Origin of the sequence: Sandarakinorhabdus glacialis (assembly GCF_014643455.1) — a bacterium.
GTDB lineage: Bacteria > Pseudomonadota > Alphaproteobacteria > Sphingomonadales > Sphingomonadaceae > Sandarakinorhabdus > Sandarakinorhabdus glacialis.
Window position 1 is genome coordinate 56898 of the sequence record NZ_BMJM01000003.1, and the last position, 112620, is coordinate 169517.

The 112620-nt window shown below is 65.6% G+C and carries 109 protein-coding genes, 1 tRNA gene and 1 other RNA gene (2 of these 111 running past the window's edge); 63 read left to right on the top strand and 48 right to left on the bottom strand.

Annotation, left to right across the window (positions count from 1 at the left end; translation table 11 throughout):
* Nucleotides 1-770, bottom strand: partial view of an FAD-dependent oxidoreductase gene (locus IEW98_RS05165; protein ID WP_243450561.1) — the 5' portion only. It extends 532 nt beyond the left edge of the window; the window shows 770 of its 1302 coding nt (coding positions 1-770); its start codon is at nt 768-770; its stop codon lies beyond the left edge, outside the window.
* Nucleotides 771-929: 159 nt separating this feature from the next.
* On the opposite strand from IEW98_RS05165, the gene lepA reads away from it, so the two are divergent.
* From lepA to IEW98_RS05185, 4 genes are all read left to right on the top strand, one after another.
* The gene (gene lepA / locus IEW98_RS05170) at nt 930-2738 is read left to right on the top strand and encodes a translation elongation factor 4 (RefSeq protein WP_188761874.1); all 1809 of its coding nucleotides are present in this window, start codon (nt 930-932) and stop codon (nt 2736-2738) included.
* Nucleotides 2739-2885: 147 nt separating this feature from the next.
* Nucleotides 2886-3026 (top strand): hypothetical protein, encoded by a 141-nt coding sequence (locus IEW98_RS05175; RefSeq protein WP_188761875.1) that lies wholly within the window; start codon nt 2886-2888, stop codon nt 3024-3026.
* A gap of 121 nt (nt 3027-3147) precedes the next feature.
* Nucleotides 3148-3837: a winged helix-turn-helix domain-containing protein gene (locus IEW98_RS05180; RefSeq protein ID WP_188761876.1), complete on the top strand. Its 690-nt coding sequence runs from the start codon at nt 3148-3150 to the stop codon at nt 3835-3837.
* Nucleotides 3838-3962: 125 nt separating this feature from the next.
* Complete coding sequence (locus IEW98_RS05185) at nt 3963-5234, top strand: sensor histidine kinase (protein WP_188761877.1); 1272 nt, start codon at nt 3963-3965, stop codon at nt 5232-5234.
* A gap of 9 nt (nt 5235-5243) precedes the next feature.
* On the opposite strand, the gene tyrS is transcribed toward IEW98_RS05185, so the two are convergent.
* Nucleotides 5244-6446: a tyrosine--tRNA ligase gene (gene tyrS, locus IEW98_RS05190; protein WP_188761878.1), complete on the bottom strand. Its 1203-nt coding sequence runs from the start codon at nt 6444-6446 to the stop codon at nt 5244-5246.
* A gap of 111 nt (nt 6447-6557) precedes the next feature.
* On the opposite strand from tyrS, the gene IEW98_RS05195 reads away from it, so the two are divergent.
* On the top strand, nt 6558-7655 hold the full coding sequence (locus IEW98_RS05195; RefSeq protein WP_188761879.1) for an anhydro-N-acetylmuramic acid kinase: 1098 nt from the start codon (nt 6558-6560) through the stop codon (nt 7653-7655).
* Nucleotides 7656-7811: 156 nt separating this feature from the next.
* Here the strand turns inward: IEW98_RS05195 and IEW98_RS05200 are convergent, their stop codons facing one another.
* On the bottom strand, nt 7812-8459 hold the full coding sequence (locus tag IEW98_RS05200) for an alpha/beta hydrolase (protein ID WP_188761880.1): 648 nt from the start codon (nt 8457-8459) through the stop codon (nt 7812-7814).
* 61 nt (nt 8460-8520) lie between these two features.
* Between IEW98_RS05200 and IEW98_RS05205 the strand changes: the two genes are divergently transcribed.
* The 9 genes from IEW98_RS05205 (at nt 8521) to IEW98_RS05245 (ending at nt 15939) form a co-directional block, all read left to right on the top strand.
* Nucleotides 8521-9615, top strand: coding sequence for a cysteine desulfurase family protein (locus IEW98_RS05205; RefSeq protein ID WP_188761881.1), 1095 nt, complete (start codon nt 8521-8523; stop codon nt 9613-9615).
* Nucleotides 9612-10742 (top strand): cysteine desulfurase family protein, encoded by a 1131-nt coding sequence (locus tag IEW98_RS05210; RefSeq protein ID WP_188761882.1) that lies wholly within the window; start codon nt 9612-9614, stop codon nt 10740-10742. The genes IEW98_RS05205 and IEW98_RS05210 overlap by 4 nt, the downstream gene beginning before the upstream one ends.
* Nucleotides 10739-11074: a 2Fe-2S iron-sulfur cluster-binding protein gene (locus IEW98_RS05215; protein WP_188761883.1), complete on the top strand. Its 336-nt coding sequence runs from the start codon at nt 10739-10741 to the stop codon at nt 11072-11074. Before IEW98_RS05210 ends, IEW98_RS05215 begins: the two co-directional genes overlap by 4 nt.
* Nucleotides 11075-11136: 62 nt before the next feature.
* A complete protein-coding gene (locus tag IEW98_RS05220; protein WP_188761884.1) occupies nt 11137-12141 on the top strand; it encodes a L,D-transpeptidase in 1005 nt (334 codons plus the stop codon).
* Between the two features lie 79 nt (nt 12142-12220).
* The gene (locus IEW98_RS05225; protein WP_188761885.1) at nt 12221-12769 is read left to right on the top strand and encodes a hypothetical protein; all 549 of its coding nucleotides are present in this window, start codon (nt 12221-12223) and stop codon (nt 12767-12769) included.
* Nucleotides 12766-13539 carry a hypothetical protein gene (locus IEW98_RS05230; RefSeq protein WP_188761886.1) on the top strand — a complete coding sequence of 258 codons (774 nt, stop codon included), beginning with the start codon at nt 12766-12768 and terminating at the stop codon, nt 13537-13539. Before IEW98_RS05225 ends, IEW98_RS05230 begins: the two co-directional genes overlap by 4 nt.
* 40 nt (nt 13540-13579) lie before the next feature.
* An RNA gene (gene ffs / locus IEW98_RS05235) (signal recognition particle sRNA small type) lies at nt 13580-13670 on the top strand.
* Nucleotides 13671-13865: 195 nt separating this feature from the next.
* Complete coding sequence (locus IEW98_RS05240) at nt 13866-15629, top strand: DNA polymerase III subunit gamma/tau (RefSeq protein WP_188761887.1); 1764 nt, start codon at nt 13866-13868, stop codon at nt 15627-15629.
* Complete coding sequence (locus IEW98_RS05245) at nt 15613-15939, top strand: YbaB/EbfC family nucleoid-associated protein (RefSeq protein WP_188761888.1); 327 nt, start codon at nt 15613-15615, stop codon at nt 15937-15939. The genes IEW98_RS05240 and IEW98_RS05245 overlap by 17 nt, the downstream gene beginning before the upstream one ends.
* A 56-nt stretch (nt 15940-15995) precedes the next feature.
* Here IEW98_RS05245 and mtgA read toward each other — a convergent pair whose 3' ends face one another.
* From mtgA to IEW98_RS05260, 3 genes are all read right to left on the bottom strand, one after another.
* Nucleotides 15996-16646, bottom strand: coding sequence for a monofunctional biosynthetic peptidoglycan transglycosylase (mtgA, locus tag IEW98_RS05250; protein WP_243450563.1), 651 nt, complete (start codon nt 16644-16646; stop codon nt 15996-15998).
* Nucleotides 16647-16779: 133 nt separating this feature from the next.
* Nucleotides 16780-17688: an RNA polymerase sigma factor RpoH gene (gene rpoH / locus IEW98_RS05255; RefSeq protein WP_188761889.1), complete on the bottom strand. Its 909-nt coding sequence runs from the start codon at nt 17686-17688 to the stop codon at nt 16780-16782.
* An 11-nt stretch (nt 17689-17699) separates the two neighbouring features.
* Nucleotides 17700-18659: an RluA family pseudouridine synthase gene (locus IEW98_RS05260; protein ID WP_188761890.1), complete on the bottom strand. Its 960-nt coding sequence runs from the start codon at nt 18657-18659 to the stop codon at nt 17700-17702.
* Between the two features lie 18 nt (nt 18660-18677).
* On the opposite strand from IEW98_RS05260, the gene IEW98_RS05265 reads away from it, so the two are divergent.
* The 9 genes from IEW98_RS05265 to IEW98_RS05305 all read left to right on the top strand — a co-directional run bounded on the left by IEW98_RS05265 (nt 18678) and on the right by IEW98_RS05305 (nt 26103).
* Nucleotides 18678-19106: a M67 family metallopeptidase gene (locus IEW98_RS05265; protein ID WP_188761891.1), complete on the top strand. Its 429-nt coding sequence runs from the start codon at nt 18678-18680 to the stop codon at nt 19104-19106.
* The gene (locus IEW98_RS05270; RefSeq protein WP_188761892.1) at nt 19106-19327 is read left to right on the top strand and encodes a cold-shock protein; all 222 of its coding nucleotides are present in this window, start codon (nt 19106-19108) and stop codon (nt 19325-19327) included. The genes IEW98_RS05265 and IEW98_RS05270 overlap by 1 nt, the downstream gene beginning before the upstream one ends.
* Nucleotides 19324-19866 carry a hypothetical protein gene (locus IEW98_RS16720; protein ID WP_188761893.1) on the top strand — a complete coding sequence of 181 codons (543 nt, stop codon included), beginning with the start codon at nt 19324-19326 and terminating at the stop codon, nt 19864-19866. The genes IEW98_RS05270 and IEW98_RS16720 overlap by 4 nt, the downstream gene beginning before the upstream one ends.
* Before the next feature lie 202 nt (nt 19867-20068).
* Nucleotides 20069-20836: a J domain-containing protein gene (locus tag IEW98_RS05280; protein ID WP_188761894.1), complete on the top strand. Its 768-nt coding sequence runs from the start codon at nt 20069-20071 to the stop codon at nt 20834-20836.
* Entirely contained in the window at nt 20833-21705 is an 873-nt protein-coding gene (locus tag IEW98_RS05285; protein ID WP_188761895.1) for a DMT family transporter, read from the top strand. The genes IEW98_RS05280 and IEW98_RS05285 overlap by 4 nt, the downstream gene beginning before the upstream one ends.
* Nucleotides 21702-22370 carry an N-acetylmuramoyl-L-alanine amidase gene (locus IEW98_RS05290; RefSeq protein ID WP_188761896.1) on the top strand — a complete coding sequence of 223 codons (669 nt, stop codon included), beginning with the start codon at nt 21702-21704 and terminating at the stop codon, nt 22368-22370. The genes IEW98_RS05285 and IEW98_RS05290 overlap by 4 nt, the downstream gene beginning before the upstream one ends.
* Nucleotides 22371-22489: 119 nt before the next feature.
* Nucleotides 22490-23263 (top strand): SDR family NAD(P)-dependent oxidoreductase, encoded by a 774-nt coding sequence (locus IEW98_RS05295; RefSeq protein WP_188761897.1) that lies wholly within the window; start codon nt 22490-22492, stop codon nt 23261-23263.
* Nucleotides 23263-24060, top strand: a complete 798-nt coding sequence (locus tag IEW98_RS05300; protein WP_188761898.1) for an enoyl-CoA hydratase/isomerase family protein — start codon at nt 23263-23265, stop codon at nt 24058-24060. The genes IEW98_RS05295 and IEW98_RS05300 overlap by 1 nt, the downstream gene beginning before the upstream one ends.
* A gap of 6 nt (nt 24061-24066) precedes the next feature.
* Nucleotides 24067-26103 carry an oxidoreductase gene (locus IEW98_RS05305; RefSeq protein ID WP_279380345.1) on the top strand — a complete coding sequence of 679 codons (2037 nt, stop codon included), beginning with the start codon at nt 24067-24069 and terminating at the stop codon, nt 26101-26103.
* A gap of 255 nt (nt 26104-26358) precedes the next feature.
* On the opposite strand, the gene IEW98_RS05310 is transcribed toward IEW98_RS05305, so the two are convergent.
* Nucleotides 26359-27906, bottom strand: coding sequence for an acyl-CoA carboxylase subunit beta (locus tag IEW98_RS05310; RefSeq protein WP_188761899.1), 1548 nt, complete (start codon nt 27904-27906; stop codon nt 26359-26361).
* Nucleotides 27907-28460: 554 nt separating this feature from the next.
* On the opposite strand from IEW98_RS05310, the gene IEW98_RS05315 reads away from it, so the two are divergent.
* The 7 genes from IEW98_RS05315 (at nt 28461) to IEW98_RS05345 (ending at nt 39028) form a co-directional block, all read left to right on the top strand.
* Nucleotides 28461-29165, top strand: a complete 705-nt coding sequence (locus IEW98_RS05315) for a helix-turn-helix transcriptional regulator (protein ID WP_188761900.1) — start codon at nt 28461-28463, stop codon at nt 29163-29165.
* A gap of 82 nt (nt 29166-29247) precedes the next feature.
* Nucleotides 29248-29634 carry a hypothetical protein gene (locus tag IEW98_RS05320; RefSeq protein ID WP_188761901.1) on the top strand — a complete coding sequence of 129 codons (387 nt, stop codon included), beginning with the start codon at nt 29248-29250 and terminating at the stop codon, nt 29632-29634.
* 81 nt (nt 29635-29715) lie between these two features.
* Nucleotides 29716-30132 carry a hypothetical protein gene (locus IEW98_RS05325; RefSeq protein WP_188761902.1) on the top strand — a complete coding sequence of 139 codons (417 nt, stop codon included), beginning with the start codon at nt 29716-29718 and terminating at the stop codon, nt 30130-30132.
* Nucleotides 30133-30305: 173 nt separating this feature from the next.
* Nucleotides 30306-33191: an excinuclease ABC subunit UvrA gene (uvrA, locus tag IEW98_RS05330; RefSeq protein WP_188761903.1), complete on the top strand. Its 2886-nt coding sequence runs from the start codon at nt 30306-30308 to the stop codon at nt 33189-33191.
* A gap of 3098 nt (nt 33192-36289) precedes the next feature.
* Nucleotides 36290-37432, top strand: coding sequence for a reverse transcriptase domain-containing protein (locus IEW98_RS05335; RefSeq protein WP_207792515.1), 1143 nt, complete (start codon nt 36290-36292; stop codon nt 37430-37432).
* A 362-nt stretch (nt 37433-37794) separates the two neighbouring features.
* A complete protein-coding gene (locus IEW98_RS05340) occupies nt 37795-38454 on the top strand; it encodes an SOS response-associated peptidase family protein (RefSeq protein ID WP_188761904.1) in 660 nt (219 codons plus the stop codon).
* A gap of 25 nt (nt 38455-38479) precedes the next feature.
* A complete protein-coding gene (locus tag IEW98_RS05345; protein ID WP_188761905.1) occupies nt 38480-39028 on the top strand; it encodes a hypothetical protein in 549 nt (182 codons plus the stop codon).
* A gap of 81 nt (nt 39029-39109) precedes the next feature.
* On the opposite strand, the gene nuoF is transcribed toward IEW98_RS05345, so the two are convergent.
* From nuoF to tkt, 18 genes are all read right to left on the bottom strand, one after another.
* Nucleotides 39110-40417: an NADH-quinone oxidoreductase subunit NuoF gene (gene nuoF, locus IEW98_RS05350; protein ID WP_188761906.1), complete on the bottom strand. Its 1308-nt coding sequence runs from the start codon at nt 40415-40417 to the stop codon at nt 39110-39112.
* Between the two features lie 28 nt (nt 40418-40445).
* Nucleotides 40446-40631 (bottom strand): hypothetical protein, encoded by a 186-nt coding sequence (locus tag IEW98_RS05355; protein WP_188761907.1) that lies wholly within the window; start codon nt 40629-40631, stop codon nt 40446-40448.
* Nucleotides 40628-41254 (bottom strand): NADH-quinone oxidoreductase subunit NuoE, encoded by a 627-nt coding sequence (nuoE, locus tag IEW98_RS05360; RefSeq protein ID WP_243450587.1) that lies wholly within the window; start codon nt 41252-41254, stop codon nt 40628-40630. Before nuoE ends, IEW98_RS05355 begins: the two co-directional genes overlap by 4 nt.
* Before the next feature lie 20 nt (nt 41255-41274).
* Nucleotides 41275-42426: an NADH-quinone oxidoreductase subunit D gene (locus IEW98_RS05365; protein WP_243450588.1), complete on the bottom strand. Its 1152-nt coding sequence runs from the start codon at nt 42424-42426 to the stop codon at nt 41275-41277.
* A 79-nt stretch (nt 42427-42505) separates the two neighbouring features.
* On the bottom strand, nt 42506-43165 hold the full coding sequence (locus tag IEW98_RS05370) for an NADH-quinone oxidoreductase subunit C (RefSeq protein WP_308785498.1): 660 nt from the start codon (nt 43163-43165) through the stop codon (nt 42506-42508).
* Nucleotides 43162-43731, bottom strand: a complete 570-nt coding sequence (locus IEW98_RS05375) for a NuoB/complex I 20 kDa subunit family protein (RefSeq protein ID WP_243450564.1) — start codon at nt 43729-43731, stop codon at nt 43162-43164. The genes IEW98_RS05370 and IEW98_RS05375 overlap by 4 nt, the downstream gene beginning before the upstream one ends.
* Nucleotides 43722-44099, bottom strand: coding sequence for an NADH-quinone oxidoreductase subunit A (ndhC, locus tag IEW98_RS05380; RefSeq protein ID WP_188761910.1), 378 nt, complete (start codon nt 44097-44099; stop codon nt 43722-43724). Before ndhC ends, IEW98_RS05375 begins: the two co-directional genes overlap by 10 nt.
* A gap of 84 nt (nt 44100-44183) precedes the next feature.
* Nucleotides 44184-45791, bottom strand: coding sequence for a M20/M25/M40 family metallo-hydrolase (locus IEW98_RS05385; RefSeq protein WP_188761911.1), 1608 nt, complete (start codon nt 45789-45791; stop codon nt 44184-44186).
* Between the two features lie 64 nt (nt 45792-45855).
* Nucleotides 45856-46653, bottom strand: coding sequence for an inositol monophosphatase family protein (locus tag IEW98_RS05390; protein WP_188761912.1), 798 nt, complete (start codon nt 46651-46653; stop codon nt 45856-45858).
* 122 nt (nt 46654-46775) lie between these two features.
* A complete protein-coding gene (efp, locus tag IEW98_RS05395) occupies nt 46776-47339 on the bottom strand; it encodes an elongation factor P (RefSeq protein ID WP_188761913.1) in 564 nt (187 codons plus the stop codon).
* Nucleotides 47340-47410: 71 nt separating this feature from the next.
* Nucleotides 47411-48244, bottom strand: a complete 834-nt coding sequence (locus IEW98_RS05400; RefSeq protein ID WP_188761914.1) for a DUF5694 domain-containing protein — start codon at nt 48242-48244, stop codon at nt 47411-47413.
* Nucleotides 48245-48294: 50 nt separating this feature from the next.
* Nucleotides 48295-48993 carry a thiamine phosphate synthase gene (gene thiE / locus IEW98_RS05405; RefSeq protein WP_188761915.1) on the bottom strand — a complete coding sequence of 233 codons (699 nt, stop codon included), beginning with the start codon at nt 48991-48993 and terminating at the stop codon, nt 48295-48297.
* A 57-nt stretch (nt 48994-49050) separates the two neighbouring features.
* On the bottom strand, nt 49051-49728 hold the full coding sequence (locus IEW98_RS05410; protein WP_188761916.1) for an O-methyltransferase: 678 nt from the start codon (nt 49726-49728) through the stop codon (nt 49051-49053).
* Nucleotides 49728-50636: a class I fructose-bisphosphate aldolase gene (locus IEW98_RS05415; protein ID WP_188762131.1), complete on the bottom strand. Its 909-nt coding sequence runs from the start codon at nt 50634-50636 to the stop codon at nt 49728-49730. Before IEW98_RS05415 ends, IEW98_RS05410 begins: the two co-directional genes overlap by 1 nt.
* A gap of 30 nt (nt 50637-50666) precedes the next feature.
* Nucleotides 50667-50999, bottom strand: a complete 333-nt coding sequence (locus tag IEW98_RS05420) for a hypothetical protein (RefSeq protein WP_188761917.1) — start codon at nt 50997-50999, stop codon at nt 50667-50669.
* Entirely contained in the window at nt 50996-52171 is a 1176-nt protein-coding gene (locus IEW98_RS05425; RefSeq protein ID WP_188761918.1) for a phosphoglycerate kinase, read from the bottom strand. The genes IEW98_RS05420 and IEW98_RS05425 overlap by 4 nt, the downstream gene beginning before the upstream one ends.
* Nucleotides 52172-52199: 28 nt before the next feature.
* Nucleotides 52200-53210 (bottom strand): type I glyceraldehyde-3-phosphate dehydrogenase, encoded by a 1011-nt coding sequence (gene gap, locus IEW98_RS05430; protein ID WP_188761919.1) that lies wholly within the window; start codon nt 53208-53210, stop codon nt 52200-52202.
* Between the two features lie 88 nt (nt 53211-53298).
* Nucleotides 53299-55269, bottom strand: coding sequence for a transketolase (tkt, locus tag IEW98_RS05435; RefSeq protein WP_188761920.1), 1971 nt, complete (start codon nt 55267-55269; stop codon nt 53299-53301).
* Between the two features lie 285 nt (nt 55270-55554).
* Here tkt and IEW98_RS16725 point away from each other — a divergent pair, with 285 nt between their 5' ends.
* The 5 genes from IEW98_RS16725 to IEW98_RS05455 all read left to right on the top strand — a co-directional run bounded on the left by IEW98_RS16725 (nt 55555) and on the right by IEW98_RS05455 (nt 57306).
* The gene (locus IEW98_RS16725) at nt 55555-55680 is read left to right on the top strand and encodes a hypothetical protein (RefSeq protein WP_279380346.1); all 126 of its coding nucleotides are present in this window, start codon (nt 55555-55557) and stop codon (nt 55678-55680) included.
* Nucleotides 55668-55985 (top strand): cell division protein ZapA, encoded by a 318-nt coding sequence (locus IEW98_RS05440; protein WP_188761921.1) that lies wholly within the window; start codon nt 55668-55670, stop codon nt 55983-55985. Before IEW98_RS16725 ends, IEW98_RS05440 begins: the two co-directional genes overlap by 13 nt.
* Before the next feature lie 239 nt (nt 55986-56224).
* Nucleotides 56225-56788, top strand: coding sequence for a 5-formyltetrahydrofolate cyclo-ligase (locus IEW98_RS05445; protein ID WP_188761922.1), 564 nt, complete (start codon nt 56225-56227; stop codon nt 56786-56788).
* Between the two features lie 9 nt (nt 56789-56797).
* Nucleotides 56798-57013 (top strand): DUF2842 domain-containing protein, encoded by a 216-nt coding sequence (locus IEW98_RS05450; RefSeq protein ID WP_188761923.1) that lies wholly within the window; start codon nt 56798-56800, stop codon nt 57011-57013.
* The gene (locus tag IEW98_RS05455; protein ID WP_243450566.1) at nt 57010-57306 is read left to right on the top strand and encodes a chorismate mutase; all 297 of its coding nucleotides are present in this window, start codon (nt 57010-57012) and stop codon (nt 57304-57306) included. Before IEW98_RS05450 ends, IEW98_RS05455 begins: the two co-directional genes overlap by 4 nt.
* Before the next feature lie 92 nt (nt 57307-57398).
* Here IEW98_RS05455 and IEW98_RS05460 read toward each other — a convergent pair.
* Nucleotides 57399-57475, bottom strand: a tRNA-Asp gene (locus IEW98_RS05460).
* Between the two features lie 180 nt (nt 57476-57655).
* Between IEW98_RS05460 and IEW98_RS05465 the strand changes: the two genes are divergently transcribed.
* The gene (locus IEW98_RS05465; protein WP_188761925.1) at nt 57656-58561 is read left to right on the top strand and encodes an acyl-CoA thioesterase; all 906 of its coding nucleotides are present in this window, start codon (nt 57656-57658) and stop codon (nt 58559-58561) included.
* Complete coding sequence (locus tag IEW98_RS05470; protein ID WP_188761926.1) at nt 58558-59856, top strand: NRAMP family divalent metal transporter; 1299 nt, start codon at nt 58558-58560, stop codon at nt 59854-59856. Before IEW98_RS05465 ends, IEW98_RS05470 begins: the two co-directional genes overlap by 4 nt.
* Nucleotides 59857-59918: 62 nt before the next feature.
* On the opposite strand, the gene IEW98_RS05475 is transcribed toward IEW98_RS05470, so the two are convergent.
* Together IEW98_RS05475 and IEW98_RS05480 are read right to left on the bottom strand one after the other, a co-directional pair.
* On the bottom strand, nt 59919-61277 hold the full coding sequence (locus tag IEW98_RS05475) for a dicarboxylate/amino acid:cation symporter (protein WP_188761927.1): 1359 nt from the start codon (nt 61275-61277) through the stop codon (nt 59919-59921).
* A gap of 56 nt (nt 61278-61333) precedes the next feature.
* Nucleotides 61334-62518: a BaiN/RdsA family NAD(P)/FAD-dependent oxidoreductase gene (locus IEW98_RS05480; RefSeq protein ID WP_188761928.1), complete on the bottom strand. Its 1185-nt coding sequence runs from the start codon at nt 62516-62518 to the stop codon at nt 61334-61336.
* Between the two features lie 173 nt (nt 62519-62691).
* Here IEW98_RS05480 and IEW98_RS05485 point away from each other — a divergent pair, with 173 nt between their 5' ends.
* From IEW98_RS05485 to queE, 5 genes are all read left to right on the top strand, one after another.
* Nucleotides 62692-63924: an aspartate aminotransferase family protein gene (locus tag IEW98_RS05485; protein WP_188761929.1), complete on the top strand. Its 1233-nt coding sequence runs from the start codon at nt 62692-62694 to the stop codon at nt 63922-63924.
* A gap of 81 nt (nt 63925-64005) precedes the next feature.
* The gene (gene argF / locus IEW98_RS05490; protein ID WP_188761930.1) at nt 64006-64932 is read left to right on the top strand and encodes an ornithine carbamoyltransferase; all 927 of its coding nucleotides are present in this window, start codon (nt 64006-64008) and stop codon (nt 64930-64932) included.
* Entirely contained in the window at nt 64914-65825 is a 912-nt protein-coding gene (locus tag IEW98_RS05495) for an Hsp33 family molecular chaperone HslO (RefSeq protein ID WP_308785499.1), read from the top strand. The genes argF and IEW98_RS05495 overlap by 19 nt, the downstream gene beginning before the upstream one ends.
* Nucleotides 65822-66529: a 7-cyano-7-deazaguanine synthase QueC gene (gene queC, locus IEW98_RS05500; RefSeq protein ID WP_188761931.1), complete on the top strand. Its 708-nt coding sequence runs from the start codon at nt 65822-65824 to the stop codon at nt 66527-66529. Before IEW98_RS05495 ends, queC begins: the two co-directional genes overlap by 4 nt.
* Nucleotides 66526-67158: a 7-carboxy-7-deazaguanine synthase gene (gene queE, locus IEW98_RS05505; protein ID WP_188761932.1), complete on the top strand. Its 633-nt coding sequence runs from the start codon at nt 66526-66528 to the stop codon at nt 67156-67158. Before queC ends, queE begins: the two co-directional genes overlap by 4 nt.
* Nucleotides 67159-67408: 250 nt before the next feature.
* On the opposite strand, the gene queF is transcribed toward queE, so the two are convergent.
* Nucleotides 67409-67870: a preQ(1) synthase gene (gene queF / locus IEW98_RS05510; protein WP_188761933.1), complete on the bottom strand. Its 462-nt coding sequence runs from the start codon at nt 67868-67870 to the stop codon at nt 67409-67411.
* 82 nt (nt 67871-67952) lie between these two features.
* Here queF and sseA point away from each other — a divergent pair, with 82 nt between their 5' ends.
* Nucleotides 67953-68792 carry a 3-mercaptopyruvate sulfurtransferase gene (gene sseA / locus IEW98_RS05515; protein ID WP_188761934.1) on the top strand — a complete coding sequence of 280 codons (840 nt, stop codon included), beginning with the start codon at nt 67953-67955 and terminating at the stop codon, nt 68790-68792.
* A 10-nt stretch (nt 68793-68802) separates the two neighbouring features.
* Nucleotides 68803-70014 (top strand): cystathionine beta-lyase, encoded by a 1212-nt coding sequence (gene metC, locus IEW98_RS05520; protein WP_371870756.1) that lies wholly within the window; start codon nt 68803-68805, stop codon nt 70012-70014.
* Here metC and prfB read toward each other — a convergent pair.
* The 4 genes from prfB to eno all read right to left on the bottom strand — a co-directional run bounded on the left by prfB (nt 70011) and on the right by eno (nt 76700).
* Nucleotides 70011-71139, bottom strand: a protein-coding gene (gene prfB / locus IEW98_RS05525) for a peptide chain release factor 2 (protein WP_188761936.1) whose coding sequence is annotated in 2 segments (ribosomal slippage) — nt 70011-71069 and nt 71071-71139 — 1128 coding nt in all. Because the reading frame shifts where the segments join, the coding sequence is not laid out codon by codon here. The genes metC and prfB overlap by 4 nt on opposite strands.
* A 63-nt stretch (nt 71140-71202) precedes the next feature.
* Nucleotides 71203-73617 carry a penicillin-binding protein 1A gene (locus tag IEW98_RS05530; protein WP_243450567.1) on the bottom strand — a complete coding sequence of 805 codons (2415 nt, stop codon included), beginning with the start codon at nt 73615-73617 and terminating at the stop codon, nt 71203-71205.
* Between the two features lie 55 nt (nt 73618-73672).
* Complete coding sequence (locus IEW98_RS05535; protein WP_243450568.1) at nt 73673-75043, bottom strand: N-acetylmuramoyl-L-alanine amidase; 1371 nt, start codon at nt 75041-75043, stop codon at nt 73673-73675.
* 382 nt (nt 75044-75425) lie between these two features.
* Complete coding sequence (gene eno, locus IEW98_RS05540; RefSeq protein ID WP_188761938.1) at nt 75426-76700, bottom strand: phosphopyruvate hydratase; 1275 nt, start codon at nt 76698-76700, stop codon at nt 75426-75428.
* Between the two features lie 293 nt (nt 76701-76993).
* Here eno and IEW98_RS05545 point away from each other — a divergent pair, with 293 nt between their 5' ends.
* The 7 genes from IEW98_RS05545 to IEW98_RS05575 all read left to right on the top strand — a co-directional run bounded on the left by IEW98_RS05545 (nt 76994) and on the right by IEW98_RS05575 (nt 81929).
* Nucleotides 76994-77488 carry a hypothetical protein gene (locus tag IEW98_RS05545; RefSeq protein WP_188761939.1) on the top strand — a complete coding sequence of 165 codons (495 nt, stop codon included), beginning with the start codon at nt 76994-76996 and terminating at the stop codon, nt 77486-77488.
* Complete coding sequence (locus IEW98_RS05550; protein ID WP_188761940.1) at nt 77485-77907, top strand: phage holin family protein; 423 nt, start codon at nt 77485-77487, stop codon at nt 77905-77907. The genes IEW98_RS05545 and IEW98_RS05550 overlap by 4 nt, the downstream gene beginning before the upstream one ends.
* Nucleotide 77908: 1 nt before the next feature.
* Nucleotides 77909-78631 (top strand): DUF3618 domain-containing protein, encoded by a 723-nt coding sequence (locus IEW98_RS05555; RefSeq protein ID WP_188761941.1) that lies wholly within the window; start codon nt 77909-77911, stop codon nt 78629-78631.
* Between the two features lie 119 nt (nt 78632-78750).
* Nucleotides 78751-79395 (top strand): MlaC/ttg2D family ABC transporter substrate-binding protein, encoded by a 645-nt coding sequence (locus tag IEW98_RS05560; protein ID WP_188761942.1) that lies wholly within the window; start codon nt 78751-78753, stop codon nt 79393-79395.
* A gap of 8 nt (nt 79396-79403) precedes the next feature.
* Nucleotides 79404-79958, top strand: a complete 555-nt coding sequence (locus IEW98_RS05565) for a gamma carbonic anhydrase family protein (protein WP_188761943.1) — start codon at nt 79404-79406, stop codon at nt 79956-79958.
* Between the two features lie 120 nt (nt 79959-80078).
* Nucleotides 80079-80297, top strand: coding sequence for a DUF4170 domain-containing protein (locus IEW98_RS05570; RefSeq protein WP_188761944.1), 219 nt, complete (start codon nt 80079-80081; stop codon nt 80295-80297).
* Nucleotides 80298-80360: 63 nt separating this feature from the next.
* On the top strand, nt 80361-81929 hold the full coding sequence (locus tag IEW98_RS05575; RefSeq protein WP_188761945.1) for an AMP-binding protein: 1569 nt from the start codon (nt 80361-80363) through the stop codon (nt 81927-81929).
* Between the two features lie 82 nt (nt 81930-82011).
* On the opposite strand, the gene rpmE is transcribed toward IEW98_RS05575, so the two are convergent.
* Entirely contained in the window at nt 82012-82248 is a 237-nt protein-coding gene (gene rpmE, locus IEW98_RS05580) for a 50S ribosomal protein L31 (protein WP_188761946.1), read from the bottom strand.
* A gap of 183 nt (nt 82249-82431) precedes the next feature.
* Here rpmE and IEW98_RS05585 point away from each other — a divergent pair, with 183 nt between their 5' ends.
* A complete protein-coding gene (locus IEW98_RS05585) occupies nt 82432-83307 on the top strand; it encodes a substrate-binding domain-containing protein (protein WP_188761947.1) in 876 nt (291 codons plus the stop codon).
* A gap of 89 nt (nt 83308-83396) precedes the next feature.
* On the top strand, nt 83397-84971 hold the full coding sequence (locus tag IEW98_RS05590) for a carboxyl transferase domain-containing protein (protein WP_188761948.1): 1575 nt from the start codon (nt 83397-83399) through the stop codon (nt 84969-84971).
* A gap of 15 nt (nt 84972-84986) precedes the next feature.
* Here IEW98_RS05590 and IEW98_RS05595 read toward each other — a convergent pair whose 3' ends face one another.
* From IEW98_RS05595 to IEW98_RS05615, 5 genes are all read right to left on the bottom strand, one after another.
* On the bottom strand, nt 84987-86531 hold the full coding sequence (locus tag IEW98_RS05595; RefSeq protein WP_188761949.1) for a Ppx/GppA family phosphatase: 1545 nt from the start codon (nt 86529-86531) through the stop codon (nt 84987-84989).
* A 182-nt stretch (nt 86532-86713) separates the two neighbouring features.
* Complete coding sequence (locus tag IEW98_RS05600) at nt 86714-88861, bottom strand: RNA degradosome polyphosphate kinase (protein WP_188761950.1); 2148 nt, start codon at nt 88859-88861, stop codon at nt 86714-86716.
* Between the two features lie 104 nt (nt 88862-88965).
* Nucleotides 88966-89571 (bottom strand): HdaA/DnaA family protein, encoded by a 606-nt coding sequence (locus tag IEW98_RS05605; RefSeq protein ID WP_188761951.1) that lies wholly within the window; start codon nt 89569-89571, stop codon nt 88966-88968.
* The gene (locus tag IEW98_RS05610) at nt 89568-90746 is read right to left on the bottom strand and encodes an AI-2E family transporter (protein WP_188761952.1); all 1179 of its coding nucleotides are present in this window, start codon (nt 90744-90746) and stop codon (nt 89568-89570) included. Before IEW98_RS05610 ends, IEW98_RS05605 begins: the two co-directional genes overlap by 4 nt.
* Nucleotides 90743-92110: a heavy-metal-associated domain-containing protein gene (locus tag IEW98_RS05615; protein WP_188761953.1), complete on the bottom strand. Its 1368-nt coding sequence runs from the start codon at nt 92108-92110 to the stop codon at nt 90743-90745. Before IEW98_RS05615 ends, IEW98_RS05610 begins: the two co-directional genes overlap by 4 nt.
* A gap of 71 nt (nt 92111-92181) precedes the next feature.
* On the opposite strand from IEW98_RS05615, the gene purM reads away from it, so the two are divergent.
* Entirely contained in the window at nt 92182-93270 is a 1089-nt protein-coding gene (gene purM / locus IEW98_RS05620; protein ID WP_188761954.1) for a phosphoribosylformylglycinamidine cyclo-ligase, read from the top strand.
* Between the two features lie 87 nt (nt 93271-93357).
* Entirely contained in the window at nt 93358-94302 is a 945-nt protein-coding gene (purN, locus tag IEW98_RS05625) for a phosphoribosylglycinamide formyltransferase (protein WP_279380347.1), read from the top strand.
* 94 nt (nt 94303-94396) lie between these two features.
* Here the strand turns inward: purN and ndk are convergent, their stop codons facing one another.
* The 3 genes from ndk to IEW98_RS05640 form a co-directional block, all read right to left on the bottom strand.
* The gene (gene ndk / locus IEW98_RS05630; RefSeq protein WP_188761955.1) at nt 94397-94819 is read right to left on the bottom strand and encodes a nucleoside-diphosphate kinase; all 423 of its coding nucleotides are present in this window, start codon (nt 94817-94819) and stop codon (nt 94397-94399) included.
* Between the two features lie 95 nt (nt 94820-94914).
* On the bottom strand, nt 94915-95370 hold the full coding sequence (locus IEW98_RS05635; RefSeq protein WP_188761956.1) for a DNA polymerase III subunit chi: 456 nt from the start codon (nt 95368-95370) through the stop codon (nt 94915-94917).
* 87 nt (nt 95371-95457) lie between these two features.
* Nucleotides 95458-96948, bottom strand: coding sequence for a leucyl aminopeptidase (locus IEW98_RS05640; RefSeq protein WP_188761957.1), 1491 nt, complete (start codon nt 96946-96948; stop codon nt 95458-95460).
* Nucleotides 96949-97142: 194 nt separating this feature from the next.
* On the opposite strand from IEW98_RS05640, the gene IEW98_RS05645 reads away from it, so the two are divergent.
* The 4 genes from IEW98_RS05645 to rsmA all read left to right on the top strand — a co-directional run bounded on the left by IEW98_RS05645 (nt 97143) and on the right by rsmA (nt 102763).
* Nucleotides 97143-99407, top strand: a complete 2265-nt coding sequence (locus IEW98_RS05645) for an LPS-assembly protein LptD (RefSeq protein WP_188761958.1) — start codon at nt 97143-97145, stop codon at nt 99405-99407.
* 145 nt (nt 99408-99552) lie between these two features.
* On the top strand, nt 99553-100920 hold the full coding sequence (locus IEW98_RS05650) for a SurA N-terminal domain-containing protein (protein ID WP_188761959.1): 1368 nt from the start codon (nt 99553-99555) through the stop codon (nt 100918-100920).
* Complete coding sequence (gene pdxA, locus IEW98_RS05655; RefSeq protein WP_188761960.1) at nt 100920-101924, top strand: 4-hydroxythreonine-4-phosphate dehydrogenase PdxA; 1005 nt, start codon at nt 100920-100922, stop codon at nt 101922-101924. The genes IEW98_RS05650 and pdxA overlap by 1 nt, the downstream gene beginning before the upstream one ends.
* Nucleotides 101921-102763: a 16S rRNA (adenine(1518)-N(6)/adenine(1519)-N(6))-dimethyltransferase RsmA gene (rsmA, locus tag IEW98_RS05660; RefSeq protein ID WP_243450569.1), complete on the top strand. Its 843-nt coding sequence runs from the start codon at nt 101921-101923 to the stop codon at nt 102761-102763. Before pdxA ends, rsmA begins: the two co-directional genes overlap by 4 nt.
* Nucleotides 102764-102830: 67 nt before the next feature.
* On the opposite strand, the gene IEW98_RS05665 is transcribed toward rsmA, so the two are convergent.
* The 5 genes from IEW98_RS05665 to IEW98_RS05685 form a co-directional block, all read right to left on the bottom strand.
* A complete protein-coding gene (locus tag IEW98_RS05665; RefSeq protein ID WP_188761961.1) occupies nt 102831-103316 on the bottom strand; it encodes a tetratricopeptide repeat protein in 486 nt (161 codons plus the stop codon).
* Nucleotides 103317-103343: 27 nt separating this feature from the next.
* On the bottom strand, nt 103344-104552 hold the full coding sequence (locus tag IEW98_RS05670) for an RsmB/NOP family class I SAM-dependent RNA methyltransferase (protein ID WP_188761962.1): 1209 nt from the start codon (nt 104550-104552) through the stop codon (nt 103344-103346).
* Between the two features lie 22 nt (nt 104553-104574).
* The gene (gene guaB / locus IEW98_RS05675) at nt 104575-106038 is read right to left on the bottom strand and encodes an IMP dehydrogenase (protein ID WP_188761963.1); all 1464 of its coding nucleotides are present in this window, start codon (nt 106036-106038) and stop codon (nt 104575-104577) included.
* A gap of 125 nt (nt 106039-106163) precedes the next feature.
* A complete protein-coding gene (locus tag IEW98_RS05680; protein WP_188761964.1) occupies nt 106164-107396 on the bottom strand; it encodes a tetratricopeptide repeat protein in 1233 nt (410 codons plus the stop codon).
* Nucleotides 107397-107632: 236 nt separating this feature from the next.
* Nucleotides 107633-107953 (bottom strand): hypothetical protein, encoded by a 321-nt coding sequence (locus tag IEW98_RS05685; RefSeq protein WP_188761965.1) that lies wholly within the window; start codon nt 107951-107953, stop codon nt 107633-107635.
* A 133-nt stretch (nt 107954-108086) separates the two neighbouring features.
* Between IEW98_RS05685 and IEW98_RS05690 the strand changes: the two genes are divergently transcribed.
* Both IEW98_RS05690 and IEW98_RS05695 read left to right on the top strand, forming a co-directional pair.
* Nucleotides 108087-108773 (top strand): lysoplasmalogenase family protein, encoded by a 687-nt coding sequence (locus tag IEW98_RS05690; RefSeq protein WP_188761966.1) that lies wholly within the window; start codon nt 108087-108089, stop codon nt 108771-108773.
* Nucleotides 108773-109369 (top strand): DedA family protein, encoded by a 597-nt coding sequence (locus IEW98_RS05695; RefSeq protein WP_188761967.1) that lies wholly within the window; start codon nt 108773-108775, stop codon nt 109367-109369. Before IEW98_RS05690 ends, IEW98_RS05695 begins: the two co-directional genes overlap by 1 nt.
* 102 nt (nt 109370-109471) lie before the next feature.
* On the opposite strand, the gene gyrA is transcribed toward IEW98_RS05695, so the two are convergent.
* A complete protein-coding gene (gyrA, locus tag IEW98_RS05700; RefSeq protein ID WP_188761968.1) occupies nt 109472-112225 on the bottom strand; it encodes a DNA gyrase subunit A in 2754 nt (917 codons plus the stop codon).
* Between the two features lie 201 nt (nt 112226-112426).
* Here gyrA and IEW98_RS05705 point away from each other — a divergent pair, with 201 nt between their 5' ends.
* Both IEW98_RS05705 and pdxH read left to right on the top strand, forming a co-directional pair.
* Nucleotides 112427-112564: a hypothetical protein gene (locus IEW98_RS05705; RefSeq protein ID WP_188761969.1), complete on the top strand. Its 138-nt coding sequence runs from the start codon at nt 112427-112429 to the stop codon at nt 112562-112564.
* Between the two features lie 42 nt (nt 112565-112606).
* Nucleotides 112607-112620: the beginning of a pyridoxamine 5'-phosphate oxidase gene (pdxH, locus tag IEW98_RS05710; protein ID WP_188761970.1), read on the top strand. Its footprint extends 562 nt past the window's final position; the window shows 14 of its 576 coding nt (coding positions 1-14); its start codon is at nt 112607-112609; the stop codon falls past the right edge of the window.

Genomic DNA, 112620 nt, shown 5'->3' on the forward strand with positions numbered 1-112620 from the left:
GGCTTGTCACCGCGCGGGACGGCGGCAAAGCTGCGGATATGGCCGACCATCTTGCGGTGGCCGGGATCGAGCGCCGCGTCCTCCTCGACCGGCGGCAGGTCGCCGGGGCGCACCAGCGGCTGGGCCCGCTCGAGATGGCCGAGCTCGCCCGCTTCCTTGACGGTAAAGCTCGCCTGGTGCGGACCCCTGCGCCCGACGATATGGATGTCGCGGACCGCCGATTGGCGCAATTCGTCCACGGCGTGCTGGGCGATGTCCGACGTCTCCAGCTCATCGCAAGTCTTGGCGAGGATGCGCGCGCAATCGATCGCGACATTGCCGTTGCCGATGATCGCGGCGCCGTGATGCGACAGCGGCACATCGAGATCGGCGAAATCGGGGTGGCCATTGTACCATCCGACGAACGCCGCGCTTCCGAGCACGCCGGGCAGATCGTCGCCGGGAATGCCGATCGGCTTGTCGTGCGGCGCGCCGACCGACAGCACGACGGCGTCGTAGATCGAGGTCAGCTCGGCGATGGAAATATCGCGGCCGATCTCGACATTGCCGACGAAGCGCACCCCCTGCCCCTGGTTGGTGGTTTCATAGCGCCGCGACACTGCCTTGATCGACTGGTGATCGGGCGCGACGCCGGCGCGGATCAGGCCGTACGGCGTCGGCAACCGGTCGATGATGTCGATGCGGGCATTGCCGCCCCAGTGCTTCAATGCGGCTTCGGCGGTGTAGTAACCGGCGGGGCCAGCGCCGATGATGGCAATGTTCAGGGTCAAGACGCTCTCCATTGGGCGCGATCGGCAGATTACAGCCGCACATATCGCGCAGGCTCGCCCGTGGAAAGCCGCGTCCTGCTTGGGCACGGTAAAGAATGGCTGGTTGCCAACACCCCAACAGGTTGCGTGTGGCGGGCGCGCTGCTACACACGCGGCAACATGACAGCCGACATATCCCTTATCCGCAATTTCTCGATCATCGCGCATATCGATCACGGAAAATCGACGCTCGCCGATCGCCTCATCCAGACCACCGGCGGCCTCACGGCGCGCGAGATGTCCGAGCAGGTGCTCGACAACATGGATATCGAGAAGGAGCGCGGCATCACCATCAAGGCGCAGACGGTGCGCCTCGATTATCCTGCCAAGGACGGCAAGCTATATGTCCTCAACCTGATGGACACCCCTGGCCACGTCGATTTCGCCTATGAGGTATCGCGCTCGCTGGCAGCCTGCGAAGGCGCGCTGCTGGTCGTCGATGCAGCGCAGGGCGTCGAGGCGCAGACGCTCGCCAACGTCTATCAGTCGATCGAGCACGACCATGTCATCGTGCCCGTCATCAACAAGGTCGATCTGCCCGCCGCCGAGCCCGAGCGCGTCAAGCAGCAGATCGAGGACGTCATCGGCATCAGCACCGATCACGCCGTGCTAACTTCGGCCAAGTCGGGCATCGGCATCGAGGATTTGCTCGAAGCCATCGTCACCCAGATTCCGCCGCCCAAGGGCGATGCGACCGCGCCGCTCAAGTGCATGCTCGTCGACAGCTGGTACGACCCGTATCTCGGCGTCGTCATCCTGGTGCGCGTCATCGACGGCGTCCTCAAGAAGGGCCAGCAGATCGCCATGATGGCCGCCGGCACGACCCACTTGGTCGATCGCGTCGGCTGTTTCCGCCCCAAGATCGAGCAGCTCGAAACGCTCGGGCCGGGCGAAATCGGCTTCATCACCGCACAGATCAAGGAAGTTGCGCAGACCAACGTCGGCGACACCATTACCGACGCCAAACGCCCGACCGCCGAGGCGCTGCCGGGCTTCAAGACCGTCCAGCCGGTGGTGTTCTGCGGGCTGTTCCCCGTCGATGCCGCCGATTTCGAGAAATTGCGCGACAGCCTCGGCCGCCTGCGCCTCAACGACGCGAGCTTTTCGTTCGAGACCGAAAGCAGCGCCGCGCTCGGCTTCGGCTTCCGCTGCGGGTTCCTCGGACTTCTGCATCTGGAAATCATCCAGGAGCGCCTGACCCGCGAATATGACCTCGACCTGATCACCACGGCGCCGTCGGTCGTCTACAAGATGCTGCTCCGCGATGGGCGTATTCTCGAGCTTCACAACCCGTCGGACATGCCCGACCCGAGCACCATCGAGCTGATCGAGGAGCCGTGGATCGAAGCCGTCATATTCACCCCCGACGAGTATCTCGGCAGCATCCTCAAGCTGTGCCAGGACCGCCGCGGCATCCAGAAGAACCTGACGTACGTCGGCGGCCGCGCCCAGGTGACCTACGAACTGCCGCTCAACGAGGTCGTCTTCGATTTCTACGACCGGCTGAAATCGATCTCACGCGGCTATGCGTCGTTCGATTACCACCAGATCGGCCACCGCGAGGGCGACCTCGTCAAGATGTCGATCATGGTCAACGCCGAGCCCGTCGACGCGCTCAGCATGATCGTCCACCGCGGCGCCGCCGAATCGCGTGGCCGCCACATGTGCGAACGCATGAAGGACCTTATCCCCCGCCATCTGTTCAAGATCCCCATCCAGGCGGCGATCGGCGGCAAAGTCATCGCGCGCGAAACCATCGCCGCGATGCGCAAGGACGTGACGGCGAAATGCTATGGCGGCGACGCCAGCCGCAAGCGCAAGCTCCTCGACAAGCAGAAAGAAGGCAAGAAGCGCATGCGCCAGTACGGCAATGTCGACATCCCGCAGGAAGCCTTTATCGCGGCGCTCCGCATGGGCGACGAGAGCTAGTTTTCGGCCTGCCGGGCGTCTTGCCAATTCTTCACGCGCCGGCCACGCAGCGGACATTCCACAAGGCTCAAAACGACGGCGTCGGAACGGACATTCGTTCCCGACAACGGAGTGCAAGTCCCCATGCTTACCCAGTCCCGTGTCAAGATGCTGCTTCCTGCCCTGGCCCTGCTGGCGATCGCCGGCACGACCGCCGCCACTGCCGCCACGCCGGCAAGGCCCGACAAGGCCACGTCGCACGTTGCCAAGCCGGCCAAGGTCACCAAGACGGTCAAGGCGACCAAATAACCAGCTCTGACCCAGCGGAATGGCCGCGGTGCACCAGCGCCGCGGCCATGACGCGTTTGTCATGCCACAATCGCCGTGCGGGCAGGTATTGCTGCCGCGGTATCTGAGGTAAAGTATCGATATGGCCAAGATCCTTTGTATCGAAGACGATCCCACCACTGCCGATTATATCGCCAAGGGGCTGGGTGAAGCCGGCTTCACCGTCGACATCGCCGCCGATGGACGCGACGGGCTGTTCCAGGCCAGCGACGGCAGCTACGACGCGATCGTGCTCGACCGGATGCTGCCCGGCATGGACGGGCTTGCGGTGCTATCGGCGCTCAGGGCCGCCGGCGTCGTCACCCCGGTCGTCATGCTGTCCGCCCTCGCCAGCCTCGACGAGCGCGTGCGCGGGCTGCGCGCCGGCTCCGACGATTACCTCGGCAAGCCCTTCGCCCTCGCCGAACTGCTGGCGCGCATCGAGGCGGTCCGCCGCCGCTCGCAGGCCGCCGCCGGCGGTGATGCGCCGGTCACGCGCCTCGCCCACGGCGATCTCGAGGTCGATCTCCTGTCCCGCCGCGTCACCCGCGCCGGCCGCCGTATCGAGATCCAGCCGCGTGAATTCCGCCTGCTCGAATTCCTGCTCCGCCACGCGGGCCAGGTCGTCACCCGCACCATGTTGCTCGAGGGCGTCTGGGATTACCACTTCGACCCCGGCACCAACGTCATCGACGTCCATGTCAGCCGGCTGCGCAAGAAACTCGACGATGGCGGCGCGGCATCGCTGCTCCACACCGTGCGCGGCGCCGGCTATCGGCTCGGCGAGGCCTGACGATCGCTATCGGGCCCGGCACCGATTTCTGGCGCTGGCCGCGGACGACGACGTCGCGCATCGCGGGGATCGTCTTTCTCGCCATCCTGCTGAGCAGCGGTATCATCCTGGGCTTCATCGCCAAGGTGACGCAGAACCAGCTCGACGCCGACGCCCGCAGCTTGCTGGTCGCCGAACGCGAGACGATCGTCGAGGTTTTCAATCGCGAAGGTGTTGCCGGCGCAGCGGCGCTGATCGAGGCCGAACTGCGCATTCCCGGCCCGCTGGCGACGCTGATCACCGGGCCATCGAGAGCACCCGGTGGCCAGGCCAGCAAGCCGATTGCCGGCGACCTGCCAGGCTGGCCGGCGGGCCTTGCCACCGACGACGGCTTTCACCGGCTCGAACTGCTCCGCGTCGGCCGCACCACTGCCGAACCCTTCCTTGTCACGACCAAGCAGCTGTCCGGCGGCTATCGCCTGCTCGTCGGTCGCAGCCTGGAGGAACAACAGCGTCTGACGGCAACCCTGACGACATCGCTGGTCGCCGCAATCGGCATCGCGCTGGCGCTGGCTTTGGCGATCAGCTTCCTGCTCACCCGCACCATCGGCAGCCGCGTCCAGGAGATCGCCGATGTCGCCGGCGCCGTCTCGGGCGGCGATCTCAGCCGCCGCGTCGACTTGCCGGCGCTTGGCCGCGGCGATGCCTTCTACAGCCTCGGCATCGCGCTTAACGCCATGCTGGCGCGCATCGAGGCGCTGCTCGACGAACTGCGCTCGATCACCGACGGACTGGCCCATGATCTGCGCTCGCCGCTGACCCGCATGAAGGCCCGCATCGACCGGCTGGCGATATCGGGCGGTGACGATGCCGCGATTGCTGCAATCGGCGTCGAGGCTGACGCGCTGCTCGCCATGCTCGACATCAGCCTCGAAATCAGCCGCCTCGAAGCCGGCATCGGCCGCGACGGCTTCCGCCGCATCGACCTCGCCGAACTCATCAACGACATGGCCGAAATGTACGGGCCCCTGGCCGAGGACAATGGCGTCGCGCTGACGGCGCGATCGGACGGCCCGGTCGAGATCATGGCCAACCGCCAGCTGCTCCTCCGGGCGCTCGCCAACCTGGTCGACAACGCACTGCGCCATGCGCCGGGCGGCGGCGAGATCATGCTCGAGGCCGCGGCGAGCAGCGACGGCGCGCGGCTCAGCGTCGCCGATCGCGGACCCGGCATCGCCGACGCCATGCGCCCCGAGGCGCTGCGCCGCTTCGGCCGGCTCGACGCCGCCCGCTCGAAAAGCGGCGCCGGGCTCGGACTGTCGCTTGCGGCGGCAATCGCGCGGCTGCACGGCGGCACGCTGACGCTCACCGGCAACAACCCGGGGTTGCGCGTCGAGATCGCTATTCCCGCGAATTAAACGACCCGGTCAGCCCGACACCAGCACCCCATGGCGCTTCTTCCCCGCCGAAATCCGGGCTCCCGGCCTCGCCATCGCAGCCTCATCGGCAATGGCTTCGCCGTCGATACGCGCGCCGCCGCCGGCCACCAGCCGCCGCGCCTCGCCCTTCGACGCCGCAAACCCCAGCCCGACCAGAGCATCGAGGATCGTCACCGGCCCCACCACCGCAAAGCTCGGCAAATCATCCCCTGCCCCGCCGGCAAAGGTCGCCGCCGCTGTCGCCGCCGCAGCGTCCGCCGCCTCGCGCCCTCGGCACAGCGCCGTCGCCTCGGTCGCCAGCACCGCCTTGGCATGGTTGATATCGGCGCTTGTCAAGGTTTCGATCTCGCCCAGCGGCAAGTCGGTGAACAGCCGCATGAACCGCGCCACATCGGCATCGTGGGTATTCCGCCAGAACTGCCAGTAATCGAACCCCGGCAGCGAATCCTCGTGCAACCACACCGCACCGGCAGCGGTCTTGCCCATCTTGGCGCCATCGGCGCGGGTGATCAGCGGTGTCGTCAGCCCGAACGCGTCACGCGCATCGGCGCGCCGGATCAGGTCGGTGCCGTTGACGATATTGCCCCATTGGTCCGACCCACCCATCTGCAGCACGCAGCCGAACCGGCGATTTAACTCGAGATAATCATAGGCCTGCATGATCATGTAGTTGAACTCGAGGAACGACAGCGACTGGTCGCGGTCCATCCGCAGCTTGACCGAATCGAAGCTGAGCATTCGGTTGACCGAGAAATGCCGACCGATATTGCGCAGGAACGGGATATATTCCAGCTTTGACAGCCAGGCGTCGTTATCGACCATGATGGCATCGCTCGGGCCGTCGCCAAAGGTCAGGAACCGCTCGAAAATCCGCCGGATACTCGCCTTGTTGGCCTCGATCCGCTCGTCGTCGAGCAAGGGCCGGTCATCGCTGCGAAACGACGGATCGCCGACCTTGGTGGTGCCGCCGCCCATCAACACGATCGGCTTGTGGCCGGTTTGCTGGAGATGCCGCAGCATCATGATCGACACGAGATTGCCGATATGCAGGCTCGGCGCGGTGCAGTCATACCCGACATACGCCGTCACGACACCGTCCGCCGCCGCCGCATCGAGCGCCGCCGGATCGGTGATCTGGTGGATAAAACCGCGCGCGTCGAGCGTGCTCAGGAAGGATGAAGCGTAGGTCATGCCGCACCCATACCCAGTCATCCCGTGTCATGCCAGCGCAGGCTGGCATCCCGAACGCGGACCGCACGCCCACAGCATGACAGCCACGATCCGCCGCGCTATCGTCCCCGAATGATCCTCACCACCGCCATCGGCCTCATGTCCGGAACCTCCATGGACGGCATCGACGCCGCCCTGATCGACACCGACGGCGAAGGTCAAATCATACCGCGCGGCTTCGTCTCGCTCCCCTACGACGCCGAATTCGTCCACCGTCTCAAGGCCGCCGCCGCCCACGCTTTGGAACAGCACCGCCCCGGCCCCGATGCTCTCATCGACGCCGTCGCCGCCGAACTGACCGGCCTCCACGCCATCGCCGTCCACCAATTGCTCGCCGAAACAGGCACCGATGCGTCCGACGTCGCCCTCATCGGCTTCCACGGCCACACCGTCGCCCATCGCCCCAACGGCGCCGCCGATCGCCGCTGGACGTGGCAGATCGGCGACGGCCCATTACTCGCCGCCGCGACGCGCATCGCCGTCGTCCACGATTTCCGCTCCGCCGATGTCGCCGCCGGCGGCCAGGGCGCCCCTCTCGCGCCGGGCTACCACCGCGCGCGCTCCGAGGGGCTCGGCCGCCCGCTCGGCGTGCTCAATCTCGGCGGCGTCGGCAACCTCACCTGGTTCAGCGAGGACCAGTGGGGCAGCTTCGACACCGGCCCCGCCAACGCCCTCATCGACGACTGGATCGCCTTCCACAGCGACCGCCGCTACGACGAAGGCGGCGCCATCGCCGCCACCGGCACGGTCTTCGAGGACGTGCTCACCAACATGCTCGACCTGCCCTGGTTCGACCTCGCCCCGCCAAAATCGCTCGACCGCGCCGATTTCACCGGCCAAGCGGCGCGCGGATTGTCCCTCGCCAACGGTGCCGCGACACTGACCGCCTTCACCGCCGAGACCATCCGCCTCGCCCTCGGTCACGTCCCCCCACTCGCCCGCCTGCTGGTGACCGGCGGCGGGCGGCACAATCCGACGTTGATGGCGATGATCGAGGCGCGAACCGGCGTAAAGACCGAACCCGTCGAGGCGATAGGCTGGAACGGCGACGCGCTGGAGGCCGAAGCCTTCGCATGGATGGCCGTCCGCAGCGCCGCCGGCAAAGCCATCAGTTGGCCGGAAACAACGGGCGTCCCCCAAGCAATGACCGGCGGCAGACTAGCTGCCTGACTTCCCTCTCCCCTTGAGGGAGAGGGCGACTCGCACAGCGAGCGGGGAGAGGGGTGTCTCTGTCGACAAAGGCACCACTCTCCCCGGGCCGGCTCCGCCGTCTCTCGCCCTCTCCCTCAGCCGTAGGCGACGCCTTCGCGTCAACGGGAGAGGGTTTCACCGCCCCCCGTTAGCCAGCCGTTTGTCCAGATACCCGTCAACAACCCCCATCAAATCCCCCATCTCATGCTCGAAGAAATGGTTCGCCCCGGGTATGGTCTGATGCTCGATAGTAATATGCCGCTGCGTCTTCAGTTTATCGACCAGTTTCTGCACAGAAACCCCCGACACAACCTCGTCATTCTCGCCATCGACGATGATCCCGCTCGACGGGCACGGCGCCAAAAACGTGAAGTCATACATGTTCGCCGGCGGCGCGATGCTGATGAAGCCCTTGATCTCCGGCCGGCGCATCAGCAACTGCATGCCGATCCACGCGCCGAACGAAAATCCGCCGACCCAGGTCGTGTGCGCCTCGGCGTTGAACTGCTGCATCCAGTCGAGCGCGCTGGCGGCGTCCGACAGTTCGCCGATGCCGTTGTCGAACGTCCCCTGGCTGCGCCCGACGCCGCGGAAATTGAACCTGAGCGTCGCAAAGCCGCGCTTCACGAAACTGTTGTACATCGCGATGACGATCGGGTGGTTCATCGTGCCCTGCGCCGGGTGCGGCTGCAGCAGGATCGCGACCGGCGCGCGAGCGCGAGCGGCGGGCTGATAACGGCCTTCGAGACGACCTTCAGGGCCGGTAAAGATCACTTCGGGCATGACGAATTCCGCGGATAAAGGGCGTGGTGGCAAGATTTGCCTCCTGCCCTATATGAGAGACATGGCCGAAATCGCAACGAAAACCCGAATCTATCTCGATCACGCCGCAACGACACCGGTGCTGCCGGCCGCAATCGCCGCGATGATCGAGGCCGCCGCGGTGATCGGAAACCCGTCGTCCGTTCACGCCGGCGGCCGCGCCGCGAACGCCCTTGTCGAAACCGCCCGCGACGCGATCGCCGCCTGGGCCGGCGTCGCCCCCGATGCCATCGTATTCACCAGTGGCGGCACCGAGGCGCTCGCGCTCGCCCTCCACGGCACCCGCCTGCCCCGCCTGCTGGTGTCCGCCACCGAGCACAGCGCCGTTCTCGCCGCCCGCTCCGACGCCGCGCATATCCCCGTCGACGGCGACGGCCTGATCGACCTCGCAGCCCTCGAATCCGCGCTGTCCCACGGCCCCGCCCTTGTCGCCGTCCAGCACGCCAACAACGAAACCGGCGTCGTCCAACCCAGCGCCATCATCGCCGAAATGGTCGCCGCATCGGGCGGGCTCCTCCTCGTCGACGCCGTCCAGTCCGCCGGCAAGCTCCCGCTCCCCGCTGCCGATTTCGTCGCCGTCTCGGCCCACAAGCTCGGCGGTCCCCCCGGCATCGGCGCGCTCATCGTCCGCAATCCGGCCACCCTCACCGCCGTCCAGAAGGGCGGCGGCCAGGAACGCGGGCTGCGCGGCGGCACCCCCAATTTGCCCGGCATCGCCGGTTTCGCCGCCGCGGTTGCCGCCGCCTCCGACTGGTCCGCCGTCGCCGCTCGCCGAGACACGCTCGAGGCAAGCCTCCACACGCTCCACCCCGGCGTCCGCAGCCACTGCGCCGCCGCGCCCCGCCTGCCCAACTTCGCCAGCATCGGCCTGCCCGGCGTCAAGGCCGGCACCCAGGTCATGGCACTCGATCTCGCCGGCATCATGGTCAGCGCCGGCGCTGCCTGTTCGTCGGGCAAGGTCGCGTCCAGCCATGTCCTCGCCGCCATGGGCCTCGGCGAGGCTGCGGGCGAAGCCATCCGCATCAGCCTCGCGCCATCGACGACCGACGACGATATCATTGCCTTCCTTGCCGCTTGGCACGACATGGCGAACCGGCTGTCACGGAAGGCAGCATGAGCCTGCCCATCTACCTCGATTACGGCGCCACCACCCCGCTCGATCCCGCCGTCGCCGCCGCAATGGAGCCATGGGGCACCGCCGGTTTCGGCAATCCGCACAGCGCGCACATGTGGGGCTACCAGGCCAAGGCCACCGTCGAACTCGCCCGTGACAGCGTCGCTTCGCTTATCGGCGCCGCGCCCGAAACCATCGCCTTCACCAGCGGCGCCACCGAAAGCACCAACTGGGCGCTCAAGGGCCTGCTCACCGCCCCCGGCCAGACCCGCCGCCGCATCGTCACCCTAGCCACCGAGCATAGCTGCGTCCTCGAAACCGCCGCCTATCTCGAATCGCTCGGCGCCATCGCCACGATCCTCCCCGTCCGCGCCGACGGCCGGCTCGATATCGGCGACCTCGAACGCGCGCTGGGCGAAGACGTCGCCGTCGTCTCGGCAATGCTCGTCAACAACGAGATCGGCGTCATCCAGCCGATCTCCGAAATCGCCCGCGCCGCCCATGCCGTCGGCGCCGTCATGCACTGCGACGCGGCGCAGGGTTTCGGCAAGGTCCCGATCGACGTAGACGCCATGGGCATCGACCTGCTCGGCCTCACGGCACACAAGATCTACGGCCCAAAGGGCGTCGGCGCGCTTTATCGGCGGCCGTTCACGATGCTCACCCCCCTTCTCCACGGCGGCGGCCAGGAGGACGGCCGTTCGGGCACCCTGCCAACCGCGCTCATCGCCGGCCTCGGTGCCGCAGCGCGCATCGCCGGCGAAAGAATGGCTGCCGACCATGCGCACGCGCTGATGGTGCGCAACCGCCTGCTTGCCGACCTCACCGTGCCGTACATCGTCAATGGCAACCTCGATGCGCGCTGGCCGGGCAATCTCAACCTCAGCTTCCCGGCAACGACGATCCCTCTGCTCGCCCACCTCCCCGGCCTCGCCATGTCGTCGGGCTCGGCGTGTTCGGCGGTCACCGGCCGCCCCAGCCATGTCCTCACCGCGCTCGGCCTGTCGGACGCGCGCGCCAAGGCTTCGCTGCGGATCGGATTCGGCCGCTTCACAACCGCCGCGGAAGTCGATACCGCAGCGCAGCAAATCAGCGCCGCGGTCGAGCGGCTAGCCAGCGAGGCCGCATGACGCAGATCCGGTTCCTGTCCTCCGACGCCGCCCGCGAGCTGATCGTCGAGGCGCCCGCCGGCATCCGGTTGCTCGAACTTGCCCAGGCCCATGGCCAGCCCCTCGAAGGCACCTGCGAAGGCGCCATGGCGTGCTCGACCTGCCATGTCCTCATCTCCGGCGCCGATGCGGCGCGCCTGCCGCCGCCGTCGGACGAGGAGGAGGACATGCTCGATTTCGCCGTCGGTGCCAGCCGCGCCTCGCGCCTTTCCTGCCAGATCGTCCTGACGGCCGATATCGGCCAGCTCGATGTCCGCATGCCGCCAGGCAGCGTCGACATGAGCCGCCGCTAAACCGCTTGCGAATGCAGCGGCGCGGGACTAGCGCGAAGGCTCGTTGCAGGACAAAAACGACTATGCGCCGCAGTTTGCTTTTGGCCTTCGCTTCTCTGGCACTTGCCGCGCCATTGCTGGCACCACCCCTGCTAGCGCAGGGCGCCAAAACCTCCTCGCCTTTCGGCACCAGCGTGCTGGCGCTGAAGCCCGGCCAATGGATCTGGGATGCCAGCGTCGCCCCGCAAGGCCCGATCATGGTGGTCATCAATTTGAAGACCCAGCGCGCCTATGTCTATCGCAACGGCATCCGCATCGGCGCCACCACCGTGTCGTCGGGCAAGCCAGGCAAAAAGACCCCGACCGGCATTTTCCAGATCCTGCAGAAGAACAAGGACCACAAGTCCAACCTCTATAACAGCGCGCCGATGCCTTATATGCAGCGGCTGACCTGGGACGGCATTGCCCTCCACGCCGGCAATCTGCCGGGTTATCCGGCCAGCCATGGCTGCATCCGCATGCCGAAGGAGTTTTCGAAACACCTGTTCGAAGTCAGCAACATGGGCATGACGGTCGTCGTCCATGACGAGGCCGCCGAGCCGCAAACGGTCGCCGATACGGCGATGCTGGCACCGGTTACGCTGCAAGGCACCCCCGATGCCGGTACCAGTTCGCTGTCATCCGACGAAGTCTCACGCTGGACTCCCGAGGCATCGCCGACCGGCCCGGTCACCATCGTGCTCAGCACCGGTTCCAAGCGCATCGTTGTCTATCGCAACGGCATCGAGATCGGCCGCAGCCGCATCGGTGTCGCCGCCGGCTTCGACATCGGCACCCGCGCCGCACAATTCGCCGGGCGGGATGCCGCCGGCAATGCCCAATGGATTTATCTGGCCTTGCCCGGCTACTCCGAGCGCAAGGGACAGAACGTCGAGCAGGACGCCATCAACCAGGTCAAGATCCCGCCGCAGTTCTACGCCCAGGTGCGCAGCGTCATCGGCGAGGGCACGACATTGCTGGCAACAGACGGCGGCATCACCGGCGGCACGTCGGGCAAGGAACTGACGGTCATGGCAAGCGACAAATAACCAAATTGTTTCGGGTCCGCTTGCCCGGCGCAATACAACTGCTATCTATCGGGAATGAATTGCCGGGGGGCCAATCGAAATGTCGCTATTACTGTCACTGCTGTTGGCGTCGGCTGTTCCGGTAACGCCTGCCAACTACGCGTCGCCGGCTATGGCCGAAAAACCCGATGACATTGCCGCCGATTCGATGCGCGATCTCAAGGACAGCCGATATTACAACAAGGCCGGCGCCACCCGCGCAGATTACGACCATGACTGGCAGGAATGCCGGCTCATCGCGCGCGGCTCGAAAACGCCCGGCGGGAGCAGCGTCGTCGTCTACAATCCCGCTATCATCTCGCCCGCAGCGGCGGCCGGTGGCGGCATCATCGGCGCCATGATCGGCCAGGCCATCGTCGAAGGCCAGGTGCGCCGCGCCAATCGTCGCTCGTGCCTGATGTTCAGGGGCTGGCGCCTGGTCGAAGTCAGTGACGCCGACGAAAGCCGCTTTGCATTGATGCCTGAAACGGAGCGCGAGGCCCTGTTCATCACCGCGCTCGGCGTCGCCGAACCGGTTGGCAAGTCCGTCACGACCTGGACCAATGTCTTCGCCGAAATGCCCGTGCTGGCAGCGAAGGAGGCCAAATGATGCGCGATATGCTCCGTGCCGCTGCCATTGCCGCGGCCTTGTCGGCGACTGTCCCGGCTGCCGCCCAGCTCAGCGTCAACAAGCGAGCCGATCTCGCGGCGCCCGTCGTCCTCGGTCCGAACCAGGGCGCAATCGTCGTCGGTTTCCGCCGGCCCGACGATTGGAGCGCCGGCAAATCGGGGACGATCGCCTTTGCGCGCTATGACGTCGAAAAACGCGACATGATCGCCCGCCCCGACAATGCGAAAAAGCTGGGCGACACCAATACCTACTGGGTTTCGGTCACCAGCGGCGATCGCAAGCTGGTGCTCGACCATGTCGTGATGCTGGTCTCGCCCGGCGATTATGTGTTGTACGGCGCCACTCCCGGCCCGGGCGGCATGGTCGCCAACAGCTTCTGCTTTTCGGCGCCGACGATCCGCGTCGCACCAGGCGAGATCGTCTATTTCGGCGATGTCACGCCCTACCTCGCGGCGCGCGTTGCCGGGGGCGGCCTGCACAACGGCATGGCCTATAGCGCCCACCCGGAAGACGCCCGCGCCGCCTTGGCAAACCAGCCCGCGCTTGCCGCAGCCTTCAAGTCCGGAGACGTCCGAAACGGCGCCAGCTACACCTGCTCGGGCCAGGCCATGATGGCGTATATCGTCCCCGGCAAGCCGTCGCTGCCCGATCTCGCACCCGATCAAAAGCTCGGCAACTCACCCACCACGCCGCCGCGTGAAGCTGGCCCGCGTCCAACGGTTCCGATCCTGATTCCCACCGGCAACTGAGCGGGCCTTGCTCCCGGGCGCACAATCCCCCATATGCCCCGCGGGAGTCGGGCGGGCAGCGCCTTCGCCAACCCGGTCAGGTCCGGAAGGAAGCAGCCGCAACGAATTCGCGCTGGGTCGTTCCCGGCTCCCACCGCGCAGCGCCGCGAGCGCACAGCGCAAGTGCGCTGAGCGCCGACAGGCGCAAGCGCGGCCGGCGAGGCAGCGCAGCCTTCCTGCGCTGAACTCGTCCGACGTCAGCATGGGCTTTGCCCATGCCCCTTGCTTCCTGACGCGATGTAACTAATCCCCTCGCCGCAGCCCCCCCAACCGGCTAGACCCCCTTCATGTCCGACGACGAAGACTCCGCCTTCCCCGGCCTCGACCTGCCCGACACCCCGCCCCCCGCGGCCGCCCCCGCCTATCGTGTCCTCGCCCGCAAATATCGCCCCGGCAGTTTCGAAACCCTGCTCGGCCAGGACGCCATGGTCCGCACGCTCGGCAACGCCATCGCCCGCGACCGGCTGGCGCAGGCCTGGCTGCTGACCGGCGTCCGCGGCGTCGGCAAGACCTCGACGGCGCGCATCATCGCCAAGGCGCTCAACTGCATCGGCGCCGATGGCAACGGCGGCGCGACGATCAGCCCATGCGGTGTGTGCGAGCCGTGCATCGCCATCGCCGCCGGCCGCCACATCGACGTCATCGAGATGGACGCCGCGTCGAACACCGGCATCGACAGCATCCGCGAGATCATCGAATCGGTGCGCTATGCGACCGTCTCGGCGCGCTTCAAGATCTACATCATCGATGAAGTCCATATGCTGTCGAAGGCCGCCTTCAACGGCCTTTTGAAAACGCTCGAGGAACCGCCGCCCCACGTCAAATTCATCTTCGCCACCACCGAAGTCGAAAAAGTCCCGGTCACGGTCCTCTCGCGCTGCCAGCGTTTCGACCTGCGCCGCGTCCCCGCAGAAACGCTCGTCGCGCACTTCGCCTCGATCGTCACCGCCGAGGGCGCCAGCGCCGAACCCGAGGCGCTCGCCCTCATCGCCCGCGCCGCCGAAGGCTCGGTCCGCGACGGCCTGTCGGTCCTCGACCAGGCCATCGCGCATTCGGGCGGCACCGTCACCGCCGCCGCCATCCGCGACATGCTCGGCCTCGCCGATCGCGGCGCCGTCCGCCGGTTGTTCGGCCATGTCCTCGCCGGCGATGCCCCCGCCGCGCTCGCCGCCATCGCCGAGCAATACGACCTCGGCCTCGACCCCGAGATGCTGCTGCGCGAGCTGCTGCAACTTGTCCACGCCCTCACCCGCACGCGCCTGGCGCCGGTCGAAGACCCCGCGCTCAGCGTCGAGGAACGCGCGCAGCTAGCGGACTGGGCGCAAAAACTGCCGTTCACCGCGCTCCACCGGCTCTGGCAATTGCTCCTCAAGGGCCTCGCCGAAGTCCAGTCCGCCCCCGTGCCGCTGCAAGCCGCCGAAATGGCGCTGCTCCGCATCATCCACGCCGCCGACCTGCCCGACCCCAGCGAACTCGTCCGCCGCATCACCGAAGGCGGCGAGATGCCAGCCGCACGCGCCGTGCTGCCTCCTGCTTCTCCCCTCCCTTCTTCAGCCGCAGGCGACGCCTTCGCGTCAACGGAGGGGTCGGGGGTGGGTGAGTCTGCGGCCCAGGCCCCCCCTCCGCCAACAAAAGCCCCGCCACCGCCGCCCGAAACCACCCCCCTCCCCGACCACTACCCCGCCCTCGTCGCCCTCTTCCGCGAAAAAACCGAACCCCGCCTCGCCCACATTCTCAGCGAGGAACTCCGCCTCGTCGAATGGGCCCCCCCGACGATCATCATCGCCCATGACCAGCGCCACTCGCGCGACCAGCTCGCCGTCATCGCCCGCCGTCTCGCCGACTGGATCGGCGATGCTTGGGAGCTACGCTTCGTCACCGAGGGCGGCGGCGCCACTGTCCGCGAAACCGAAGTCGCCGCCGACGCTGCGCGCCTTGCCGCGGCGCGCAGCGACCCCGTCGTTGCCGCGTTGATGCACAGTTTCCCCGATGCCGAACTCACCGGCGTCGAGCCACTTCCCGAAAGGATTCCCCATGCCCAGTCTCGATGAACTGATGAAGGCCGCGCAGAACGTCCAGGAACAGATGCAGGCGGCACAGGCCAAGCTCGACACGATCGAAGTCGAAGGTGCCAGCGGCGGCGGCCTCGTCAAGGTCCGGGCCAGCGCCCGCGGCCGCATCCTCGGCATCGTCATCGACCCATCGCTGCTGACGACAGACTCGAAGGAAATGCTCGAAGACCTTGTTGTTGCAGCCTTCAATGACGCGAAGTCCAAGGCCGACCAGGCCGGCAGCGCTGAAATGAACAAGCTGACCGCCGGCATGCCGCTGCCCCCTGGCTTCAAGCTGCCGAACCTATAACCCGCAGCCATTCGTCATGCTGAACCACGGTCAGCATGACGAAGATATGCTACCCCTCACCGCAAGCAGGCGTCGATCTTCTCTCTCTTGATATACCGCGCCCGCTTCTCGATGCTGCGCGCATAGCGCTTCACATACCGCCCGGGCCGCGCCGCATCGCGCTTGATCGGCTGCGGCAATATCGCCGCGATGCGCGATGCCTGCGCCGTCGTCAGATCCGCCGCGCTTACACCGAAATAATGCTGCGCCGCTGCCTCGACGCCGTAGACCCCGGTGCCCATCTCGGCGATGTTGAGATAGACCTCCATGATCCGCGGCTTGCCCCAGACCGCCTCGATCAGCACGGTGAACCACGCCTCCAATCCCTTGCGGACATACGACCGCCCCGGCCACAGGAAGGCGTTCTTCGCCGTCTGCTGCGAAATCGTCGAGCCACCGCGCAGCTTGGTCTTGCCGTCGGCCTTGGCCTTTTCATTGCGCGCCGCGGCCTGCTCCATCGCCTCGAAATCGAAACCCTTGTGCTCGCAAAACCGCCAATCCTCGGCGCCGATTACCGCGCGCGGCACCGCCGGCGCAATCGCCGACAGTGGCACCCAGTCGCGCTCGACATGGCGGCCCTCGATCGCATCGCGCGCCATCGGCCAGGTCAGTGGCACCGGCACAAACCGATACGCCACAACCCACATCACGCTGAGAAGGATTAACATGAGTACGGCCTTGCCCGCAAAGACAAGGACGCGAACGATCGGATTGCGGCGGCTGGCTGTTGGCACTTGGATTCCGGCAGTGGAACGGTCTTGTGTCAGCCTGCCGGGCCAGACGTCAACAGCCCCAAATCACTTATACCGGCTCGGGCAGCAAGCGCCGCTCGCCGGCCAGCGAATGCATCGCCTTCGACAGCTTCTCGAACGCCCGCACCTCGATCTGCCGCACCCGCTCGCGGCTGATGCCGTATTGCTGCGACAGCTCCTCGAGCGTCTCCGGCTCATCGACCAGGCGCCGCTGGGTCAGGATGTGCTTTTCACGATCGTTGAGCGCATCCATCGCCGACGTCAGCAGCCCGTGGCGCTGGTCGCGCTCCTGCTCGTCGGCGACCATCTCGTCCTGCAACGGGCCGGTATCCGCCAGCCAATCCTGCCACTCGCCTTCGCCTTCCTCGCGCAGCGGTGCATTGAGCGACGTATCGCCGCCCATCGACATGCGGCGGTTCATGCTGATCACTTCGTCCTGGGTCACACCCAAAGTCGTCGCGATCTTCTCGACATCGAGATGGCGCATGTCGCCGTCTTCCATGGCGTTGAGCTTGCCCTTCAGCCGCCGCAGGTTGAAGAACAGCTTCTTCTGCGCAGCCGTCGTGCCGATCTTTACCAGGCTCCACGAGCGCAGGATATATTCCTGGATCGAGGCGCGGATCCACCACATCGCATAGGTCGCCAATCGGAAACCCTTTTCGGCGTCGAATTTCTTGACGCCTTGGATCAGCCCGATATTGCCCTCGGAAATCAGCTCGGCGACCGGCAGGCCATAGCCGCGATAACCCATGGCGATCTTGGCGACGAGCCGCAGGTGCGACGTCACCAGCTTGGCGGCGGCCTCGGGATCCTGATGCTCCTCCCAACGCTTGGCGAGCATATATTCCTGCTCGGGCGCCAACAGCGGAAACTTGCGGATTTCGGACAAATAACGGTTCAACCCGGCTTCACCGCCGAGCGCGGGAATGCTGGTTTTGACTGCAGGCACATTGGCCATGATAAAACTCCCTAACCTTCGGCGCCTGAAAGACGACCGATTAACTCCATTATATCCGCTGGCAGCGCGGATTCGAAAGACAGTTTTTCTTGTGTGACCGGATGAACAAACCCCAGCGTCGCCGCATGGAGGGCCTGCCGCGCAAACCCAAGCTCGGTCATAACCGCCGAAAGGCTTCCCGGGGTCCGGCCATAAGCAGCATCTCCCAGTAAAGCATGGCCAAATGACGCCATATGAACCCGGATCTGATGCGTTCGCCCGGTCTCCAGCCGGCATTCCACCTGCGCCGATGCCCGCAGCGGCGCTATGGTGCGGTAATGCGTCACGGCCCGTTTTCCCTTGCCCTCGGGGACGATCGCCATCTTCTGCCGGTTGGCGCTCGACCGTGCCAGCGACGCCTCGATGCGCCCCGCCGGCGGCACTGGATGCCCCATCACCACCGCCGTATAGCGCCGTTCGACGGTATGCGCCGCGAACTGCCGCGACAGGAATTCATGCGCCGGATCGGTCTTGGCGACCACCAGCAGCCCCGACGTATCCTTGTCGATGCGGTGGACGATCCCCGGCCGCGCCACCCCGCCGATGCCGGACAAGCGCCCGGCGCAATGATGCAGCAGCGCGTTGACCATGGTGCCGTCGTAATTTCCCGCCGCCGGATGGACGACCAGTCCCGCCGGCTTGTCGACGACGAGCAAGGACTCGTCCTCATAGACGATGGTCAGCGGAATATCCTGCGCCAGCGTCTCCGAGGCTCGCGGCTCCGGAATGACCAATGTCAGCGCCTCGCCGCCCTTCACCTTGAGTGCCGGGTCCCACAGCACCCCGGCCGGCCCAGTCACCCGCCCGCCGCCAACCAGCGCCTTCAGTCGCTCGCGCGAATGCTGCGGCAGCTCGATCGCCAGCGCACGGTCCAGCCGCAGCCCGGCCGCGCTCGCGGGCAAAACAAGATCAATCGACTTTTCGGCCCCCATGTCCTAGCGGATGTGCTTATGATCGTTCGAATTGCAAGCGGGGTCTTAGAATCCCTTCGCGCCGCAGCTTCAGCGGTTCATCCCAACGAATGTTGCGGGCTCATCACTGGCAAGCCCGGCCTCATCGAGGCGATCGTTCCGGCGCGCAACGTCAGCCCGCATCCGGCGACCAGCTTCGAAATCGACCCCGGCATCTTGCTCAAGACCCACCGCGACGTCCGCGCCGTCCAGCGACAGGTCCTCGGCCATTATCACAGCCACCCCAACGGCAGCACCGAGCCGTCGCCGCGCGACGCCGCCCGCGCCACTCACAACGGCCAGTTGTCGATCATCATCGCCGCCGGCAACATCACCGGCTGGGAGGTCGTTGCCCAGCAGAACCAGGACGACCCCGAATCCGACGCCGTCCACGGGCGGTTCGTGCCCGTGAAGCTGCTCGGCGTCTGATGGCCAGCGGTGCGGTGAAATGGTTCGATGCCAGGAAAGGCTTCGGCTTCATCACGCCCGATCTCGGCCCGCGCGACGTCTTTGTCCATGTTTCCGCGATCACCGCGGCCGGGCTTGAAATCGTCATCCCCGGCGATCGTTTCGATTTCGAACTGGCCCAGAGCGGCGACGGACGCCTCATCGCGCTCGGCCTGAGACCGCGACAGGATCCTCCGGCATGACCGATACCCTCCTCGCCGGCTTCATCGTCAAATGGATGACGCATGATTTCGCCAGCCCGATCGCCACGGCAATGACCGCCAGCGAATTGCTGTCCGACACCCCCGATGCCGAAATCAACGGCCTCGTCCAGGAAAGCACCGTCCGCCTCGCCGGCCGCCTCCGGCTCGTCCGCGCCGCGCTGGCCCCCGGTGCGTCGCCGATCGGCGACGCCGCGCTCGAAAAACTCGTCCGCGGCGGCCTCGACGGCACCGCCATCACCTGGTCGCGCTCCGGCACCGACAGCGACGGCCTGCGTGCCAAGGTCATCGCCGGCAGCGCGCTGCTGCTCGCCGACCTGCGCCGCGGCCAGCCGCTGACCGTCACCGACACCCATGCCCAATGGGAAACCCCCGTCGCGCTGCCCGACGCGGTCGCCGCCGCCCTCGCCGGCAAACCCGCCACCGACAGCCGCTCCGCCGTCGCCGCGCTGCTCGCTGCCACCGCCGCCAATGCCGGCCTCGTCCTCACCGCGACCGCCGACGGCATCGCCTGGGGCTAGACGCGACAATTGTCCGTCCTGTCATCCCGGGCTCGACCCGGGACCCAGTTGCGTCTCTGCGGCATGATAGACCGTAACCCGAGGCGAAACCCGAACGACAGATCAATCAATCACCTCGCAAAGGATCGAAAACAGTGCCTGAGCGGCGTGACCCGCGCCTTGCAATCCCCTAAGACCCACGGGTGACGCGAACTTTCCCCTCATGAGCATCTGGGTCGTGATCGCCGGAGCCGCGACCGCGCTGCTTGTCGGCGGGCCGCTCGGCGCGCTTGCCGCTTCGGCGAACCTTGGCAGTCGCAGCGCCGATGACCCTGCCCGCGAGCGCAGCAGCCTTGCGCGCGTCCGCGACGGTGGCCTCGCCCGCCTGCGCGCCGGCACGCAGGAACGCCGCCGCGTCGCCTTCACCATCGCCGCCATTGCACTGGCCGCCAAGATGGCGCGCGCCGATGGCGATGCATCGGCCGCCGAGTTCGCCACCTTCCAGCGGCTGTTCCAGGTCGACGCTCCCGAAACCGACAACGCCCGGCGTTTCTACGATCTCGCCAAGAAATCCATGGCGGGTTTCGAATCCTATGCCGAACAGGTCGCGACCCTGCTCGGCGACGGGTCGCCGATGCTCGAGGACCTGCTCGACGCGCTCTGGCTGATCGCCGAAACAGATGGCTTCCACCCCGGCGAGATCGACTATCTCGATCAGGTCGCGGCGCGGCTCGGTTTCGACGCCGCCGCCACGGCACGCATCCGTGCCCGTCACACCGGCCCGGCACAGGACGACCCCTGGGCGATCCTCGGCGTGCGCCCCGGCGCCGATGCTGCCGCCTTGCGCACCGCCTATCACGCGCTTGTCCGCCAATATCACCCCGACCGACATCTTGCCGAAGGCGTGCCCGCCGAATTCATCCGCGTCACCGAAAGCCGCATGGCCGTCATAAATGCCGCCTATGCCCGCGTCACCGGAAAATCGGGATGAAACCCAAGCACCTCCTGCTCATCCTCGTCATCAATTTCGTCTGGGCCTTCAACGTGGTCGCGGTGAAGATGGCGGTGACCGAGGCACAGCCGCTGACCGCCGTGGCGCTGCGCTACTGTATCGTGCTGCTTGTCTGCCTGCCGTGGCTGCGCTGGCAACCCGGCCGCATGGGCACCATCCTCGTCACCGGCCTGATCGCCGGCGCACTGTTCATGGGCCTTGGCGGGCTCGGCTTTGCGCTCGCCGACAATGTTTCGGCGCTCGCCATCGCCGGGCAATTGGGCGTGCCGTTCAGCCTGCTGCTCGCGGTCTTCGTCTACCGCGAACGCATCCGCTGGCCGCGCATCACCGCTGTCGTCCTCTGCTTCCTCGGCGTGGCCGTCATGGGCTTCGACCCCGCCATCGCCCACGAAAGCATCGCCCTGTGGCTCACCGTCACCGCGTCCTTGTGCTGGGCGATCGGCAACCTCCTGTTCCGCAAGCTGGCGGGCATCAGCGTGCTGACCATCCACGCCTGGCTGGCGCTGATCAGCATCCCGATGCTCTTCGGCGCCAGCCTGATCTTCGAACCCGGCGCCTTCGCCCGCATCCCCGACCTGCGCCTCGATACCTGGGGCTGGATCACCTATTCGGCGCTCGGTGCGTCGCTGCTCGGCCATGGCGGCATGAGTTGGCTGTTCCAACGCTACCCCGTCTCGACCGTGTCGCCGCTGACCCTGCCGGCGCCGCTGCTGTCGGTCATCATGGCCGTCGTCGTGCTCGGCACCCCGATCACCGGGCAAATGGTCGCCGGCGGCATCCTGACCCTGATCGGCGTCGCCATCATCACCACACGGACGGCGCAGAAACGCGACCTCGAACCGTCATGACTCCAATCCATCGCCCCAGCCCCAATTTCGACGCCCGCCGCCACCCGGTCTCGATGATCGTGCTCCACTATACCGGCATGGAGTCCGCCGCCGCCGCGCTCGACGCGCTGACCAGCCCCTTGTCGAAAGTCTCCGCGCACTGGGTCGTCGCTGAAGACGGCCAGGTCGTCGCGCTCGTCGACGAAACAGCCCGCGCCTGGCACGCCGGCGTCGCATATTGGCGCGGCATCACCGACGTCAACAGCGCCAGCATCGGCATCGAGATCGTCAATCCCGGCCATGAATTCGGCTATCGCCCCTTCCCCGAGCCCCAGATGGCCGCAGTCCAGCGACTCGTCGCCGCCGCAGTAAAGCGCTTCGGCATCGACCGGTCGAATGTCGTCGGCCATTCGGACGTCGCCCCCGCCCGCAAGCAGGACCCTGGCGAACTCTTCGACTGGCCCCGCCTCGCCCGCGCCGACCTCGCCGCGCCGATCCCGACCGGTGGCTACGACCCTAACTGGACCGATCCCGGCACCCTCGCCGCCCTCGCCCGCTACGGCTACAACATCACCGACCCCCAAGCCGCCATTACCGCCTTCCAGCGCCGCTTCCGCCCGGACGTCGTGGACGGCATCATCGACCCAGAAACCCGCGAAATCCTCCGCTCCTTATCCTCCCCCTAGAGGGGGGAGGCGAGAGACGCCTCTTGGCGGCCCGGGTGGGGGTGTCTCCCGCCCAGAACCAAGCCCACTCCCAGATGCACCAGTAGCCAACCCCGCCCTTTCAAGGCGAGGGTCACCCCATGACCTACCCCCTCCCCAATTTCAGCACCGACCTTACCGGCCAGGTCGCCCTTGTCACCGGCGCCTCCGCCGGCCTCGGCTGGCGCTTCGCCAAGGTCCTCGCCGCCGCCGGCGCCCATGTCGCCGTAACCGCCCGCCGCACCGACAAACTCGACGCCCTCGTCGCCGAAATCACCGCAGCGGGTGGCAAGGCCCAGGCCTTCGCCCTCGACGTCACCGACGCCGACCAGCTCAAGACCATCGTCGGCACCGTCGAAGCCGCAATGGGCCCGGTCACCATCCTCATCAATAACGCCGGCATTCCCGACGCCCAGCGCGCCGTGAAAATGTCGCTCGATCTCATCGACCGCGTCCTCGACACCAACGTCCGCGCCCCCTTCATCCTGTCCTGCGAAGTCGCCCGCCGCCTCATCGAGGCCGAAACCCCCGGCCGCATCGTCAACATCGCTTCGATGGCCGCCTATGAATATGGCGGCAACGGCGCCGCACTCTACTCCACCAGCAAAGGCGCCGTCGTCCGCATGACCGAAGCGCTCTCTGTCGAATGGGCAAAGCAGCACATCAACGTCAACGCCATCGCACCCGGCGCTTTCAATTCCGAAATGATGGACGGCATGCTCGCCCGCGTCGGCGACATAAGCCAGCATTTCCGCCGCAAGCGCCTCGGCGACCCCGCCCAACTCGACAGCGCCTTGCTGTTCCTCGTCTCGCCATCGTCCGATTTCGTCACCGGCACCGTGCTCAAGGTCGACGACGGCCAGGGGTCACGCTGATGATTTACACCACCATCACCGTCGAAAAGCGCGGCGCCACGGACTGGCTCACCCTCAATCGCCCCGAGGCAATGAACGCCATCTCGCTGACCATGGTCCACGAGCTAAACGACTATTTCGGCGGCCTCTATAACGACAGCAGCACCCGCATCGTCGTCATGCGCGGCGCCGGCCGCGCGTTCAGCGCCGGCCTCGACATCAAGGACCAATCGCGCGACCCCGCCTCCGTCCCCTTCGGCGGCGGCTTCGGCTTCCAGGGCTATCTCGCCGACGTCTACATCAAGATGCGCCGCTGCCCGCAGCCGATCATCGCCCTCATCCACGGCCCCGCCTGCGGTGGCGGCTTCGCCTTCGCGCTCGCCTCCGACATCCGCATCGCCGGCGAAAGCGCCCGCATGAACGCCGCCTTCATCCGCCTCGGCCTGTCGTCGTGCGACATGGGCGTCAGCTATTTCCTGCCCCGCCTCGTCGGTGCCTCGGTCGCCGCCGAACTCATGCTAACCGGCCGCTTCATCCACGCCCCCCGCGCGCTCGCTGTCGGCCTGGTTTCCGAAGTCGTTCCCGACGACGCGCTCGAGGCCACCGCCCAAATCTATGTCGACGAGATGATCACCACCTCCCCCATCGGTTTGCGGATGACCAAGGAAGGCCTCGCCATGGCGATCGACGCGCCCGGCCTTGAAGCCGCCATGGCCATCGAAAACCGCAACCAGCTCATGTGCGCCGCAACCAGCGATTTCGCCGAAGGCATGCGCGCATTTCTCGAAAAGCGGCCAGCCGTCTATACCGGGCGTTAAGGACACATGATGATCGGTCAAACCCGCTACCCGCACGTATTCCAGCCGCTCGACCTGGGCTTCACCCGGCTGAAAAACCGCATCCTGATGGGCTCGATGCACACCGGCCTCGAGGAAGCCCCCAACGGCTTCGTCCGCCAGGCCGCCTATTACGCCGAGCGCGCGCGCGGCGGCGTCGGCATGATCATCACCGGCGGTATCTTCCCCAATCTCGAAGGCGGCGGCGGCAGCAAGCTCTCGACGCCCGCTGAAGCCGAGCAGCACCGCATCGTCACCACCGCCGTCCATGCCGCCGACCCCGACGTCAAGATCGTCATGCAGATCCTCCACGCCGGCCCGCTCGCCCATACCGCCGCCGCCGTCGCCCCCTCCCCCGTCCGCTCGCGCATCGGCGCCTATGTGCCCAACGAACTCGACGAGGACGGCATCGAAAAACAGCTGGAGGATTTCGCCAATTGCGCCGCGATGGCAAAACTTGCGGGCTACGACGGCGTCGAGATCATCGGCTCGGCCGGCTATCTCCTGTCGACCTTCCTCGTCGAAAAAACCAACCGCCGCACCGACGAGTGGGGCGGCCCCTTCGAAAACCGCATGCGCTTCCCCGTCGAAGTCGTCCGCCGCGTGCGAGCTGCAGTAGGCAATGATTTCATCCTCATCTTCCGCATCGCCGCGATGGACATGCTCGAAGGCGGCATGGCCTGGGACGAAGTCGTCACGCTCGCCAAGGCTGTCGAGGCCGCCGGCGCCACCATCATGAGCACACATTTCTGCTGGCACGAAGCCCAGGTGCCGACCATCGCCACCATGGTCCCGCGCGCCGCCTTCGCCCAGGTCACCGGCCGCCTGCGCAAACACCTGACGATCCCGCTGATCACCAGCAACCGCATCAACATGCCCGCCGTCGCCGAGGAAGTCCTCGCCCGCGGCGACGCCGATCTCGTCTCGATGGCGCGGCCCATGCTCGCCGACCCCGACCTCGTCATCAAGGCGCTCGAAGGCCGCGAGGACGAGATCAACACCTGCATCGCCTGCAACCAGGCCTGCCTCGACCACACTTTCACCGGCAAGCTGACCTCGTGTCTCGTCAACCCGCGCGCCTGCCGCGAAACCGAGCTGATCATCGTGCCTACCAAGACTCCGCGCCGCCTCGCCGTCGTCGGTGCCGGTCCCGCCGGCCTCGCCTATGCCGTCACCGCCGCCGAGCGCGGCCACAACGTCACCCTATACGACGGCCACACCGAAATCGGCGGCCAGTTCAACCTCGCCAAGCAGATTCCCGGCAAGGAAGAGTTCCACGAAACCCTGCGCTACTACGCCCGCATGATCGAAAAGCTCGGCATCACCCTCAAGCTCGGCACCCGCGTTGACGCCGCCACCCTGCAATCCGCAGGCTTCGATGAAGTCATCATCGCCACCGGCATCGATGCTCGCCACCCCGAAATCAGCGGCGTCGACCACCCCAAGGCAGTGAAATACATGGACGTCATCAACGCCCGCGTCGACGTCGGCCAAAAGGTCGCCATCATCGGCGCCGGCGGCATCGGCTTCGACGTCGCCGAACTCATCACCCATCAAGGCACGTCCGCCGCCACCGACATCGGCGTCTTCGCCAAGGAATGGGGCATCGATTTCGAGAACCACCCCCGCGGCGGCGTAACCGGCATCGTCCCGCAAGTCGCCACCTCGGGCCGCGAGGTCACCATCTTCCAGCGCAAGGCCGGCGCCCCCGGCAAGGGCCTCGGCAAGACCACCGGCTGGACCCACCGCCTGACCCTGCAACGCCGCGGCGTCCAGATGGTCGGCGGCGTTGAATATGTCCGCATCGACGACGATGGCCTCCACGTCATCCTGAACGGCGAACCGCGTCTCTACGACGTCGACACCGTCATCATCTGCGCCGGCCAGGTCCCGGCGCGCGGCCTCTACGACGAACTCGTCGCCCTCGGCGTCAAGGCCAGCCTCATCGGCGGCGCCTTCGAAGCCCTCGAACTCGACGCCAAGCGCGCCATCAACCAGGCCACGGAACTAGCCGCCGCCGCCTGAGGACTGACCAACCCCAAAAAAAATGCACTCGTCATGCTGAACTCGTTTCAGCATCCACCGCGCCGCAAAGCCAGGACCTCCCAGGCGCACCGGCTCGAATTGCCATGCCTTACCCGAAGACAGAGCCGCCGGCGGCCGGGGCCGCAGGCCCCGGACCCCATCCAAAAGATTCGTCATCAGCGCCATTCACCACTGGCAAGGCACAACAAATGGGGTTTGGGGCCTGCGGCCCCAACCGCCGGAGGCCTACCCCCGCTAAGGCCGCAACCCCCGCCCCCGTCGCCCAACCTTCAACGCCCGCTGCGCCAAATTGACGAACTCGCACAATTCCGCCCGCGTCTCGCGCGGATCGATGATCGCCTCGATCCCGTAATGCTCCGCCGTCCGGAACGGCGACCTAACCCGGTTGAGGCGTTCCTTGATTTCCGCGAGCCGCGCCGCCGGGTCCTCGCACCCTTCCAGCTCGGCGCGATACGCCGCCTCGAGACCGCCCGAAATCGGCAAAGACCCCCAATCGCCCGATGGCCACGCCAGCCGCCAGCGGAACCGGTCGGCCGGCGCATGGCCGCTGCCTGCCATGCCGTACGCCTTGCGCAATATCACCGCGCACCAGGGTACCGATGATTGATATATGGCTGCCAACGCCCTGGAACCCCAGCGAATTGTGCCTTCGTCCTCGGCCCGGCGCCCGATCAGGAAGCCCGGATTGTCGACAAGATGGACGACCGGCAGGTGGAAGGTATCGGCCAAATCCACCATCCGTTCGACCTTGCGCGCCGTCGCCGCCGTCCACAATCCGCCCAAGCTTTCCGAGTTCGAGGCGATCACCGCGACCGGCCAGCCGTCGATCCGCGCCAGCCCGGTGACGACGCCCAGCCCCCATTCGCGGCCGATCTCGAACCAGCTATCTTTGTCGACAATCGCCTCGACGATCGGCCGCACCGGGTACAGCTTGCGCCCATCGCGCGGCACCGCCGTCGCCAGCCAGTCCTCGCCCTTGCGCCTTTTGTCCTTTACCGGGCCACGCGCCGACAATTCGTCAACGTTGCTCGGCAGATACGACAGGAACCTCCGAAGCCGTGCGAACGCCTCGGCTTCGCTCGACACCCGATCGTCGACAGCGCCGTTGCGCGCATGAATATGCGCGCCGCCGAGTTCCTCCTTGGTCCGCACCTCGCCGGCGGCGGCGACCACCGGCGGCCCGGCAACGAACATCTGCGCGACGCCTTCCACCAGCAGCGAATAATGCGCCATCACCTGCCGCCCGGCGCCAAGTCCCGCGACCGGCCCCAGCCCGAGCGCCACCACGGGCACGCGCGACAGATTGTCGACCATGATCTCCCAGCCGGGGATCTCGGGGATATAGGTATAGCCCATGGTTTCGAGCGTCCGTACCGACCCGCCGCCGCCGGTGCCCTCGATCATGCGAATGAGCGGCATGCCATATTCGCTCGCCAGCCGCTCGGCATCGGTCAGCTTGCGGTGCAGGCTGGCATCGGCCGCGCCGCCGCGAACGGTGAAGTCGTCGGCGGTCAACACCACCGGCCGACCATCGATGCTGGCACGCCCGAACAGGAAATTCGCCGGCTGGAACGACAGCATGTCGCCATCCTCGGCATAGGCGGCGAAGCCCGCCAGTGCACCGATCTCGCGAAAACTGCCTTCGTCGGCGACCGCGGCAATGCGCTCGCGGGCGTTCATCCGGCCCATGGCGCGCTGCTTTTCCAGCTTTGCCTCGCCCCCCATCGCCAGTGCCGCTTGGCGGCGCCGCGCCAGCTCGTCGAGTTCAAGGGTCCAGGTCATCACACCAGCTTACGGCGCGCTGACTAGAAGGAAACCCCCCAGAGGAACCCCCCCAGAGGAAACATCATTGTCCACGCTGCAGCAAATTTGCGGACTGCCTCGGCGCAAGTGCCGCGCCGCACGCTTGTTGATGTGATCACCTCCCGTCCAGCCAAAATGTCATTAACTGTAGCTAGTGCACGGAAGAAACGTCGGCAAAACTGTCCACGACCGTCGTCCTTCTGGGAGCGAGAACCGTTAACAATGCAATATCTGTTCCCTCCCGGCATAACCAGCCACAACGCCGAATCAGGAAGCGATTCTCGTGACTTTGCACATCTGGACTGCCAGTTGTGACAGTTCGGTACGCCTTCGTGGCAGCGCAATCCGGGTGCGATGCAGCAAATCTCCGCATAAAACAGTTCGTTAACGATGATTACGCGGCGGTACGTTCCAAGGTTGCCACCAATGATCAGCCAAATGTGAAGGGAAACCTTGCTTCATCATGTCTTTTAAGCAAAAATGCGTAGTGAGTTTATGCTCGGATCGATCGAAAAACAAAGGCGGGTCAGCGGATGCGCATCGGGTTTGATGAAGAATTGGCGGATACCCTTGACATTCCGGCACCCGCAAGGCGGTGTGTTGTAGTGACAACACGGCCTCCCTTGCCGCAGCCCGACCTGTCTGCCCTGACCGATGGCCAGCGCGATTGTCTGCGCCTCGTTTACCAGCACATGACGTCCAAGGACATCGCCCGCATCCTCGGTGTCTCGCCCCACACCGTCGACATGCGCCTGCGCACTGCGATGAAGGTGCTTTCCGTTGGCAGCCGCATCGAAGCGGCGCGCCTGCTCGTGCAGGACGAAGCCGGCGGCGAAGTGATGCCCGACGCCTATCAACCTCTGATATATCAGGTACCGGATGTTGCCGATGTAACGAATTCCGTCAACTTGGGGTCACCGGCCTCAAGCGGGGATGACGACAGTGCCCATCACCATCCCATGTCCCGCTTCAGTCCGGATGTCGGTCTGCCCGCCAGCGGCCCTCCCCGTCTGGCGGGCACATCGATGCCCTTCGAAATGTCGCAACAAGCCAGCTGGGCGGGTGCCTCGGTACACGATCCTGACACCCGCTCACTGGCCGGGTCGCGGCCCTGGGGAAAAAAGAACGATCTATCCATCGGCGCACGCCTTGGTTGGATCCTGCTCATAGCGATCGGTTCGTCACTGGCGTTCGGCTCCCTCCTGGGTGCTCTCGCTGCCTTGAAGACCCTGCTCTAAGCTTCCGGATGATGGTCATCCGGAAGGATGACAATCAACGCACCGGCGGGTTACCCGCCGTGCGTTTCCGAAGGAACGCGCCATGATCGCAGTCAACAACGTCCAGGCTTTCACCAACACCGGCGGCCAGACCCGCATCATGGCGAACCAGATTTCCGACCAGCTCATCGCCGCCGAAGCCGCAATCGACGCAGCCGTCTCCGCCGTCGCCATGCTCACCGCGCAAATGCCGTTGGTGACACAACAGGCCAACCTCGGTACCCATATTGCCCAGGAAGCCCTGATGCACGCCATGGAAACCTGCCAGCAGCTGGTCAAGGCCCGTACCAACATCATTCGCACCCACAAGGCGCTGCGCACCGCGCAGATCGAGATCGGCCTCGGCGAAGTCGCGATCGGCGACATGCGCGGTTGCCCCGACAGCGCCGAACTGACCCCGCAGCGCCAGATCGCCGCCGTCGCCGCCTGACCCTGGCCAGACTGCCGGCGGCTTGCACCATTACGGGAGCAGCCGCCAGTCTGTGTTCAACAGTTCTGGAGGGAACCTTAAATGTTGTGGCAACTTCTCGGGTTTGCGGCGCTCGCCATCAGTTGCGGCGTCGCCATGAAATGGGGTGGCTTCGATGAACGCGTCGCCGCCTTCGGCCTGATCCTCGCCGTCATCGCATCGAACTTCGTCGGCGAAGGCAAATATCTGCACACCGAAAATGGCGTGCTCGTCGTCGACGTTCTGCTGTTCGGCGGCCTCCTGCTGCTCGCTCTCAAAAGCGACCGCTTCTGGCCGATGTGGGCCGCGGCGTTTCAGCTTGTCGGCACCATGATCCACTTCGCCAGCATGTCGCAGACCGGCAATGGCTGGGCCTATTTCGTGGCACTGATCTTCTGGACCTTCCCGGTCTTCATCGCTCTCGCAGTCGGGACCTGGCTCGAAGGTCGCTTCCGCCGCGACATGCCGCACTGGCAATAGTCGCGCCGGCGACGACACCGAAACGGCGGCGGGGACCATCCCCGCCGCCCTTTTCGCGTCATTCGCGCCTTTTTCCGCAGTGCGCGGCATCCTGAACAATTGCCCCGGGGCCGCTGCGACACTATCTCCAGAATAGCTTGCGATATGCGAACAAATCTGGAACAAACCTCCTCATGCTGACTCACATAAGCGTTCGCGGTGCGCGCGAGCACAACCTCAAGGGCGTCGATGTCGACCTGCCCAAGAACAGCCTGACGGTCATCACCGGCCTGTCCGGCAGCGGCAAATCCTCGCTCGCCTTCGACACCATCTACGCCGAGGGCCAGCGCCGCTACGTCGAATCGCTCTCCGCCTACGCGCGCCAGTTCCTCGAGCTGATGTCCAAGCCCGACGTCGACCACATCGAGGGCCTCTCCCCCGCCATCAGCATCGAGCAGAAGACCACCAGCAAGAACCCGCGCTCCACGGTCGCCACGGTCACCGAGATCTACGATTACATGCGGCTCCTATGGGCCCGCGTCGGCGTCCCCTACAGTCCCGCCACCGGTCTCCCCATCACCGCACAAACCGTCTCCCAGATGGTCGACCGCGTCATGGCGCTCCCCGAAGGCACCCGCTTGTTCCTGCTCGCCCCCATCGTCCGCGGCCGCAAGGGCGAATACCGCAAGGAGCTCGCCCAGCTGCAAAAGGACGGCTTCACCCGCGTCAAGATCGACGGCGACTTCCACGACATCGATGCCGCCCCCGCCCTCGACAAGAAATACAAGCACGACATCGACGTCGTCGTCGACCGGATCGTCGTCAAGGACGGCATCGAATCCCGCCTCGCCGAAAGCTTCGAGACCGCGCTCAAGCTCGCCGAAGGCCTCGCCATGGCCGAGTTCGCCGACGCCCCCGAAGGCCAGGTCCCCGAACGCATCACCTTCTCCGAAAAATTCGCCTGCCCCGTCTCCGGCTTCACCATCGCCGAGATCGAGCCCCGATTGTTCTCCTTCAACGCCCCCCAGGGCGCCTGCCCCGCCTGCGACGGCCTCGGCGAAAAGCTCCTCTTCGACGAAGACCTCATCGTCCCCAACCACGCCCTCACCATCGACAAGGGCGCCGTCATGCCCTGGGCCAAGTCCCAGCCCCCCAGCCCCTATTACCAGCAGGTCCTGGCTTCCGTCGGCCGCGCCTACGGCTTCACCGTCCGCTCCAAATGGACCGATCTCACCCCCGAAGCCCAGCACGCCGTCCTCCACGGCACCGCCGGCAAACCCATCCCCCTGCGCTTCGAGGATGGCCGCAAGTCCTACGAAGTCGTCAAGCCCTTCGAGGGCGTCATCGCCAACCTCGAAAAGCGCCTGCGCGCCACCGAATCCGCCTGGATGCGCGAGGAGCTCTCGCGCTACCAATCCTCCGCCCCGTGCGAAACCTGCCACGGCGACCGCCTCAAGCCCGAGGCCCTCGCCGTCAAGATCGCCGGCGAGACCATCGCCGACGCCGTCCGCCGCCCCGTCAGCCAGGCCTTCCCCTGGGCCAAGAACCTCGCCGACAAGCTCACCCCAAAGCAGCGCACCATCGGCGAGCGCATCCTCAAGGAAATCATCGAGCGCCTCGGCTTCCTCGACAACGTCGGCCTCGATTACCTCAACCTCGATCGCAAGTCCGGCACGCTTTCCGGCGGCGAATCCCAGCGCATCCGCCTCGCCAGCCAGATCGGCTCGGGCCTCTCCGGCGTCCTCTACGTCCTCGACGAGCCCAGCATCGGCCTTCATCAACGCGACAACGACCGCCTGCTCGTCACCCTCCGCCGCCTCCGCGATCTCGGCAACACCGTCCTCGTCGTCGAGCACGACGAAGACGCCATCCGCACCGCCGACTATATCGTCGACATGGGCCCCGGCGCCGGCGTGCATGGTGGGGAAGTCGTGGCGCGCGGCACCCTCGCCGACATCCTCGCCACCAAGGGCAGCGTCACCGGCGACTATCTCTCCGGCCGCCGCATGGTCCCCCTCCCCGCCGTTCGCCGCAAGGGCACCGGCAAGAAACTCACCGTCAAGAACGCCCGCGGCAACAACCTCCAGGGCGTCACCGCCAGCATCCCGCTCGGCACCTTCACCTGCATCACCGGCGTCTCCGGCAGCGGCAAGTCGACCTTCACCATCGACACGCTCTACGCCGCCGCCGCGCGCGAGCTCAACGGCGCCCGCATCGTCATGGCCGCGCACGACAGCATCGACGGCCTGCAGCACCTCGACAAGGTCATCGACATCGACCAGTCCCCGATCGGCCGCACCCCGCGCTCGAACCCGGCCACCTACACCGGCGCCTTCACCAACATCCGCGACTGGTTCGCCGGCCTCCCCGAATCCCAGGCCCGCGGCTACAAGCCCGGCCGCTTCAGCTTCAACGTCAAGGGCGGCCGCTGCGAGGCCTGCTCGGGCGACGGCCTCATCAAGATCGAGATGCACTTCCTGCCCGACGTCTACGTCACCTGCGACGTCTGCCACGGCGCCCGCTACAACCGCGAAACCCTCGAGGTAAAGTTCAAGGGCCGCAGCATCGCCGACGTCCTCGACATGACCGTCGAGGACGGCCTCGAATTCTTCAAGGCCGTCCCCCCCATCCGCGACAAGCTCGCCATGCTCCACGAAGTCGGCCTCGGCTACGTCAAGGTCGGCCAGCAAGCCACCACCCTCAGCGGCGGCGAAGCCCAGCGCGTCAAGCTCGCCAAGGAACTCGCCCGGAGAGCAACCGGCCAGACCCTCTACATCCTCGACGAACCCACCACCGGGCTCCATTTCGAAGACGTGAGAAAACTCCTAGAAGTCCTCCACGCGCTAGTCGACCAGGGCAACACAGTAGTAGTAATCGAGCACAACCTAGACGTGATAAAAACCGCCGACTGGGTCATCGACCTCGGCCCCGACGGTGGCGACAAGGGCGGCCAGATCGTGGCCGTCGGCACCCCCGAGGTCATCGCCGCCACCAAGGCCAGCCACACCGGCCATTACCTCGCCCCCCTGCTAACCTCCACAGCCGCCGAAGAAAAACCAAAACGTAAAGCCAAGGCGTAAACCCCTCTCCCCTTGAGGGAGAGGGCGACTCGCGCCCCCGCGCGGCGGGGAGAGGGGTCAGCATCCCGCAGCAGGCGCCCCGCAAAACCCGCCGCCCTTAGCGGCGAGAGGGCAAGGGCCCTCTTCTTCCCCCCTCCCTTCTTCAAGGGAGGGGTCGGGGGTGGGTTAGTGCCCCAATTTCCCCAAGCCCCCCTCTCCCGCCCACGGGAGGGGCGACACGCGCCCCACCGCGGCGGGTGAGGGTGCACCCCATCCCCCCCTAACCCCCTCCCCTTGAGGGAGAGGACGACACGCGCCCCAGCGCGGCGGGGAGAGGGGTCCTCATCCCGCAGCAAGCGCCTAACCCCTCTCCCACTCGGGGAGAGGGAGGGGCCCGCCGCGTCTTCGCGGTGGGAGGGTGAGGGCACTCTCTGCCCCCCTCCCTTCTTCAGCCGCAGGCAACGCCTTCGCGTCAACGGAGGGGCCAGGGGTGAGTACGTGCAATCCTCTCCCAACCCGCTCCTCCCCACGAGGGCGAAGCAACCATCAACCCACACAGCCAAGCCGCCACCCGCGCAGAAAGCCCAAGCCCCCAAACCTCACCCCCACTACCCGTCACCCCGGCGAAGGCCGGGGCCCATCTCCCGCCCCTCCAAAACGCCCAATCCACCAAAGCCCACCCTTGTCCTCCCCCTCAAGGGGGGAGGCGAGAGACGGCAAAGCCGGCCCGGGTGGGGGTGACGCAACAAGCCAACCCCTGCCCTCACCCCACGCGGGCGAGGCGTTCGTGCAGCGAGCGACGCAGATGCCAAGCCGCCCGGGAAGTCCTATCTCCCAAGGCCCGCCCCCTCCACCGTCACCCGGCAAAGCCCCACCCCCTCCACCCGTCACCCCGGCGGAGGCCGGGGCCCATCTCCCGCCCCTCCAGAACGCCCCAATCAAGCAAAGCCAGCCCGTCCTCCCCCTCAAGGGGGACGGCGAGAGACGGCAAAGCCGGCCCGGGTGGGGGTGACACAACAAGCCAACCCCTACCCTCGCCCCACACGAGCGAGGCGTTCGTACAGCGAGCGACGCAGGTGCCAGGCCGCCCGGGAAATCCTATCTCCCAAGGCCCGCCCCCTCCACCATCACCCGGCGAAGGCGCACCCCCTTCCACCCGTCACCCGGCAAAGCCCCACCCCCTCCACCCGTCACCCCGGCGCAGGCCGGGGCCCATCTCCCGCCCCTCCAAAACGCCCCAATCCACCAAAGCCCAGCCTTGTCCTCCCCCTCAAGGGAGCAGGCGAGAAACGGCAAAGCCGGCCCGGGTGGGGGTGACGCAACAAGCCAACCCCTGCCCTCGCCATGAGAGCGAGCCGTTCGTACAGCGAGCGACGCAGGCGCCAGGCCGCCCGGGAAATCCTATCTCCCAAGGCCCGCCCCCTCTACCGTCACCCGGCAAAGGCCCCCCCTTCCACCCGTCACCCGGCGTAGCCTCACCCCCTCCACCCGTCACCCCGGCGGAGGCCGGGGCCCATCTCCCGCCCCTCCAGAACGCCCCAATCAACCAAAGCCAGCCCGTCCTCCCCCTCAAGGGAGCAGGCGAGAAACGGCAAAGCCGCCCCGGGTGGGGGTGACGCAACAAGCCAACCCCTGCCCTCACCCCACGCGAGCGAGCCGTTCGTGCAGCGAGCGACACAGGTTCCAAGCCGCCCGGGAAGTCCTATCTCCCAAGGCCCGCCCCCTCCACCGTCACCCGGCGAAGGCCCACCCCCTTCCACCCGTCACCCGGCGTACCCCCGCACCCTCCACCCGTCACCCCGGCGCAGGCCGGGGCCCATCTCCCACCCCTCCAGAACGCCCCAATCAACCAAAGCCCACCCTTGCCCTCCCCCTCAAGGGGGGAGGCGAGAGACGGCAAAACCGGCCCGGGTGAGGGTGACGCAATGAGGAAACCCCTGTCCTTGCCCCACGCGAGCGAGGCGTTCCCACAGCGAGCGACGCTGGTGCCAAGCCGCCCGGGAAATCCTATCTCCCAAGGCCCGCCGCCTCCACCGTCATCCGGCGAAGGCCCACCCCCTTCCACCCGTCACCCGGCGTAGCCCCACCCCCTACTACCCGTCACCCCGGCGCAGGCCGGGGCCCATCTCCCACCCCTCCAGAACGCCCCAATCAACCAAACCCAGCCCGTCCTCCCCCTCAAGGGGGGAGGCGAGAGACGGCAAAACCGGCCCGGGTGAGGGTGACGCAACAAGCCAACCCCTGCCCGCTCGCCCCACACGAGCGAGGCGTTCGTACAGCGAACGACGCAGGTGCCAGGCCGCCCGGGAAACCCTATCTCCCAAGGCCCGCCCCCTCCATCGTCACCCGGCAAAGGCCCACCCCTCCACCCGTCACCCCGGCGCAGGCCGGGGCCCATCTCCCGCCCGTCCAGAACGCCTCAATCCACCAAAGCCCACCCTGGTCCTCCCCCTCAAGGGGGGAGGCGAGAGACGGCAAAGCCGGCCCGGGTGGGGGTGACGCAACAAGCCAAACCCTGCCCTCGCGCCATGCGAGCGAGGCGTTCGTGCAGCGAGCCACGCAGGTGCCAGGCCGCCCGGGAAATCCTATCTCCCAAGGCACACCCCCTCCACCGTCACCCGGCGAAGGCCCACTCCTTCCACCCGTCACCCGGAGTAGCGCCACCCCCTCCACCCGTCACCCCGGCGGAGGCCGGGGCCCATCTCCCGACTTCGCAGAAAACTGCCCTTTCCCACCGCAGAACGCGCGACACCGTCGCAAACCGGCAGCAAAGCCGCGTCCGTCTACCGACAGGACCACTACCGCGCTCGTTCTGAATTACAGCAAGTCACACAGCAGTCACTGTCGAGTAACGAACGACCAGTGAACAATGGCCATTGCAATCCGTCTGTTAATGTCTACTATCAAAGCGTTGACTTTGGCGTGAAGCGCGGCAGGCGGGATAACCGTCGGGCACGTGAGTCACTGCTACGGCGAGGCAAAGACTCAGGTCGATGCCAAGTTCGCGCGGCACGGGCCTATTGGTTCCGCTGCGAAGGTCAGCGCAGCGTCAGATGGGTCAGGCTAACCGACAGGACCCGCGAGACGTGCAATCAAAATTACTCAAATCTGTTCATTCTATGCATAATCTTGAAATGGCTTGGCGAGTCATAGAACGCAATGGTCGGCATTCAAATTCGGAAGCCGTGCGCAATGAGATCGCTAGATTTGCCGAGGACCCCTCCAAAAAATTTCGATCTATGCAGCGGGCGCTTTCGCGAAGCGACTTCGTCTTCGAGCAAGCTCGGGGAGTTCCCATTCCTAAGGTTGATGCGAGAGGAAAGCCAACCGGCAAATACCGCCCAATTGTTTTAGCTCCACTTGAGGCTCGAATAGTTCAGAGAGCCCTACTGAATGTACTTGTGGAAATTCCGGCACTTGTCCCATTCGTGAACACGCCTTATAGTTTTGGAGGGCTCCGGAAGTCCAAGGGAAATTCTACGCTAGCCTCTAGCGATGATCGGAAGTCCATATCCGCGGTACCAGCAGCTATCGAAGCTATTTTAAATGAGATTTCAAAAGGCGCGCGCTATGTTGCGGGTGCAGATATTACGGCCTCCTTCACAAAAATATCAAAGTCTTCAGTTAGGAAGATCATTTCCGAGGCTGTTAACGATCAGGAATTGATGAACTTTTTCGACAAGGCTATTACGGTCGAGCTGTCCAATATAATACGCCTCCGAGAACTTGCTGATATTTTTCCTCGTGAGGATATTGGTGTGGCACAAGGAAATTCCTTGTCGCCACTTCTCGGGAATATACTATTGTTTGAGTTTGACCGGATCTTGAATGAAGGTGACTGCTCCTGCATCCGCTATATTGACGATTTTATCATCCTAGCTCCTTCTGAGAAGGCAGCAAATGCACGTATGCGCAAAGCCATTCAGTTGCTGGACGCCCACGGTATGACTTTAGCTCCCGAAAAATCCTCAGAGACCGGTGTTTCGATTGAGAAAGGATTCGAGTTTCTTGGAATCTCGATTGTTCCGGGCTTGATCCGTCCTACCACTAAAAAGCAGGAGAAATTTCTGGCATCGATCGATGCCATTATACTGGACAGCGAACGTGCATTGATTGGCCTTAGAAACTCCTCTGAAATCGATCCAAAACTATCGTTGATTGCAACTTTGAAGCGACTTGATGGCACGATTGGGGGCTGGGGAAAACATTACTGGTTCTGTAATGATATCACCTCGTTTCGGGCCATTGATGACAAGCTTTGAAAGAAGGTAAGAAGCTATTTGGGGTTGTATTCAAGTGTACGAACGGAACTGAGTGTAGATCGACAGCATTTACCGCTCGGATTGACTAACATCGCACAGCTCATCCGTCAGCCGTTTGGATATCCTAAGCTGAAGAAGGGTGATGTCGCGCAGAGGCTTGAACTGGGCTAGCCCGCCTGAGTTTGCTCGTGCGGGTACGCGGCCGGCGGCAAAGCCGCCGAGTCCGCAAAGACCAAGCAAGCCCAGCAAGAACGCGGCAAAGCCGCGCCGTCGGACGGGCTCGACGCGCTTCGCTCGCGTCGCCCCGCCGGCCGTGCCTGCGGCGTCTTGCAAGATACAAACGTATCTGGCAGCGCCTTGGCATGTGCAACGAAGTCGCTCGCCGTATCGCCCTCGGCCTCATCCGCGAGGACTTCAGCGAGCTCAAGATCGTCCTTAAATTCTCCGAAGGGCTCCCCAACCTCGCCGCCAGCGACAGCATCCGCATCACCGACACCACCGCCATCATCCGCGCCGCCGCCGACAACGAAGCCGACATGGTCCAGCGCCGCTGGAGCTGGCCCTCCCCCTCGAAAAAACCCGTCTACAACTACCGCTCCGAGGGCCGTGAGTTCGCCAACTCGGCAAAGGGCGGCCGGTGCCTCATCCCTGTCGACGGCTTCTACGAATTCACCACCCCGGAAACCCCGCCCGGCGACCCGAAGCCCGGCCGCCCAAAACCCGCTCGCAAAGACAAATGGCTGTTCACCGCCCGCGCCGCCGGCGCCAAACAAGACGCCAAGCCCCTCCTCTGCATCGCCGGCCTCTGGCGCGCCGATCCGCAAGTCGGCGAGGCCTTCACCATGCTCACCTGTGATCCCGGCCCCGACATTGCCCCCTATCACTCCCGCCAGATCGTCCTGATGCCTCGTGAACGCTGGGCCGACTGGCTCGCCGGCACCGTCCCCGCCGCCAGCCTGATCGCCCCCACCCCCGCCGGCACCCTCCTGGTCACGCCAGCAACGCCCCCTCTCGACAAATAGTACCATATGGGTTATATACGCGCCCATGGACACAAACCCCGACTTCACTCCCGTCCCACTCAAGGCACGCCACGACGGCTGGACTCCCGCGCGTCAGCATGAATTCATCATGCGCCTCGCCGACAGCGGCTTGGTCGCCGCCGCCGCCCGGCATGTCGGCATGAGCCTGCAGTCCGCCTACCGCCTGGGCCGCCACCACGATGCCGGTGATTTCCGCCTCGCATGGGATGCGGCGCTCGACCAGGCCGCCATGCAATTCGAACAGATTGCCGTCGAACGCGTCATCCACGGCGATGTCGAAACTGTCGAGAAAGCCGGCGCCGTCGTCCGCAGCACCCGCAAGCCGTGCAGCGACCGCCTGCTCATCTACATGATGGAACGCACCCGCCGCCGCCGCACTAACGCCGTGCCGGCCTATGGCGACCCGCAGGCCCACGAAGCCGGCAAGCTCGCCGATTTCGCCCGCGTCGCCCGGAATTTTCCCGACCGCCCCGGCCTCGAAGGCCCGGAACTCGATATCTGGGACCTCCGCAACATGCAGGAACCGCCAAAGATCACCAGCGCGGCGGACTAACCTTTATCACCTTTGAACCCGGCCGCCGCACCGCCGCCTGAAACAACCCCGGGACAGTCCCGCAACCGCCCCCAAAAGCCCCTATTCGGCCGCAACCGCCATCGCCGGCACCGCAATAAAGCCCTTGCGGCGCGCGATCCGACCCTCGATCTCGGGCCGGAAGTGCCGGATCAACCCCTGGATCGGCCACGCCGCCGCATCGCCGAGCGCACAGATGGTATGCCCCTCGATCTCGGTCGTGACCTCCAGCAGCAGGTCGATTTCATGGGGTTCGGCGTCACCGGTGACCAACCGCTCCATGACCCGCCACATCCACCCAGTCCCCTCGCGGCAAGGCGTGCACTGGCCGCACGACTCATGCTTGTAGAAATAGCTAAGCCGCGCAATTGCCCGGACAATATCGGTCGACTTGTCCATGACGATGATCGCCGCCGTACCCAGCCCGGACTTCAGGTCCTTCAACCCGTCGAAATCCATCGGCGCATCGATAATCTCATGCGCCGGCACCAGCGGCACCGAAGAACCCCCTGGAATCACAGCCAAAAGGTTATCCCAGCCACCACGAATCCCGCCGCAATGCACGTCGATCAACTCGCGAAACGGGATTCCCATCGCCTCCTCGACCACGCAGGGCTTGTTCACATGCCCGCTGATCTGGAACAGCTTGGTCCCCTCGTTCTTCGGCCGCCCGATCGCCGCGAACCAAGCCGGTCCCCGCCGCAGGATCGTCGGCGCAACCGCAATGGATTCAACGTTGTTGACCGTCGTCGGATTGCCATACAGGCCCGCGCCGGCCGGAAACGGCGGCTTCAACCGCGGCTGGCCCTTCTTGCCCTCAAGGCTCTCGAGCATCGCGGTTTCCTCGCCGCAGATATACGCCCCTGCCCCGCGGTGGACGACGACATCGAAGTCATACCCCGACCCACACGCATTCTTGCCAATCAAACCAGCAGCATAGGCCTCGCGCACCGCCGCAAACAGTGTCTCGGCCTCGCGCACATACTCGCCGCGAATATAGATATACGCCGCCACCGCCCGCATCGCGAACCCGGCAACCAGCGCGCCTTCGATCAACTTGTGCGGATCGTGCCGGATGATCTCGCGATCCTTGCAGCTCCCCGGCTCGGACTCATCGGCATTGATCACCAGGTACGACGGCCGCTCGGGATTCGGCGTCTTCGGCATGAAGGACCATTTCATGCCGGTCGGGAAACCCGCCCCACCGCGCCCACGCAGCCCCGACGCCTTGATGGCATCGACGATCGCATCCGGCCCAACCGCGAGCAGCGCCTTGGTGTCCTCCCAATCGCCGCGCTTGCGCGCCGCCTCGAGGTTCCATGGCTGGAACCCATAAAGGTTGGTAAAAATACGATCCCGATCAGCGAGCACGGCGCGCGATCCCTTCCAAAACAGTCATTTATCCGGCACCAAGCTTGCGAGACCTAACCCGCAGCGCAATCCCGAGCGCCAGCAAAACCGTGCCCATAACCGAAAGCCCCCGCGACGGCGCAGCATAAAACGACAGGAAAACCGACACCAACAGCACGACGATCGCCGAGACCATGAATACCATGCCAACGCCCGCCGCGATCTTCGGCGTCACTGCGCGGTCTCGAGCAACGACGTCGGTCCACCGTCCGGGCAACTCGCCGTCCGGCCGATCTGCGACCCCGGCGTTGGCACGTCGCCAGCGGCAAACGCATCGAGAATGCCGGCCATGGTCTCGTACGTCAGGTCCTCGTAATTATCATCGTTGATCTGCACCATTGGCGCATTGGCGCACGCACCCAGACACTCGACTTCGGTCAGCGTGAACAGCCCGTCCGGCGTGTTGGCGCCCTTGACCAACCCCTTGTCCTTGCAGGCCCGCAGCAGATCGTCGGAGCCCCGCAACTGGCACGGCGTCGTCCCGCAAACTTGGACATGAAACCGCCCGATCGGCTTCAAATTGTACATCGTATAGAAGCTGGCCACCTCGTAAACCCGGATATACGGCATCGACAACGTCCGCGCGATGAACTCGAGCACCGGCACCGGCAACCAAGCGCTGCCGGTCGCAGCGCCTATCTGGCCCTGTGCCAGCCACAACAGCGGCATCACCGCCGAAGCCTGGCGGGCGGCCGGATACAGCGCGATAACGCGGTCTGCCTCGACGGCATTCTCGCCGGTCCAGGCAAAATCGGCGAATGGCTTGGCCTTGGGCGCCGCGGCCGCCGTGTCGGAAATGGTCGCGTAAGTTCCGCCGCTCACCGGTCGACCTCCCCGAAAACGATATCGAGCGACCCCAGGATCGCCGGCGCATCGGCCAGCATATGGCCCTTGCACAGGAAATCCATCGCCTGCAGGTGCGCCATGCCAGTCGCCCGCACATGGCATCGCCACGGCTTGTTGGTGCCATCGGCGACCATGAAGATACCGAACTCACCCTTGGGGCTCTCAGTCGCAACATAGGCCTCACCGGCCGGCACATGCAGGCCCTCGGTGTACAGCTTGAAGTGATGGATCAGCGCCTCCATCGAACGCTTCATCTCGCCGCGCGATGGCGGCGAAACCTTCCGATCAAGCGTCGCGTGCCGCCCCGCCGGCATTTCGGCAAGGCACTGCCGGATGATGCGCAGCGACTGCCGCATCTCGTCCATCCGCACCATGAAGCGCGCATAGCAATCGCCGTCGTCGGACATGATCACGTCGAAATCCATGCGATCATAGGCGTCGTAAGGCTGGCTCTTGCGCAAGTCCCAGGCAACGCCCGAGGCGCGGATGCAGGGACCGGTAAAGCCCCAGGCAATCGCGTCTTCCTTCGAAATCACGCCGATATCGACATTGCGCTGCTTGAAGATGCGGTTGTCGGCAACGAGCCCCTGGATCTCGTCGAGGACCCGCAGATAGCCGTCAGCCCAATCCTTGATGTCGCCAAGCAAGCCATCGGGCAGCTCCTGGTGAACGCCGCCGGGCCGGAAATAGGCCGCATGGAAACGCGCGCCCGATACCCGCTCATAGAACTCGAGCAGTTTCTCGCGCTCCTCGAACATCCACAGGATCGGCGTCATCGCGCCGACATCCATGGCGTGCGTCGTCACATTCAGGATGTGGTTCAAGATCCGCGTGATCTCGGCAAACATCGTGCGTATGTACTTGGCCCGCAGCGGCACCTCGATGCCCGCCAACTTCTCGATAGCGAGCACATAGCTATGCTCCATGCACATCGGGCTGACGTAATCCAGCCGGTCCATATACGGCAGCGCCTGCAGATACGTCTTGTATTCGATCAGCTTTTCGGTGCCGCGGTGAAGCAGCCCAATGTGCGGATCGCAGCGCTCGATGATCTCGCCGTCGAGCTCCATGACCAGCCGCAACACGCCGTGCGCCGCCGGGTGCTGCGGCCCGAAATTGATCATGTAGTTCTGGATGGCGTTGCCGTCCCGCGCCGGCAAAACGTCGATATTGTCTTCGGCGCGCCAAGCAACGCCTGCGAGTTCAACCACCGATCTTCTCCGCCTTCTCATCGCCCGGCAGCACGTAATCCGTACCCTCCCAGGGCGAGAGGAAATCAAAACTGCGGAAATCCTGCGCCAGCTTCACCGGCTCATAGACCACCCGCTTGTGCTCCTCGGAATAGCGCAGCTCGACATAGCCGGTCAGCGGGAAGTCCTTGCGGAACGGGTGCCCTTCGAAACCATAGTCGGTCAGGATGCGGCGCAAATCCGGATTGCCTTCGAACAGCACGCCATAACAATCCCAGGTCTCGCGCTCGTACCAGCCGGCGACGGGGAACAATCCCGTCAGCGACGGCACGGGAGTCCGTGCATCGGTCGTCACCTTAACCCGCAGGCGCAAATTCTTCGCCATCGACAGCAGCTGGTAAACAACGTCGAAACGCTCGGCGCGATCGGGGTAATCGACCCCGCAAATATCGATCAACTGGTTGAGCCGCAGCGCCGGATCATCGCGCAGCTTCGTCACCGCACCGACCAGGCCCTCGCGCGTGACGACAACGCACGCTTCGCCGACATGCTCGTAAATCTCGACAATCGCGTCGCCGAGCAACGCCGTCAGATGTGCCTCGATGCCATCGACGACGCTCATCACCGGCCAACTGTGCCGGCCAAGCTCGGGATTCACCACTAGCGCCGTCACCGTTCGAAACTCCCGACACGGCGGATTTTCCGCTGCAGCGCCAGCACACCATACAGCAGCGCTTCGGCAGTCGGCGGGCATCCCGGAACATAGATATCGACCGGCACGATCCGGTCGCAACCGCGCACCACCGAATAGCTGTAGTGATAATAGCCGCCACCATTGGCGCAACTGCCCATCGAAATGACGTAGCGCGGTTCGGCCATCTGGTCATAAACCCGGCGCAGCGCCGGCGCCATCTTGTTGCACAGCGTGCCCGCGACGATCATCACGTCGGACTGGCGCGGCGACGCCCGCGGCGCAACGCCGAAACGCTCGAGATCATAGCGCGGCATGTTGGTGTGCATCATCTCGACAGCGCAGCACGCCAGCCCGAACGTCATCCACCACATCGAGCCGGTGCGCGCCCAATGGAACAAGTCCTCGGTCGAGGTGACGAGGAAACCCTTGTCATCGACTTCCTTGCTCAGGTCGCCGAGGAACTGGTCGCGATTGTTCTCGGGCAGCGCCAGGCCGCGGAACTGCTGGTCTTCGGTCAGGCCCTCGGGCACGGAAATCACTCCCATTCCAGGGCTCCCACCTTCCAGGCAAACACCAGCCCGATGGTTAGTTCAGCAAGGAACTCCATCATTGCCCACCACGCCGCCGGCCCGCCCCAATGCAGCGAAACTGCCCAAGGGAACAGGAACGCCGCCTCGAGATCGAAGACGATGAACAGGATCGCGACGAGATAGAAGCGCACATCGAACTGCGCCCGGCTGTCCGAAAACGCCGGGAATCCGCTCTCATATTCGCTCAGCTTGATCGTATCCGGCTTCGACGTGCCCGCGAGTTTCGACACCAGCATCGGCGCGCCGACGAAAATCAACGCGAAGACAATCCCGACCGCCAGGAACAGCAGGATCGGCAAATATTGATGGGCAATCTCGGACATGGCCGAAAAGGGCTTTCGATCGAGGAGTCGTGTTGCCCGCCTTCTATGCCGCAGCGCAGCGCCTAGCAAGTGCGGCGCGTTCCCTCATTCTTCATCGTCGACATAGGCAAACGGGTCGGTCTCCTTCGGCCGGGTCGGCAACGGCGGCCGCGGCAACGGCGCATCGGCGTTCGCCGCATTCCACAGGAAGCTCGCCATGATGACCGAAGCCTGGCGCAAATCCGCCGCCTTCAGATGATCGAAGGTGTCGACATCCGAATGGTGCGTCCGCGTTTCATAGTCGAGAGGGTCCTGGATGAACTGGAACCCCGGCAGCCCGACCGACTGCATGAAGACATGGTCGGTGCCCGTGGTGCGGCTCGAAACCACCGCGTCGGCGCCCATGCCGGCAAACGGAGCCAGCCACTGTGTAAACGTCGCCGCGACCGCTGGATTACCCTCGGCATAGATGCCGCGGATCTTGCCCGAGCCATTGTCGAGGTTGAAATACGCCGCCAACTCATTGAATTCGGACTTCGGCGTGATCGGATACCGCGTCGGCCAGGTGTAATAGGGGTTGACCTTGGCCAGCGCCGGATCGGTGATCGGCGCCCGCGTCACCAGATGCTGGACGAGATAGGCGATGCTGCCGTACAGCCCCTGCTCCTCGCCGGACCAGAGCGCAAAACGGATCGCCCGCTTCGGCTTGACCCCGAGCCCTGCTAAAATCCGCGCTGCCTCCATCACTACCGCCGAGCCAGCCGCATTATCGGTCGCCCCATCCGCCCCAACCCACGAATCGAGATGCGCCCCTGCCATCACATACCCCGCCTTGGGATCACGACCCGGCAAGTCGGCAATGACATTGTTGGCGCGCGTATCGGCCGAATGAAAGGTCACCCGCGTGTCGATTTCCAGCGCCACCGGCTCGCTGCCCTTGGCCAGCCGCGCCAGCCGCCGATAATCCTCCGCCGCCATCTGTATGCCGGGCACCCGGCGCGCATCGCCCGCCGCATAGCCCTCGCCCTCGCCCGAAATCAGCCCGCCATCGCGATAGGATTTCGAAACCCATGCCTTGGCGCCCTCGGCCGCCAGGAACGCATCGCGCCGCGCCCCGAAACCGTCACGCCTGATCGTCTTGGCGAGATCTGCAGCGCTCGTTTTGGGCTGGTCGAACACATCGAGCTTGGTGATCGCCGGGCTGTCATAGCGCTCGAACGCCGCGTCCTTCGGCTCATCTGCCTCCCCGGGCATGCTGACCAGCACGATCTTGCCCGCCAGCTTGCCGCGCCACTTGGCAAAATCCCGGTCCCGGCGCAGCGGCGCCACGACGATCGGCGCAGTCACCGCGCCGCCGGTCCCCGGAGTCCACGCCACCGGAATCGACCGCAGCGTCAGCACCCGCGGCGCCGTCATCCGCACCTGCGAACTATCGATCGACCACCCCTGCCCGAATTCGAACGGCTCCAACCGTGCATTCGACAGGCCATATTCGGCGAACCGTTGACGGGTCCAGTTCTCGGCGGCGCGCATCTGCGGCGAGTTGGTCATCCGGCCGCCGATCCGGTCGGTCAGATACGCCACCGTCTCCATGACGTCGCCGTGGTTCATCCCGGCATCAATGATCCGGCCGTTCACGACAGGGTCGGGCACCGCAGCAATTGCAGGCATGGCAGCGGCCAGCGCCAAAGCGGCGCAAAACGTCAAACGCATGTATTTTCCCCGAAGTTCAGACAACGAAGCTAAGCTGCCGAAATCTCCGTGGCAAGCGCAGGCCTTACCGAACCGCACCCGCAACCAGACGGTGCAGCTTCGACTGGATATTGCCATTGGCGGCAACGATTTCCGACCGCGCCACCATATTGTCCTGGCCGCGATAATCGGTCACGAAACCGCCGGCCTCGCGCACCAGCAATATGCCGGCCGCCACGTCCCAATACTGCAAGCCCGACTCCCAAAAGCCGTCGAAGCGCCCCGCCGCGACCCAGGCAAGATCGAGCGAAGCGGCGCCGAAACGCCGAACCCCGGCAACCTCGGGCATGACGGCCGACAGGATGCCCGAGAACTCATTGAACTTGCCATGGCCCTGGAACGGGATGCCAGTCGCCACGACGCAATCGACAAGGTCGCGCCGTGCCGAAACGCGCAAACGGCGATCCGACAACCACGCGCCCCTGCCCTTTTCGGCCCAGAAACTCTCGCCCGTCAAAGGCTGGTGCACCAGGCCGGCAACGACTTCACCATGGACTTCGGCCGCAATCGAAATCGCGAAATGCGGCATGCCGTGGAGAAAATTCGTCGTCCCGTCGAGCGGATCGACGATCCACCGCGCCTGGTTATCGCGCCCGATGGTCTCGCCCGATTCTTCCATCAACAGGCCCCAATCGGGGCGCGCGTGCATCAGCACCTCGCCGATCGCCTGTTCGGCGGCGCGGTCAGCGTTCGACACGAAATCGGCAGGCCCCTTGCGGCTGACCTGCAGCGCATCGACCTCGTTGAAATCCCGGCGCAACCGCGGCGCCGCCTTGCGAGCGGCCTTTTCCATCACGGTGATCAGGGCAGAATGCGCAACCATATTAGTCCTTCTTCCCCTCTACCCTTGCGGGAGAGGGCGACCCGCGCAAAGCGCGGCGGGGTGAGGGGTCGTTGCTGCTTACGCCCCCTCACCCCGGGCCAGCAGCAGTAAAGACCGTAAAATCAGTCGGCGCGCCGCACATATTCGCGCTCATACGTATCAACGACGATCTTCGTCCCCGCGTTAATAAACGGCGGCACCATCACGCGCACGCCATTCTCGAGGATCGCCGGCTTATAGCTCGAAGACGCCGTCTGGCCCTTCACGACCGCCTCGGTATCGCGGATCACTGCTTCGATCGTATCGGGCAACTGCACCGAAATCGGCTTTTCGTCATAGGTTTCCATGACGACATCCATGCCGTCCTGCAAAAACTCGGCCGCATCGCCAAGCAGATCGCGCGGCAGGCTGACCTGGTCGTAGTTCAGCTTGTCCATGAAGGTCAGGTCATCGCCCTCGGCATAGAGGAACTGGAAATCACGCGTATCGAGCCGCACCTTCTCGACCGACTCCGCCGAGCGGAAACGCTCGTTGGTCTTGCGGCCATCGATCAAATTCTTGAGCTCGACCTGCATATAGGCACCGCCCTTGCCCGGCTGCGTATGCTGGATCTTCACCGCGCGCCACAGCCCGCCCTGATACTCGAGGATGTTGCCGGGGCGGATATCGACACTGTTGATCTTCACGGGGGATGGTCTCTTTGCCGAAACGGGAAGCGGCAGCCCTTAGCCGCTTCCGGCCCCGCTGCCAACTCGCGCTATTTCGCCTTTGCCAAGTACGGCAGCACATCGACGTTGCGATAGCCCGGCACCAGGCCGGCGAAATGGCGCAGCCAGAAGCCGTGGCCGCCGCCATAAACGACCAGCACCCGGTCTCCGGGTTTCGCTACCTGCATCAGCTTCCCGAAGATCTTGGCGTTACGCAGATACCAGGCAGCGTTGAGGTCGGCCCCGGTCTGCGCATCACGGTCGCCGATCGCCAGCATCCCGTAATAGCTGTCCATATTGCCCTGGATCCCGGCCGGATCGTTCATCTTCAGCAGCATCTGCCCGACGCTATGGGTCTTTTGCGCCGCCTCGAAGTTTTTCAACCAGGCCACCACCGGCACGCCGAGCGCCTCGAGCGCGGCCGTCTGGCCAAACTTGGCCGCGGTTTCCTGCACCTTGCTATAGGGATAATAGTCGGGCTCTCCGTCCTTTGATTGCTCGTCGATGCCGTTCACGGTCTTCAAACCCGCCTGCCGCGCCGTACGATAGCCGATCTGGACGATCTCGTTGGCTTCCTTTGCCAGCATCGCATCATTGAAGCTGGCGTATTCGGCGATCGCAAAGTCCGGCGCCTCGCTCTGCATCTCGACCATCACGTGGGTCGGCCGAAACATCGCCAGCGCCTTTGCAACGCGGTCGAGATCACGCTGCCGCTTCGGTATCAGCACGGAATCGACCTTGACGTTGTGCGTGTCCAACCCCGGATTGCCGAAATGATAGGCGCCCAGCACCATGACCTCGACCGGCGCAACTATCGGCGCCGAATTCGCCGCCACAGGCACCAGGGCGACCGCCGCGAGTAATGCATATCCTAACATCGCCATCCCCCGCGTGTATTGCCGTCCATACACACTTGGCGATCGCCTCCTACCTGTCAAGCCGTGCCATCGCCGAGCACCGAAGCGAATGACGCCACCCCCGACGCCGGGCCATTTGGATGCTTCCAAACCGCATTGACCACCGCGATGAAGTCCGCCCCCGCAGCCACGATCGGCGCCGCATTGTCCGGCGTGATCCCGCCGATGGCCACGCACGGCAACTGGCTCAATACCGTCCACCACGACAGGATCTCGGGCCCCGGACGATACTGGCTCGGCTTGGTCGTCGTCTCGTAGAACGCCCCGAATGCCACATAATCGGCACCCTCCTCGCCGGCTTCCATCGCCAAATGCCGGCTATCGTGGCACGTCCGCCCGATCTGCGCATCGCGCCCCAGCAGAGCCCGCGCCTCGGCAATCGCGCCGTCCGACTGGCCCAGATGCACGCCATCAGCACCAATTTTGGCAGCCAGGTCGGCGCGATCGTTGAGCAGGAACGCCACCTCATGATCGTTGCAGATCGGCAGCAATGCCTCCGCCGCGCGCAGCACTTCGTCGTCCGAAACATCCTTCAACCGAAGCTGAAACGCGGCAACCGGACCCCCGCCCAGCGCCGCCTTCAACGCCTCGACAAAGTCCGGCAACACGATCGCCGGCGGCGACACGACATAAAGCTGGCACGCCGGCCGGAACTGCCGGTCGAAGCGATCGCCGAACCCCGGATCGAGCGGGATCATTTCATCATTATCAGTCATCGGCGGCACAAACTCCCAAGGGACGCAGCCCTATCCGCCGCATCCTTCCCCGGCAAGTCAGGCCGCGCCGACATGGATGAGCATGAAGCCATCCCAATGCTTGGCGCCGACGGTCTGGATCGCCGTCGCCGCCAGCCGCGGCTGCAGCGCAATCTCGTCGAACAGCGCCCGCGTTCCGATGACCCGCGGATCGTCGCTATCGGCATCGAGGATCGCGCCTTCGCGAACGACATTGTCGACGATGATCATCGCCCCAGGCCGGCACAGCGCCATCGACGCGCGCAGATACGCGACATTGCCCGGCTTGTCGGCGTCGATGAATACCATGTCGAAGTCGCCCTCGCCGGCGGCGATCATCGCCTCCAGCGTTTCGATCGCCGCCCCGACGCGCACCTGGGCGCGCCCGCCCGCGCCGGCATTGTCGAGGTTCCGCACTGCCACCGCGGCATGCAGCGGCTCGAGCTCGAGGCTGATCAGACAGCCATCCTTCGGCAGCGCCCGCAGCAGGCAGATCGTCGAATAACCGCCGAGCGTGCCAACCTCGAGTATTCGCCGCGCGCCGATCATCCGCGCCAGCAGCTCGAGCATGCGCCCCTGCGCCGCCGACACGTCGATGGGCGGCAATCCGGCCGCTGCATTCGCTGCCAGCGCCGCTTCGAGCGCCCGATCGACAGGCAGCAGCTTCGACGCGATATAAGCATCGACCGCCGCCGCCTGCAGGTTATCGGGCGTCATCAATCCTGGCCAAGATAGATGTCGATGACCTTGTCGAGCATCGCCAGTGCCTCGGCGCGCGGCCGCTGGAAGGTGTTGCGGCCGATGATCGAGCCATTGCCGCCGCCGTCGCGAATATCGCGCGCATCCTGGTAGATCGCATCAGCGCCCTTCGACGCACCGCCCGAGAACACCACGATCCGGCGACCGTTGAAACACGCCTTCGCCACATGCGCGACGCGCTTGGCCTGGGTCGACCAATCGCCGTCCTCATACGCCTTTTTGGCGTCCTTCTGCTCGATATGGTCGGTCGGCAGCTTTACCTTGATAATGTGCGCGCCGGCCAGCGCCGCCATGTGCGCGGCATAGGCACCGACATCGAGCGCCAGTTCGCCGGCCTTGGAAATCTCGCCGCCGCGTGGATACGACCAGATCACCGTCGCGATGCCGACCGCCTTGGCTTCGCTCGACAGTTCGCGGATTTCTTCCATCAGCTCGAAGATATCGTCCGAACCCGGATAGATAGTAAAACCGATCGCCGAGCAACCGAGACGCAGCGCGTCCTCGACCGTCCCGGTGACCGCCTGGTTGATGCTCGTCGACCAGCTGTTCGAGCTGTTGACCTTGAGGATCGTCGGGATCTGCCCAGCAAACGTATCGGCGCCCGCCTCGATCATGCCCAAAGGCGCGGCATAGGCCGACAGCCCGGCATCGATCGCCAGCTGAAAATGGTAATGTGGGTCATAGGCATCGGGGTTGGGCGCAAAGCTGCGCGCCGGGCCGTGTTCGAAACCCTGGTCGACCGGCAGGATCACCAGCTTGCCGGTGCCGCCCAGCCGGCCCTGCATCAGCATCCGCGCCAGGTTTGCCTTGGTGCCGGGATTGTCGCTTTCGTAGTTAGCGAGAATGGCGCGGACTGCCGGGGTCATCGATGTGGTCTGGGACATAAAGCTCAACTCCTACTTGCCGAAATGCTGTTCCGCCACCTGGACGTACAGCTCGAAAATGCTCTCCGCGATCTCGCTCGCCTCGGTCTCGGTCATCGTCGCCAGGGTGTTTGCAACCGCGCCGGTCTTGACCGCGCCGTTCTCGACGATGGCACCGGCCCGCGTCATCCGGTCGGTGACTTCATTGTAAATGATGCGTTCCTCAGGGCCGAATTCCTCGCCCTTCAAGTCGCGAATGCCCCGAAACGCCTCGCCGACACGCTCGTGAATGGTATCCGCCGACCGCGCCAGCTTCCATGCCGAAGGGTACAGCTTTTCGTACAGGCGCGCGGTGTCGACAGTCATGCTCGTCCCCTCTTCAACGCTTCGACGCCCGGCAGCGCCTTGCCTTCCATCCATTCGAGGAAGGCACCCCCCGCCGTCGAAACATAGGTAAACTGCGACCCGACGCCCGCATGATTGAGCGCCGCGACGGTATCGCCGCCACCCGCCACCGACAGCAGCCCGCCGCTTTGCGTCAACGCCCCCCCAATCCGCGCCAGCGCGACAGTCCCCGCGTCGAACGGCTCCATCTCGAACGCACCCAAGGGCCCGTTCCACACCAACGTCCGGCACGTCTTCAGCGCATCGCCGAGCGCCTCGACGGCAGCCTCACCCAGATCGAGGATCATCTCGTCGGCAGCGACCTCATGGACATTGCACGTCCGGTGCGGCGCGTTAGCCGCGAACTGCTTCGCCACCACGACATCGTAGGGCAAATGCACCGTGCACCCCGCCGCCTCGGCACGTTTCAATATATCGAGCACCGTCGGCGCGAGATCATGCTCGCAAAGCGACTTGCCGACATCGACGCCGCGCGCCGCGAGGAACGTGTTCGCCATGCCGCCGCCGATCATGAGGTGATCGACCTGCGTCACCAGATGCGTCAGCACATCGAGCTTCGACGACACCTTGGCGCCGCCGACAACCGCCGCCACCGGATGCTCGGGCTTGCCCAGCGCTTTCTCGAGCGCCGCTAGTTCGGCCTCCATCGATCGCCCCGCAAACGCCGGCAACACATGCGCCAGCCCCTCGGTCGAGGCATGCGCTCTGTGTGCCGCTGAAAACGCATCGTTGACGTAGAAATCGCCCAGCTTCGCCAGCTCGGCAACGAATGCCGGATCATTGGCCTGCTCGCCGGTATGAAAGCGCGTGTTCTCGAGCACCATCACATCGCCCGCCGCCATGGCAGCGACAGCCGCCTCAACCGTCGGGCCAACACAATCGCCCACAAACGCCACCGGCCGCCTCAGCACATCCGACAAAGCCGGCGCCAGCGGCGCCATCGTGCACGACGCGTCGACGCTCTTGGGCCGTCCGAAATGCGAAAGCAGCAACACCTTGGCGCCGCGATCCGACAGCGCCGCGATCGTCGGCACCGCCGCCGACAGCCGCGTCGCATCGCTGACATAGCCATTCGACATAGGCACGTTGAGATCGACCCGAACCAGCACCGCCTTGCCGGCGAGGTCGGGCATATCGTCTATCGTCGCAAAATCGCCCACGTCAGAGCAACCGGCCCATCGCTACCGCCGTATCGGCCATGCGGTTCGAAAAACCCCATTCATTGTCGTACCACGACACCACCCGCACCAGATTGCCGCCGATCACCGTCGTCTCGAGCGAATCGACCGTAGACGACGCCTGGTCGTGGTTGAGATCGATCGAAACCAGCGGCTCGTCGGTCCACTCCAGAATACCGACCAGCGGCCCCTCGGTCGCCGCCTTCTTCAGCGCCGCATTGACTTCTTCCCTGGTCGTATCACGCGCTGCAACGAACGTCAGGTCGATCAGGCTGACATTCGGCGTCGGCACCCGCACCGCCGACCCATCGAGCTTGCCCTTCAACTGCGGCAGCACTTCGCCAACCGCCCGCGCCGCACCCGTCGTCGTCGGGATCATCGACAGCGCCGCCGCCCGCGAACGCCGCGGATCTTCATGGATCTGATCAAGGATCTTCTGATCGTTGGTATAGCTGTGGATCGTCGTCATCAGCCCCTTAGTCAGCCCGAACTCGCGATCGAGCACCATCGCAACCGGCGCCAGGCAGTTCGTCGTGCACGAAGCATTCGAGACGATCTTGTGCTCAGCGGTAAGCTTGTCGTGGTTGACACCGTAAACCACCGTCAGATCGACACCCTTGCCCGGCGCCGAGATCAGCACGCGCTTGGCGCCCGCGGTCAAATGCAGCCCGGCCTTGTCGGCGCCGGTGAAGAAACCCGTGCACTCCATGGCGATATCGACGCCCATCTCGCCGTGCGGCAGCTTGGCCGGATCGCGCTCGGCGGTTACGCGGATGCGCTGCCCGTCGACGACGATATAGTCGCCATCGACTTCGACGCTGCCGGCAAACGGCCCATGCACCGAATCACGCTTCAACAGCCGCGCATTGGCAGCGGCATCACCCAGGTCGTTGATCGCGACGACGACGATATCGTCGCGCTTGGCTTCGAGAATAGCACGGAGGACATTGCGGCCGATGCGACCGAACCCGTTGATGGCGACCTTGATGGCCATATTCGTTCAACTCCATTTTATCGTCCCGGGCGCGCCCCACGACAAGATTACTGTCCCGAGGCGTCCCGGGACTTCCGACAATTCCGCTTCAGGCTGCTAGCCGAATTTTCACCCGCTCGGCAATTTTCGGGCCGGTCAGCCCGAAATGTTCGTACAACGCCTCGATCGGCGCCGAAGCGCCAAAGCTGTCCACCCCGATATTGATTCCGGACGTGCCGGTATAACGTTCCCAGCCCAGCGTCACCCCGGCTTCGACCGAGACGATCAACGCGTCCGCCGGCAATATATCGCGGCGATATGCTAATGTCTGCGCATCGAACGCCTCCCAGCACGGCATCGACACGAGATCGCAGCCAATGCCCCCGGCTTCGAGCAGGTCGGCAGCCGCCAACGCCACTTCGACTTCAGACCCCGTCGCAACAAACACGACTTTCCGCCCCGCCGCCGCCGCGCGCAGTCGATAGCCGCCCTTCGCGGTCAGATTCGCCCCCGCCACGGTCCGCAACTGCGTCAAATTCTGCCGGCTCAGCGCCAGCACCGACGGCCGCGTCACATCGGCCAGCGCCAGCGCCCAGGCCTCGGCCGTCTCGACCGCATCACAAGGCCGGTACACCGCCAGGTTCGGAATCGCCCGCAGCGACACCATATGCTCGACCGGCTGGTGGGTCGGCCCATCCTCGCCGAGCCCGATCGAATCATGCGTCAGCACATAGACGACCCGCGTCTGCTGCAGCGCCGACATGCGGATCGCGTTGCGCATGTAGTCTGAAAATACCAGGAACGTGCCGCCATAAGGAACAACGCCGCCGTGCAGCGCCAGGCCATTCATCGCCGCCGCCATGCCGAACTCGCGAATGCCGTAATAAACGTAACGGCCGTCATAGGAATCCGCCGTAAACGCCTGCTGATCCTTGGTCTTGGTATTGTTCGACCCCGTCAGATCGGCCGACCCGCCAAGCATCAACGGTGCCTGCGGATTGATCGCCCCGAGCGCAATCTCCGACGCCTTGCGCGTCGCGATCTTCTGCGGCGCCGCGATCAGCCCGGCGATATGCGCCTCGAGCGCCGCCACCGCCGCCGCCGGCATCTCGCCTGCCATGCGCGCCTCGAATTCCGCCGCGCGATCCGAAGCCGCAAGCCGCGCCTCCCAAGCCGCTCGCTCGACGGCGCCGCGGCCGCCAGCCACGCTCCACGCCGCCGCAATATCCTCGGGGATCTCGAACGGTGCATGCGCCCAGCCCAGCGCCGCCCGCGCCCCCTCGATCTCCTTGGCCCCCAGCGGCGAACCATGCGAGCCACTGGTTCCGGCCTTCGTCGGCGCCCCGAACCCGATCGTCGTTCGGCACGCGATCAGCGTCGGCCGCGGATCGGCCTTCGCCTCGGTCAAAGCTGAATCGACCGCCGCGAAATCATGCCCGTCGCACGCAATCACATGCCAGCCAGCCGCCTCGAAACGCAGCGGAATATTCTCCGAAGTCGACAGCGACGTTGGCCCATCGATCGAGATCCGGTTATCGTCCCACAACACGTTCATCCGGCCCAGCTTCAGATGCCCGGCCAGCCCGATCGCCTCATGGCTGATGCCCTCCATCAGGCAACCATCGCCGGCGATCACCCAGGTGTGATGATCGACCAGATCATCGCCATAGACCGCGTTCAGATGCCGTTCGGCCATCGCCATGCCGACTGCCGTTGCCAGCCCCTGCCCCAGCGGGCCTGTCGTCGTCTCGATCCCCGCCAGCTCGAAATTCTCGGGATGCCCGGCGCACGGGCTGCCCAATTGCCGGAAATTGCGGATGTCCTCGATCGTCGGCCGTTCATATCCGGTCAGGTGCAGCAGCGCATAGATCAGCATCGAGCCATGCCCCGCCGACAGAACGAATCGATCCCGATCGGCCCAATGCGGCCGTTTTGGATCGAATTTCAGATGCCGTGTGAACAGCGCCGTCGCCGCGTCGGCCATGCCCATCGGCATGCCGGGGTGCCCCGAATTGGCCGCTTCGACGGCATCCATGGCCAGGGCGCGAATGGCATTTGCCATGGAGCGGAGATCGGTCATCGAAAAAAGCCTGAATTAGGTGCAAAAAAGCGCGGCCGATCAACGCGCCGGCGAATCGCTGCGGACATTGGCCAGACGCCGGCAAGGGCGTCAACACCGACCCGCGACCTTGGATGTAGTTAACCCTATTGATATGATTGACGCCGTCTCATAGTTCGCCTTACAAGGGGGCCAGAAGCTCTTGAACTCAAAGGCAAAGACATTAACGATTCGCCGGCCTTGATTAACCGTCTCGAACGCGCATTCGAAAGAATTGAAACGAGACTAGCGTCTCGGGAGACTGAAGTGGCCCGTTTGCGCCGCGTCGAAACCGGTGCCGCGACCGCATTGGCGGACCTCGATCAGCTCATCGAGGCAGCCGCTGCATCGATGCCGGTCGCCGCTCCCAAGGACAAGCAATGGGCAAGGTAACGGTCGCAATCGGCGGTCGTTCCTATCCGCTGTCCTGCCGCGACGGGGACGAAAGCCATCTGACCGCACTCGCCGCCAGTGTTGCCGACAAGGCCGAGGGTCTGACCAGGTCGCTCGGATCGATGAGCGAGGCCCGCCTGCTGCTCATGGCCGCCCTTACAGTTGCCGACGAACTCCATGAAATCCGCGGCGGCGGCGCTCCGATCGTGGTCGTACCCCCGGAAACCGCGGATCCTGCGGCGGAAGCCAGACTGGCATCGCTCGTCGCCCGCGCCGAGCAGCTCGCCGACGCGCTCGATGGTTGATTTCAGCCGCACCTGTTGAGCCGCGGGCCAAGAGCGCCTATATTGACTTTCGGCGGGTACTGCCCGGAACGAGCACCGAGCATCCCTGAGGCGATTCACTATCCTAGGGGGCTGGCCCTGGGCGGATCCTGGTCCGTCCTATCTGGTTCCCACCTGACGTAAACGGCGTCAGAGGATCTCTCATGCAAACGACCCATGGTGGTCCCGCCACTCGACCTTGCTCCTGAGCGACAGCCTCCATGCCCCCCGACAAGACCCTGTTGCGGCGCCAGTTCCGGTCGGTCCGGCGCGATCACGTCGCGGCACTTTCCCCTGAAGATCGCGCGGCTGCGAAAATCGCCCTCGCTGCGATCGTGGCTCCGCTGCTCCACCCCGGCGCCATCGTTGCAAGCTACGCCGCTCACCGCTCGGAGATCGATCCCAGCCACGTCGAGGCACTGGCTCCGCACCTTGCCTTCCCCCGCGTGACCGGCGACAGCCTCGGCTTCTACCGCTGCGCCTGGCCAGACCTCGTTCCCGGTTTCGCCGGCATCCCGGAGCCCCCGTCAGGACTGCCCCAGGTCATCCCCACGATCGTCCTCGTGCCGCTGCTCGCCGCCACGCCCGCCGGCCTGCGCCTCGGCCAGGGCGCCGGCTATTACGACCGCGCCCTCGCCGCCCTGCGTGCTGCTGGCCCTGTCCTGGCCATCGGGCTCGCCCATGAGGTCCAGCTGGCCGACTGGCTTCCCGCCGACTCATGGGACCAGCCGCTCGATTTCGTCGCGACACCGCGGCGTCTGGTGAACTGCGCCCGGAATCGCTAAAGCCCGGCCATGGAACCAAGCTGGCGCAAACCGGCGGGCGTAATTGGCCTGCTACTCTATCTCACCATCTACGCGGGCATCGTCGCCGCGTTCGCGAACGAACTGTCGCAACTACCGACGGCCTTGATGGTCATCGCCTATCTGCTGCTCGGCATGGCCTGGGTGCTGCCGCTGCGGCCGCTGTTCATCTGGATGAACACCGGTCGCTGGACGGCGCGTAAATGATACCCGCCGAATGCGAAACCATGGCCGATGTCCGTGCCGGCGTCGATGCCCTCGATCGCGAGCTGGTTGCGCTTCTCGCCCGGCGCTTCGCCTTCATGGATGCCGCCGCCCGCATCAAGTCCGATCGCTGCGCCGTCCGCGACGAACCGCGCAAGGCCCAGGTCATCGCCAATGCCGTCGACGCTGCGAGGGCGGCCGGCATACCCGCCGAGGCAATCGCGCAGATGTGGGAAATACTGGTCGAAGCTTCGATCGCGCACGAACTCGGCAAATGGGACAGTCTGCGGCGCTGACTGTGTGTGCACGCGGCGCTGACTGTGTGTGCGCGAGGCGCTGACTGCATGTGCGCGCGGCGCTGATTGGGCGCCCACCCGGTTGAACCGGGTGGCGCGAGTGACGGGGCTCGAACCCGCGACCTCCGGCGTGACAGGCCGGCGCTCTAACCAACTGAGCTACACCCGCAGTTCCCTTGCGGAAGCGGCGGGATAGGCACCCCCCTCCCCGCTGTCAAGCACGCAACACATTCATCCACAGCATTCTGCAGCATGTGGCCCATTACGCATGTCAGTCCGCATCATCACAGATGACAGTCCAGTATCATCACGGATGACAGGCCGGCATCACCCGGCTAACCGTGAAGGCATGAATACGACCGCCGCCACCGCTCCAAGTTTCCCCGATCACGCCGGCAGCACCGGCCGCCTGCTCGACCTGCTCGATGTCGAGCGCATCGAGGACGACCTCTACCGCGGGCAGTCGACCAACGCCGGCTGGCAGCGCGTTTATGGCGGCCAGGTCGTGGCCCAGGCCTTGATGGCGGCGTCGAAGACCGTCGACCCGTCTCGCCTCTGCCATTCCCTGCACAGCTATTTCATCCGGCCCGGCGACCCTGCCCATCCCATCGTCTACCGCGTCGAGCGCGACCGCGACGGTGCCAGCTTCACCACGCGGCGCGTCGTGGCGATCCAGAAAGGCCGTGCCATCTTCAATCTGGCGGCCAGCTTCCAGGTCGAGGAAGCCGGCCTCAGCCACAGCTTCCCGATGCCGGCCGCACCGCCCCCCGAGGGACTGCAAAGCGACGCCGAATGGGCGATCGAGAACGCCGATTCCGCCCCGGAGCCGTTCCGCACGATCTGGAAGACCCGCGAGCGCCCGATCGAATTTCGCGCCGTCTCCAAGCTCGACCCGTTCAACCCGGTCGCTCAGCCGCCGCGTGCCCAGCACTGGTGCCGCGCCGCCGCGCCGGTGGATGTCACGCCGCCGGTCGCCCGCGCGCTGTTCGCCTATGCCAGCGACATGACGCTGCTCGATACGGCGCTGCTGCCCCATGCCATTGCCTGGAACAACCCGCAGCTCCAGGTCGCCAGCCTCGACCATGCGATCTGGTTCAATGCGACCCCCGACCTCAACGACTGGCTGTTGTTCGACCAGGATTCGCCGATGGCCGGCGGCGGCCGCGGCCTCAATCGCGCGCTTGTCTACAGCCGCAGTGGCCAACCTATCGCCAGTGTCGTCCAGGAAGGCCTGATGCGCCATCGCCCCAAGTGAAGAAGCCGCCGGCACCAGACCCTGCCGCAGCATCAACGACGGTCCCGCCACGGCGCTTCAACCCCTTCGCCGCGCTTGGGCCTGGCCTCGTCACCGGCGCCGCCGACGACGACCCCTCTGGCATCGCCACCTATTCGCAAGCCGGCGCCCGCTTCGGCTTCGGCATGTTGTGGACGATCGTCCTCACCTATCCATTCATGGCGGTTTTCCAGCTGATCTGTGCGTCGATCGCGCGCGTCTCCGGCTACGGCCTCGCCGCCAACATGAAGCGCAGCTTTCCGATCGGCGTCGCGCGCAGCGTCGTCACGCTGTTGCTGATCGCCAATGTCCTCAATATCGCCGCCGATATCGCCGCGATGGGTGTCGCTGCCGAAATGGTTACAGGCCTTCCCCATCACGGCCTCACAATCGGTTTCGCGCTGCTGTCTCTGCTGCTGCAATTGTTCGTGCCGTACCACCGCTATGTCAGCCTGCTAAAATGGCTGACCCTCTCGCTGTTCGCCTATGTCGGCGTCGTCCTGCTTGTGAGTGTGCCCTGGGCGCGAGTCGCATCGGCGATCGTCTGGCCGCAAATGCCGATGACCGCCGCTGCCGCGACCATGGTCGTCGCGATCTTCGGCACCACCATCAGCCCGTATCTGTTTTTCTGGCAGGCCGCGCAGGAGTTGGAGGACAGCAACGCCCGCAAGCAGCGCCCCTTGCGCCGCGACCACAAGCACGCGGCCGGCGAATTCCGCCGCCTCGCCATCGACACCTGGGGCGGCATGGCGTTTTCCAACATCATCGCCCTTGCGATCATGATCAGTACCGCCGTCACCCTCAACGCCGCCGGTATCACCAATATCGCCACCGCCGCCGACGCCGCCGAAGCTTTGCGCCCAATCGCCGGCGAATTCGCCTTTGCACTGTTCGCTATCGGCATCATCGCCACCGGCATGCTCGCGGTCCCGGTCCTTGCCGGTTCAGGTGCCTATGCCTTGTCCGAAGTCATGGGCTGGCAGACGGGCCTCGCGCTAAGGCCGCGCGCCGCCCGAAATTTCTACGGCATCATTACCCTCGCCATCGTCGCCGCAACGGCCCTCGATTTTCTCCGCATCGATCCGATGCTGGCGCTGTTCTGGAGCGCCATCGTCAACGGCGTCGTCGCCGTGCCGGTGATGACCGTCATCATGCTGCTCGCCGGCCGTCGCAGCGTCATGGGCGCCTACACCGTAAAAGGCTGGCACCGTGCCATCGGCTGGGCCGCGACGGCGCTGATGGCGCTGGCCTCGGTCATAATGTTCGCAACGCTCTAACCAGTGAGGCTATCATCCCGGGCCACACCCGGGAACCAGTTTCTTCTCAGCCAAAACGCCGTCTAGTCGACATCGGCCTCGACCGGTGCAATCAAATTCGGTGCGCCGAACTCCCGCCGCGTAAACACCGCCGCAAAGCACTCCTCGTCGATGCCGCCTTCCCAGCGCGAAACCACGACGCACGCCACCGCATTGCCGACGAAATTGGTCAGCGCCCGGCATTCCGACATGAAACGATCGACGCCCAAAATCAATGCCATGCCGGCAACCGGCACGCTGGGCACGATCGACAGCGTTGCCGCCAACGTGATGAACCCGGCCCCCGTCACCCCCGCCGCACCCTTCGACGACACCATCGCCACCAGCAGCAACATCACCTGCTCGCCCAGCGTCAGCTCGGTATTGGTCGCCTGGGCGATGAACAGCGCCGCCAGCGTCATGTAGATGTTGGTGCCGTCGAGGTTGAACGAATATCCCGTCGGCACCACCAGCCCGACGATCGGCTTGGGGCAACCGGCGCGCTCCATCTTCTCCATCAGGCTCGGCAGCGCCGATTCGGACGAACTCGTCCCGAACACCAGCAACAGCTCCTCGCGCAGGAACCGGATCAGCGTCAGGATCGAAAAGCCCGCCAGCCGCGCCACCAGCCCGAGGATGACGAGCACGAACACCAGCGCCGTCAGGTAGAACGTCGCCACCAGCGCGGCGAGATTGGCGATCGAGCCGACGCCATATTTGCCGATGGTGAAGGCAAAGGCGCCGAACGCCCCGATCGGCGCTGCCTTCATGAAAATCTCGACCAGCTTGAACATGCCCGCGCCAGCCGATTCGAACACCTTCATCAACGGCCGCGCGCGCTCGCCGACCAGCGCCAGCGCGATCCCGAAGCTGATCGAAAAGAACAGCACCTGGAGCAGATTGCCCTCGGCAAACGCGCCGGCGATGGTGTCCGGGATGATCCCCGACAGGAATCCGGTGATGCTCGCATCGGCGGCCTTGGCGACATAGATATCGACTTCGCCGGTCACCAGCGTCGCCGGGTCGATATTGAGCCCCCGCCCCGGCTGGACGACATTGGCGACGACCAGCCCGAGGATCAGCGCCAACGTCGACAGCGTGAAGAAATAGGCAAACGCCTTGCCGGCGACCCGGCCCACACTGCCGACGTCGCGCATTCCGGCGATACCGGTGACGATGGTCAGGAAGATCACCGGCGCGATGACCATCTTCACCAGCTTGATGAAACCATCGCCAAGCGGCTTGAGCGCTACGCCGGTACCGGGCGCAAAATGTCCGATCAGGCCGCCGGCGATGATCGCCACGACCACCCAGAAATACAGCTGGCGATAAAATGGCCGCCTTTCACGCGCGGCGGCAACAGATGTCAGGATGGCGATGGTCGAACCCCTTTGTCGGTGCATCAAAGAACATCGCCCGCGCGGCGACAAGCCCCGAGACCCATTTCAGGCCAACGCGTCTAGCCCTCGCCGATCGCCGCCCCCGCCGCCCAGCCGCTAGCCCACGCCCATTGAAAATTATAGCCGCCGAGCCAGCCCGTCACATCGACCGCCTCGCCGATCGCATAAAGCCCCGGCACCTTTTTCGCCTCCATCGTCCGCGACGACAGCCCATCCGTCGATATTCCGCCAACGGTCACCTCGGCCTTGGCATAACCTTCGGAACCATTCGGCACGAACTGCCAGTCCGACAGCATCCGCTCGACATCGCCAAGCACCGCATCGGTCATGCTATTGAGATCGCCATAAAGCCCGATGCGCTGCCACAGCATGTCGGCCAGCCGGTCGGGCAACACCGCCGCCAACTGGTTGCGCAAAAAACTCCGCGGCCGCACGCGCTTGGCCGCTACCAGCCACCCCGCCGGCGCATCCGGCAGGAAGTCGATCCCCACCGGCTGCCCATTCCGCCAGTAACTCGAAACCTGCAAAATCGCCGGCCCCGACAACCCCCGATGCGTAAACAGCGCCGCCTCGCGAAACGCGGTCTTCCCGCACCGCGCCTTCACATCCGCCGCCACCCCCGAGATATCGCGAAACAGCGTCTCGTCACCTCCCAGCGTCAACGGCACCAGCGCCGGCCGCGGCTCGACGATGCTCATCCCGAACCGCCGCGCCAGCCCATAGGCATAATCGGTCGCGCCCATCTTCGGGATCGACGGCCCACCCGTCGCGATCACCAACGCCGGCGCGCTCGCTGTCTGGTCGCCATACGCGACGCTATATCGCCCATCGGCATGCCCGATTTCGCCGATCCCCCGCTCCAGGCTGATCGTCACCCCGCCCGCCTCGCACTCGTCGAGCAGCATCGCCACGATCGCCTTGGCCGACCCATCGCAGAACAATTGCCCCAGCGTTTTCTCGTGATACGCGATGCCATGCTTCTCGACCAATTCGATGAAATCCCGCGCCGAATACCGCCCCATCGCGCTCTTGGCGAAATGCGGGTTCGCCGAAATATACCGCTCGGGCACGGCGCCGATATTGGTGAAATTGCACCGCCCGCCGCCCGAGATCAGGATCTTCTTGCCCACCTCATCGGCATGATCGATGACCAGCACGCGCTTGCCCGCCTGCCCCGCCACCGCCGCACACATCAATCCGGCCCCGCCGCCGCCAAGCACGATCGCGTCATATTCGTTGTTCATCGCGCACGCCTGTCCGCAACCACCCTGAAACGCAATAGGCCACCTGCGAGGGCGCTAGGCGCTGGGGTTGAGACCCAGCGCACAAATCGCTATATCAGCCTCCAGGCGGTCGCTCGAGGCCGCCTTTTTGCGTTGCCGGTATTCGCTTCGAATACCGTTCCGGAGTGCAAGCGATGACAATTACTGCCCTGATGCCCGTCTATGGCCGCTGCGAGGTCGAGCCGGTGCGCGGGGAAGGTTGTTACCTCTACGACGCGCAAGGCCGCGAATGGCTCGATTTCGCCAGCGGTATCGCCGTCAATATCCTTGGCCACAGCCACCCGCACCTCGTCGGCGCCATCCAGAAACAGGCCGCGACGCTGATGCACACCTCGAACCTCTACAATGTCCCCGCCCAGGCCGCCCTCGCCCAGCGACTCGTCGACTTGACCTTCGCCGACACGGTATTCTTCACCAATTCGGGCGCCGAGGCGATCGAGTGCGCCGTCAAGACCTGCCGCAGCCATCACTACGCCGCCGGCCACCCCGAGAAATTCCGCATCCTGACCTTCTCGAACGCCTTTCACGGCCGCACCCTCGCCGCGATCTCCGCAACCAACCAGGAAAAGATGCGCAAGGGCTTTGAACCCCTGCCCGACTGGTTCCATGTCCTGCCGTTCAACGACCTCGAAGCCGTCACCGCCGCCATCGACCCGTCGATCGGCGGCATCATGGTCGAGCCCGTCCAGGGCGAAGGCGGCATCCGCGCCGCGACGCCGGAATTCCTCAAGGGCCTGCGCGCGCTCTGCGACGAGCACGGCCTGATGCTCATCCTCGACGAGGTCCAGTGCGGCGTCGCGCGCTCGGGCACGCTGTTCGCGCATGAGCAATATGGCATCACGCCCGACATCATGGCGATCGCCAAGGGCATCGGCGGCGGCTTCCCCGTCGGCGCCTGCCTCGCCACCGAACACGCCGCCAGCGGCATGATCGTCGGCGCCCACGGCTCGACCTATGGCGGCAACCCGCTCGCCATGGCCGCCTGCGAAGCCGTCCTCGACGTCGTCACCGAGCCGGCATTCCTCAGCCATGTCAACGAGATGGCCGCCCGGCTTCGCTCCAGCCTCGAACAGATGATCCCCAACCATGACGATTTGTTCGAAAGCGTCCGTGGCCTCGGCCTGATGATGGGCCTGAAGCTCAAATCCGACAGCCGCGCCTTCGTCAACCACGCCCGCAGCCACGGCATCCTGCTCGTCGCCGCCGGCGAAAACGTTGTTCGCCTGCTGCCGCCGCTGATCATCACCGAAGCCCATATCCGCGAATGCGTCGACAAGCTCTCGGCGGCGGCAAGGGCCTATACCCCACCCGTCGCCGCCCCGGTCGTTGCCGCCGCGCCGCCGATCGCCGCTGCCGCCGCAGCCTGAACCCGCCCTGCTTCAGGGGCGTTCTTCCCTCCTCTCACGCCCCATCCCCGGCCACTCCGGCCGGGGACCAGGAATCATCCAATGCCCCATTTTCTCGATATCGCCGCCGCCACCGCGCCGGGCCTGCGCGCCATTCTCGATGAAGCGCATCGCCGCAAGGCCCTGCGCGCCGGCAAGCCCAAGGGCACGTCCGACGACGACCTGCCGCTCGCGGGACACACGTTGGCGATGATCTTCGAAAAACCCAGCACCCGCACCCGTTTCAGCTTCGACATGGCAATCCGGCAACTGGGCGGCACCAGCATCGTGACGTCGGCGGGCGACATGCAGCTCGGGCGCGGCGAAACCATCGCCGACACCGCGCGAGTCCTCGGCCGCATGGTCGACGCCATCATGATCCGCACCAACAGCCACGCGACGCTCGATGCGCTCGCCGACAACGCCGGCGTGCCGGTCATCAACGCCCTTACCGATATCAGCCATCCGTGCCAGATCATGGCCGACATCATGACCTTCGAGGAACGCACCGGGCGTCCCGTCGCCGGCAGCTGCTGGGCCTGGCTCGGCGACGGAAACAACATGGCCAACTCCCTGATAGAAGCGGCTTCCGTCCTCGGCTTCGACCTCCGCCTCGGTGTCCCGCACGGCTATGATCCCGACCAGGCCGTGCTGGCGACCGCCGGTTGCCGCGGCGGCAGCATCGACCTGCTGCGGAGCGCCGCGGCCGCCGTCGACGGTGCCGAAGTCGTTGTCACCGACACCTGGATTTCGATGGGCCAGGTCGATACCAAGGACAAGTTGAACGCGATGCTGCCGTTCCAGGTCAATGCGACGTTGATGGCCAAGGCGGCCCCTGGCGCGCTTTTTCTTCACTGCCTGCCCGCCCACCGCGGCGAGGAAGTCACCGCGGCCGTCATCGACGGCCCGCAATCGGCAATCTGGGACGAGGCCGAAAACCGTCTTCACGTTCAGAAGGCCATCCTGCTCTGGTGTCTCGGAAAGCTATGAACGTCATGCTGGAAGGTCTCGCCCCCACCGCCGACCGTGCCCTTGGATTCAGCGTTTCGGCGCGCAACGTCCGCGGCCAGATGGTCCGGCTCGACACGGCGCTCAACGCCGTGCTGGCGGCGCATGCCTATCCCGCGCCGCTCGCCCGCCTGCTCGCCGAGGCATTGACCGTCACCGCGCTGCTCGGCGCCACGCTGCGCCAGGATGAAGGCCAGTTGACCCTCCAGGCGCAATCGAAGGGCGGCGCCATCGACCTGATGGTCTGCGACTATCGCGCCGGCGCCGTCCGCGGCTATCTCAGTTTCGACTCAACCGCCGAGATAGCGGAAGGCTTGTCGCTGCAACAGCTGTTCGGCGATGGCCATCTCGCCATCACCCTCGACCAGACCGCCGCGTCCGAACGCTACCAGGGCATCGTCCCGCTCGAAGGCCATTCGATCGCAGAGGCCATCGAAGGCTATTTCGCCAATTCCGAACAACTGCCGACGCTGATCCGCGTCGGCGTCGCCGGCAGCAGCGAAACCGGCTGGATAGCCGGCGGCTTGCTCGTCCAGCATCTCGCCCGCCGCGAACTCGGCGGCGAGCGTCTCGACGCGGTCGAACTCCACCCCGACTGGCAGCATGTCATGACATTGGCGGCGACGACCACCGACGCCGAGCTGACCGACCCGACGCTCACCGAGGAAGGCCTGTTGTGGCGGCTGTTCCACGAGGAGGAAGTCCGCATCGTCGACGGCGCCACGCCCGGCCGCGGCTGCCGCTGCAACCTCGCCCATATCCGCGGCGTCCTCGAAAGCTTCCCCGAGGCCGAGCGCGCCGACATGCGCGGCGACGACGGCAGGATCAGCGTCGACTGCAAATTCTGCTCGCGCGTCTTTGCAATCGAAGCATGAGCAGCGGCTTGAATCCTTCTGGCCCCCTCGCTGTCGTCCTGCTGTCGGGCGGCCTCGATTCGACCACCGTCGCCGCGATGGCGCGCGCCTCGGGCTATCGCCTGCTGGCGCTGACCATCGACTATAACCAGCGGCACCGTATCGAGCTCGTCCACGCCGCGCGCGTCGCCGAGGCACTCGGTGCCGAACGCCATATCACCCTGCCGCTCGACCTGCGCGGTTTCGGCGGCTCGGCGCTGACCGATGACATCGACGTCCCCAAGGGCGGCGTCGAACCCGGCATTCCGGTGACGTATGTTCCAGCGCGCAACACCATCTTCCTGTCGGTGGCGCTTGGCTGGGCCGAATCCGCCGGCGCGCGTGACCTGTTCATCGGCGTCAACGCGCTCGACTACAGCGGCTATCCCGACTGCCGGCCGGAATTCATCCAGGCTTTCGAGACGATGGCCAACGCCGCCACCAAGGCCGGCGTCGAGGGCGACAGCTTTCGCGTCCACACCCCGCTGGCAGCGATGACCAAGGCCGACATCGTCAAGGCCGCCGAATCGGTCAACGCGCCGCTCCACCTGACGTGGAGCTGCTACGATCCGACGCCTGCCGGAACGCCCTGCGGCGAATGTGACAGCTGCCGCCTGCGCGCCAAGGGTTTCGAGGAAGCCGGCGTTCCCGACCCGGCATTCGGCTCCGCCGCACAAGAACGATGACGTACGCCGTCAAGGAGCTGTTCCTCACCCTGCAAGGCGAAGGCGCCCAGACCGGCCGCCGCGCCGTCTTCCTGCGCTTCTCCGGCTGCAACCTGTGGACCGGCCGCGAGCAGGACCGCGCCACCGCCGTCTGCACCTTCTGCGACACCGATTTCATCGGCACCAACGGCCCCGGCGGCGACAAGTTTCCCACCGCCATCGGCCTCGCCGAAACCGCCGCCGCAACCTGGGGCCCGACGACTGCGCATCGCCTCATCGTCTGCACCGGCGGCGAACCCCTGCTGCAACTCGACCTGCCGCTCATCGACGCCCTTCACGCCGTTGGCTTCGAAATCGCCATCGAAAGCAACGGCACCCAGCTGGCGCCCCCCGGCATCGACTGGATCTGCGTCAGCCCCAAGGCCGACGCGCCGCTCCGCCTGACGTCGGGCAACGAGTTGAAGCTCGTCTATCCGCAACCCCTCGCCATGCCCGACCGCTTCGAAACCCTCGCCTTCGAGCATTTCTTTCTCCAGCCGATGGACGGCCCCGACCGCGAGGCCAACACCCAGGCCGCGATCGCCTATTGCCTCGAACACCCCCGCTGGCGCCTCGGCCTGCAAACCCACAAGATGACCGGCCTACCCTGATTTACTTGTCATCCCGGGCTTGACCCGGGACCCAGTTACTTCTCCGTGCAGCACCAGCAAGCTGTCCTACACACGACATTTCCGGTATCAGAACCGCTTGCTATCGAACGCACGCGCTCTTTGAAACTGTCAGCACGACCATCCCGCAGTCAGTCCAGCCACGTCCAGTTCGCATCGCCTCTCGCAGCTCCACGGAAAACCGCCGAAAGCGGAAAATGTGGAACATGTCAATCATTGTGACGGTCGGCCCTTACCCCCGCCCGCGATACCCAGCCACCCCCTGATCCGGTACCCACAAGCCAACCGGCACCGGCCCCGAAGCCCAGAACACATCGATCGGTATCCCCCCGCGGGGATACCAATATCCCCCGATCCGAAGCCACTTCGGCGCCATCTCCGCCACGAGTCGCTGTCCGATCCCGACAGTCACGTCCTCATGAAACCCGGCATGATTCCGAAAACTCCCGAGAAACAGCTTGAGCGACTTCGATTCGACGATCCGATCGCCCGGAACATAGTCGATAACCAGGTGTGCAAAATCCGGCTGCCCCGTGACAGGACACAGCGATGTAAACTCCGGCGCCGAGAATCGCACGACATAGTCGCTGCCGATCCTTGGATTCGCTGGATAATCGAGCACCGCGACGTCAGGCGATGCCGGCAGGGTCGAAACCTGCCCCAGCTGCGTTGTACCAATGTCCATGCCTGCCATGTGAATATCCCTCGGTTTGGCGGATGACATGGCGTCTTGCCCCTACTATGTCACGCTTAACAATGAAGTTTGGGAGTGTACGATGAACCCGCTGGTGACAACCGAATGGCTCGCCGCCGAACTGGGCAAGAGCGACATTCGCGTCATCGATGCGACGATGTTCCTGGCCGCTCATGGCCGGAATGCCCGCACCGAATTCGAAGCGGCCCATATTCCGGGCGCGGTCTTCTTCGATATCGACGAGGTATCCGAGCTCGGTACCGACCTGCCGCACATGTTGCCGCCGCCCGAAAAATTCGCCAGTCGCATGCAGGCGCTCGGCCTTGGCGATGGCAGCCGGATCATCGTCTACGACAACTCGCCCCTACGCTCGGCAGCGCGGGTCTGGTGGATGCTGACGCTGTTCGGCGCACATGAAGTCGCCATTCTCGACGGCGGTTTCGCCAAGTGGCAGGCAGAAGGTCGCGGCGTCGAGAGCGGCAAGCCAATCGTCCGCCATCGCCATTTCACCGTCTGGGCCGACAAGAGCCTTGTCCGCGATATCAAGCAGATGACCGACAATCTTCGCAGCAAGACTGAACAGGTCATCGACGCGCGTTCGGCCGGGCGCTTCGCCGGTACCGAGCCCGAACCCCGCGCCGGTCTGCGCAGCGGTCACATCCCCGGCTCGAAGAACCTGCCCTACGACCAGCTGTTTAACGAAGACGGCACCTACAAGTCGCGCGACGAGATACAGGCAGCCTTCGACGCCGCCGGCATCGACCTCGCCAAGCCGCTGGTCGCCACCTGCGGCTCGGGTATCACCGCAGCAGTGCTCGTCTTCGCGGCCGCACTGCTCGGACACCCCAAGGTCGCCATCTATGACGGCGCCTGGAGCGAATGGGGCGCCAGCGCGACCAACCCCGTCGTTACCGGCGCGTAAGGGAAAATTGATCACTCGCCAGCCACCCCGCATCTTGCCGGCCAACGAGGGTGCCGCAACGTCATTGACCCATGCCGGGCGCGGGCCGGGTTTTGCCGAGGGCATCGTAAACCCGCCCGTCTGGCGCGCCTCGACGATCCTGTTCGACAATCTGGCGGCGCTCGACGCCGCCATCGCCTCCCCCGACAAGGGCCTCTACTACGGCCGCCGCGGCACCCCGACCCAATGGGCACTCGAAGACGCCCTGACCGGGATGGAGCCCGGCGCGGCAGGCACCAAGTTGTTCGCCTCCGGGGTTGCGGCAATCGCGACGGCGCTACTCGCGGTCGTAAAAACCGGCGACCATGTCCTAGTCACCGACAGCGCCTATGAACCGACCCGGCTCTTCGCCGATCAAATGCTCAAAAAATTCGGCGTCGAAACCAGCTATTTCGATCCAACAATCGCCGCCGGCATCGAAGCCCTTATCCGGCCGAACACGGCCGCTATCCTGCTCGAATCGCCCGGTTCCCTGAGTTTCGAAATACAAGACGTCCCCGCGATCACCACCATCGCCCGGGCCGGCAACATCGTCACTATCCTCGACAATACTTGGGCGACACCCCTCCGCCTGCAACCGCTGGCACTCGGCTGCGATATCTCGATCCAGGCGCTGACCAAGTACATCGGGGGGCACAGCGACCTGATGATGGGCTCGGCAACGGCCACCCAAGCCCTCTGGCCGCACCTCAAGACCGCCAGCTACCGCCTCGGCCACACCGTCTCAGCCGACGACGCATCCCTTGCCCTGCGGGGTCTGCGGACGCTCTCGCTACGCCTCGACCGGCAGGAGGCCAGCGGCCTTTCAGTCGCGCGCTGGCTAGAGGCCCATCCCGCCGTCGACCGGGTCTGGCACCCTGCCCTGCCGTCGCATCCGGGCCATGCGATCTGGCAACGCGATTTCACCGGTGCGACCGGGCTATTCTCGTTTGTTCTCAAGCAGGGCCGGCGCGCCGACACCGCGGCGTTGATTGACGACCTTGCCCATTTTGGCATCGGGTTCAGCTGGGGTGGGTACGAATCGCTCGCCCTACCCGTCGATTTGCCGAGCGTGCGCAGCGTCACCACGACACCGGTGCCCGGCCCGATCATCCGACTGTCAATCGGGCTCGAGGACCCGGCCGACCTTATCGCCGACCTCGACGCCGGACTGGCGCGCTATTCGGCGCAGTTCACGGCCTAATCGACGTCCTCGACATCAACTGAATCGCCGGTGACCCGCTGGCTCAATGCCGCCGCCATAAACGGGTCGAGGTCGCCATCGAGGACATCGGACGGAGACGTCGAGGTAACACCCGTCCGCAAGTCCTTGACAAGCTGATAGGGTTGCAAAACATAGGAGCGGATCTGGTGACCCCAGCCGATCTCGCTCTTGCCGGCCTCGACGTCGGCTGCGGCGGCTTCGCGGATCGCCAGTTCCCGCTCGTACAGCCGGGCCTTGAGCATGTTCATCGCGGTCGCCTTGTTCTTGTGCTGCGACCGTTCGTTCTGGCAGGCGACGACGACGCCGGTCGGCATATGGGTAATGCGGACGGCGGAATCGGTCGTGTTGATGTGCTGTCCACCAGCCCCAGATGCCCGGTAAGTGTCTATTTTCAGGTCGGATTCCTTGATATCGATATCGATATCGTCGTCGATCTGCGGATAGACCCACACGCTGGCGAAGCTGGTGTGGCGGCGCGCCGCGCTGTCGTACGGGCTGATCCGGACGAGGCGGTGGACGCCGCTCTCGGTCTTGGCCCAGCCATAGGCCTGCGGGCCCTTGATGAGCATCGTCGCCGACTTGATACCGGCTTGCTCGCCGGAGTGAAAGTCAATGACTTCGACCTTGTAGCCGTGCTTCTCGGCCCAGCGCTGGTACATGCGCTGGAGCATCGAGGCCCAGTCCTGGCTCTCCGTCCCGCCGGCGCCGGAGTTGACTTCGATATAGGTGTCGTTGTTGTCGGCCTCGCCGGCCAGTAGCGCGGCGACCTTGTCAGTTTCGGCGCGCTTGGCGAGGGCACGCAGCACCGCCACGCCTTCGACAGCCATTTCTTCGTCGCCCTCGGCCTCCGCCATTTCAATGAGTTCGGAAGTGTCGGACAGTTCAATCTCGATCGCGCGCGTTGCTGTGATGGCGCCATCGAGGCGCCGGCGCTCGGTCATCACCACCTGCGCTGCCTTGGGATTATCCCAGAGCTTTGGGTCTTCGACCCGCGCGTTCAGTTCGTCGAGACGGCGGAGTGCGCGATCCCAGTCAAAGAAACCTCCTCAGCAGGTCCAGCGCCTGCTTGATGGAGTCGGAATAATTCTGTGCCTCGGCACGCATGTCATATGTTCCTGTAAAGTGTCCCGCGACATAGGCCGGGGCAGTGGTGCGTGCAAGCAAGCCTCAGTAGATGCCGCCCGAGTTTCGCATGAATTCGGCGTCGCTGCGGACCCGTTTCGGTGCGGCGGCGGTGCCCCTGCCCTTGCCGCCGACGCTGCTTGTGCGACGTGGCTCGCTGTCGGGCTTGAAAGCTTCCCAGATCACCGCGGCCTTGGCTTCGTTTGTCGGCCAGGTGCCGAATACACGCTTGCCGGAGCGTCGGTCGACGCGAACCATGCGGACGCCGGCGGGGATGTTGAACGGCAGCTTGGGGGCGTGCTTGAGCGCGACCTTGGCGAAGTCGAGCCAGATCGGCGCTGCAACGGTGCCACCCTGGACATAGCCGCCCAAGTCCCGAGGCTTGTCGTAGCCAAGATAAAGGCCTGCCACGAGGTCCTGAGTGCCGCCGACGAACCAGACGTCCTTGGGTCCGCTGGTGGTGCCCGTCTTTCCGGCCAGCGGGCGGTCAAGCGTCAACAGGCGGGTGGCGGTGCCGCGGGTGACGACGCCTTCCATCAGGTGGACGGTCTGGAAGGCGGTGCGGGCGTCGATCGCCTGCTTGGGGACGCCGCCGGGGCGGGGCATGGCCTCGCCGTTCCAGTCGGGCGCGGCGCAGCCCGGGCAGGTGCGGTTGTCGCCCCGGTAGATCACCTTGCCGTCGCGATCTTGGACCATGTCGATCAGCGATGGCTGCATTGCGCGGCCGGCGTTGAACAATTGCGCGTAGGCGTTGGTCAACTTCATCACCGTGGTCTCGCCGGCGCCGAGCGCGATTGCCAGAACGGGCTGATAATCGCCTATTCCCAATGCCTTGGCCTGTGCGACAACCTTGTCCATACCGGTATTGTAGGCGATGCGGACGGTCATCAGATTGCGTGATTGTTCAAGTCCCCAGCGCATCGTCTGGGCGCCGGCGCCGCGCATGTTGCCGAAGTTGCGGAAGCATTTCTGGCCGAGCGAGCGGCTTTGATAGACGCAGTACGGCGCATCGACGACGATCGAGGACGGGGTGAAGCCATTGTCCATCGCGGTAGCGTAGACGATCGGCTTGAAGGTCGAGCCGGGCTGGCGCTGAGCCTGGGTGGCACGATTGAAGCTTTGCGCGCCGGCATCGAAGCCGCCGACCATGGCGAGCACGCGTCCGGTGTGGGGGTCCTGGACAACCATTCCGCCCGAAACCTCGGGGGTCTGACGCAGGGCATAGGCGTTGCCGTTCTTGACGACCGGGATGACGTCGCCGGGCTTCAGCGCCTCGCCCGCCGAGGTCTGGGTGCCCTTGAGGGGCGATGAGGCGGCGTAGCCGGGCAGGACGCCGCGGCTGCCGTCGGCGAACCCAAGCGCCGAGCTGCTGCCTTGCTTGGACAGGACAACGGCTTTTTTCCAGTCGTCGTAACCGGTTGCGACAGCGGTGCCTCGAAGACGTTCCTGCCAGCCCTCTCCGGCGCCGATATTGGTCGCCGGCCCGCGCCAGGCGCGGCCGCGTTCGTAACGCATGAAACCGTCGCGCATGGCGCGTTCGGCAGCGTCCTGAAGGACAGGATTGGCCGAGGTGCGGATCCACAGGCCGCCGCCATAGACGCTGTTGCGGCCGTCGCGTTCGGACTCACCGAACTTTTCCATGAGGGTGCGGCGAACGTCCTCGACGAAATAATCGGAGGTGCGCGAACGGGCGAAGGAGCGGTTGGGAACCGCGACCAGCGGCGTTGCGGCAGCGTCGGCGCGTTCGGCGGCGGTGATATAGCCGTTGGCGAGCATCTGGCCGAGGACATAGTCGCGGCGAGCGACGGACCGGGCATTCTGCGATACGGGGCTGTAAGTGCTTGGTGCCTTTGGCAGAATGGCGAGATAGGCCATTTCGGCAAGATCGAGCTGCGTGGCGGATTTTCCGAAATAGGCCTGTGCCGCGGCTTCGACGCCATAGGCATTCCTGCCGAGAAAGATCTGGTTGAGATAGAGTTCGAGGATTTCCTGCTTGCTGAAGACGGACTCGATGCGGCGCGCCAAGATCGCCTCGCGGAGTTTGCGGGTATAGGTGACTTCGTTGCCGATCAGGCTTTTGGCGACCTGCTGAGTGATCGTCGAGGCGCCGACCGGGCGGCCGCCGCCGACCATTGATCCGATGTTGGTGAAGACGGCGTTGACGATGCCGGCGTAGTCGAGGCCGCCGTGCTCGAAGAAAGTCTTGTCCTCGGCCGAAATATAGGCCTCGACGAGTTTCTTGGGAATCTCGTTGTAATCGAGATAGATACGGCGTTCGCGCGTAAACGTCGTGAGGATGTTGCCGTCGATGTCGCGGACCGTGGAGGGTAGTGCCGCCGAAAAATTGGCAAGCTGGCCCTCGTCGGGAAGATCCTTGGTCGCCGAGCGATAGATCAGCGCGGCGCCGAGCACGCCGGCCAGCACCAGTCCCAAAAATCCCCAGATGAACCAGCGCCGCATCGATACTCCAACTTTCATGTGTCGATAGCGGGTGAAGGCTGAGTAGGAAAGCGCTTCAATTGCCGACCAGGTGGCGTTCGACAGCACGCGCAATGCCGTCGGCGATCTTGCGGCGGCCGCTGTCGGAAAACAGGAATTCGGCGTCATCCGAGTTAGTTACGTAGCCTGTCTCAAGTAAAACCGAAGGAACATCGGGAGCTTTCAGGACGATCAGCCCGGCAAAATGGTGGAATTCGCCGCGAAACCTGATCTTGTCGGACAGGACGTCCTGCAGGGTTTCGGCGAAGGTGACCGACACGTTACCGGTCGCCCGCCTCGATAAATCTATCATGATTTCACCGACTTCGGGCGCTTCAAGGCCGAGATTGACGCCGCCGATGATGTCAGCTTTGTTCTCGCGGGCAGCCAGACGCGCGGCGACTGCGTCGGAAGCCACTGAACTCAGGGTATAAACGCTGGCGCCGCGGGCGCCGACGTTGGGCGCCGAATCGGCGTGGACCGAAATGAACAGGTCGGCGCGGGCCTTGCGGGCGATAGTGGCGCGGCCGCCCAGCGGGATGAAGCGGTCGTCGCCGCGCGTCAACAAAACGCGAATCTTTCCAGAGCGTCCAAGGCGTTTGGCGGTGAGCTTGACGATGGCCAGGGCGACGTCTTTTTCATAGCCGCCGTTGATGCTGATGGCGCCGACGTCCTTGCCGCCATGGCCGGCATCGAGGACGACGAGAGGCTTGCCGCCGGAGCGCGAGCGGGCGGGCCGGGCGCGTGTAGGGGACGGGGGATTTGCGGGGGTTTCAAGCTGTTGGGCGGGCTGTGGCGGGGGTTCGGCCAGTTGGACGACGGTCGGTTTCGCCTCGGCAACGGGAGTGGGCGGGATTGCGACCGGTACATCCGGGGAAAACATGTTTGTCGGCAGGTCGAATTCGCTGGTTTGGTTGAGCGGCGGCGCGGTGGGCGTCGTCACCGGCGCGCTGGCGATAATCTGCAGCGGCCGGCGACCGCGGATGGCGTTGGCGATGAAGACGGTGTTGGGGACGCGGCGCAGGTTGAGTACGAGGCCGGTGGGACTGGCCTGCGCCGAGACGATTTCGATCGGGCCGACGAGATCGAGCACCAGCCGGGCGACGCCTGGCGAGAACATGGCGAAGCGCATGCGGATAACGCTGCCGGTACCGGCGACGGTCATCGGCTCTGAAAGTGAAGCGGGGATGTCGACGACGAGGCGGTACGGCGTTTCGAGCGACATCTGATGGGCGACCAGGGGCGCGCCATCGGCAGTGATGGTGACGATGCCCGGGACGATCGAGACAGCGTTGAGACGTGATTGCCTGGGGGGCGCAGGTGCGGCGGGCGGCTGGGGGCCCGGCGCGGCGGCGATGGCGAGCGCGGCCAGCAGGATTGCAGTCAGGATGGGTGGCCGGCCTTGCACCGGCGTCTGGATAGGGTTGCTGGCGCGTGGCTGCAAGCATTGTCGGGTGCGCAGTGTGTGGACTGCGACGGAACGGAAAGGCCGAAGAACATGGGTCCCGGGTCAAGCCCGGGATGACCGGATCAAAAGAGTCAGGCGGCGGTCGTGGCGGCGATCAGCAGGGCGAGGATGATGATCGCGGCGCCATAGGTAAGGCCGAGGCGAAGGCCGTGCAATCTGGTCTGTCGGTTCATGGAGCCCCCTCCGTGTGATATCGATCGATAGGAGCCTTTACGATTAGGTAAACAATTAGGTTGCAGTAATTGCATATTTAATTCGAATGATCAGTATTTTTCGCCCCTTCGGCGAGGGGCGAGTGTCCTCCCCTGAGGGGAGGACAGGCCTAGCGCAGCACGCTGCGGCCGGCATAGCGGGCGGAGGCGCCGAGTTCTTCCTCGATGCGGATGAGCTGGTTGTACTTGGCGAGCCGGTCGGAGCGGGCAAGGCTGCCGGTCTTGATCTGGCCGGTGCCGCAGGCGACGGCGAGGTCGGCAATGGTCGAATCCTCGGTTTCGCCCGAGCGATGCGACATGACGCTGCGATAGCCGGCGCGGTGGGCCATGTCGACGGCGGCGAGGGTTTCGGTCAGCGTGCCGATCTGGTTGACCTTGACCAGCAGTGCGTTGGCGAGGCCGTCCTTGATGCCCTGCCCCAGCCGCAGCGGGTTGGTGACGAACAGATCGTCGCCCACCAACTGATGCGTTTTGCCGAGCTTGTCGGTCAGCGCCTTCCAGCCAATGAAATCATCCTCGGCCATGCCGTCCTCGATGCTGAGGATCGGATAGTCGCGGGCCAGCGCGACGTAATAGTCGGCCATCGCCTCGGGGGTGAGCTTCAGTCCCTCGCTGGCGAGGATATAATGGCCATCGTGGAAGAATTCGGTCGCGGCGGGGTCGAGCGCGATGAAGACGTCCTCGCCGGCCTTGAAGCCTGCCTTGGCAATGGCGGCCATGACGAAATCCATGGCGGCGCGGGTGCCGTTCAAATTGGGTGCGAAGCCGCCTTCGTCGCCGACCGCGGTGCTGTGGCCGCCGGCCTTGAGCTCGGCCTTGAGCGTGTGGAAGATCTCGGCGCCCCAGCGGACGGCTTCGGACAGCGTATCCGCGCCGACCGGCATGACCATGAATTCCTGGAAGTCGATCGGATTGTCGGCATGGGCGCCGCCGTTGATGATGTTCATCATCGGCACCGGCAGCAGGTTTGCCGAGACGCCGCCGACATAGCGGTGGAGCGGCAGCCCGCGCGATTCCGCGGCGGCTTTTGCGGCGGCAAGGCTGACACCCAGGATGGCGTTGGCGCCGAGGCGGGCCTTGTTGGGCGTGCCGTCGAGCTCGATCATCGCTGCGTCGATCTCGCCCTGTTCCTCGGCTTCCATGCCCGACAGCGCATCGAAGATCTCGCCATTGACGGCGGCGACGGCCTTGCGGACACCCTTGCCCATGTAGCGCGCGCTGTCGCCGTCCCGGAGCTCGACGGCCTCATGGGCGCCGGTGGAGGCCCCCGACGGCACGGCGGCGCGGCCCATCGCGCCGTCCTCGAGCACGACATCGACTTCGACAGTCGGGTTGCCGCGCGAATCGAGGATCTCGCGGGCGTGGATGTCGATGATCGCGGTCATGGCGGGGGTAACCTTTCCTGATGACGTCCACGATCGGGATGCGATCGGCGGCAGCCTTGGCCTTGGTGCGAGAACGTCCGCGCAATGATTATTGCGCTAACGCCGTGCCGGGGCCATCTATCTGCCAAGTTGCATCGCGGCAATGACTTCGTATGGGGACCTCGAGTGGAGCAGGAGGGCCGTTCGACGGCAATGGCGAAAACTTCGGTGCGGCACGGCGACCGGTGGGCGCGGCAGTGGAACAGGCGGCACCCAAAGACGTTGTGCGATGGCAAGGCAACACAGGAGAGGCGATGATGACCGAGAGCTCGCAGTACGACGATGCGATGTATGACGATGGCGACGACGCCGGCACGGTTTCGCCGCGGATCGGGCAGAGCGCCGGCTACGGGTCCCCGGGTAATCGGCCGGATGCGTCGTCATCGGGCAAGCGCCCGGGTGCGTCGTCGTTCCGCCGGCAGGGCATTGCCGGCGTCGCCCAGTCCAAGCTGCTCGATCTTGCCGAAAGCGGCAAGCTGGCGCTGGTAGAGAGTATCGACGGCCTCGCGGCGATGTCCCGCGAGATGGCCGAGAAGGTCGAGAGCCGGGGCAACGGCCTGTTCGGCGGTTATGCCTGGCAGGCGGCCAATCTGGTCGGCGAGTTGCAGGACACGCTGCGCGACAAGCCGGTCGACGAATTGCTCGACGACGGCCGCGACCTGATCCGCCGCCAGCCGGCGGTTGCCGTCGGTATCGCAATGGTCGCCGGCTTCCTCGCCGCGCGGCTGGTGAAATCGGCCGAGCTATGAGCAAAGACGACGATACCGGATTGATGGAGCGGCCGGCGCCCGCGCACGGCCAGGAATCTATCGGCGCGCTGGTGCGCCGGCTGGTCGACGAGATGGTGTATCTGGTGCGCAGCGAGTTTCGGCTGGCGCGCAGCGAGATGCGCGCCAGTGCGATATCGGCATCGGGATCGCTGGCTGCGATGGCGGTAGGCGCGATGCTGATATCGGTGGCGCTGTTCTGTCTGTTGGCGGGAGTTGTGGCCTGGCTGGCGCAAAGTGTCGGCGTTGTTGCCGCGGCGTTCATCGTTGCCGGTGTATCGGCGGTTATCGGCGGCGTCCTGATCGCTGTCGGTATTGCCCGTCTGAAGAGTATCGATTTTGCGCCGGCGCGCGCCGTTGCCAATCTGAAGCGCAGCGCCGAAACGTTCAAGGGAGACTGAGATGACACCCAATCCGGTGGAATATTATGCAAACGAGGCCGACGAGGCGCGCGTGCGCATTGCGTCGACGATCGACGAGATCCAGGGCCGCTTCGACCCGCGGCGGATCTTGGACGAGGTCGTGTCGAACGTGTCGGGCGGCAGCAACAAGCTGATGGGGCAGGCCCGCCAGGGGGCTCGCGAACATCCGGTGGCGATCGGCGCCGCAGTGGCAGCGATCGGGCTGGCCTTGCTGGCGCGGCGCAAGCTGGCCAATGCAACGATCGACATGGGCGACGACGGCGGCACCTATACCGACTACGATGATGGTTTCGGGTTTGTCGAAGGCCCGTCGCACGACCTTTACGGCGATGACGCGGATGCCGTGGTCGGCAATTATCCAAGGCCGCGCAAGTCGCTGTCGGGAGCGCTGGGCGCGCTGAACGGCGGCCGGCAGCAACTGGCGGGCAAGGCCGAAGGCGCAATCGACTCCAATCCACTGGTGTCGATCCTGATCGGGCTGGCGGCCGGCGCGGCGCTCGGGGCATTGTTTCCGGTGTCCGAGGCCGAACGCCGGGCGCTGGGCCAGACCGGCGCCAGGTTGAGCCAGGCAGCGAAAACGGCGGCCCGGCGCGCAGCGGATGATTTCACCCACGCGGTCGATGTCGTGAAGACGACCGCCGAGGATGCCGGGCGCAAGGCGCGCGGTGCTGTCGGCAGCACGCAGGATGAACTGGCTGGTTAAGGATTTAACCGCGGGTTCAGGCGCCCGCGGCTAATTCGAGGTTGAACGGCCCGGCCATTGTGCCGGGCTGTTTATTGATTGGGCCCGGAGCGCCGGGTGTGTTCAGGAGAATTTCGGCAATGCGTTTCCAGACTCTTTTGGCGGTTTCGATGCTGGCTGCCGCACCGCTGGTGGTTGCGGTTCCGGCTGCTGCACAGGTTGCAGCGGCGCCCGCCAATGCCGGCGACCCCGCAGCGCGGCAGTTCGTCGAATCGCTGGCCAACGATGCATTTGCGGTGCTGCGCGACAAATCCAGTTCGAAGGCCGAGGGCCGCGCCAAGTTCCGCTCGATGTTGCAGCAGAATGTCGCCCTGCAGGATATCGGCAACCGGCTGATCAAGCGCCACCGCGCGACGATTACCCCGGCTCAATATTCGGCGTATCAGGCGGCGCTGCCGGAATTCGTGCTCAACGCCTATTCGGACCGGCTGTATGATTATTCGGATGCCAGCGTGAAGACGCTGCGTACCGTCGGCCGCGGGCCGGGGATGACCGATGTTTACACGCGGGTGACGCGCCCCGGTTCGCAGCCGGTCGACGCGATCTGGACGGTGAAGAAGCTCCCAACCGGCAAGAACAAGGTCAACAATTTGACCGTGCAGGGCATCAACCTGTCGTTGACGCAGGAGGCCGATTTTAACGCCTATATCCAGAAGAACGGCTTTGACGCGCTGGTGACGTTCCTCAAAACTGCCAATAGCAAGTCGGCGCTGAAGGCCGCATAAGTTTCGGCATGATCCAGATTGCCGATAGCGCCTTTGTCCATCCCAGCGCCCAATTGTACGGGCGGGTCAGTATGGGCGAAGGCGCGTCGGTGTGGTGCAACGCCGTGGTACGGTGCGAGACGTCGTTTGTGGAGATCGGCGAGGCGGCCAATATCCAGGACTTCGTGATGATCCATACCGATCCCGGCAAGCCGGTGATCGTGGGGGCGTATACCAGCGTTACCCACCATGCGACGCTGCATGGCTGTACCATCGGCGACCATTGCCTGATCGGGATCAACGCGACTGTCTATAATGGGGCGGTGATCGGCGCCGGGTCGATCGTTGGGCAGCATGCCTATGTGAAGGATGGCATGGTGGTGCCGCCGAATTCGATCGTCGTCGGCAGCCCGGCCAAGGTGATCGCGACACGCGATAATCGGCTGCCGAACCGGATCAATGCGGAATTTTATCGGTTGAATGGGGCGGCTTACAAGGCTGGGAACCACCGGGCGTGGGATGGGGCGGAGTTCGAGACGTGGTTCGGGGATATGATGAAGCGGTTGGTTGGGGAATATTCTTAGGGCGGGGTTTTTCCGGTTGGGGGAGACACCCCCACCCGCTCGCCAAGGGGCGAGTCGCCTCCCCCCTCGAGGGGGAGGAAAGAGGGTGGAATTTTCGGCCTTTGGTCGGTAGGTAGGCGGATGAGCAAGCTTCATCTCGTTTTCGGCGGGCGGGTCAGTGATCCGCAGACTCTGGATTTCAGCGAACCCGATAAACTCGACGTGATCGGGGTGTTTCCGGATTATGCCTCGGCCGAAGCGGCGTGGCGGGCGAATGCGCAGCGGACTGTCGATGATGCGACGATGAAATATGTCGTGGTGCATCTGCATCGGCTCCTGGATCCGGCGGTGCTGGGCTAATCAATGCGCGGGCTGGTTGCGGTGCCGGCAGGTCCCTAGGCTCGAGGCTTGGAGAGTGACCAGATGACCAGTGGCCTGAGTTTCGGACGGATTTTTGCTGCGATCGCGGCGGCGGTGGACCCCGCGCAGCCGGCCACGATCCACGGAGATGTCGTAACCACCTGGGGTGAGTTCGACCAGCGTACCGATGCGCTGGCGGCGGCGTACCATGCCGCGGGCGCGGTGCCGGGCGACCGGATCGCGCATCTGATGCGGAATTCGCCGGCGTATTGCGAGACGACGATTTCGGGGTTCAAGGCGCGGCTGGTCCATGTCAACGTCAACTACCGCTATACCGGCGAGGAGCTGTTCTACATTCTCGAGAATTCGGGCGCTTCGGTGCTGGTCTATGACGCCGAGTTTGCCGGGTTGATCGATTCGATCCGCGACCGGCTGGGGGTGAAGCTGTTTCTCCAGGTCGGCGGCGAAACGGCTGGATTTGCTCAGGATTTCGATACCGTTGCGGCCTCGAGCGAGAAACTAACGCCGCAGGACTATCGCTACGAGGACATGCTGTTCATCTATACCGGCGGGACGACCGGCATGCCCAAGGGCGTGATGTGGGAACAGGGCGCGCTGTGGGGGATCATGGCGGCGGGGGCCAACCCGCTCGGGACGCCGCCGCAGACGCTGGACGAGCATCTGGACAATATCCGGCAGGGCATCGGGCGCAACCGCAGCCTGGTGTTGCCGCCGCTGATGCACGGCACCGGGATGATCATCGCGATCAGCACGCTGGTGCGCGGCGGCACGGTGGTGACGGTGCCGGGCGACAATTTCGAGCCCGAGCAGGCGCTGGCGATCTGTGCGGCGCAGGCCTGCGATTATGCGGTGATCGTCGGCGATGCGTTTGCGCGGCCGTTGCTGCGCGCGCTCGATGCGGGGCATGGCAGCATCGCGTCGCTGGGGGTGATGATCTCGAGCGGGACGATGTGGTCGCCCGAGACCAAGGCGGGGCTGCTGAGGCATGCGCCGGCGATGATGATCGTCGATGCGCTGGGGTCGTCGGAAGGGCTGGGGCTGGGCACGTCGATGCAGAACAGCGACAATGCCGGGGCGGCGACCAAGTTCGTCAGCGACGGTAACACATTGATATTGGGCGATGACATGAAGCCGGTGGCGCCGGGTGTGATGGGGCGCGTGGCGCGGGCGGGGCTGATCCCGCTGGGTTACTGGCGCGACGAGGAGAAGTCGGCGAAGACGTTCGTGACGGTCGGCGGGGTGCGCTATTCGTTGCCGGGGGATTTCGCGATCATCGAGGAGGATGGCAGCTTTACGCTTTTGGGGCGGGGCAGCCAGTGCATCAATACGGCGGGGGAAAAGGTGTTTCCCGAGGAAGTCGAGGAGACGCTGAAGACGCATCCGGCGATCGACGATGCACTGGTGTTCGGGGTTGCCGACGAGAAATGGGGCCAGGCGGTGACGGCGGTGGTCGAGGCACATGCCGCGGTCGATATCGAGGCGCTGCGGGCGCATTGCCGGGTGCACCTGGCAGGGTACAAGACGCCGAAGCGGGTGATCGTGGTGGCGAAGGTGCCGCGGGCGCCGAACGGCAAGGCCGATTATGCGGCGGCGCGGTTGCTGGCTGGGTAGCTAGCTGGCGGGGAGGTGGCGGTTTGGCCCCTCTCCCCGCCGCTTCGCAATTCGCCCTCTCCCCGGAGGGAAAGGGGTCAGCTCATTCGCCTGCTTTTTTCAGACCGAAGCCCGAGAAGCGCTTGTTGAAGCGGGCGACCTGGCCGCCGGCATCGAGCATCTTGCCGGCGCCGCCGACCCATGCCGGGTGCGAAGTGGGATCGATGTCGAGCGAAAGCGTGGCGCCTTCCTTGCCGTAGGTCGAGCGGGTCTGATATTCGGTGCCATCAGTCATCTTGACGGTGATGGCGTGGTAATCAGGGTGGATGCCGGGCTTCATGGCGTTCGCTTTCCAAAAGTAGGGCTGGTTCCGACCAGCCTGCAAGAGCGGGGCGCATAGCCCGGTGCGGCGGGTAATGCAACATCCGGCGGCACGGGGATGGGGCATCGGGAGGGGTATGCTGGCGCCCGAGGGCGGCGCGTGCGATGTTGCGCATGGGCATTTGGGGCAAACGGAACGGGGATGCACGTTTTCTGGGCGGGATTCGGCTTGGGCTTGCTCGTCGCTTCGGTGGCGGCATCGGGTAGCCTTGTGGCGCGGGTGGCGCAGCCGGCGTCGGTGCGCATCGCCATGGATACCAGTGCGGTGCGTCCGGAGCGGCCGCGGCGGATTGCCAGTCTCGATGCCTGTACAGACGAGCTGGCGCTGTTGCTGGCCGCGCCCGGGCAGCTGATTTCGGTCAGTCGGGCGGGGGCCGATCCGCGGCAGTCATTGCTGTCGGCGCGCGCGGCGGGGTTGAAGACCAATGATGGCCGGGTCGCCGACGTGACCGGGATGGGGCCGGACCTGTTGCTGATCGACGGCGGCGACGGCAATGCCGCGAATACCGCGCGCGAGCTGGGCATCGCGGCCGCCGCGGTGCCGCAGCCGCGCAGCCTGGCGGAAGTGCGCGACACGGTGCGCAAGGTGGCGCTGGCGCTGGCGCTGGGGCGGCCCGAGGCGGGGGCGCGGTTGATCGCGCGCATGGATGGTGACCTCGGCGTGCCCTCGGCGCGGCCGTTGGCGACATTGATGGTCGATGGCGGCGGCAAGACGATCGCGCCCGAGGGGCTGGCGGCGCAGTGGTTGCGTCATGCCGGGTTGCAGCAGCAGCCGATAATGCCGGGGATGGTCGATTTCGGGCGGCTGCAGCGCGACCCGCCGCGGGTGCTGCTAATCGTGCGGCAGCAGCCGGGATTGGTCGGCGGCAACCAGAGCTGGCGCGCCAATCCGGCGATGAAGACGCTGCCGCCGCAGGTGCGGCTCGTTGAAACCGATGGCCGCGCCTGGGCGTGTCCGGGGCCGGCGCGGGCGGCGGAAGCGGCGCGGCTGCGGAGCGTCGTGCACGCGCTGCGGTAATCCGGCGGACGGCGAGTCGCCCCGGGCGTGCGGGGGAGAGAGTTCACATAGTGTTGAGCGTCGTCGGCGGCGCGCCTATACCCGTCGCCATGAACCATATCGGCCAACCTCTCCCTCCCGGCGCGCGCGCCAATAGTGCGGCCATGGCGGTGCTGGTCGCCGATTTACGGGCAAAGATCGCGGCGATTGCGCTGGGTGGCCCGCAGGCGTCGCGCGACCGTCACGTGGCGCGCGGCAAGCTGTTGCCGCGGCAGCGGGTCGAAGGGTTGCTCGACCCGGGGACGGCGTTTCTCGAGATCGGGCAGCTGGCGGCGCATGAGGTGTACGGCGACGACGTGCCGGCGGCCGGGATGATCGCCGGCGTCGGGCAGGTATCGGGCCGGCTGTGCGTGATCGTCGCCAATGATGCGACGGTGAAAGGCGGCAGCTATTATCCGCTGACGGTGAAGAAGCATCTGCGGGCGCAGGAGATTGCGGCGCAGAACGGCCTGCCGTGCGTGTACCTGGTCGATTCGGGCGGGGCGAACCTGCCGCGGCAGGACGAGGTTTTTCCCGATCGCGACCATTTCGGGCGGATATTCTTCAACCAGGCCAATATGTCGGCGGCGGGGATCTCGCAGATCGCCGTGGTGATGGGGAGCTGCACGGCCGGGGGCGCCTATGTGCCGGCGATGGCCGACGAATCAATCATCGTGCGTGATCAGGGCACGATTTTTCTCGGCGGGCCGCCGCTGGTGAAGGCGGCGACCGGCGAGGAAGTGTCGGCCGAGGAACTGGGCGGCGGCGATGTCCATACACGGCTCTCGGGGGTGGCGGACCATTTGGCCGACGATGATGCCGATGCACTGGCGATCGCGCGGCGGATCATCGGTACCCTGCCCGCTCCGGCGACGGTACCGGCTGAACCGATCCGCGCGCCGTTGTTCGATGCCAGCGATTTGCATGGGCTGGCGCCGCTCGATACGCGGCATCCGGTTGACGTACACGAGGTCATCGCGCGGATTGTCGACGGGTCGGAGTTGCATGAGTTCAAGCCGCGCTTCGGCGAGACGCTGGTGACGGGCTTTGCCCATGTCGAGGGCATGCCGGTCGGGATTATCGCCAACAACGGCATCCTGTTTTCGGAAAGCGCGCAAAAGGGCGCGCATTTCATCGAGCTGGCGTGCCAGCGGCGGATACCCCTGCTGTTTCTGCAGAATATCTCGGGGTTCATGGTCGGCAAGCGTTTCGAGAACGAGGGCATTGCCAAGCACGGCGCCAAGCTGGTGACCGCGGTGGCATGCGCCGCGGTGCCCAAGATCACCGTGGTGACGGGCGGATCGTTCGGGGCGGGCAATTACGGCATGTGCGGGCGAGCTTATTCGCCGCGCTTCCTGTGGATGTGGCCCAACGCGCGGATTTCGGTGATGGGCGGCGAGCAGGCGGCGTCGGTGCTGGCGGCGGTCAAGTCGGGCGGGTTCCGGAATGCAACCGACGAGGAGGCCTTCAAGGCGCCGATTCGCGCGCAGTATGACCGGGAGGGCCATCCCTACCATGCATCGGCACGGCTGTGGGACGACGGGGTGATCGACCCGGCGGATACGCGGGCAGTGGTGGCGCTGTCGCTGGCGGCGAGCCTTCAGCGGGCCGTGCCGGAGACGAAGTTCGGCACGTTCCGGATGTAGGCCGCGCCGGGTAGGTCAGGCGGTGACGACCTTGGGTTCGAGGCCGGTGGCGTTGCCGAGCAGCTTGAGGCGGCGTTGGACCGAATCGCCGAACAGCGCGCTGTGGCGGGCGTCGAGGCGGAGGACGACGTTGCCGCCTTCGCGGGTCAGCCGGCTGGCGGCGAGTGCGGTCGCGGTGCCGCCGGTCAGGCGTTGGCCGAGGCGGAGCGCCAACCCCCAGGCGCGGGCGCGGGTGAGAAGTTCGGCGGGCGCGAGCTGGTCGAAAATGGCGAGGACGGGGGCGTCGCTGGCGCCGCCGAAGCAATGGTGGAGCGCCTTGGCAAGGGCGGCGCGTTCGGCGGCGGTGACCGCGACCCAATTGCCGTGGAGGGCGGCATCGACGCCGCGTTCGGCGCGAAAATCGGGGTGGGCGCGCCACGCGATGTCGCTGAGCAGGCAGGCGGCGAGGCGCAGGCGCCGATCGCTGGCGGGTTCGATCGTGGTGGCGTTGCCGTTACCGGTGCCGGCGAAAAGCCCGTCCATCCAGTCGAACAGCATGTCGCCATGCTCGGGGAAGCGACCCTGTCGCATGCCTTCGGCGCGGGCCGCCTCAATGAGTGGATCGAGCGACTGTTCCTGGGCGCTGAGCTGGCCGTAGAGCAGCCCTTCGCGCAGGCCATAGCCCGAGGCGATAATCGACGACGATCCGAGTTTCTTGACGGTGGCAGCGAGCAGCATGGCGGCGCCGGGGAGTGATGGCAGCCGGCCGGTGGAGACGTTGGGGACGGCGCGCAGCGTGGCGAGATCGATCTGGGTCAGGCTGCGGACCAGCGAGGCCGGGGCCTCGCGCGGCATCTCGTATTGATGAACGATCGGCAGCGGGTGGCCGGATTGATAGATATGGACCTGCGCCAGCGCTCGCCACGAGCCGCCGACCATGTAGAAGGGCAGCCCCTTGCCGGTGTTGGCCCAGCCGACCTTGTCGAGCGCCTTCTTGATGAAAGGGGCGAGGGCGCGCCGATCGCGCTTGCGGACGGCATCGAGGCGCAGCGAGCCGATGGGCAGCGAGATACGGTCCCCGACTTCGCCGCGAGCGACGCGGATCAATTCGAGGCTGCCGCCGCCGAGATCGCCAACGACGCCATCGGCATCGGGGATGCCGGCAAAGACGCCCTGGGCGGCACCGCGAGCTTCCGTCTCGCCGTCGATGATTTCGATTTCGAGCCCGGTTTCCTGGCGGACGCGGGTAATGAATTCTTCGGAATTGCTGGCTTCGCGGACGGCAGCGGTGGCGACGGCGCGCAGGGTCACGACGCCCATCGCGTCGGCGAGGGCGACGAAACGCGACAGCGCGATGACGGTGCTGTCCATGGCGCCCTTGCTCAGGCGGCCGTTGGCGGCCAGGCCACGGCCGAGGCCTGCCATGACCTTTTCGTTGAACAGCGTTGCCGGGCTGCGGGTAAGACCCTGGTAAACCACAAGGCGGACCGAATTCGAGCCGATATCGACGATGCCGATCAGGCCGGGCTGGGCCGCGATTGGGATGAGCGCGGGTCGCTCGGTCAGATATGCACTGGCCATTGGGATTCCCGGGGTTGCTGTGGGGAAGGCTATGCCGGAAGCGGGGGCGTGTGGGAAGGTGTTGCGCGTGATTGTGCGGGGGGCGTGTGGGGGCGTGTGGGCTTTTGATTGTTAGGGAGACACCCCCACCCGGGCCGCGAAGGCGCGTCTCTCGCTTCCCCCCTCCAGGGGGAGGACAAGGGTTAGTCTTCGTCGTCGTCCAGGACGAGTCTTGGGACGCCGCCGCTGGCTTTCAGGCTGGCGCCGCGGCCCGAGAGCGAAGGATTGGTCATGAAATAGCGGTGGAGGTTGAACGGCGGCACATGGCCCTTGAGGCGTTTGTAGCTGCCGTCGGCGCGGAGTTCCCAACTTTGCTCGGTGTCCTTGAGATTGGCGACCATGACCTGGTCGAGGACCTGGGCGTGGACGGTGGGATTCTCGATGGGAACCATGACCTCGACGCGGCGATCGAGGTTGCGCGGCATCCAGTCGGCACTGCTGATATAGATTTTCGCGGCGGGTGACGGGAGTTCGGCGCCGTTGCCGAAGGCGAAGATGCGGCTGTGCTCGAGGAAGCGGCCGACGACCGAGCGGACATGGATGTTTTCGGACAGGCCGGCGACACCCGGGCGCAGGCAGCAAATGCCGCGGATGATGAGCTCGATCTGGACGCCGGCGCCGCTGGCTTCGTACAGCTTGTCGATGATGCCGGTGTCGACGAGGCTGTTGAGCTTGACCCAGATTTCAGCCGGCAGCCCGGCGCGGGCGTTGGCGATCTCGGTGTCGATGAGGTCGTAGATCTTGCCGCGCATGGTCAGCGGCGCCATGCCGAGCTTTTCGAGCCGGGTCGGCTGGACATAGCCGGTGATGTAGTTGAGCACCTGCGCCGCGTCGCGCGCCAGCATCGGGTCGGCGGTGAAAAAGCTGAGATCGGTGTAGATGCGCGCCGTCTGCGGGTGGTAATTACCGGTGCCGAAGTGGACGTAGGTGCGGATCTTGTCGCCTTCGCGGCGCACGACCATCGACAGCTTGGCGTGGGTTTTCCATTCGACGAAACCATAGACGACCTGGACGCCGGCGCGCTCGAGAGCCGAGGCCCAGAAGAGGTTCTGTTCCTCGTCGAAGCGGGCTTTCAGCTCGACAACGGCGGTGACCGATTTGCCGGCTTCGGCCGCGTCGATGAGGGTGCGGACGATCGGCGAATTCTTGCCGGCGCGGTAGAGCGTCTGCTTGATGGCGATGACATCGGGGTCGGCGGCGGCCTGCTTGAGGAACGCCAGGACGACTTCGAAGCTCTCGTAAGGGTGGTGGACGACGAGGTCCTTGGCGCGGATTGCGGCGAAACAGTCGCCGCCGTGCTCGCGGATACGCTCGGGGAAACGCGGGCTGTACGGCTCGAACTTAAGGTCGGGGCGGTCCTCGTCGACGAGCAGTGCGAGGTCGGCGACGCCGAGGACGCCGGTGACGACGGTGGTGTCGTGCTCGCCGACGTGAAGGGCGTTCTGGACCAGGGTGTAGAGGCCGGCGGGGGTGGCGGCCTCGATCTTGAGGCGGATGACTTCGCCGCGGCGGCGACGCTTGAGGGCGGTCTGGTAGAAGCGGACGAGGTCCTCGGCTTCTTCCTCGACTTCGATATCGCTGTCACGGATGACGCGGAAGGCGCCGTCGCCGATGAGGTCGTAGCCGGGGAAAAGCTGCGAGAAAAACGCCCGGATGGTGTTTTCGAGGCTGATAAAGCGGATGTCCTTGCCCGGCAGCCGGATGAAACGCGGCAGCATCGACGGCAGCATGAGCAGCGCGCGGAGCAGTTCCTCGTCGGACTGGCGGCGCAGTTCGAGGATGAGCGAGAAGCCCTTGTTGGGGATGAACGGGAATGGGTGGGCGGGGTCGATCGCCTGCGGGGTGAGGACCGGGAAGATCTGACCGAGGAAATGCTTTTCGAGCCAGGTGCATTCGTCGGTGGTGAGCGCGCTGGCGGGGATGACGTTGAAATCGACCGCGGCGAGTTCATGGACGAGGTTGCCCCAGACGCGCTGCTGCATTTCCATCAGGCGGTCGGCATGCAGGACGATGGCGGCGAGTTGCTGTGCCGGGGTCAGGCCCTCGGGACTGCGGGTCTCTATGCCGGCGCTGACCTGGCCGCGCAGGCCGGCGACGCGGACCATGTAGAATTCATCGAGGTTGTTGCCCGAGATCGACAGGAAACGCAGACGCTCGAGGAGGGGATGCGCGCGGTTGCTGGCTTCCTCCAGGACACGGTCGTTGAAGGCGAGCCAGGAAATCTCGCGATTGAAGTAGCGGTCGGTCTCGGCGATCGGGGCGGGTGCGTGGGTTCGATGAACGGTGGCCATGCGGCACCTTAGCGGATGCAGTGTTGCAGGTCGATGAAGGGGCAGGTGAAGCAAGAAACCCTCCCCCGACCCCTCCCTGGAAGCAGGGAGGGGGGAAGTGAAGGCTAGAGGGCGAGGCGGAGCTGGCCTTCGAGGAGCTCGCGCGCGAGGGGGACGGTGATGTCGCGGCGTTCGGCGAGGGAGAGGGCATCGAGCGCGGCGACGACTTCGGCGGTTTCGGCGAAGCTGCGTTCGATGCGCATGACGAGGTAGACAATGACTTCGTGGCCGACGCGGAGGCCCAGGTCGGCGAAGCGTTTTTCGAGGACGGCGGCAACAAGCGCGTCGTCGGGGTCCTCGAGGCGGACGAGGGGCGTGGCGGCAAGGCGGGAGGCGAGATCGGGGAGGCTGTGCGCCCAGAATTTGGGCAGGCGGCGGGCGGTGAACAGCAGCGGCGCGGCGGCGGTGGCGGCGTTCCAGGCGTGGAAGAGCGGCTCGGCGTCGGTGGCGGTATCGGCGTCGTCCAAGACACGGCCGGCGAACAGCCCGGCGAGGTGGGATTTGCCCGAGCCGGCGGGGCCGACGAGGACGGTGCGCGGGGTTGGCCAGGTTTCAGGGGCGGCGAGCCAGGCGGCGGCGACGCGGTTGGCATCGGACAGGACGAAGTCGCCGACGCCGAGCCGCGGCGCATAGGCGAGCGGCAGCGGCGCCTGGTCGACGGCGTCGTTCATAAACGGGGATCGGGTCCGTAGAAGTGGCTGGCGCGGTAATGGGCGAGCGCGTGGCGGACGATGACCCCGAGGACCGCAGCGACGGGCACGGCGAAGAAGACGCCGACGATGCCGGCGACGGTGCCGCCGGCAAAGACCGCGAACAGCACCCAGACCGGGTGAAGCCCGATGCGGTTGCCGATGAGGTTCGGGGTGAGGATCGAGCTTTCGAGCATCTGGCCGACGAAGAAGATAACCAGCAGCATGCCGAGGTTGACCCAGTCGAAGCCCCATTGGCCGAGACCGACGAGCAGGCTGAGGCCGACGGCGAAGATGACGCCGAGGAAGGGCACGAAGCCGAGGATGCCGGCGAGAAGCCCGAGAATGATGGCGTAGTTGAGGCCCAGGATGCTCCAGCCGACGGCGTAGAAGAGGGCGAGGGCGATGCAGACGAGCGATTGCCCACGAATGAAGCCCGACAGCGCAATGTCGGATTCGGCGGTGAGTTGCTTGATGGCGGGCAGTTGCGGGCGCGGCCACCAGCTTTCAATGCGCGCCAGGATGATCGGCCAGTCTCGCAGCAGGTAAAAGGCGACGATGGGCGTGATGACGACGAACGAGATGAGGTTGACCAGCGCCAGGCTGCCGGCGACGATGGTGCCGATCGAACCGGTCAACCACTCGATGGCGCGGTTGCCGAGGTTGGCGACGATCTCGCGGCTGTTCGAGAGAAGGTTGGTATTGCGCAACAGGCGTTCGGCGACGGGTATCGTGTCGTCGATGAGCTTTGGCAGCGAGACGATAAGCTGAGTAACTTGAGCTTGCACGATCGGCGCGCTGGCGAGCAGCAGCCCGACGATGGCGACGAAGAAGATGACGAGGACGGTGACCGACGCGAGCCAGCGCGGCCAGCCGCGTTGCTCGAGCTTTTGCGCCGGGGGATCGAGCAGATAGGCGACGACGAAGCCGGCGACGAACGGGCCGATGACCGAACGCGAGGCCCAGAACAGCGTGATGAAGCCGGCGATCAGCAGCAGCCAGGCCCAGTGGATGCGCGGCAGGCTGAGACGGTCGGCGAGGCTGAGGCCGGTCGCCGGGGGCTCGGGCGGGATGTAACCGGGTGCGGATAAGGGGGGCGGGGATGGCGGAACCACCACGGGGTCGATCAGCGCCGGCTGCGGAGGTTTCGCGGTCATGCGTTCGGCCTTGGCAGAAGATCGGTGGGGCCGGCAGCGGGCGGCGTGGTGGCGGGCGCTGCCGGGAGCGTGCGCGCCCCCGGGCGTGTAACGCCTGACGTCGCGGGCGGTGCCGAGGGGTCGGCGGCGGTAGGCGCGGCGCCGGGCGCGGCAACGACGGGCGCGGCGATGACTGGCGGCGGGATCGGGGCTTCGCCTTCGCGGCGGCGGCGGAGGACGGTCTCGCCGTTTTCGGCAGCGAGACGGAGGCCGCGACCATCGAGACTGTAGAGCAGCAGGTCGCGGCTGCCGGCATAATTCATGATCAGCCGCGAGGTGCCGCCCAGCGACAGGCTGGTGATGGTGACGCCGGCGACGCCCGGCGTGCCGCGCAGCGCCGATTCGAGCGCCGAGGCGGTGGCGGCGTCGGGCGTTGCCATAGCGACTTCGAGGCTGGAAATTTCCGCATCGAGATCGACGCCGTTACCGCCGGTGAGCGGCGTGCCAATGGCTGCCCCGAGAGCGATGATCGGCGCCATTTCGGCGGTCAGGTCGGGATTGCTGCGCAGCCGGCCATCCTGCAGCGCGGCCGAATAGATCTCGTCGATGCGGCGGACGGCGGTGTCGAGCATGACAGTGAGCCCGGCCTCGTCGGCGCTGGCGAGGGAGAAGCGGCCGAGTTCGGTGCCGTCGGGACCGTGGCGCGCGATGAACAGGCCGGTGACAGGCCCGCCCGGCCAGACGCGCGTGAGGCGCGATTCGGCCACCAGCACGTCGACGGCATCGAAGCGGTTGAGGACGTTGCGCCAGCTCGGGCGATCGGGGCGGCGCGCCTGCCAGCCGGTAAGCAGGACATTGTCGCCGGGCGAGCCCGAGGCGATGATATAGTCGATGGGGGTGACGTTTTCGCGAAAACGCAGCCAGGCGGCGCGCCACGGCGTCCGGTATTGGTAAAGCGAGCGCAGGCCGCCGTCGGAATTGAGCGGCAGCAGCAACATCGGCGGCGATTGCAGGGTGATGCCGGTGCCGCCGAGGAATTCCCGCGAGCGGGCGCGATCGAAGACGACGCCGAGGCGGGCGATGTAGCGGGTCATCGAGAAGCGTTCGCCCTGGCTTTCGATACCCGAGACGATCGAATCAAGCTGGCTGTCGTTGAGCTTGGGCGCGGCGCTGACGGGACCGCCGGTGAGGCGCGACCAGAGCATCGTCCATCCCTTGCGCTGGGCGATGCGGAAGGCGGCGCTGCGGGCGGCCTCGGGGGTGGGCGCGGCGACATCGACGTCGATGCCATCGACGGCATAGCCGCTGCCGCCGCTTTGCTGGGCGGCGGCGGGGACTGCCGCGATGAGCAGGACGGCGAGGATGAGACGGAGAATGGCGACCACGCGCCCGTTCTAGCTGGGCGGCGGCGAATGCCAAGCTTTGCCTTGCGCGCCGGGCAGGTTAAGGACGGCGCATGTCGAACCACAAGCCGCTTACCTATGCCGACTCCGGCGTTTCCATTGCGGCGGGCAACGCGCTGGTCAGGATGATCGCACCCTTGGCGCGGGCGACGGCGCGGCCGGGTGCCGATGCCGAGCTGGGTGGTTTCGGGGGGTTCTTCGACCCGCGTGCGGCGGGGTACAAGGACCCGTTGCTGGTCGCGGCGAACGACGGTGTCGGCACCAAGGTCAAGCTGGCCATCGAGACCGGCCGGCACGACACGGTGGGCATCGACCTGGTGGCGATGTGCGTCAACGACCTGATCGTGCAGGGCGCCGAGCCACTGTTTTTCCTCGATTATTTTGCGAGTGGCAAGCTGGACCTGGAAACGGCGGCAGCAGTGGTCGCAGGGATTGCCGAAGGCTGCCGGATTGCCGGATGTGCGCTGATCGGCGGCGAGACGGCGGAAATGCCGGGGATGTATGCGCCGGGCGATTACGACCTGGCGGGGTTTTCGGTGGGCGCCGTCGAGCGCGGCGAGCAATTGACCGGCGACGGGGTGGCCCCGGGCGACGTGCTGGTCGGCGTGGCATCGTCGGGGGCGCATTCAAACGGATTTTCGCTGATCCGGCGGATTGTCGATTTGCGCGGGCATGACCTTATGACCGAGGCGAGTTTTGCGCCGGGGACGACGCTTGGCGAGGCGTTGCTGGTGCCGACACGGATTTATGTGAAGTCGCTGCTGCCGATCGTGCGGGCGGGCAAGATCAAGGCGATGGCGCACATCACCGGCGGCGGGTTCCTGGAGAACATCCCGCGGGTGCTACCCAAGGGGGCGCGCGCGATCGTCGAGGCCCCTGCCCTGCCGGCGCTGTTCGACTGGTTGCGCAGCGAGGGCGCGATCGCGCCGGGCGAGATGGCACGGACGTTCAATTGCGGGACCGGGATGGTGGTCGTGGTGGCGGCAGGCGATGCCGATGCGGTGGTGGCGGCTTTGGGCGCTGCGGGCGAGGTTGCGGCGGTGATCGGGCGGATCGAGGCGGGCGTGAAGGGGTGCGATGTGTCGGGAGCTGCTGGATTGTGGGGGTCCGAGGCGGCGTGGACGGCTAGTCATGATGGGTGAGGGTTTGGCTTATTCTGTAGGCGCGGGCTCACCCTCACCCGGCGCGCTGGCGCGCGTCTCGCCTCTCCCGCAGGCGGGAGAGGGGCAGTGGTAGGCTCGCGCCGCAGGGTTGGAGTGCTGATTTCGGGGCGCGGGTCGAACATGGCGGCGCTGCTTTATGCTTCGCAGGCACCCGATTGCCCTTACGAGATCGTATTGGTGGCGTCGAACGTGCCCGATGCGCCTGGGTTGGTATTGGCGGCGGCGGAGGGCGTGCCGGTTTTTGCGCGGGCGCATACGGGGATGAAGCGCGCCGAATTCGATGCCGTGATCGACGCGGAGCTCGAGCGGCGCGGGGCGGAGTTCGTCGCGCTGGCGGGGTATATGCGGCTTTTGTCGGATGGCTTCGTGGCGAAATGGGCGGGACGGTGCCTAAATATTCATCCGTCGTTGTTGCCGGCACACAAGGGCCTCGATGTGCATGAGGCGGTGCTGGCGGCGGGCGAGACGGTGACCGGGTGCACGGTGCATCTGGTGACGCCGGCGCTGGATGACGGGCCGATTTTGGGACAGGTTCGCGTGGCGGTGTTGCCGGGTGATACGGCGGAAACGCTTGCCGACCGGGTACACTATGCCGAGCATCAGCTTTATCCGCGCGTGCTGGCGGACCTGGTGTCGGCGGCGGACAGCACGGCGGCGTGGCTCGAGCGGGTGCGGTCGCTGGCGCTGGCGTTGCCCGAGGCGGAGGAGAAGCTTTCGCACGGGTCGCCGGGGTTCTTCGTGCGCGGCGGCAAGTTCTTTGCCTATTTCTCGCGCGATCATCACGGCGACGGGATTACCGCGCTGCTGGTCAAGGCGAGCGGCGTCGAGGAACAGGCGATGCTCATCGACCAGGACCCGGACCTGTATTTCCGGCCGGCGTATTTCGGGCCTTCGGGGTGGATCGGGATTCGGCTGGATCTCGGCGATATCGATTGGAGGCATGTCGAGGACTGGCTGACGCGGTCTTGGCGTGATTCGGCGCCGAAGCGGTTGGCTAGTCTGCCGTTTTAGGAGGGGCTTTACCCTGGGGGCCCCTCACCCTCCCACCGCGAAGAGCGGCAGGCCGCTCCCTCTTCCCAGATGGGAGAGGGGTAGGAGTTGCGATTTAGCCGGTGATTTCGGTCTGGGCGAAGAAATAGCTGATCTCGATTGCGGCGTTCTCTTCGGAATCCGAACCGTGGACCGAATTGGCTTCGATCGATTCGGCGTGGGTCTTGCGGATGGTGCCTTCGTCGGCGTTGGCAGGGTTGGTGGCGCCCATGATGTCGCGATAGGTCGGGACGGCGTTTTCGCCTTCGAGGACCTGGACGACGACGGGGCCGGAAATCATGAAATCGACGAGTTCGCCGAAGAAGCCGCGTTCGCGGTGGACGGCGTAGAAGCCTTCGGCCTGGGCGCGGGTGAGGTGGAGGCGCTTTTGGGCGATGATGCGCAGGCCGGTGCCCTCGATCATGGCGTTGATGGCGCCGGTCAGGTTGCGGCGGGTGGCGTCGGGCTTGAGAATCGAGAAGGTGCGCGTGGCGGCCATGGGACGTCCGTTTCTGATTTTGGGGGTGTCTGGATGGCGCGGCGTTTAGCGGGGGCAGGTTAGGAAGGCAAGAACCCCTCAGGGGGAGATGGGTTTCAGCCGGCTTTTTCGAAGCGGCCGTCTTCGGATTCGCGCCAATAGGCGGGGCGGGCGGTTTCGAGGCGGGAGACGATGCGCCAGCGGGCGCGGGCGGTTTCGAGGCCGTCGGCGTCGAAGAGGAAGAGGATGCGGGCGAGGCCGGTTAGGTCGTCCGGAAGGTCGTCGCCGATCTGGGCGAGGCAGTCGGCGGCGTTGGCGGCCGGAGTCGCTGTCGTGGTCAGCAGGACCGGTTGGGTGGGGGCGCGGTCAGGGCCGACTTCGGTGTCGATGCCGTGGGGGATGAAGCTGTCGGGGGCTTGCGTCCAGAGGGCGGTGTCGAGTTTGGCGAGAAGGGCGGGGTCTGGGGTGCGGACGAGGATGCGATGGCCGGCGGCGAGGGCCTTGGTGACGAGGGGTGGCAGCACCGCTTCGGCGCGGCGCTGGGCGAGCTGGTAGAAGCCGATGTCGATCATTTTTTCCGGTGTGTGGCGGCGAGAAACAGAAAGGAAGAAACCCGCCCCCGACCCCTCCCTAGAAGTAGGGAGGGGGGAAGGAAGACTTTACGCTTCGAAATTGTCGGCGATGAAGCGGTCAAGAAGGCGGACGCCGTAGCCGGTGGCGCCCTTGTCGTGCAGGGGCCCGGCCTTTGAATCCCAGACCATGCCGGCGATGTCGAGATGCGCCCATTTCACGCCGGCTTTGACGAAGCGCTTGATGAATTGCGCCGCGGTGATCGAGCCGCCTTCGCGCGGGCCGACGTTCTTGATGTCGGCGATCGCGCTGTCGATAAGCTTGTCATAGGCGTCGCCGAGCGGCATCCGCCACAGGCGTTCGCCGGTACTGTCGCCGGCGGCCTGGAGCTGGGTCGCAAGGCCGTCATCGTTGGCGAAGATGCCGCCATATTCATGCCCCAGGCTGACGATGATGGCGCCGGTCAGCGTGGCCAGATCGACGACGACTTCGGGGTTATACTGCTCCTGCGCCCACCAGATCGCGTCGCACAGCACCAGCCGGCCCTCGGCGTCGGTGTTGATGACCTCGATAGTCTGGCCGTTCATGCTGGTGACGACGTCGCCGGGTCGCTGGGCGTTGCCGTCGGGCATGTTTTCGACAAGGCCGACGACGCCGATGACATGCGCGTTGGCCTTGCGGGCGGCGAGGGCGTGCATCGCGCCGGTGACCGCCCCTGCCCCGCCCATGTCCCATTTCATGTCCTCCATGCCGGCGGCGGGCTTGATGCTGATGCCGCCGGTATCGAAGGTAACGCCCTTGCCGACGAAGACGACGGGCCTGGCATCGGGGTTGCCGGTGCCGTTCCAGCGCATTGCCATCAGCCGCGCCGGGCGGACCGAGCCCTGCGAGACGCCGAGCAGCGCGCCCATGCCGAGGGCTTCCATCTCGGGCTCGCCGAGGACGGTGATCTCGATGCCGAGCGCGGCGAGGTCGGCGGCGCTGTCGACGAAGCTTTCGGGGTAGATGATGTTGGCGGGTTCGCTGACGAGGTTGCGGGTGCGCTCGATGCCGCCGGCGATGGCGGCGAGTGGCGCGTGGCTTGCTGCGGCGCCATCGGCATTGATGATGTCGAGATGGGTCAGCGTCGGCTTGGCCTTGGGCTTCATCGTCGTGCGGTATTTGTCGAAGCGATAGCTGCGCAGCGCAGCGCCGTTGGCGAGATGCGCGGCGGCGGCGGCGAGGGGGATCGACGCGGCGGCGCCGGCCATGTCGACGGTGACGCGGGTTTCGCCCGAAGTCAGCAGGCGCGCGGCGATGGCGCCGCCGATCCGCTCGAAGGTGGCGGCGTCGGCCTTGTCGGCGGGGCCGGTGCCGACGACGAGCAAGCGCGCGGCATCGATGCCGTTGGGGGCGAGGATTTCGGCGACGGCTGCGGCATCGGCTTCGAAGCGGCCGGTCTTGATGGCGCGGGCGAGCTGCCCGCCGCTGGCGGTGTCGGCGGCGGCGGCGGCACTGCTCAGGACGCCGTCGGGGCCGGCGAGGACGACAAGGACGTGCACGCTTGAATCTGCGGCGCCGGGGAAACCAATGGTCAGCATGAACGATCCTTGGGGACAGATTGATTGCCCCGGGGTTTAGGCCCGGCTTGGCCGGCGCGCAACGCGGCGTCTTGGCGAGCGCCGAAGATGCGGGGCGGCAGCGTCGCTGCCGATATCGAACGGATGTGGACGGGGCGCGGCGACACCGCTAAGCGATGGCCTTGCGTACAGCCTCTCGAAAGCGCCGTTTGTCCTTGCGTTACCTCCTGCTGACGACTGCCACGCTCCTTGCCGCCGGGAGCGACGGGGCCGCGTTCGCGCAGGCAGCGACTCCCGCGCCCGCACCCGCCGCTGCCGGGCAGGAATCGCCTGCCACCACGATCCCGCGCGATGGCGGCGCCATCGTGGAGGCCGGCGACGCGATCGATTTCGAAGCCGATGCGATGCAGTACGACGACAGGCAGGAGGTCGTCACGGCGACGGGCAATGTCCGGCTGAGCCGCGACGCGTGGAAGCTGTCCGCCCAGAATATCGAATATAATCGCAAGACCGGCGTCGTCGTCGCGACCGGCAATGTCGTCAGCGTCGATCCGCAGGGCAACCAGGCGTTCGGCGATCGGGTCGAACTGACCGATTCGCTGCGTGACGGGGCGATCGACAATATCCTGTTGGTGCTCAACGACGGCGGCCGGCTGGCGGCGAACCAGGGCCAGCGCAGCGACGATATCATCACCCTCGACCGCGCCGTTTACAGCCCGTGCGCGGTCGTCGACAGCGAGGGCTGCCCGCACGCGCCGGTGTGGCAGGTCAAGGGCGTGCGGATCAGCTATAATCGCGCCAAGCACCGGCTTTACTATCGCAATGCCAGCCTCGAGATATTCGGCGTGCCGGTGTTCTATCTGCCCAAATTCTCGCACCCGGACGGCGAGGCCAAGCAGGTCAGCGGGCTGTTGCTGCCGGGCATCGAGTTCCAGCGGCAACTGGGCGTGGGCATCAGCCTGCCGTATCATTTCGCGCTGGCGCCCGACCGCGACATCACGGTGGCGCCGCATTTCTATACCGGCGCCAACCCGGCGATGGAGGTGCAGGCGCGCCGGCTGCTTCGGGATGGCCCGGTGCAGATGGATGCCTTTTTCACCTATGCGCAGCTGACCGATTTCGCCGATGACGGGGTGACCGAGATCGACCGCGGCAACCGGCTGCGCGGCTATTTCGCGTTGAAGGGCCGCTTGCAGCATACGCCCGAATGGCGATCGAGCTTTTCGGTGCGGCTGACCACCGACGATACGTTCAACCGCCGCTATGGACTGGATTTCGACGATACGCTGCGCTCGACCTATGCGTTGGAGCGGCAGACTCCCACCAGCTTCCTGTCGATCTCGGCCTGGGCCTTCCAGGGGCTGCGGATCACCGACCTGACCGGGGAGATCCCGTTCGTGCTGCCGCTGGTCGATTATGACTGGCGGCCGACCGAGACGGTGCTGGGCGGGCGGTTCCGGTTCGGCGCCAACACGATGAACCTGTTCCGCACCGATGGGCAGAGCGTGCAGCGGGCGCTGATGTTCGGGCGCTGGGATCGCAGCCTGATCACGACGTGGGGGCAGCGTATCACCGCCACGGGGATGATGCGGAGCGACATTTACAATGTCATCGATCCCGAACGGGCGACCTTGCCGCAATATGCCGGGCGCGAAGGCATCCAGGGGCGGATCGCGCCGGTCGCCGCGGTCGATGTCGAATGGCCGTTTGCCGGGCCGGCGTTCGGCGGCACGCAGACGTTCACGCCGCGCGTGCAGTTCGTCGCGGCGCCGGCGAACCTGAATTCGGGCATTCCCAACGAGGACAGCCGCGCCATCGAGCTCGAGGATATCAGCCTGTTCGATCTCAACCGCTTTCCGGGCTATGACCGGGTCGAGGGCGGCACGCGGATGACCTATGGCCTCGAATACACGCTCGACCGGCAGGGCGTTGCGCTGCGCACCGAAATCGGCCAATCGGTGCGGCTGGCCGGCAGCGGCGACGAGTTTCCACGGGGCACCGGGCTTTCGGACACGGTCAGCGATTTTGTCGGGCGGACAAATTTGAAGCTGGGCCGGCTGTTCGAGGTGACTCACCGGTTTCGGGTCGATCGCAACAGCTTTACCGTGCGGCGCAACGAGATCGACGTGTCGATCGGCAATCGCACGACCTATGCCAGCATCGGCTATATCCGGCTGAATCGGCAGATCGAGCTCGAGGATCTGGAAGACCGGGAAGAATTGCGCGTCGGCGGCCGGGCAGTATTCGCGAAATTCTGGTCGGTGTTCGGGTCGGCGATCGTCGACCTCACCAGCAGGACCGAGAACCCGTTGGCGGGCGGCGACGGCTTCAAGCCCACCCGCCACCGGGCCGGGGTCGAATATGAAGATGAATGCTTCAGGCTGGGGGTCAGCTGGCGCCGCGACTATATCGGCGATCGTGATTTCAGGGCGGGTAACACGTTCCTGCTGACGCTGGCGTTCAAGACGCTGGGGCGTTGAGGCGGGTTGGTCTGGATTTCAGGCGGCGTTCAGCCTGTCGCCGTTAACCGGCGCTTTGCCGTTGCCGCAAGGTTGCGCTAGGGACTCGCCTAACAAGACCATGCGCCGCGGCGGGCGCCGATATTCGCCGGAGCTGGAGACTGGAATGCGGTTCAATCGTTCGTTGCTTGCCCCGTTGCTGGGTACGGCCCTGCTGTTCTCCGCATCGCCGACGGCGTTGCTGGCGCAGGCCGCCGACCCCGGTGCGGTGCCCGGTGCGAGCTTCAGCGCGGCCGACCTGGCGGAAATGCGGGTGATCGGCGAGATCGACCCGACGCTGCGCAAGGCCCAGGCCATCGTCAACGGCGACGTCATCACCGATACCGATATCGACCAGCGGGTGGCGCTGGTCATCGCGGCCAATGGCGGCAAGATCGCCGACGAGGAACGCCAGCGGCTGCGCCTGCAGGTGCTGCGCAACCTGATCGACGAAAAGCTGCAGGTCCAGGAAGCCGCCAGCAACGACATCCGCATCCCTGAATCCGAGGTCGACCGATCGTATGCGCGGGTGGCGCAGAATTTCAAGCGCTCGCCCGAGGCGTTCGAGCAGTTCCTGCGCGAGTCGGGATCGTCGCCGGCTTCGATCAAGGCACAGATTAGGGGCGAACTGGCGTGGAGCCGCGTGTTGCGCCGCAAGGTCGAGCCGCTGGTCAATGTCGGTGACGAGGAGGTCAACGCGATCATCGCCCGGTTGAACGCCGCCAAGGGCAAGGACGAGTTCCATGTCGGCGAAATCTTCCTGTCGGCAACGCCGGAGACGCAGGCGCAGGTGTTGAGCGATGCCGCGCGCATCGTCGGGCAGATCCGCGGCGGCGCCTCGTTCGTCGCCTATGCACGCCAGTTTTCCGAAGCCTCTACCGCGGGTGTGGGCGGCGATCTCGGCTGGGTACGCGCCGAACAGCTGGCCGATGCGGTGGCGCCGATCATCACGACGCTGCCCGCCGGCGGCGCAGCGAGCGTCACCGACCCGATCGTGGTGCCGGGCGGCGTCGCGATCATGACCTTGCTGGAAAAGCGCCAGGTGCTGGCCGCCGATCCGGCCGAGGCGGTGCTGAGCCTCAAGCAGATGTCGTTGCCGCTGAAGGCCGGCATCACCGAAGTCGATGCCAAGGCGAAGGTGAAGGAATTCCAGGACGCGACGCAGGCGATGGGTGGCTGCGGCCGGGTCGATGAAGTCGCTGCCAAGCTGGGCGCCGAGGTCGCCAACAACGACGCGATCCGCCTGAAGGACCTGCCGCCGGCACTGGCCGGCATCATGCAGCAGCTTTCGATCGGACAGGCAACGCCGGCATTCGGTTCGGCGGCCGAAGGGCTGCGCGTGCTGGTGCTGTGCGGGCGCGACGATGCCGCGGCGCAGGCCAAGGCGCCGAATTTCGACCAGATCTATGCCCAGATGAACGACGAGCGGGTCAACATGCGGGCGCGGCGTTATCTGCGCGATCTGCGCCGCGACGCGATCGTCGACTACCGCTGATGAAGGCGCCGGCGCCGCTGGCGGTGTCGATCGGCGATCCCGCCGGCATCGGCCCGGAAATCGTCGCGGCCGCCTGGGCGGCGCGGGTGCGCGAGAAGCTGCCGCCGTTCTTTGCGATCGGGGACCGGCGCGCCATCGAGGCGGTCTGGGACGGGCCGATCAAGACGCTGGGCGCGCCGACCGAGGCCGCGGCGGCGTTCGGCAAGGCGCTGCCGCTGGTGCAGGTCGACGATCCGGGCGAGATCATCCCGGGCGACCCCAATCTGGCCGGCGCGCGGTGTGCGCTCGACAGCCTGGAGATTGCCGTCGGGCTGGCGCGCAACGGCTTCGCCGGCGGCATCGTGACCGGGCCGGTTTCGAAGTCACAGCTGTATAATATCGGCTTCAACTATCCGGGGCAGACCGAATTCGTCGCCGAGCGCTGCGGGATTTCGGCGATCAATGCAGTCATGATGCTGTCGGGACCGACGCTGCGCACGGTGCCGGTGACGGTGCACATGGCGCTGGCCGACGTGCCTCGGCTGCTGACCACCGAGCTGATCATCGCCAAGGCGCGGATCACGGCGCGCGGGCTTATTCGTGACTTCGGCATCGAACGGCCGCGGCTGGTGCTGGCCGGGCTTAATCCTCATGCCGGCGAAAGCGGCACGCTGGGGCGCGAGGATCTCGACATCATCCGCCCGGCCGTCGAGGCATTGATCGCCGAGGACATCATCGCGCATGGGCCGCTGTCGGCCGACACGATGTTCCATGCCGAAGCGCGCAAACAGTATGACGCGGCGCTGTGCATGTATCACGACCAGGCGCTGATCCCGCTGAAAACGCTGCATTTCGACGATGGCGTCAACGTCACGCTGGGGCTGCCGATCGTGCGGACGTCGCCCGACCACGGCACCGCGTTCGGTATCGCAGGCAAAGGCATTGCCAGCCCGCGGGCAATGATCGAGGCGATCCGCATGGCGGGGATGTGCGCGGCGCGGCGGCTTTGCGTGGCCAGCGCTTGAGCGAGGAATTGCCGGCGGGGCTGTTGCGACTGCCGCCTTTGCGCGAGGTCATCGCCAGGCATGGGCTCAATGCGAAAAAATCGTTGGGGCAGAATTTTTTGCTTGATGGTAATTTGCTCGACCGGATTGCGCGGGTTCCGGGGCCTTTGGCCGGGGCGACGGTCTATGAGGTCGGACCGGGACCGGGCGGGCTGACGCGGGCATTGTTGCGGGCCGGGGCTCGGGTGGTCGCGGTGGAGCGCGATTCGCGGACGGCGCCGGCGTTGGCGGAACTTGCCGAGGCGGCCGAGGGTCGGCTGACGGTTCTCGATGCGGATGCGATGACTGTGGACGCGGCGGCGCTGGCTGGGCGCGGGGCGCATATCGTCTCGAACTTGCCGTATAATATCGGCACGGCGCTGCTGACCGGCTGGCTGTCGGGCGATGAATGGCCGCCGTGGTGGGCAAGCCTGACGTTGATGTTCCAGCGTGAAGTCGCCGAGCGGCTGGTCGCGGCGCCGGGCAATGGCGCTTATGGCCGGCTGTCGGTGCTGGCGCAGTGGCGGACACAGGCGAAGATCGCGTTCACGTTGCCGCCGCGGGCGTTCGTGCCGGCGCCGAAGGTCGAATCGGCGGTGGTGCATTTCGTGCCGATCGTGCCGATGGCTGCGGCGACTGCGGCGAAACTGTCGGCACTGACGGCGGCGGCGTTCGGGCAGCGGCGCAAGATGCTGCGCGCGAGCCTGAAAGCAATGCCGGGGGCGCTGGAGGCGATGGTGGCGGAGGGGATCAGTCCGGAGCAACGGGCGGAGACTGTGCCGGTGGCGGCGTTTGCTCGGGCTGCGGCGCGGTTGGGGTAGAGCGTGAACCCCCACCCCGCTCGGCTGGGGCCGAGTCGCCCTCCCGGCAGGGGGGAGGGAGAGACGATTAGTTCTTGGCGACTATGGGCTTTGCTGCGGGTGCTGGAACCGGCGTGTTGAGCGCAGTCTGCAGGCGGTCGGCGGCGGGGCATTCGGCTTTGCACAGCGCCTTGATGCGCGCGAGATTGACCTGCGCGCGGGCGGTGGCGCCGCGGGCGATAAGCGCCTTGCCCTGGCCTTCGAGCGCGCCGATGTCCGACGGGTTGAGCGCAAGCGCGTCGCGGTAGTATTTGACCGCCTTGCCCGGCAGGCCGAGCATCTCATAGCCTTGGGCGATGCCGCTGAACGCCGCGACATTCTTGGGGTCACTGGCGAGGGCGGCTTCATAGGCGTCGATTGCGGCGTTGGCGTCGCGGCGATCGAGCGCGGCCTTGCCCTGTGCGGCCATCCGCACCGAAACCGGCTTCAGGACATCGTCGCCAACGGCGACCGAGGCAGCGGCCATGGCCGATCCGGACGCCAGTACCATCATCAACGGGATCGCAAGACGCATGTTCGGCACTCCAAATATGCTGCTGGTTTAGCAGACCCTTTCTAGACGTGCGATGAAGAATCCGTCGCAGCCCTGTTCGGCGGGCGACAGGACCAGGGTCGGTGCCGGCGCGGCCATGCCGGGAATGCTGAATTCCTGCGGGCGGAAGCCGCCGTGCTTGAGCAGGAAGGCGTTGATGCGGCCTTCGCCCTCGCCCGGCAGTAGCGAGCAGACGACGTACGTCAGGCTGCCGCCGATCTTGACGAGTTGGGCAGCGAGCGAGAGCAGCCGGTCCTGTTCGCCTTCGAGTTTGCCGAGGCGTTCGGCGGTCAGCCGCCAGCGCGCCTCGGGGTTGCGGCGCCAGGTGCCGGTGCCCGAGCAGGGCGCATCGATGAGCACGCGATCGGCAAGGCCGGCAAGATCCTTGAGCGCGTCCCACTCCTTGCGCGGGTTGAGCATGCGGATGTCGGTGATCGTCACCCCTGCGCGGGCGAGGCGCTGCGGCATCGCGGACAAGCGGCCGCGATCGGTGTCGGCGGCAACCAGCCGGCCTTCGTTGGCCATGGCGGCGGCGAGGGCGAGGGTCTTGCCCCCTGCCCCGGCGCAAAGGTCGATGATGTTTTCGCCGGGCAGCGCGCCGACCGCGAGTGCGGCGAGCTGCGAGCCTTCGTCCTGGACCTCGATCTTGCCGGCGTGAAAGGCCGGCAGGGTCTCGATGTTGAGCCCGGTCGGCGCACGCAGCCCGGTCGGCGACAATGCTGTCGGCGCGAGATCGGGAAGCTCGATGAGCAGCTCGTCGCGGTTGGCCATCAGCGTGTTGACGCGCAGGTCGAGCGGCGCGCGATCGAGCAGCGCGGCGACGACCTTGTCGGTGCCCTTGCCGAAGCGCGTGCGCAGCATGTCGAGTTGCCAGCCCGGCGCCAGCGATGGCCGGGCCTCGGGTTCGCCTTCGACGAGCAGGGCCGGCGCGTGGCCGGCGGTATCGGCTGTGCCGGTGAACAGTTCGAGCACTTCGGGCGCGTTGGCGCGGGCGTGGCCGATCAGCGCGGCGCGGCCGGATTCGGGCACCGTGCCGATGCTGCGGATGACGTCGAAAACCAGGTCGCGGACGGCGCGGCGGTCCTTTGAGCCGGCATAGCGGCGCGTCGTGAAGTAACGCTGGACAATGGTGTCCGCGGCGGCGCCGCCGGTGCGGGCGGCGGCGACCGCCTGGTCGAGACATTCGATGGCGGCCTGGACGCGTGCAGCGGGAGTCATGGTCTTTTACTCGAATAATGGGTCATCCGCCGGTTGTCGGATAGTTGGGGGATTCGCGGGTGATGGTTACGTCGTGGACATGGCTTTCGCGCAGGCCCGCGCCGGTGATGCGGATGAATTCGGCGCGCTTGCGGAAATCGTCGAGGTTGGCCGATCCGGTATAGCCCATCGCCGCCTTCACCCCGCCGACCAGCTGGTGGAGGACGGCGGCGGCGGGGCCCTTGTAGGGGACCTGGCCCTCGATGCCTTCAGGGACGAGCTTGAGCTGGTCCTTGATATCCTGCTGGAAATAACGATCGGCCGAGCCGCGTGCCATGGCGGCGACGCTGCCCATGCCGCGATAGCTTTTATAGGTGCGGCCCTGCCAGAGGAAGGTTTCGCCAGGGGCTTCCTCGGTGCCGGCGAGCAGGCTGCCGACCATGACGGCGGCAGCGCCGGCCGCGAGCGCCTTGGCGACATCGCCCGAGGTGCGCAGGCCGCCATCGGCGATGACCGGGATGCCAAGGCGCGCGGCGGCTTCGGCGGTGTCGATGATCGCGGTGAGTTGCGGCACGCCGACGCCGGCGACGACGCGGGTGGTGCAGATCGAGCCCGGGCCGATGCCGACCTTGATGCCATCGGCGCCGGCGCCGATGAGCGCGCGCGCGGCTTCGGCGGTGGCGACATTGCCGGCGATGACCTGCGCCGAGTTCGAGAGTTTCTTGATGCGGGCGACGGCTTCGGCGACGCGGTCGCTATGGCCGTGCGCGGTGTCGACGACGATGAGGTCGCATTCGGCATCGAGCAGCGCCTGGGTGCGTTCGAAGCCGAGGTCGCCTACGGTGGTGGCGGCGGCGACGCGCAGGCGACCGGCGGCGTCCTTGGTGGCAGCGGGATAGGTGACGGCGCGCTCGATGTCCTTGACGGTGATCAGCCCGACGCAGCGGCCGCTCTCGTCGACCACCAGCAGTTTTTCGATGCGGTTGGTGTGGAGGATGCGGCGCGCGTCGTTCTCGTTGGTGCCGGGCGGCACGGTGATGAGGTTCTCGCGGGTCATCAGCTCCGAGATCGGCTGGTCGGCGTTTTCGGCAAAGCGCATGTCGCGGTTGGTGACGATGCCGACAAGACGCCCATCGCGCTCGACGACCGGAAAGCCCGAGATCTTGTGGCGGAGCATCAGCGCGCGGGCGTCGCCCAGCGTCTGGTCGGGGGTCATGGTGACGGGGTTGACGACCATGCCGCTTTCAAAGCGCTTGACCTGGCGGACGGCGTCGGATTGCTCCTCGACGGTCAAATTGCGGTGGAGGACGCCGATGCCGCCGGCCTGTGCCATGACGATCGCCATGTCGGCTTCGGTGACGGTATCCATCGCCGACGACAGGACGGGAATGTTGAGCGTGATACCGCGGGTGACCCGGGTCGAAGTGTCGGCCATGCTCGGCAGGATGGCGGAGGCCGCGGGCACAAGCAGCACGTCATCGAAAGTGAGGCCGAGACGAATTTCCATGGGGTGGGCGACTCCGGGTGGGCGGTGAGTCGCGCCCTCATAGGCGGGCGGGTGGCTTTTGGGAAGGCAAACGAAAAAACGGCGCGGGGATCACCCGCGCCGTCCTGTCATTCCTGATATGGAGATCAGGCGGTCTTGTTGAGGTGGACCAGCCAGTATTTCGCCAGGGCTTCACGCGGCCCGCCGGTAACCTGCGTCAGGGCGGCGGTGGCGCCGGCCTTGTCGCCCGAGCGCGCCAACGCCATGCCGAGGCGCAGATTGGCAGTGGCGGCGTCGACGCCCGGCAGCGCCGCTGCCTGCCGGTAAAGCGACGCGGCCTTGGCATAATCTGCATAGCCGTAATAGGCGTCGCCGGTGCTGATGGCGATCTTGGGGTTACCCTTGATCTCCTTTTCGAGGCCCGGCAGCGACGCCTTGTCGGTCTTGGACTTGGCCTGGGCGCTGGTCTGCAACTCCTTCACGAGCGGCTTGGTGGCGCTCAGCATGTTACGCTGGATGCCCTCGCGGATGGCGGTATCGGCTTCACCGGGGAAACCGCGGCCGAGTGCCGTGTCGGCATACTCGACGAAATCGCGTTCGCCGTTGAGCGAGCCGGTTGCCGACTGGAGACGCATGAAATCGAGCGCCACCTGCTCGTCGGTCGATGGGAAGCTGTCGCGGGTGATGATGATCGCGTCGCGCCAGTTGACAGCGTTCGGATAGGCTTCGACCAGGCCGAGCGCGGCGGGCTGGACCTGCGCGGCCAGCTTGCCATCATAGGCGATCGCGAGGCGGCGGCGATACCAGGATTCAGGCGGCACCTTGCCGGCGGTCTTGCTGGCAGTGATGGCCTGGTTGAGCGAATCGACGGCCTTGGCGGTCTGCTTCTGGGCCCAATACAGCTCCGACAGGGCGACGACGTTCTCGGGGTCGCTGGCGTCGGTCTTGACAAGGGTTTCGAATGCCGTCGTGGCGGCGGCGTAATCCTTGCGCTCCATGGCGAGCGAACCGACCGTGCGCAGGAACTTGGTCTGGTCCTCCGCCTTGACCTTGCCGGTCGCCAGCATGTTGGTCAGCGCCTTTTCGATCAGGGCGTTGTCCTTGAGCGGCACCGCCGAGTTGAGGCGAACCGCGTTGATCATATAGGTGTCGTCGGCCGTCGGCGACGGCACCGCTTCGGCCTCGGCGACCTTGGCCAGCGCGCCGGCGCTGTCGCCCGCGGTCTGCAGCGCCTGCGCCGCGGCAAGAGCCGCCTGCACGCCCTTGGTCAGCTTTGGCGGCTTGGGGGCTTCCTGCTTTTTCTGAGCCATTGCCGGGCCGGCGGTCAGGGTGGCGGTCGCCAAAAGGGCGGCGGCGAAACTGCGCGCGAAGATCTTCATCAGACGATACTCCCAAGGATATTGATGCGGGGCTAGGCCATCGGCCTGCGAAAGGTCAACAATCGAGTGCGGTGAAGGTTTCGGATCCACGGTGCTTTCGTGGCGAACCACCGCTTAACATCTGTTGAACGACAGCCAAAAGAAAGGGCCGGACCCGTTTCCGGTCCCGACCCTTTCAATTCAGAAAGTCAGCAATGCCACTAAGGCGAAGCCTTAAGCTATCGCCTTCGCGGTGCTTACTTCTTCAGTTCGGCAGCAGCGGCATCGGCGCCGGCCTTGACGGCATCGGCAGCCTTGTCGGCACCAACAGCAGCTGCGTCGGTGACGGCGGTGGCGCCGGCAGCGGTTGCATCGGCAGCAACGGTTGCATCGGCAGCGACGGTGTCGCCAACGGCAGCAGCGTCAGCAGTTGCCGGTGCGGTTTCGGTGGTTGCCATCGCGTCGACGGCCGGTGCTTCGGTCGTCGTCGTGGTGGTGGTGGTGTCGGCCGCCTTCTCGCCGCAAGCAGCAAGCAGGCCCAGGCTGGCCACAGCCACCAGCGTCAAAGCAGTCTTCATCTTGAGATTCTCCGTAATGATGAGCGCGCAGTCCCCCGCGCCATTCGCCCCATATAGCGAATTGCGACGGTTGCGAAGCGATAAGATTCATGCCCAGTAAAGCCGGATGGAAAATACCGTCGATCCGTTCAAAATGGCCGATCAATCCCTTCGCGACCGAATGGGTCGGTGGCTGGTCATCGTCTCGATCACCGCCGGGATATTGTACCCGCTGCTCGGCGCGCGACTCGGGCTGGGGGGCGAGGTCGCGCTCAAGGGCGTGGCGGTCGGGGCGCTGGCGATCGCTGCATTCCAGGGCGACGGGCCCTACCGGAAATGGCTGGGAGCGATCATGGCGGCGGGGGCTGTCGGCGACGTGCTGCTGAACATCCCCGGCGCGTTCTTCGTCGGCGCCGGCGCGTTTGCCATCGGGCATGTGATAGCGATGGCATTCTATAGCCAGTTGCGGCGGGGTATCCTGACATTGGGCGACAAGGTATTTGCGGCGGCGCTCATCGGGTTCGGCTTGGCGATGCCGACGCTTGTGTTGCCGGCGGGACAGCCGGTCGGCGCCTTGATGCTGTATTCGGTGCTGTTGTGCGGGATGGCGGCGGCGGCGTGGATCAGCCGGTTCCCGCGGCGCTGGGCGGCGGCCGGGGCGCTGCTGTTCGTGGCGTCCGACACGTTCCTGGTGATGCGGATGGGCGGCACCCTTGTCGGCGGCGGCTTCGTTCACGGCCTGATCGTCTGGTACAGCTATTATTTGGGGCAATTGATGATCTTCACCGGCGTCAGGCGCGGCCTCGACCAGCGGCAGGGCGCCGATTGGGCGCGCGGCTGATGTTCGCGTTGCTGACCGACATGATCGAGCGCGGCGGCTATTGGGGCATCCTGCTGCTGACATTCGTCGAGACGATCCTGCCGCCGATCCCGTCGGAACTGTTCATGCCGATGGCGGGATATGTGGCAGCGCGCGGGACCTTGAGCTTGCCGGGAGTTATCGCCGCCGGGACGACGGGTTCGCTGGCCGGGGCGTGGTTCTGGTATGCGCTTGGCAGGGCCATCGGGCTCGACCGGATGCGGCAGTTGGCGAAGCGCCACGGCCGCTGGCTGACGCTGCACCCGCGCGACATCGACAAGGGCGCGCGCTGGTTCGAAAAACATGGCGGGCCGGTGGTGCTGTTCGGGCGGATGGTGCCGGCAATCCGGTCGGTCGTGTCGGTGCCGGCGGGGATCGCCCATATGCCGCCGGGGCGGTTCCTGCTGTTGTCGGGGATCGGCAGCTTCATCTGGACGACGCTGTTGATGACGGCGGGGTATATGCTGGGCAGCGACTATGACCGGGTGGCGGTTTGGGCCGGGCCGGTTTCGAACGTCGTCGTGTTCGGGATGATCGGGATTTATCTTTGGCGGCTGGTGACGTTCAAGGCTGATTAGAGTCGCCTCAAAGCCGTCACCCCGGCGAAGGCCGGGGCCCATCTCCTAAACAACCCGGAGATGGGCCCCGGCCTTCGCCGGGGTGACGGGGAGAGAGTGGGTTCAGCTGTTGTCGTCGTTGCCGGGCTCTTCCGGCGCTTCCGGTGCATCAGGCGCTTCCGAACCCTCCGGCGCATCGTCCGCCACGCCGACGATTTCGTCGACGGCTTCCTCGGCGGGGATGAGCGCGGCCGAGACGACGTGTTCGCCCTTGCCGACATCGAACAGTGTGACGCCGAGCGTCGAGCGGCCCTTGATGCCGACCTGGCCGACCGAGGTGCGGATCAGCTTGGCCTGGTCGGTGACGAGCATGAGCTGGTCATCGCCAGCCGCCGTAAAGCTGGCAACGACGTTGCCGTTGCGGTCGGTTTCACCGATGTTGCGGATGCCCTGCCCGCCGCGCCCCGACTGGCGATATTCGAAGGCGCTCGAACGCTTGCCATAGCCGTTGGCGGTGACGGTGAGGATGAATTCCTCGGCCGCTGCAAACTGCGCCATGCGGGTTTCGGACAGGATGCGCTCGCCGGGTTCGGCCTTCCATGCAGCGGCCTTGAGATAGTCCTCGCGCTCCTGTGGGGTGGCGGCGAAAGCCTTGAGGATCGACATCGAGATGACTTCGTCACCTTTGCCGAGCGTCATGCCGCGAACGCCGGTCGAGGTGCGCGAGACGAATTCGCGGACATCCTCGACGGCGAAGCGGATCGCCTTGCCGCTATGTGCGGCGAGAAAGACGTCGTCAGCGACATCGCACAAGGCCACCGCGATCAACCGGTCCTCGTCGCCGTCCTCGAAGCGGATGGCCAGCTTGCCGGCGGTCGGCACGTTGGTGAAGGCGTCCATGGCGTTGCGGCGGACGCTGCCGTGCGCGGTCGCGAACATGACGTGCAACCGGCCCCACTCGGCCTCGTCCTCGGGCAATGGCAGCACCGAGGTGATGGTTTCGCCCGTCGCCAGTGGCAGGAGATTGTTGAGGCTGCGGCCCTTGGCTTGCGGTGATCCGACCGGCAGGCGCCAGACTTTCTGGCGGTAAACCTTGCCGGCGCTGGAGAAGAACAGCACCGGGTTGTGGGTGCTGGTCACGAACAAATTGGTGACCGCATCCTCGTCCTTCGTCGACATGCCCGAACGGCCCTTGCCGCCGCGCTTTTGCGCCCGGTATTCGTTCAATGCGACGCGCTTGATCCAGCCGGAATGCGTCACGGTGACGACCATGTCCTCGCGTTCGATCAAATCCTCGTCATCGACATCGTCACCGGCGGCGACGATCTCGGAGCGGCGCTTGGTCGAAAACTGGTCGCTGACGGCCTCGATTTCGGACCGCAGCACGGCGTAGAGCTTGACGCGGTCGCCGAGTATCTCGAGCAACCCGCCGATGACGCCGGCGAGCTCCTTCAGTTCGTCGCCGATCTCCTCGCGGCCGAGCGCCGTCAGCTTCGACAGGCGCAGTTCGAGGATGGCGCGAACCTGGGCTTCGCTGAGCCGGATGGTGTCGGCATCGGCATCGATCTCGCCGGCTTCGACAAGGGCGAGGTACGGCCGGATGTCGGCGGCGTCCCAGTCGCGCGCCATGAGCGTTTCGCGCGCCTCGGCGGGGCTGGCCGAACCGCGGATGATGCGGACGACTTCGTCGAGGTTGGCGACGGCGATTACGAGGCCGATCAACAGGTGCGCGCGCTCGCGGGCCTTGGCGAGTTCGAACTTGGAGCGCCGGGTGATGACCTCCTCGCGGAACTGCACGAACGCCTGGATGATGTCGCGCAGGCCCATGAGTTCGGGCCGGCCGCCGCGGATGGCGAGCATGTTGATGCTGAAGGTCTGCTGCGCCGGGGTGTGGCGATAGACCTGGTTGAGCACGACCTCGGGGGTGGCGTCGCGCTTCAGTTCCATGACGATCCGCACGCCTTCGCGGTTGGATTCGTCACGCAGGTCGGAGACGCCCTCGACGCGCTTGTCCTTGACGGCTTCGGCGATCTTTTCGACGAGCGCGTTCTTGCCCTGCTGGAACGGGATCTCGGTGAGCACGAGCGAGCGCTTGTCGCCCCTGCCCTCCTCCACGATGTAGCGCGAGCGGATGATGATGGTGCCGCGGCCGGTTTCATACGCGGTGCGCAGGCCGGTGGTGCCGACGATCAGCGCGCCGGTGGGGAAATCGGGCGCCGGCAGATGCTTCATCAAGTCGTCGAGGCTGATGGTCTGGTCGTCGAGCCAGGCGCGGACGGCGTCGATGACTTCGCCGAGATTGTGCGGCGGGATGTTGGTCGCCATGCCGACCGCGATGCCCGACGCGCCGTTGACGAGGAGGTTCGGGAAGCGCGCCGGCAGGACGGCGGGCTCATGCTCCGAGCCGTCGTAGTTGGCATTGAAGTCGACGGTGTCCTTGTCGATGTCGGCGAGCAGCGCTTCGGCCGACTTGGCCAGCCGGGCTTCGGTGTAGCGCATCGCGGCCGGGGCATCGGGATCCATCGAGCCGAAATTGCCCTGGCCGTCGATCAGCGGCAGCCGCAGCGACCAGTCCTGGGTCATCCGGGCGAGGGCGTCGTAGATCGAGCTGTCGCCGTGGGGATGATATTTACCCATGACGTCACCGACGATACGCGCCGACTTGCGATACGCCTTGTTGGCGGTGAACCCGCTTTCGTGGGCCCCCCACAGGATACGGCGGTGAACGGGCTTCAAGCCGTCGCGCACATCGGGAAGTGCGCGCGCGACGATGACCGACATGGCGTAATCGAGGAAGCTCGTCCGCATCTCGGTAACGATCGAGATCGGCTGGATATCGGGTGCGCCCGCAGGGGGCGGCGAAACTGTGGAAACCATTGGGTTTTTCTAGGCCTTGCGAAGGAGCGTCGCGATAGTGTCATGATTAGGCGACGGGGGTCATAAAAGCTAGCCGCTTTGACCGGGCCCGGCGGCTTCGGGGCTCGCTGGGTCTGACATGTCGCTGGTCAATCAGGCCAGCGGAACCTGCGGCACGGTCCAGTGTTGTCGCCTGAGTTGTCGGGGAAAGGAGTGCGCAAGATGGCCGAGAAAAAGGGCAAGGGTAGCGAGACCGCCAAGAAAGCCAACGCCAAGGCGGCCAAGGAGGGCGAGAGCAACCCGCGCAAGTCGTCGGCGGCGCAGTCGGAGCTCGGCAAGAAAGGCGCCAAGAGCAAATAGCCTGCGGGTGACATCGCGGCGTCGGCGCGTTACGGCGAATGGATGATCGATCCGTT

Excerpts from the sequence above, each read along its gene's own strand:
- IEW98_RS05445 (WP_188761922.1), top strand. The coding sequence starts at position 56,225 with ATGCCCCCCGACAAGACCCTGTTGCGGCGCCAGTTCCGGTCGGTCCGG.
- purM (WP_188761954.1), top strand. The coding sequence starts at position 92,182 with ATGTCGAACCACAAGCCGCTTACCTATGCCGACTCCGGCGTTTCCATT.
- IEW98_RS05280 (WP_188761894.1), top strand. The coding sequence starts at position 20,069 with ATGAGCATCTGGGTCGTGATCGCCGGAGCCGCGACCGCGCTGCTTGTC.
- IEW98_RS05400 (WP_188761914.1), bottom strand. The coding sequence starts at position 48,244 with ATGGCGATGTTAGGATATGCATTACTCGCGGCGGTCGCCCTGGTGCCT.
- IEW98_RS05610 (WP_188761952.1), bottom strand. The coding sequence starts at position 90,746 with ATGACCGCGAAACCTCCGCAGCCGGCGCTGATCGACCCCGTGGTGGTT.
- IEW98_RS05585 (WP_188761947.1), top strand. The coding sequence starts at position 82,432 with ATGCACGTTTTCTGGGCGGGATTCGGCTTGGGCTTGCTCGTCGCTTCG.
- IEW98_RS05560 (WP_188761942.1), top strand. The coding sequence starts at position 78,751 with ATGCGTTTCCAGACTCTTTTGGCGGTTTCGATGCTGGCTGCCGCACCG.
- IEW98_RS05545 (WP_188761939.1), top strand. The coding sequence starts at position 76,994 with ATGATGACCGAGAGCTCGCAGTACGACGATGCGATGTATGACGATGGC.
- IEW98_RS05345 (WP_188761905.1), top strand. The coding sequence starts at position 38,480 with ATGGACACAAACCCCGACTTCACTCCCGTCCCACTCAAGGCACGCCAC.
- IEW98_RS05175 (WP_188761875.1), top strand. The coding sequence starts at position 2,886 with ATGCTGCTTCCTGCCCTGGCCCTGCTGGCGATCGCCGGCACGACCGCC.
- queC (WP_188761931.1), top strand. The coding sequence starts at position 65,822 with ATGAGCAGCGGCTTGAATCCTTCTGGCCCCCTCGCTGTCGTCCTGCTG.
- IEW98_RS05320 (WP_188761901.1), top strand. The coding sequence starts at position 29,248 with ATGATCGCAGTCAACAACGTCCAGGCTTTCACCAACACCGGCGGCCAG.
- IEW98_RS05420 (WP_188761917.1), bottom strand. The coding sequence starts at position 50,999 with ATGACTGTCGACACCGCGCGCCTGTACGAAAAGCTGTACCCTTCGGCA.
- IEW98_RS05285 (WP_188761895.1), top strand. The coding sequence starts at position 20,833 with ATGAAACCCAAGCACCTCCTGCTCATCCTCGTCATCAATTTCGTCTGG.
- IEW98_RS05425 (WP_188761918.1), bottom strand. The coding sequence starts at position 52,171 with ATGCCCGACCTCGCCGGCAAGGCGGTGCTGGTTCGGGTCGATCTCAAC.
- IEW98_RS05440 (WP_188761921.1), top strand. The coding sequence starts at position 55,668 with ATGGGCAAGGTAACGGTCGCAATCGGCGGTCGTTCCTATCCGCTGTCC.
- gap (WP_188761919.1), bottom strand. The coding sequence starts at position 53,210 with ATGGCCATCAAGGTCGCCATCAACGGGTTCGGTCGCATCGGCCGCAAT.
- IEW98_RS05480 (WP_188761928.1), bottom strand. The coding sequence starts at position 62,518 with ATGAACAACGAATATGACGCGATCGTGCTTGGCGGCGGCGGGGCCGGA.
- IEW98_RS05485 (WP_188761929.1), top strand. The coding sequence starts at position 62,692 with ATGACAATTACTGCCCTGATGCCCGTCTATGGCCGCTGCGAGGTCGAG.
- IEW98_RS05450 (WP_188761923.1), top strand. The coding sequence starts at position 56,798 with ATGGAACCAAGCTGGCGCAAACCGGCGGGCGTAATTGGCCTGCTACTC.
- ndk (WP_188761955.1), bottom strand. The coding sequence starts at position 94,819 with ATGGCCGCCACGCGCACCTTCTCGATTCTCAAGCCCGACGCCACCCGC.
- argF (WP_188761930.1), top strand. The coding sequence starts at position 64,006 with ATGCCCCATTTTCTCGATATCGCCGCCGCCACCGCGCCGGGCCTGCGC.
- IEW98_RS05375 (WP_243450564.1), bottom strand. The coding sequence starts at position 43,731 with ATGGGAGTGATTTCCGTGCCCGAGGGCCTGACCGAAGACCAGCAGTTC.
- IEW98_RS05310 (WP_188761899.1), bottom strand. The coding sequence starts at position 27,906 with ATGACCTGGACCCTTGAACTCGACGAGCTGGCGCGGCGCCGCCAAGCG.
- ndhC (WP_188761910.1), bottom strand. The coding sequence starts at position 44,099 with ATGTCCGAGATTGCCCATCAATATTTGCCGATCCTGCTGTTCCTGGCG.
- IEW98_RS05240 (WP_188761887.1), top strand. The coding sequence starts at position 13,866 with ATGTCCGACGACGAAGACTCCGCCTTCCCCGGCCTCGACCTGCCCGAC.
- IEW98_RS05415 (WP_188762131.1), bottom strand. The coding sequence starts at position 50,636 with ATGACCCCGGCAGTCCGCGCCATTCTCGCTAACTACGAAAGCGACAAT.
- IEW98_RS05220 (WP_188761884.1), top strand. The coding sequence starts at position 11,137 with ATGCGCCGCAGTTTGCTTTTGGCCTTCGCTTCTCTGGCACTTGCCGCG.
- IEW98_RS05575 (WP_188761945.1), top strand. The coding sequence starts at position 80,361 with ATGACCAGTGGCCTGAGTTTCGGACGGATTTTTGCTGCGATCGCGGCG.
- IEW98_RS05315 (WP_188761900.1), top strand. The coding sequence starts at position 28,461 with ATGCGCATCGGGTTTGATGAAGAATTGGCGGATACCCTTGACATTCCG.
- IEW98_RS05635 (WP_188761956.1), bottom strand. The coding sequence starts at position 95,370 with ATGATCGACATCGGCTTCTACCAGCTCGCCCAGCGCCGCGCCGAAGCG.
- IEW98_RS05455 (WP_243450566.1), top strand. The coding sequence starts at position 57,010 with ATGATACCCGCCGAATGCGAAACCATGGCCGATGTCCGTGCCGGCGTC.
- IEW98_RS05230 (WP_188761886.1), top strand. The coding sequence starts at position 12,766 with ATGATGCGCGATATGCTCCGTGCCGCTGCCATTGCCGCGGCCTTGTCG.
- IEW98_RS05295 (WP_188761897.1), top strand. The coding sequence starts at position 22,490 with ATGACCTACCCCCTCCCCAATTTCAGCACCGACCTTACCGGCCAGGTC.
- IEW98_RS05595 (WP_188761949.1), bottom strand. The coding sequence starts at position 86,531 with ATGGCCAGTGCATATCTGACCGAGCGACCCGCGCTCATCCCAATCGCG.
- IEW98_RS05705 (WP_188761969.1), top strand. The coding sequence starts at position 112,427 with ATGGCCGAGAAAAAGGGCAAGGGTAGCGAGACCGCCAAGAAAGCCAAC.
- IEW98_RS05565 (WP_188761943.1), top strand. The coding sequence starts at position 79,404 with ATGATCCAGATTGCCGATAGCGCCTTTGTCCATCCCAGCGCCCAATTG.
- IEW98_RS05570 (WP_188761944.1), top strand. The coding sequence starts at position 80,079 with ATGAGCAAGCTTCATCTCGTTTTCGGCGGGCGGGTCAGTGATCCGCAG.
- IEW98_RS05305 (WP_279380345.1), top strand. The coding sequence starts at position 24,067 with ATGATGATCGGTCAAACCCGCTACCCGCACGTATTCCAGCCGCTCGAC.
- queF (WP_188761933.1), bottom strand. The coding sequence starts at position 67,870 with ATGGCAGGCATGGACATTGGTACAACGCAGCTGGGGCAGGTTTCGACC.
- gyrA (WP_188761968.1), bottom strand. The coding sequence starts at position 112,225 with ATGGTTTCCACAGTTTCGCCGCCCCCTGCGGGCGCACCCGATATCCAG.
- IEW98_RS05245 (WP_188761888.1), top strand. The coding sequence starts at position 15,613 with ATGCCCAGTCTCGATGAACTGATGAAGGCCGCGCAGAACGTCCAGGAA.
- IEW98_RS05590 (WP_188761948.1), top strand. The coding sequence starts at position 83,397 with ATGAACCATATCGGCCAACCTCTCCCTCCCGGCGCGCGCGCCAATAGT.
- IEW98_RS05555 (WP_188761941.1), top strand. The coding sequence starts at position 77,909 with ATGACACCCAATCCGGTGGAATATTATGCAAACGAGGCCGACGAGGCG.
- tyrS (WP_188761878.1), bottom strand. The coding sequence starts at position 6,446 with ATGACCTACGCTTCATCCTTCCTGAGCACGCTCGACGCGCGCGGTTTT.
- lepA (WP_188761874.1), top strand. The coding sequence starts at position 930 with ATGACAGCCGACATATCCCTTATCCGCAATTTCTCGATCATCGCGCAT.
- IEW98_RS05260 (WP_188761890.1), bottom strand. The coding sequence starts at position 18,659 with ATGGGGGCCGAAAAGTCGATTGATCTTGTTTTGCCCGCGAGCGCGGCC.
- IEW98_RS05365 (WP_243450588.1), bottom strand. The coding sequence starts at position 42,426 with ATGATCAATTTCGGGCCGCAGCACCCGGCGGCGCACGGCGTGTTGCGG.
- IEW98_RS05670 (WP_188761962.1), bottom strand. The coding sequence starts at position 104,552 with ATGACTCCCGCTGCACGCGTCCAGGCCGCCATCGAATGTCTCGACCAG.
- thiE (WP_188761915.1), bottom strand. The coding sequence starts at position 48,993 with ATGACTGATAATGATGAAATGATCCCGCTCGATCCGGGGTTCGGCGAT.
- IEW98_RS05695 (WP_188761967.1), top strand. The coding sequence starts at position 108,773 with ATGTTCGCGTTGCTGACCGACATGATCGAGCGCGGCGGCTATTGGGGC.
- IEW98_RS05600 (WP_188761950.1), bottom strand. The coding sequence starts at position 88,861 with ATGGCCACCGTTCATCGAACCCACGCACCCGCCCCGATCGCCGAGACC.
- mtgA (WP_243450563.1), bottom strand. The coding sequence starts at position 16,646 with ATGTTAATCCTTCTCAGCGTGATGTGGGTTGTGGCGTATCGGTTTGTG.
- IEW98_RS05680 (WP_188761964.1), bottom strand. The coding sequence starts at position 107,396 with ATGAAGATCTTCGCGCGCAGTTTCGCCGCCGCCCTTTTGGCGACCGCC.
- IEW98_RS05335 (WP_207792515.1), top strand. The coding sequence starts at position 36,290 with ATGCATAATCTTGAAATGGCTTGGCGAGTCATAGAACGCAATGGTCGG.
- IEW98_RS05530 (WP_243450567.1), bottom strand. The coding sequence starts at position 73,617 with ATGCGGCGCTGGTTCATCTGGGGATTTTTGGGACTGGTGCTGGCCGGC.
- IEW98_RS05390 (WP_188761912.1), bottom strand. The coding sequence starts at position 46,653 with ATGGTTGCGCATTCTGCCCTGATCACCGTGATGGAAAAGGCCGCTCGC.
- IEW98_RS05270 (WP_188761892.1), top strand. The coding sequence starts at position 19,106 with ATGGCCAGCGGTGCGGTGAAATGGTTCGATGCCAGGAAAGGCTTCGGC.
- IEW98_RS05200 (WP_188761880.1), bottom strand. The coding sequence starts at position 8,459 with ATGCCCGAAGTGATCTTTACCGGCCCTGAAGGTCGTCTCGAAGGCCGT.
- rpmE (WP_188761946.1), bottom strand. The coding sequence starts at position 82,248 with ATGAAGCCCGGCATCCACCCTGATTACCACGCCATCACCGTCAAGATG.
- pdxA (WP_188761960.1), top strand. The coding sequence starts at position 100,920 with ATGAAGGCGCCGGCGCCGCTGGCGGTGTCGATCGGCGATCCCGCCGGC.
- IEW98_RS05340 (WP_188761904.1), top strand. The coding sequence starts at position 37,795 with ATGTGCAACGAAGTCGCTCGCCGTATCGCCCTCGGCCTCATCCGCGAG.
- rpoH (WP_188761889.1), bottom strand. The coding sequence starts at position 17,688 with ATGGCCAATGTGCCTGCAGTCAAAACCAGCATTCCCGCGCTCGGCGGT.
- IEW98_RS05650 (WP_188761959.1), top strand. The coding sequence starts at position 99,553 with ATGCGGTTCAATCGTTCGTTGCTTGCCCCGTTGCTGGGTACGGCCCTG.
- uvrA (WP_188761903.1), top strand. The coding sequence starts at position 30,306 with ATGCTGACTCACATAAGCGTTCGCGGTGCGCGCGAGCACAACCTCAAG.
- IEW98_RS05410 (WP_188761916.1), bottom strand. The coding sequence starts at position 49,728 with ATGACGCCCGATAACCTGCAGGCGGCGGCGGTCGATGCTTATATCGCG.
- IEW98_RS05290 (WP_188761896.1), top strand. The coding sequence starts at position 21,702 with ATGACTCCAATCCATCGCCCCAGCCCCAATTTCGACGCCCGCCGCCAC.
- IEW98_RS05685 (WP_188761965.1), bottom strand. The coding sequence starts at position 107,953 with ATGAAGACTGCTTTGACGCTGGTGGCTGTGGCCAGCCTGGGCCTGCTT.
- IEW98_RS05605 (WP_188761951.1), bottom strand. The coding sequence starts at position 89,571 with ATGAACGACGCCGTCGACCAGGCGCCGCTGCCGCTCGCCTATGCGCCG.
- IEW98_RS05550 (WP_188761940.1), top strand. The coding sequence starts at position 77,485 with ATGAGCAAAGACGACGATACCGGATTGATGGAGCGGCCGGCGCCCGCG.
- sseA (WP_188761934.1), top strand. The coding sequence starts at position 67,953 with ATGAACCCGCTGGTGACAACCGAATGGCTCGCCGCCGAACTGGGCAAG.
- IEW98_RS05690 (WP_188761966.1), top strand. The coding sequence starts at position 108,087 with ATGGCCGATCAATCCCTTCGCGACCGAATGGGTCGGTGGCTGGTCATC.
- IEW98_RS05665 (WP_188761961.1), bottom strand. The coding sequence starts at position 103,316 with ATGCGTCTTGCGATCCCGTTGATGATGGTACTGGCGTCCGGATCGGCC.
- IEW98_RS16720 (WP_188761893.1), top strand. The coding sequence starts at position 19,324 with ATGACCGATACCCTCCTCGCCGGCTTCATCGTCAAATGGATGACGCAT.
- IEW98_RS05195 (WP_188761879.1), top strand. The coding sequence starts at position 6,558 with ATGATCCTCACCACCGCCATCGGCCTCATGTCCGGAACCTCCATGGAC.
- IEW98_RS05325 (WP_188761902.1), top strand. The coding sequence starts at position 29,716 with ATGTTGTGGCAACTTCTCGGGTTTGCGGCGCTCGCCATCAGTTGCGGC.
- IEW98_RS05465 (WP_188761925.1), top strand. The coding sequence starts at position 57,656 with ATGAATACGACCGCCGCCACCGCTCCAAGTTTCCCCGATCACGCCGGC.
- IEW98_RS05210 (WP_188761882.1), top strand. The coding sequence starts at position 9,612 with ATGAGCCTGCCCATCTACCTCGATTACGGCGCCACCACCCCGCTCGAT.
- IEW98_RS05265 (WP_188761891.1), top strand. The coding sequence starts at position 18,678 with ATGATCGTTCGAATTGCAAGCGGGGTCTTAGAATCCCTTCGCGCCGCA.
- IEW98_RS05205 (WP_188761881.1), top strand. The coding sequence starts at position 8,521 with ATGGCCGAAATCGCAACGAAAACCCGAATCTATCTCGATCACGCCGCA.
- IEW98_RS05385 (WP_188761911.1), bottom strand. The coding sequence starts at position 45,791 with ATGCGTTTGACGTTTTGCGCCGCTTTGGCGCTGGCCGCTGCCATGCCT.
- queE (WP_188761932.1), top strand. The coding sequence starts at position 66,526 with ATGACGTACGCCGTCAAGGAGCTGTTCCTCACCCTGCAAGGCGAAGGC.
- IEW98_RS05225 (WP_188761885.1), top strand. The coding sequence starts at position 12,221 with ATGTCGCTATTACTGTCACTGCTGTTGGCGTCGGCTGTTCCGGTAACG.
- IEW98_RS05475 (WP_188761927.1), bottom strand. The coding sequence starts at position 61,277 with ATGCACCGACAAAGGGGTTCGACCATCGCCATCCTGACATCTGTTGCC.
- IEW98_RS05640 (WP_188761957.1), bottom strand. The coding sequence starts at position 96,948 with ATGCTGACCATTGGTTTCCCCGGCGCCGCAGATTCAAGCGTGCACGTC.
- guaB (WP_188761963.1), bottom strand. The coding sequence starts at position 106,038 with ATGGAAATTCGTCTCGGCCTCACTTTCGATGACGTGCTGCTTGTGCCC.
- IEW98_RS05215 (WP_188761883.1), top strand. The coding sequence starts at position 10,739 with ATGACGCAGATCCGGTTCCTGTCCTCCGACGCCGCCCGCGAGCTGATC.
- tkt (WP_188761920.1), bottom strand. The coding sequence starts at position 55,269 with ATGACCGATCTCCGCTCCATGGCAAATGCCATTCGCGCCCTGGCCATG.
- eno (WP_188761938.1), bottom strand. The coding sequence starts at position 76,700 with ATGACCGCGATCATCGACATCCACGCCCGCGAGATCCTCGATTCGCGC.
- IEW98_RS05180 (WP_188761876.1), top strand. The coding sequence starts at position 3,148 with ATGGCCAAGATCCTTTGTATCGAAGACGATCCCACCACTGCCGATTAT.
- IEW98_RS05300 (WP_188761898.1), top strand. The coding sequence starts at position 23,263 with ATGATTTACACCACCATCACCGTCGAAAAGCGCGGCGCCACGGACTGG.